The organism is Streptomyces sp. A01 (genome assembly GCF_059026195.1).
On the sequence record NZ_JBWLKN010000028.1, the window covers coordinates 1 to 98784 of the forward strand.

General features: G+C 70.2%; 78 protein-coding genes and 6 pseudogenes. 50 read left to right on the top strand and 34 right to left on the bottom strand.

What is annotated here, in order from left to right:
• Window positions 1-93: 93 nt before the first annotated feature.
• The 3 genes from AC5P1B_RS28980 to AC5P1B_RS28990 all read left to right on the top strand — a co-directional run bounded on the left by AC5P1B_RS28980 (window position 94) and on the right by AC5P1B_RS28990 (window position 7613).
• Window positions 94-1929, top strand: a complete 1836-nt coding sequence (locus AC5P1B_RS28980) for an AMP-dependent synthetase/ligase (protein ID WP_493890891.1) — start codon at window positions 94-96, stop codon at window positions 1927-1929.
• Between the two features lie 113 nt (window positions 1930-2042).
• Window positions 2043-3494: an amino acid permease gene (locus AC5P1B_RS28985; protein ID WP_493890892.1), complete on the top strand. Its 1452-nt coding sequence runs from the start codon at window positions 2043-2045 to the stop codon at window positions 3492-3494.
• Window positions 3495-3833: 339 nt separating this feature from the next.
• On the top strand, window positions 3834-7613 hold the full coding sequence (locus tag AC5P1B_RS28990; RefSeq protein WP_493890894.1) for a glycoside hydrolase family 2 TIM barrel-domain containing protein: 3780 nt from the start codon (window positions 3834-3836) through the stop codon (window positions 7611-7613).
• 247 nt (window positions 7614-7860) lie between these two features.
• On the opposite strand, the gene AC5P1B_RS28995 is transcribed toward AC5P1B_RS28990, so the two are convergent.
• Window positions 7861-9399 carry a M1 family metallopeptidase gene (locus AC5P1B_RS28995; RefSeq protein ID WP_493890895.1) on the bottom strand — a complete coding sequence of 513 codons (1539 nt, stop codon included), beginning with the start codon at window positions 9397-9399 and terminating at the stop codon, window positions 7861-7863.
• Between the two features lie 239 nt (window positions 9400-9638).
• On the opposite strand from AC5P1B_RS28995, the gene AC5P1B_RS29000 reads away from it, so the two are divergent.
• Both AC5P1B_RS29000 and AC5P1B_RS29005 read left to right on the top strand, forming a co-directional pair.
• The gene (locus AC5P1B_RS29000) at window positions 9639-11648 is read left to right on the top strand and encodes a Xaa-Pro dipeptidyl-peptidase (protein WP_493890896.1); all 2010 of its coding nucleotides are present in this window, start codon (window positions 9639-9641) and stop codon (window positions 11646-11648) included.
• Window positions 11649-11837: 189 nt separating this feature from the next.
• Window positions 11838-13526 carry a BCCT family transporter gene (locus AC5P1B_RS29005; protein ID WP_493890966.1) on the top strand — a complete coding sequence of 563 codons (1689 nt, stop codon included), beginning with the start codon at window positions 11838-11840 and terminating at the stop codon, window positions 13524-13526.
• Between the two features lie 84 nt (window positions 13527-13610).
• On the opposite strand, the gene rfbD is transcribed toward AC5P1B_RS29005, so the two are convergent.
• A complete protein-coding gene (rfbD, locus tag AC5P1B_RS29010; protein WP_493890897.1) occupies window positions 13611-14570 on the bottom strand; it encodes a dTDP-4-dehydrorhamnose reductase in 960 nt (319 codons plus the stop codon).
• An 892-nt stretch (window positions 14571-15462) separates the two neighbouring features.
• Here rfbD and AC5P1B_RS29015 point away from each other — a divergent pair.
• Entirely contained in the window at window positions 15463-16179 is a 717-nt protein-coding gene (locus AC5P1B_RS29015) for an alpha/beta hydrolase (protein WP_493890899.1), read from the top strand.
• Window positions 16180-16510: 331 nt separating this feature from the next.
• Here AC5P1B_RS29015 and AC5P1B_RS29020 read toward each other — a convergent pair whose 3' ends face one another.
• Window positions 16511-17461 carry an FAD-dependent oxidoreductase gene (locus AC5P1B_RS29020; protein WP_493890900.1) on the bottom strand — a complete coding sequence of 317 codons (951 nt, stop codon included), beginning with the start codon at window positions 17459-17461 and terminating at the stop codon, window positions 16511-16513.
• Between the two features lie 378 nt (window positions 17462-17839).
• Between AC5P1B_RS29020 and AC5P1B_RS29025 the strand changes: the two genes are divergently transcribed.
• Window positions 17840-18454: a hypothetical protein gene (locus tag AC5P1B_RS29025; RefSeq protein WP_493890902.1), complete on the top strand. Its 615-nt coding sequence runs from the start codon at window positions 17840-17842 to the stop codon at window positions 18452-18454.
• A gap of 309 nt (window positions 18455-18763) precedes the next feature.
• Window positions 18764-20500 carry an ABC-F family ATP-binding cassette domain-containing protein gene (locus tag AC5P1B_RS29030; RefSeq protein ID WP_493890903.1) on the top strand — a complete coding sequence of 579 codons (1737 nt, stop codon included), beginning with the start codon at window positions 18764-18766 and terminating at the stop codon, window positions 20498-20500.
• Between the two features lie 354 nt (window positions 20501-20854).
• On the opposite strand, the gene AC5P1B_RS29035 is transcribed toward AC5P1B_RS29030, so the two are convergent.
• The 4 genes from AC5P1B_RS29035 to AC5P1B_RS29050 all read right to left on the bottom strand — a co-directional run bounded on the left by AC5P1B_RS29035 (window position 20855) and on the right by AC5P1B_RS29050 (window position 25717).
• A complete protein-coding gene (locus tag AC5P1B_RS29035) occupies window positions 20855-23284 on the bottom strand; it encodes a Tex family protein (protein ID WP_493890904.1) in 2430 nt (809 codons plus the stop codon).
• Between the two features lie 266 nt (window positions 23285-23550).
• A complete protein-coding gene (locus tag AC5P1B_RS29040; RefSeq protein ID WP_493890905.1) occupies window positions 23551-23688 on the bottom strand; it encodes an LPFR motif small protein in 138 nt (45 codons plus the stop codon).
• Window positions 23689-23972: 284 nt separating this feature from the next.
• Window positions 23973-24833 (bottom strand): SCO6745 family protein, encoded by an 861-nt coding sequence (locus AC5P1B_RS29045; RefSeq protein ID WP_493890906.1) that lies wholly within the window; start codon window positions 24831-24833, stop codon window positions 23973-23975.
• Window positions 24834-24958: 125 nt separating this feature from the next.
• Entirely contained in the window at window positions 24959-25717 is a 759-nt protein-coding gene (locus AC5P1B_RS29050; protein ID WP_493890907.1) for an enoyl-CoA hydratase/isomerase family protein, read from the bottom strand.
• A 369-nt stretch (window positions 25718-26086) separates the two neighbouring features.
• On the opposite strand from AC5P1B_RS29050, the gene AC5P1B_RS29055 reads away from it, so the two are divergent.
• Window positions 26087-26581 carry an ATP-binding protein gene (locus AC5P1B_RS29055; RefSeq protein ID WP_493890908.1) on the top strand — a complete coding sequence of 165 codons (495 nt, stop codon included), beginning with the start codon at window positions 26087-26089 and terminating at the stop codon, window positions 26579-26581.
• On the opposite strand, the gene idi is transcribed toward AC5P1B_RS29055, so the two are convergent.
• The 3 genes from idi to galE all read right to left on the bottom strand — a co-directional run bounded on the left by idi (window position 26556) and on the right by galE (window position 29398).
• Window positions 26556-27164, bottom strand: a complete 609-nt coding sequence (idi, locus tag AC5P1B_RS29060) for an isopentenyl-diphosphate Delta-isomerase (protein WP_493890909.1) — start codon at window positions 27162-27164, stop codon at window positions 26556-26558. The genes AC5P1B_RS29055 and idi overlap by 26 nt on opposite strands.
• A gap of 56 nt (window positions 27165-27220) precedes the next feature.
• The gene (locus tag AC5P1B_RS29065) at window positions 27221-28159 is read right to left on the bottom strand and encodes a cation diffusion facilitator family transporter (protein ID WP_493890910.1); all 939 of its coding nucleotides are present in this window, start codon (window positions 28157-28159) and stop codon (window positions 27221-27223) included.
• Window positions 28160-28411: 252 nt separating this feature from the next.
• On the bottom strand, window positions 28412-29398 hold the full coding sequence (gene galE, locus AC5P1B_RS29070; protein WP_493890911.1) for a UDP-glucose 4-epimerase GalE: 987 nt from the start codon (window positions 29396-29398) through the stop codon (window positions 28412-28414).
• A 275-nt stretch (window positions 29399-29673) separates the two neighbouring features.
• On the opposite strand from galE, the gene AC5P1B_RS29075 reads away from it, so the two are divergent.
• The 16 genes from AC5P1B_RS29075 (at window position 29674) to AC5P1B_RS29150 (ending at window position 48516) form a co-directional block, all read left to right on the top strand.
• Entirely contained in the window at window positions 29674-31599 is a 1926-nt protein-coding gene (locus AC5P1B_RS29075) for a DUF5941 domain-containing protein (protein WP_493890968.1), read from the top strand.
• Window positions 31596-32345: a phosphocholine cytidylyltransferase family protein gene (locus AC5P1B_RS29080; RefSeq protein WP_493890912.1), complete on the top strand. Its 750-nt coding sequence runs from the start codon at window positions 31596-31598 to the stop codon at window positions 32343-32345. Before AC5P1B_RS29075 ends, AC5P1B_RS29080 begins: the two co-directional genes overlap by 4 nt.
• On the top strand, window positions 32333-33394 hold the full coding sequence (locus AC5P1B_RS29085; protein ID WP_493890913.1) for an iron-containing alcohol dehydrogenase family protein: 1062 nt from the start codon (window positions 32333-32335) through the stop codon (window positions 33392-33394). Before AC5P1B_RS29080 ends, AC5P1B_RS29085 begins: the two co-directional genes overlap by 13 nt.
• A complete protein-coding gene (locus AC5P1B_RS29090) occupies window positions 33372-34157 on the top strand; it encodes a CDP-alcohol phosphatidyltransferase family protein (protein ID WP_493890914.1) in 786 nt (261 codons plus the stop codon). The genes AC5P1B_RS29085 and AC5P1B_RS29090 overlap by 23 nt, the downstream gene beginning before the upstream one ends.
• 41 nt (window positions 34158-34198) lie before the next feature.
• Window positions 34199-35053 carry a glycosyltransferase family 2 protein gene (locus AC5P1B_RS29095; protein WP_493890970.1) on the top strand — a complete coding sequence of 285 codons (855 nt, stop codon included), beginning with the start codon at window positions 34199-34201 and terminating at the stop codon, window positions 35051-35053.
• Window positions 35054-35131: 78 nt separating this feature from the next.
• On the top strand, window positions 35132-36067 hold the full coding sequence (locus AC5P1B_RS29100) for an ABC transporter permease (protein ID WP_493890915.1): 936 nt from the start codon (window positions 35132-35134) through the stop codon (window positions 36065-36067).
• Window positions 36060-36851: an ABC transporter ATP-binding protein gene (locus tag AC5P1B_RS29105; protein WP_493890916.1), complete on the top strand. Its 792-nt coding sequence runs from the start codon at window positions 36060-36062 to the stop codon at window positions 36849-36851. Before AC5P1B_RS29100 ends, AC5P1B_RS29105 begins: the two co-directional genes overlap by 8 nt.
• 559 nt (window positions 36852-37410) lie before the next feature.
• The gene (locus AC5P1B_RS29110) at window positions 37411-38193 is read left to right on the top strand and encodes a TetR/AcrR family transcriptional regulator (protein WP_493890917.1); all 783 of its coding nucleotides are present in this window, start codon (window positions 37411-37413) and stop codon (window positions 38191-38193) included.
• A 393-nt stretch (window positions 38194-38586) separates the two neighbouring features.
• Window positions 38587-39453: a squalene synthase HpnC gene (gene hpnC, locus AC5P1B_RS29115; RefSeq protein WP_493890918.1), complete on the top strand. Its 867-nt coding sequence runs from the start codon at window positions 38587-38589 to the stop codon at window positions 39451-39453.
• Window positions 39450-40400, top strand: a complete 951-nt coding sequence (gene hpnD, locus AC5P1B_RS29120; RefSeq protein WP_493890919.1) for a presqualene diphosphate synthase HpnD — start codon at window positions 39450-39452, stop codon at window positions 40398-40400. The genes hpnC and hpnD overlap by 4 nt, the downstream gene beginning before the upstream one ends.
• A gap of 154 nt (window positions 40401-40554) precedes the next feature.
• Window positions 40555-41985: a hydroxysqualene dehydroxylase HpnE gene (hpnE, locus tag AC5P1B_RS29125; protein ID WP_493890920.1), complete on the top strand. Its 1431-nt coding sequence runs from the start codon at window positions 40555-40557 to the stop codon at window positions 41983-41985.
• Window positions 41982-43085 (top strand): polyprenyl synthetase family protein, encoded by a 1104-nt coding sequence (locus AC5P1B_RS29130; protein ID WP_493890921.1) that lies wholly within the window; start codon window positions 41982-41984, stop codon window positions 43083-43085. The genes hpnE and AC5P1B_RS29130 overlap by 4 nt, the downstream gene beginning before the upstream one ends.
• Window positions 43086-43233: 148 nt before the next feature.
• Complete coding sequence (gene shc / locus AC5P1B_RS29135; RefSeq protein WP_493890922.1) at window positions 43234-45183, top strand: squalene--hopene cyclase; 1950 nt, start codon at window positions 43234-43236, stop codon at window positions 45181-45183.
• The gene (locus AC5P1B_RS29140) at window positions 45183-45947 is read left to right on the top strand and encodes a phosphorylase family protein (RefSeq protein WP_493890923.1); all 765 of its coding nucleotides are present in this window, start codon (window positions 45183-45185) and stop codon (window positions 45945-45947) included. Before shc ends, AC5P1B_RS29140 begins: the two co-directional genes overlap by 1 nt.
• 5 nt (window positions 45948-45952) lie before the next feature.
• Window positions 45953-46978, top strand: a complete 1026-nt coding sequence (hpnH, locus tag AC5P1B_RS29145; protein WP_493890924.1) for an adenosyl-hopene transferase HpnH — start codon at window positions 45953-45955, stop codon at window positions 46976-46978.
• A gap of 122 nt (window positions 46979-47100) precedes the next feature.
• The gene (locus AC5P1B_RS29150; RefSeq protein WP_493890925.1) at window positions 47101-48516 is read left to right on the top strand and encodes an aspartate aminotransferase family protein; all 1416 of its coding nucleotides are present in this window, start codon (window positions 47101-47103) and stop codon (window positions 48514-48516) included.
• Between the two features lie 115 nt (window positions 48517-48631).
• Here AC5P1B_RS29150 and AC5P1B_RS29155 read toward each other — a convergent pair whose 3' ends face one another.
• On the bottom strand, window positions 48632-49453 hold the full coding sequence (locus tag AC5P1B_RS29155; protein ID WP_493890926.1) for a tyrosine-protein phosphatase: 822 nt from the start codon (window positions 49451-49453) through the stop codon (window positions 48632-48634).
• A 227-nt stretch (window positions 49454-49680) separates the two neighbouring features.
• Between AC5P1B_RS29155 and AC5P1B_RS29160 the strand changes: the two genes are divergently transcribed.
• Window positions 49681-50472, top strand: coding sequence for an SGNH/GDSL hydrolase family protein (locus AC5P1B_RS29160; RefSeq protein ID WP_493890927.1), 792 nt, complete (start codon window positions 49681-49683; stop codon window positions 50470-50472).
• Between the two features lie 168 nt (window positions 50473-50640).
• Here AC5P1B_RS29160 and AC5P1B_RS29165 read toward each other — a convergent pair whose 3' ends face one another.
• Window positions 50641-51099, bottom strand: coding sequence for an ATP-binding protein (locus AC5P1B_RS29165; RefSeq protein ID WP_493890928.1), 459 nt, complete (start codon window positions 51097-51099; stop codon window positions 50641-50643).
• 138 nt (window positions 51100-51237) lie between these two features.
• Here AC5P1B_RS29165 and AC5P1B_RS29170 point away from each other — a divergent pair, with 138 nt between their 5' ends.
• From AC5P1B_RS29170 to AC5P1B_RS29180, 3 genes are all read left to right on the top strand, one after another.
• The gene (locus AC5P1B_RS29170; protein ID WP_493890971.1) at window positions 51238-52104 is read left to right on the top strand and encodes a Sco1979 family transcriptional regulator; all 867 of its coding nucleotides are present in this window, start codon (window positions 51238-51240) and stop codon (window positions 52102-52104) included.
• Between the two features lie 3 nt (window positions 52105-52107).
• Window positions 52108-52344, top strand: coding sequence for a DUF397 domain-containing protein (locus tag AC5P1B_RS29175; RefSeq protein WP_493890929.1), 237 nt, complete (start codon window positions 52108-52110; stop codon window positions 52342-52344).
• A 281-nt stretch (window positions 52345-52625) separates the two neighbouring features.
• Window positions 52626-53438 carry an SAM-dependent methyltransferase gene (locus AC5P1B_RS29180; protein WP_493890972.1) on the top strand — a complete coding sequence of 271 codons (813 nt, stop codon included), beginning with the start codon at window positions 52626-52628 and terminating at the stop codon, window positions 53436-53438.
• Between the two features lie 53 nt (window positions 53439-53491).
• Here the strand turns inward: AC5P1B_RS29180 and AC5P1B_RS29185 are convergent.
• A pseudogene (locus tag AC5P1B_RS29185) lies at window positions 53492-53613 on the bottom strand (STM4011 family radical SAM protein); the annotation flags it as partial.
• Window positions 53614-53761: 148 nt separating this feature from the next.
• Complete coding sequence (locus AC5P1B_RS29190; protein WP_493890930.1) at window positions 53762-54715, bottom strand: STM4015 family protein; 954 nt, start codon at window positions 54713-54715, stop codon at window positions 53762-53764.
• Window positions 54716-55197: 482 nt separating this feature from the next.
• Between AC5P1B_RS29190 and AC5P1B_RS29195 the strand changes: the two genes are divergently transcribed.
• Window positions 55198-56346: an MBL fold metallo-hydrolase gene (locus AC5P1B_RS29195; protein ID WP_493890973.1), complete on the top strand. Its 1149-nt coding sequence runs from the start codon at window positions 55198-55200 to the stop codon at window positions 56344-56346.
• Between the two features lie 1032 nt (window positions 56347-57378).
• Here the strand turns inward: AC5P1B_RS29195 and AC5P1B_RS29200 are convergent.
• From AC5P1B_RS29200 to AC5P1B_RS29210, 3 genes are all read right to left on the bottom strand, one after another.
• Complete coding sequence (locus tag AC5P1B_RS29200; protein ID WP_493890931.1) at window positions 57379-57768, bottom strand: hypothetical protein; 390 nt, start codon at window positions 57766-57768, stop codon at window positions 57379-57381.
• A gap of 130 nt (window positions 57769-57898) precedes the next feature.
• Window positions 57899-59038, bottom strand: a complete 1140-nt coding sequence (locus AC5P1B_RS29205) for a methyltransferase domain-containing protein (RefSeq protein WP_493890932.1) — start codon at window positions 59036-59038, stop codon at window positions 57899-57901.
• On the bottom strand, window positions 59035-59889 hold the full coding sequence (locus tag AC5P1B_RS29210; RefSeq protein WP_493890933.1) for an MvdC/MvdD family ATP grasp protein: 855 nt from the start codon (window positions 59887-59889) through the stop codon (window positions 59035-59037). Before AC5P1B_RS29210 ends, AC5P1B_RS29205 begins: the two co-directional genes overlap by 4 nt.
• 20 nt (window positions 59890-59909) lie before the next feature.
• Here AC5P1B_RS29210 and AC5P1B_RS29215 point away from each other — a divergent pair, with 20 nt between their 5' ends.
• From AC5P1B_RS29215 to AC5P1B_RS29225, 3 genes and pseudogenes are all read left to right on the top strand, one after another.
• Window positions 59910-60695: a helix-turn-helix domain-containing protein gene (locus tag AC5P1B_RS29215; protein ID WP_493890934.1), complete on the top strand. Its 786-nt coding sequence runs from the start codon at window positions 59910-59912 to the stop codon at window positions 60693-60695.
• Window positions 60692-60916 (top strand): DUF397 domain-containing protein, encoded by a 225-nt coding sequence (locus AC5P1B_RS29220; RefSeq protein WP_493890935.1) that lies wholly within the window; start codon window positions 60692-60694, stop codon window positions 60914-60916. The genes AC5P1B_RS29215 and AC5P1B_RS29220 overlap by 4 nt, the downstream gene beginning before the upstream one ends.
• 184 nt (window positions 60917-61100) lie before the next feature.
• A pseudogene (locus AC5P1B_RS29225) lies at window positions 61101-61436 on the top strand (MBL fold metallo-hydrolase); the annotation flags it as partial.
• Between the two features lie 178 nt (window positions 61437-61614).
• Here the strand turns inward: AC5P1B_RS29225 and AC5P1B_RS29230 are convergent.
• Window positions 61615-62187, bottom strand: coding sequence for a hypothetical protein (locus AC5P1B_RS29230; protein ID WP_493890936.1), 573 nt, complete (start codon window positions 62185-62187; stop codon window positions 61615-61617).
• Between the two features lie 221 nt (window positions 62188-62408).
• On the opposite strand from AC5P1B_RS29230, the gene AC5P1B_RS29235 reads away from it, so the two are divergent.
• On the top strand, window positions 62409-64268 hold the full coding sequence (locus tag AC5P1B_RS29235) for an APC family permease (protein WP_493890937.1): 1860 nt from the start codon (window positions 62409-62411) through the stop codon (window positions 64266-64268).
• A 118-nt stretch (window positions 64269-64386) separates the two neighbouring features.
• Here AC5P1B_RS29235 and AC5P1B_RS29240 read toward each other — a convergent pair whose 3' ends face one another.
• The 4 genes and pseudogenes from AC5P1B_RS29240 to AC5P1B_RS29255 form a co-directional block, all read right to left on the bottom strand.
• Complete coding sequence (locus AC5P1B_RS29240; protein WP_493890938.1) at window positions 64387-65160, bottom strand: GNAT family N-acetyltransferase; 774 nt, start codon at window positions 65158-65160, stop codon at window positions 64387-64389.
• A 134-nt stretch (window positions 65161-65294) separates the two neighbouring features.
• Window positions 65295-65372 carry a 50S ribosomal protein bL37 gene (locus tag AC5P1B_RS29245; RefSeq protein ID WP_493890975.1) on the bottom strand — a complete coding sequence of 26 codons (78 nt, stop codon included), beginning with the start codon at window positions 65370-65372 and terminating at the stop codon, window positions 65295-65297.
• A 17-nt stretch (window positions 65373-65389) separates the two neighbouring features.
• Complete coding sequence (locus tag AC5P1B_RS29250; RefSeq protein ID WP_493890939.1) at window positions 65390-66229, bottom strand: SDR family NAD(P)-dependent oxidoreductase; 840 nt, start codon at window positions 66227-66229, stop codon at window positions 65390-65392.
• A 387-nt stretch (window positions 66230-66616) separates the two neighbouring features.
• Window positions 66617-66868, bottom strand: a pseudogene (locus AC5P1B_RS29255) (hypothetical protein); the annotation flags it as partial.
• Between the two features lie 604 nt (window positions 66869-67472).
• Between AC5P1B_RS29255 and AC5P1B_RS29260 the strand changes: the two are divergent.
• From AC5P1B_RS29260 to AC5P1B_RS29285, 6 genes and pseudogenes are all read left to right on the top strand, one after another.
• Window positions 67473-67598: a hypothetical protein gene (locus AC5P1B_RS29260; RefSeq protein ID WP_493890940.1), complete on the top strand. Its 126-nt coding sequence runs from the start codon at window positions 67473-67475 to the stop codon at window positions 67596-67598.
• Window positions 67595-67684, top strand: a complete 90-nt coding sequence (gene kdpF / locus AC5P1B_RS29265; RefSeq protein ID WP_455351953.1) for a K(+)-transporting ATPase subunit F — start codon at window positions 67595-67597, stop codon at window positions 67682-67684. The genes AC5P1B_RS29260 and kdpF overlap by 4 nt, the downstream gene beginning before the upstream one ends.
• 8 nt (window positions 67685-67692) lie before the next feature.
• Window positions 67693-69357, top strand: coding sequence for a potassium-transporting ATPase subunit KdpA (gene kdpA, locus AC5P1B_RS29270; protein ID WP_493890941.1), 1665 nt, complete (start codon window positions 67693-67695; stop codon window positions 69355-69357).
• A complete protein-coding gene (gene kdpB / locus AC5P1B_RS29275) occupies window positions 69354-71510 on the top strand; it encodes a potassium-transporting ATPase subunit KdpB (protein ID WP_493890942.1) in 2157 nt (718 codons plus the stop codon). Before kdpA ends, kdpB begins: the two co-directional genes overlap by 4 nt.
• A gap of 4 nt (window positions 71511-71514) precedes the next feature.
• Window positions 71515-72198 (top strand): potassium-transporting ATPase subunit C, encoded by a 684-nt coding sequence (locus AC5P1B_RS29280; RefSeq protein ID WP_493890943.1) that lies wholly within the window; start codon window positions 71515-71517, stop codon window positions 72196-72198.
• 73 nt (window positions 72199-72271) lie between these two features.
• Window positions 72272-72509: pseudogene (locus tag AC5P1B_RS29285) on the top strand (winged helix-turn-helix domain-containing protein); the annotation flags it as partial.
• A 48-nt stretch (window positions 72510-72557) separates the two neighbouring features.
• Here the strand turns inward: AC5P1B_RS29285 and AC5P1B_RS29290 are convergent.
• Window positions 72558-73538: an alpha/beta fold hydrolase gene (locus tag AC5P1B_RS29290; RefSeq protein ID WP_493890944.1), complete on the bottom strand. Its 981-nt coding sequence runs from the start codon at window positions 73536-73538 to the stop codon at window positions 72558-72560.
• A 423-nt stretch (window positions 73539-73961) separates the two neighbouring features.
• Between AC5P1B_RS29290 and AC5P1B_RS29295 the strand changes: the two genes are divergently transcribed.
• The 3 genes from AC5P1B_RS29295 to AC5P1B_RS29305 all read left to right on the top strand — a co-directional run bounded on the left by AC5P1B_RS29295 (window position 73962) and on the right by AC5P1B_RS29305 (window position 75279).
• Complete coding sequence (locus tag AC5P1B_RS29295; protein ID WP_493890945.1) at window positions 73962-74150, top strand: DUF6381 family protein; 189 nt, start codon at window positions 73962-73964, stop codon at window positions 74148-74150.
• A gap of 174 nt (window positions 74151-74324) precedes the next feature.
• Window positions 74325-74768: a DsbA family protein gene (locus AC5P1B_RS29300; protein WP_493890946.1), complete on the top strand. Its 444-nt coding sequence runs from the start codon at window positions 74325-74327 to the stop codon at window positions 74766-74768.
• 40 nt (window positions 74769-74808) lie between these two features.
• Window positions 74809-75279, top strand: a complete 471-nt coding sequence (locus tag AC5P1B_RS29305) for a DUF3662 domain-containing protein (protein ID WP_493890947.1) — start codon at window positions 74809-74811, stop codon at window positions 75277-75279.
• 144 nt (window positions 75280-75423) lie between these two features.
• Here AC5P1B_RS29305 and AC5P1B_RS29310 read toward each other — a convergent pair whose 3' ends face one another.
• The gene (locus AC5P1B_RS29310; RefSeq protein ID WP_493890948.1) at window positions 75424-75972 is read right to left on the bottom strand and encodes a phosphatase PAP2 family protein; all 549 of its coding nucleotides are present in this window, start codon (window positions 75970-75972) and stop codon (window positions 75424-75426) included.
• Between the two features lie 182 nt (window positions 75973-76154).
• Window positions 76155-77204, bottom strand: coding sequence for a YihY/virulence factor BrkB family protein (locus tag AC5P1B_RS29315; RefSeq protein WP_493890950.1), 1050 nt, complete (start codon window positions 77202-77204; stop codon window positions 76155-76157).
• A 304-nt stretch (window positions 77205-77508) separates the two neighbouring features.
• On the opposite strand from AC5P1B_RS29315, the gene AC5P1B_RS29320 reads away from it, so the two are divergent.
• Both AC5P1B_RS29320 and AC5P1B_RS29325 read left to right on the top strand, forming a co-directional pair.
• Window positions 77509-78846: a hypothetical protein gene (locus AC5P1B_RS29320; protein ID WP_493890951.1), complete on the top strand. Its 1338-nt coding sequence runs from the start codon at window positions 77509-77511 to the stop codon at window positions 78844-78846.
• Between the two features lie 78 nt (window positions 78847-78924).
• The gene (locus AC5P1B_RS29325; RefSeq protein ID WP_493890952.1) at window positions 78925-79560 is read left to right on the top strand and encodes a hypothetical protein; all 636 of its coding nucleotides are present in this window, start codon (window positions 78925-78927) and stop codon (window positions 79558-79560) included.
• Between the two features lie 228 nt (window positions 79561-79788).
• Here the strand turns inward: AC5P1B_RS29325 and AC5P1B_RS29330 are convergent, their stop codons facing one another.
• Complete coding sequence (locus AC5P1B_RS29330) at window positions 79789-80481, bottom strand: phosphatase PAP2 family protein (RefSeq protein ID WP_493890953.1); 693 nt, start codon at window positions 80479-80481, stop codon at window positions 79789-79791.
• Window positions 80482-80914: 433 nt separating this feature from the next.
• Between AC5P1B_RS29330 and AC5P1B_RS29335 the strand changes: the two genes are divergently transcribed.
• Window positions 80915-82252, top strand: a complete 1338-nt coding sequence (locus tag AC5P1B_RS29335; protein ID WP_493890955.1) for a UDP-glucose dehydrogenase family protein — start codon at window positions 80915-80917, stop codon at window positions 82250-82252.
• Window positions 82253-82362: 110 nt separating this feature from the next.
• Window positions 82363-84006 (top strand): MFS transporter, encoded by a 1644-nt coding sequence (locus AC5P1B_RS29340; protein ID WP_493890956.1) that lies wholly within the window; start codon window positions 82363-82365, stop codon window positions 84004-84006.
• A gap of 391 nt (window positions 84007-84397) precedes the next feature.
• Here AC5P1B_RS29340 and AC5P1B_RS29345 read toward each other — a convergent pair whose 3' ends face one another.
• A complete protein-coding gene (locus AC5P1B_RS29345) occupies window positions 84398-84808 on the bottom strand; it encodes a VOC family protein (RefSeq protein WP_493890957.1) in 411 nt (136 codons plus the stop codon).
• 349 nt (window positions 84809-85157) lie between these two features.
• Window positions 85158-88838 carry an nSTAND1 domain-containing NTPase gene (locus tag AC5P1B_RS29350; RefSeq protein ID WP_493890958.1) on the bottom strand — a complete coding sequence of 1227 codons (3681 nt, stop codon included), beginning with the start codon at window positions 88836-88838 and terminating at the stop codon, window positions 85158-85160.
• A gap of 540 nt (window positions 88839-89378) precedes the next feature.
• Here AC5P1B_RS29350 and AC5P1B_RS29355 point away from each other — a divergent pair.
• Complete coding sequence (locus AC5P1B_RS29355; protein ID WP_493890959.1) at window positions 89379-89786, top strand: hypothetical protein; 408 nt, start codon at window positions 89379-89381, stop codon at window positions 89784-89786.
• Window positions 89787-90014: 228 nt separating this feature from the next.
• Here the strand turns inward: AC5P1B_RS29355 and AC5P1B_RS29360 are convergent, their stop codons facing one another.
• Both AC5P1B_RS29360 and AC5P1B_RS29365 read right to left on the bottom strand, forming a co-directional pair.
• On the bottom strand, window positions 90015-90635 hold the full coding sequence (locus AC5P1B_RS29360) for an L-threonylcarbamoyladenylate synthase (protein WP_493890960.1): 621 nt from the start codon (window positions 90633-90635) through the stop codon (window positions 90015-90017).
• A gap of 94 nt (window positions 90636-90729) precedes the next feature.
• Complete coding sequence (locus AC5P1B_RS29365) at window positions 90730-93156, bottom strand: Orn/Lys/Arg family decarboxylase (RefSeq protein WP_493890961.1); 2427 nt, start codon at window positions 93154-93156, stop codon at window positions 90730-90732.
• Between the two features lie 442 nt (window positions 93157-93598).
• Here AC5P1B_RS29365 and AC5P1B_RS29370 point away from each other — a divergent pair, with 442 nt between their 5' ends.
• Complete coding sequence (locus tag AC5P1B_RS29370) at window positions 93599-94009, top strand: ATP-binding protein (protein ID WP_493890962.1); 411 nt, start codon at window positions 93599-93601, stop codon at window positions 94007-94009.
• Between the two features lie 185 nt (window positions 94010-94194).
• Here AC5P1B_RS29370 and AC5P1B_RS29375 read toward each other — a convergent pair.
• The 3 genes and pseudogenes from AC5P1B_RS29375 to AC5P1B_RS29385 form a co-directional block, all read right to left on the bottom strand.
• A pseudogene (locus AC5P1B_RS29375) lies at window positions 94195-95177 on the bottom strand (cation:proton antiporter domain-containing protein).
• Between the two features lie 218 nt (window positions 95178-95395).
• Window positions 95396-96118, bottom strand: a complete 723-nt coding sequence (locus AC5P1B_RS29380; protein WP_493890963.1) for a potassium channel family protein — start codon at window positions 96116-96118, stop codon at window positions 95396-95398.
• The gene (locus AC5P1B_RS29385) at window positions 96111-97472 is read right to left on the bottom strand and encodes a TrkH family potassium uptake protein (RefSeq protein WP_493890964.1); all 1362 of its coding nucleotides are present in this window, start codon (window positions 97470-97472) and stop codon (window positions 96111-96113) included. The genes AC5P1B_RS29380 and AC5P1B_RS29385 overlap by 8 nt, the downstream gene beginning before the upstream one ends.
• A gap of 425 nt (window positions 97473-97897) precedes the next feature.
• Here AC5P1B_RS29385 and AC5P1B_RS29390 point away from each other — a divergent pair, with 425 nt between their 5' ends.
• Complete coding sequence (locus tag AC5P1B_RS29390) at window positions 97898-98278, top strand: ChaB family protein (RefSeq protein ID WP_493890977.1); 381 nt, start codon at window positions 97898-97900, stop codon at window positions 98276-98278.
• Window positions 98279-98537: 259 nt separating this feature from the next.
• Here AC5P1B_RS29390 and AC5P1B_RS29395 read toward each other — a convergent pair.
• Window positions 98538-98784: pseudogene (locus AC5P1B_RS29395) on the bottom strand (inositol phosphorylceramide synthase); the annotation flags it as partial.

Consider the following 98784-nt stretch of genomic DNA (forward strand, 5'->3'; position numbering starts at 1 on the left):
CCAACTACGTTGAACAGTCGGTGAGCGACCAGCGCCGATGCCTCGCCGCATCCGTCAACTATCGCGAACGGTCACATCCGCATGGAGGCAGCCTTGACCACGACCTTGCGACGTCCGGGCGGCCCGGACGACCTCACCCTCCCCGCCCTGCTGCTGCGGAACGCCGAGGACCACGGCGATCTCAGCGCCCTCTCCTGGCGCGGCCCCGAGGACGCGTGGACCTCGCTCACCTGGTCCGAGACCCGGCACAGGATCGCCGAGCTGGCCACCGGCTTCGCCGCGCTCGGCGTCGAGCGCGGCGAACGCGTGCTCCTGATGATGGGCAACAGGCCCGAGCACTGGCTGTCCGACATGGCCCTGGTGCATCTGGGCGCGGTCCCGGTGTCGGTGTACGGGACGGCGGCGCCCGAGCAGATCGCGCACATCATCCAGCACAGCGGCGCCAGGTTCGCCGTCATCGAGGGCGACCGCGAGCTGGAGCGCTGGGAGCCGCTGCTGGCCGCGGGAGTGGGGCGGCTGGAGCGGCTGGTCGTCGTTGAGCCGCCGTCGGAGGAGCCTGCCGGGACGGCGGGGCGGGGGCACCTCCCGTACGCCTCGGTGCTCGCCGAGGGCGCCCGGCTGTACGACCCCGAGAGCCTGGACAAGCGCTGGCGGGAGGCGCGGCCGGGCGACCCGGTGACCGTCGTGTACACCTCGGGCACCACCGGCACTCCCAAGGGCGTGGTCATCACCCACCGCCAGGTGATCGCGAACGGTGCCGGAACCGACCAGGACTTCGGCATCCCCGAGCACACCGCCCACGTCTGCTACCTCCCCTTCGCGCACATCGCCGAGCGCATGCTCGGTCTCTACCTCCCCGTGCTGCGCGCCGCGCACGTCTACTTCTGCGCCGACCCGAACGACGTCGCCCGCACGGTCCGCGAGGTGCGCCCCGTGGAGTTCTTCGGGGTGCCGCGCGTGTGGGAGAAGCTCACCTCCACCGTGCGGGGCGCGCTCGCCCAGCTCCCCGAGGAGCGGCGCGCGGCGATCGACGACGCGGCGCGGACGGCGCGCGCCGTGGTGGGCTGCCGGGAGCGCGGCGAGGAGCCGTCGCCCGGGCTGGCGGCCGCGTACGCCACAGCGAAGCGGGAAGTGCTCGACCCGCTGCTGGCGATGATGGGATTCGACCGGCTGGCATGGGCGATCAGTGCCGCCGCCCCGATGCCCCAGGACGTGGTGCGGTTCTGGTGTGGATTCGGGGTGGTCATCCTCGATGTGTGGGGGATGTCGGAGACCACCGGCGTCTGCACGCTCAACCACCACGAGGGCTTCCGGCTCGGCTCCGTCGGCCGCCCGATCGAGGGCGTGGAGATCCGTACCGCCGCGGACGGGGAGATCGAGGTGCGCGGTGAGACCGTCTGCGGCTATCTGGACGAGGACGGCTCGGTGCGGCAGCTCGGTGACGCCGACGGCTGGTTCGCCACCGGCGACATCGGCCGTATCGACGAGGACGGCTTCCTCTACATCACCGACCGCAAGAAGGAACTGATCATCACCTCCACGGGCAAGAACGTCTCGCCCGCGCTCGTGGAGAACACCCTCAAGGAGCATCCGCTCATCGGGCAGGCCCTGGCGCACGGCGACGGCCGCTCGTATCTCGTCGCCCTCCTCGTGCTCGACCTGGACGCGGCCACGGCCTGGGCCGCCCGGCAGGGCATCGACGCGGACCCCGGCACGCTGGCGGACAACCCGGCCGTGCTCGCCGAGGTCGACCGCGCGGTGACAGCCGCCAACGCGCGGCTGAACCGGACAGAACAGGTCAAACGCTTCCGGCTGCTCGGCAAGGAGTGGGGACCTGAGACAGGCGAGCTGACGCCCTCGCTCAAACTGCGACGGAAAGTGATCCGGACCACATACGTGCAGGTCATCGAGGAGTTGTACGCGATGTGAGATGACCCACGGTAACTCGTGTCGCGCTTCTCGGGATGTGAGACTGCGTCGGGCCGCTCGATCAGCGGCCAGGAAAAAGCAGGACATATCCACCGAAGGCGAGAACGCAGCTCGTGAGCAAGGACGCCGTTCAGGACATCACGCCGCCGATATCCGGCAGCGAGCCACAGGACGCGGGTGACGCGGGGTACAGCAAGGACCTCAAGGCGCGCCACATCAACATGATCGCGATCGGTGGCGCCATCGGCACCGGTCTCTTCCTCGGGGCCGGTGGGCGGCTGGAGTCCGCTGGACCCGCGCTCGCGATCGCCTACGCCGTCTGCGGGCTTTTCGCCTTCTTCGTCGTGCGCGCCCTGGGTGAGCTGGTGGTGCACCGGCCGTCGTCCGGTTCGTTCGTCTCGTACGCCCGGGAATTCCTCGGCGAGAAGGGGGCGTACGTCGCGGGCTGGATGTACGTGGTGAACTGGTCGACAACCGGCATCGCGGATATCACGGCCATCGCGCTGTACACCCACTACTGGAGTCTGTTCAGCGACATCCCGCAATGGGTGATGGCGCTGATCGCGCTCGCCGTGGTGCTGTCCCTGAACCTGATCTCGGTGAAGATCTTCGGCGAGCTGGAATTCTGGTTCGCGATCGTCAAGGTCGCCGCGCTCGTCGCCTTCATGTGCATCGGCATCTTCCTCGTGGTCACCCAGCACGAGGTGGGCGGCCAGACTCCGGGCTTCGATGTCATCACCGACAACGGCGGCATCTTCCCGACCGGACTGCTGCCGGTCGTCGTGGTGCTGCAAGGTGTCGTCTTCGCGTACTCCGCTGTGGAGCTGGTCGGTGTCACCGCTGGTGAGACCGCCGAGCCGGAGAAGGTTGTGCCGCGCGCCGTCAACTCCATCATGTGGCGCGTCGGCGTGTTCTACGTCGGCTCGGTGGTGCTGCTCGCGCTGCTCATGCCGTGGGACGGCTACAGCGCCGGTGAGAGCCCGTTCGTCACCGTGCTGGGCAAGATCGGCATTCCGCACGCGGGCGACGTGATGAACCTCGTCGTCCTCACCGCCGCCATGTCCAGCCTGAACTCCGGCCTGTACTCCACCGGCCGGATTCTGCGCTCGATGGCCAAGGCCGGCTCCGCGCCCAAGTTCACCGGGCTCATGAACCGGCACCAGGTTCCGTACGGCGGCATCATGCTGACCTCGGCGGTGTGTGTGCTCGGCGTCGGGCTGAACTACGTCGTGCCTGGCAAGGCGTTCGAGATCGTGATCAACATCGCGGCGCTCGGCATCATCACCACCTGGGCGACGATCATGGTCTGCCACATCGTGTTCGTGCGCCGCGCGGAAGCGGGCCTCCTGACCCGGCCGTCCTTCCAGCTGCCGTTCTCGCCGTTCACCGAGATCGTCACCATCGGCTTCCTCCTGGGGGTCATCGCCCTCATGTGGTACGACGGCGGAGTCGGCCGCGACACCGTCATGCTGATCCCGGTCATCGTCGCGGGGCTCGTCGGGGGCTGGTTCCTGGTTCGCGGTCGGGTGGGCGAGCAGTCGCAGGCGGATGCCTTGCGGAAGTGACCGGTCGCTGACGCGTTGCTGCTGACGCGCGTCGGCTTGGTGCCCCAGTCGCCCGTGGGAACGGGGGGCTGGGGCACCTTCGTGTGTGCGGGGGCGGTGCGGTGTTCGGGAGGTGCCCCCGGTCCTCAAACGCCGGACGGGCTTGACTGGGTGGCCTCAATCGCCGGGGCGTGGTGGCCGGGCGGGGGTGATTGGGCCGCCCGGGTGGGCTTGTCCGGGTGGTTTTCCTTGCCAGGCGGGCGTAGTCGGGCGGGGGGTCTTGCTCTGCCGGGCGATGCTCAATACTGTGCGTTCTCGTTGTTCTGTGTTGCTTTTCTTCCGAATCTGTGAGGTGGATCGGTGGGTACGAAGCACGGCAGAAGGCTCCTCGGTGTGGTGCTGGCGATGGCGACCGCCGTCGGACTGGGGGTGACGGGGGCCGGTCCGGCGGCCGGGGAGCCGCCCGACGTGGGCAAGTTCCCCGCCGATGTGCACCAGTACCTCGAAGACCCCCGGATGACCGGCGAGGGCCAGGAACCCCCGCACGCCCGGCTGCGGCCGGTGAGCGAGGAGGCCCGCACGTGGGAGCGCAGCCTCGACGGCCAGTGGCGGTTCGCCCTCGCCGACCGGCCGCAGGACGCGCCGGAGGGCTTCTGGAAGGCGGACTACGACGCCTCCGGCTGGGACCGGGCGAAGGTCCCGCACACCTGGCAGACGGACGACAAGGACCACCCCCTCTTCCGTAACGTGCAGAGCGAGATGTCGCCCGACGACCCACCCAAGGTCCCCCGCGACGTCAACCCCACCGGCGCCTACGTCAGGGACGTGGAGGTGCCGCGCAGCTGGGACGGGCGACGCCAGGTCATCCGCTTCGACGGGGTGACCTCCGGCTGGTTCCTGTGGGTCAACGGGCACTACGTCGGCTACGACCAGGGGGGTTACACGCCCGCCGAGTTCGACGTCAGCGAGTATCTGCGGCCCGGAACCAACCGCGTCGCCGTCCAGGTCCACCGCTGGAGCGCGGGCTCGTATCTGGAGGACTACGACCAGTGGCGCTACGCGGGCATCTTCCGCTCCGTAGCGCTGTACTCCACGCCCAGGACGCGGATGGAGGACGCGTACGTCACCACCGACCTGGACGGCGAGTACCGGGACGCCAGGCTGCGGGCCGAGATCGATGTGCCGAGCGCCAAGGGCGGGGGCGAGGCCGGGAAGCGGGCCGAGGACAGCGGACAGTACGAGGTCACCGGCGTGCTCTACGACCCGCGCGGGCGCGAGGTGCGGCGGATGTCCGCCGACGTGGCGGACGGCAAGGCCGTGCTCGGCGCTGACATCAGCGAGCCGCGCCTGTGGTCGGACGAGACACCTGACCTCTACGCGCTGGAGCTGAGACTCCACGACCCCTCGGGGAAGACCACCCAGACCGTGCGCCAGGCGGTCGGCTTCCGTGAGGTCGAGGTCAAGGGCGAACAGCTCAAGCTCAACGGCAAGCGGATTCTCATCCGCGGCGTCAACCGTGCCGAGACCGACCCCGGCACCGGACGGCACGCCACCCGCGCCCGCATGGAGCAGGATGTACGGCTGATGAAGCGGCTGAACGTCAACGCCATCCGCACCTCGCACTACCCGTCCGACCCCTACCTCTACGAACTCGCCGACCGTGAGGGCATCCTCATCGACGACGAGATGGAGGTGGAGACCCACAGTCACGAGAACTGTCCGCACGACTGCCTCGCGGACCTGCCCGAGTGGCAGGAGGCGTTCCTCGACCGGCACCAGGCCATGGTCGAGCGCGACAAGAACCACCCCAGCGTCATCATGTGGGACACCGGCAACGAGGCGGGGCTCGGCAAGGCGCACGACACCATGGCCGCGTGGACCAAGCGGACCGACCCCACCCGGCCGCTGTACCACCAGTCCAACTCGCCCGACGGTGACGCGCCGTTCGCCGACATCGCGGGCCCCCGCTACCCGACACCGGCCTCCCTGGAACAGAAGGCCAAGACCTTCGGCAAGCCGATCGTGATGGGCGAGTACGCGCACGCCATGGGCAACAGCCTCGGCAACTTCCGCGAGTTCTGGGACGTCATGCGCGCCTACCCCAACGCCCAGGGCGGGTTCATCTGGGACTGGGCCGAGCAGAACATCCGCCGCCCCCTCATCACCACCCCCGACTCCTCCGGCAACGGCATCGCGGCAAGCCTCTCCGGCAGGCCCGAGGTCGTGGACGGCGCGCGCGGCAAGGCACTGCGGCTCTCGGGGCTCGACGACTTCGTCGAGGTCTACCGCGACCGGCGGCTCGACCTCACCGGCACCGCCGTCACCCTCGACGCCCGGGTCAGGCCCGCCGACACCTGGAGCGGTGACTTCACCATCGTCAGCAAGGGCGACCAGTACGTGCTGCGCATGAAGGACCGGGACACCCTGGAGTTCACCCTCACCAGTCAGGGCAAGCCCCGCACCGTCACCGCGAAGGTCCCGGACGGCTGGGCCGGAGCCTGGCACCGGGTCACCGGCGTCTACGACGGCAAGGCGCTGCGGCTGTACTGCGACGGCGAGCCGCTCGCCGGGACGGCGTGGTCGGGGCGGATCGACTACACCGGCTACGACGTGGGCATCGGCCGCAACACCGACACCATGGAGGACGGCTACGCGGGCCGCACCGCCAGCGGCACCGTGGACGAGGTCCGCGTCTACGGCAAGGCGCTCACCGCCCGCGCGCTCGCCGCCGACGAGGACCCCAGGCGCGAAGCCCTGCTCGCCCTTGACCTGGACGACTTCTCCCACAAGGGCGACTACCTCTCGTACGGGCTCTACGAATCCGGGGTGGACGGCCTGGTCTCCGCCGACCGGAGGCCCCAGCCGGAGACGGCGCAGCTCGCGTGGGTGCAGGCGCCTGTGCGGATCACCGACGTGAACGCCAGGTCAGGCAAGGTCAAGGTCACCAACGAGCGGGCCTTCACCGGCACCGGCGACCTCCGGCTGCGCTGGGAGGTGACCGAGGGCGCGCGGACCGTCGCAAGCGGCGGCCACCCGCTGGACGTCGCGCCAGGCGCCGACGCGGAGATCCAGCTGCCCGCGCCGCCGGACAGCCCCGGCGGCCTGGAGCGGTACCTCACCGTGCGGGCCGTCACGGTGAAGGACACCGACTGGGCCGAGGCCGGACACGTCGTGTCCTTCGGGCAGTTCGCCGTGGGTGGTGACAAGGTCCCCGGCCCCGCGCCGAAGCTGCCCGCCGACGAACCCGCCAAGGCCACGGAGCGGGCCGGGGCCGTCGTGGTGACCGGCGAGGACTTCCGCTACACCATCGACAAGAAGAAGGGCACGCTCACCTCGATGCGGGTCCGCGGCCGGGAACTGCTGCGTTCCGGCCCCGAACTCGACGCCTGGCGGGCGCCCATCAGCAACGAGCGCTCGGACTGGGGCACCGCCGAGGGAAAGCTGTGGCGCGCCGCTGGGCTCGACCGGCTGCGTACCACTGTCGAGGGGGTGGAGGTCACCGGCGACGACGGCACGGTAGCGGTCACCGTGCGCTCCACCGCCGCCGCGCCCGACGTCAGCGACGCGTCCTTCGGCCAGACGGTGACATATCGCGTCGACGGTTCGGGAGCCGTCACCGTCCGGCATCGGACCGAGTCGCGCGGCGGCATCCGCGAGTTGCCGTATCTGCCGCGCGTCGGACTCAAGTTGCGGGTCCCCGACCGGTACGACACGTTCCACTGGTACGGCAGGGGCCCGGTGGAGAACACCACCGACCGCAAGGACGGGACGCCGATGGGTGTCTGGTCGTCCTCGGTCCAAGGCCAGTACGTCGAGTATCTGAAGCCCCAGGACCACGGCAACCACGACGATGTGCGGTGGGCGGCGCTGACCGACGGCCGCACCGGCGGGCTGCTGGTCTCCGGTGACCTGGAGGCGGGCGCCAGCGCGTACGACGAACTCGACCGCGCGCCCTACCCGCACCTGCTCCGGCGCAACGCGGGCTGGCACACCCTGCACGCCGACCACGCCGTCAGCGGAGTGGGCGACACCCCCAACCCGGTCCGCGACCACTACCGGGCCAAGGCAGACCAGGCGTACGACTACACGCTGACGCTGCGGCCGGTCACGGAAGACGAGGCCGAACGGGGCCTGCGCTAGGTGTATGGACCCGCGGCGTTGTTGACGCGGTTGATCGGTGGTTTGCCTGCGAGTGCGGTGTGGCACTCCCCGCGCTGTGCCAGGGGTGCTTGCCCTGGCACAGCGCCGCCGTCGCGGCGGGAAGAGGTCTCCCGCCGCGACGGCGGCAGCGTGCGGTGGCCGGACCCGGCCGCGCGCGGCCGGGTCAGTCAGTCGCCGCCACGCCTCCGGCGTGACTCAGCGGCTGTCCGGCCCGCATTTCCCGGTGTCAGTGGTGGCCACCCGCTCCGTGGTCGTGCACGGAGTTCGTGGCCGCGATCTGCTTCCAGGACTTCGGCTTGACGGGCGCCTTGGCCTTGCCCTTCGCCACACCACGCTGCTGCGCGGCCGGGGCGATACCGGCCTGCTTCGCGGCGGGGACGGACGGCTTGGCCGTCGTGTACAGCCAGGTGTCGAACAGCTCGGCGAGCGGCTTGCCGGTGGACTTCTCGGCGAAGTGGACGAAGTCCTTCACCGACGCGGTGCCGTACTTGTTGACGGTCGGCCACTCCTTGAGGATGGTGAAGAAGTCCTCGTCGCCGACCTCGTTGCGCAGTGCTTGGAGGGCCATCGCGCCCCGGTCGTAGACGGCGATGTCGAACTGCTTGTCCGGGCCCGGGTCGCCCGGCTTGACGGTCCAGAACGCGTCGTCGGCCGGGCGCTGGTCGTAGACGTACTGCGCGAGCTCCTGCGCGGTGCCCTCGCCCTCCTTCTCCGACCAGAGCCACTGGCTGTAGCGGGCGAAGCCCTCGTTGACCCAGATGTCCTTCCAGTCCTTCAGCGAGACGCTGTCGCCGTACCACTGGTGCGCCAGCTCGTGCACCACGACGGAGACGTTGCTGCCCCGGTCGAAGGCCTTCTTGCCGTAGAACGGGCGGGTCTGGGTCTCCAGGGCGTAACCGGCCGGCACGTTCGGCACGTACCCGCCGACGGAGTTGAACGGGTAGGGCCCGAAGACCTCCTCCAGCCACTCCGTGATCTCGGTGGTGCGCTCGATGCTCGAACGCGCCGCGCCGTCGTTGGCTCCGAGGTCCTTGCTGTAGGCGTTGATGACCGGCAGCCCCGAGGCGGTGGTGTCCTTGGTGACGTCGAACTTGCCGATGGCGAGCGTGGCCAGGTACGTCGCCTGCGGCTTGTCCGAGCGCCAGCTGGTGCGGGTCCAGCCGAGCTTGGAGGTCTCCGACAGCAGCACGCCGTTGGAGATCGCCTGCGTGCCGTCCGGCACGGCGATGGAGATGTCGTACGTCGCCTTGTCCGTGGGGTGGTCGTTGCCGGGGAACCACCACGCCGAGCCCTCCGGCTCCTGCGCGATGACGCCGCCGTCGGGCGTACGGGCCCACGCGGTGAACCCGTCGATCTTGAGCTCGGAGGGCTTTCCGGCGTACCGGACGACCACGCTGATCTGCTTGCCCTTGGCCAGCGGCGTGGCGGGAGTGATCTCCAGCTCGTGCTTGCCCGAGGTGGCGAAGGCGGCCTTCTTGCCGTTCACCCGGACCTCGCTGACGGCGAGTCCGAAGTCGAGGTTGAAGCGCGACAGGTTCTGGGTGGTCTTGGCGGTCAGGGTCGCCGTGCCCTCCAGCAGGTCCGTCTTGGGCTGGTACTTCAGCCGCAGGTCGTAATGCGAGACGTCGTAACCGCCGTTGCCGTTCGCCGGGTAGTAGCTGTCGCCCACCCCCGGGGCGCCGGGCGAGGGCTGGGCTGCTGATGCCGGGATCGCCAGCAGAAGGCAGGCGGCGGCCGCACTCGGGGCGAGGAGTCTGTAACGCACGAGTCCTCCAACTCGGTCAGAGAACGATTGCCCCTGGTCGAGAAGGGCGATCGTTTGGTCTGGCTGACCCTATGTACTTCTGGTCCGCAGGGACATGACCATGGCGCCCACTGTCACATAATCGACATGCGGCGTCCGCTCAGCGCGCCTCCGTTGGCGCGAACCCGCCTCGCGCCCGGCGGGGAAACGGCCCGTCGGGCCCCTTCTGCCCGAGTGGTCCCCCGCGCTACCGTCCGCCCGTGCTGAAACCCGCGCGGGGCTCCCGCATCCAGTGGACAACGCTCATACTGGCGGCCGTCGCCGCCCTGATGGCCGCGCTTGTCACCCCGGTCGGCGCGCAGGCCGCCGACCGGCCCGGTGGCACGGTCATGGACGGCAAGAGCAGACCCGTCTACTCCTACCAGGACGCGATACGCGAATCGGTGTGGGTCGACACCAAGGTGGACAGCGACGCGGACGGCAGGACCGACCGGGTCGCCGTCGACATCGTGCGGCCCCGCGAGGCGGCGCGTAAGGGACGCGAGGTCCCCGTGATCATGGACGCGAGCCCGTACTACTCCTGCTGCGGGCGCGGTCTTGAGAGCCAGAAGAAGACATACGACGCGAACGGCAAGCCCGTCCAGTTCCCACTGTTCTACGACAACTACTTCGTCCCGCGCGGTTACGCGACCGTCCTCGTGGACCTGGCGGGGACCAACCGCTCCGACGGATGCGTCGACATCGGCGGCCAGTCAGACATCGCCTCGGCCAAGGCCGTCGTGGAGTGGCTGGGCGGCGGCGCCAGGGCGTACACCACCCGCACCGGAACCAGGAAGGCCACCGCGGGCTGGTCCAACGGGAACACCGGGATGATCGGCAAGAGTTACGACGGCACGATCGCCAACGGGGTCGCCGCCACCGGTGTGAAGGGGCTGAAGACCATCGTCCCGATCGGCGCCATCAGCTCCTGGTACGACTACTACTTCGCCAAGGGCGCCCCGCTGTACAACGGCGGACCCGACGGGCTGGCCGGTCGCGTGGAGAGCTCCGAGGCCCTGGCCAGGTGCGGCGCCGTCAAGCGCGACCTCGCCAAGGGCGCGCCCCGCACCGGGGACTGGACCCCGCTGTGGACGAAGCGCGACTACGTCCGCGACGCGTCGAAGGTCAAGGCCAGTGTCTTCGCCGTGCACGGCGGGCAGGACCTCAACGTCCGCATGAAGCACCTGGGCCAGTGGTGGGACCAGCTCGCCGACGCGGGCGTGGAGCGCAAGATCTGGCTGTCCCAGACCGGCCACGTGGACCCGTTCGACTTCCGCCGGGCCCAGTGGGTCGACACCCTGCACCGCTGGTTCGACCACACCCTCCTCGGTGTGGACAACGGCATCGAGCGCGAGCCGATGGCCGACATCGAGCGCGCCCCCGACCAGTGGTCCACCGACGCGGTGTGGCCCGCCGAGGGCACCGTGTCCACCACGCTGCGGCCGCGCGACGGCGACACGCCCGGCGTCGGTGTGCTCGGCACCGAGACGGCGAAGCCCGGCAGCACCGAGACGTTCACCGACGACCCGGCGCTGAGTGAGGCCGACTGGTCGGCGCACGTGGACGAACAGACCTCAAGCAAGGCGGGATTCACCACCCGGACCCTCGCCAAGGACCTGCGGCTGTCCGGCTCGGGCAAGGTCACCGTCACCGCGACGCCCACCACCCGCACCGCCCATCTCTCCGCCGTCCTGGTCGATCTGGGCCCCGACACCATCCGCCGCTACACCGCTGGGGGAGAAGGCATCACCAAGCTGGACACCCGCAGCTGCTGGGGCGAGAGCAGGACCGGCGACAGCGCCTGCTTCCTGGACACCAAGGCCGACACCCAGCGCGTCGACTATACCGTCTTCAGCCGTGGATGGGCCGACCTCGGCAATCACGCGGACGACCACACCGGCCGCCCGCTGACCCCGGGCAAGCCGCACACCATCACCCTCGACCTCGCGGCGAGCGACCATGTCGTCCCGGCCGGTCACCGGCTCGCGCTGATCATCGCGGGCACCGACAAGGGGCTGATCACCGCGCCAAGCAGCAAGCCCCAGCTCACCCTTGACCTCGCCGGCACCCGCGCGGACCTGCCGCTCGTCGGCGGCGCCCCCGCCCTCACGCCCGGCGACGCGACCGGGCGGGCGGCACCGGGTACGCCCCTTGCGGGCGTGCCGGAACCTGCGAAGATCGACCGTCTCCCGGCTGCGTCCGCACACAGCGAGCCGCGCCGCACACAGTGACCTGGGCGTCACTCACCGCGTGCCGGGGGCGTGGCGCCCGCCCCCGGCATGTTCGTGCCATCCCTGACAGGACTGCGATACGTGGTAAGGGGTAGCGGGCAAACAAATCTCTTGCTAGTTGCCCCTTGAAGGAAAGGTCCACGCGTGTCGGAGAACAAACAGGAACGGGGCGGACGCGGCGACCCGACGGTGGAGTCGAGCGTTCCAGGAAGCCCCCACCGGACACCGGTTCCGCAGACCGACCGGATCGTCTTCGGTGTCACAGCGGTACTCACGCTGGCGTTCGTCGTCTGGGGAGCCGTCGCCACCGACGCGCTCAAGGACGTTTCGGGCGACGTGCTGAAGGAACTCATCCACCATGGTGGATGGGCGTTCATGCTGGCCGCCTCCGGGTTCGTGGTCTTCGCGCTGTGGCTGGCGATGAGCCGCTACGGAAAGATCACCCTCGGTAAGGAGGGGGAGGAGCCGGAGTTCAAGACCGTCTCCTGGGTCGCGATGATGTTCAGCGCGGGCATGGGCATCGGGCTCATGTTCTACGGCGTCAGCGAGCCGATGTCGCACTTCCTCGACCCGCCGCCGGGCAGCGACCCGAAGAACGGCTACGAGGCCATGCAGACCTCGATGGCCACCACGCTCTTCCACTGGACCCTGCACCCGTGGGCCATCTACGCGGTCGTGGGCCTCGCCATCGCCTACAGCACCTTCCGGCGTGGCCGCAGGCAGACCATAAGCGCCGTGTTCACCCCGCTCATCGGCAAGAAGCACGCCAACGGCGCGGGCGGCCGGGTCATCGACATCCTCGCCATCTTCGCCACGCTCTTCGGCTCGGCCGCCTCGCTCGGCCTCGGCGCCGTGCAGATCGGCAGCGGCATGGAGAAGCTGGACTGGATGGATGACGCGAGCACCGGGCTGCTCGTCGCCATCATCGCGGTCCTGACGGTGGCGTTCATCGCCTCCGCCGTGTCCGGCATCGCCAAGGGCATCCAGTGGCTGTCCAACATCAACATGGTGCTGGCGCTGGCGCTGGCCCTCTTCGTGTTCGTCGCCGGCCCGACCATCGTCATCCTCGACATGCTGCCCACCTCCATGGGCGCCTACCTGGGCGACCTTCCGGAGCTGGCCGGCCGCACCGAGGCGACCGGTGGGCAGGGCGTCGCCGACTGGCTCAGCAGCTGGACCGTCTTCTACTGGGCCTGGTGGATCTCCTGGACGCCCTTCGTCGGCATGTTCATCGCCCGCATCAGCCGCGGGCGCACCATCCGCCAGTTCGTCGGCGGCGTGATCCTCGTGCCGAGCACCGTCAGCCTGCTGTGGTTCGCGGTCTTCGGCAGCTCCGCCATGAAGCTCCAGGCGGCCGACAAGCTGGGCTCCGACCCGTCCCCGGAGGGGCGGCTGTTCGAGGTGCTTGAGCAGTACCCGATCGCCACCATCACCAGCATCCTGGTCATGGTCCTGGTCGGCATCTTCTTCGTCTCCGGCGCCGACGCCGCTTCCATCGTCATGGGAACGCTTTCCCAGAAGGGCTCCTTCGAGCCCAGCAAGATCGTCGTCGTCTTCTGGGGTGTGGTGACCGGTGCGGTGGCGGCCATCATGCTGATGGTCGGCGAGGGCGGCAGCGATGTGCTCACCGGACTGCAGAACCTCACCATCCTGGTGGCCGCGCCCTTTGTGCTGGTGATGGTGGGCATGTGCGTGGCCCTCATGCGCGACCTGCGGCACGACCCGCTGATCGTGCGTGGTGAGAAGGGCGAGGAGGCCGTGGAGATGGCCGTCATCGCGGGCCACGAGAAGTACGCGGGCGACTTCGAGTTCCACATCGGCCCCGGCTCCGGGGCCACGGAGGCCGAGGACGAGCCGGCCTCCGCAGGCAAGTCGTAGCGCCCGCCGTTCGCTGGGTGAGGGCCTTCGCGCGCCGCTGTGCGCGAAGGCCCTCAGCTATGAGCGCCCCCGACCACCCGGGGTTCAGCGGGTGAGTACGCCCCCGCCGCCCCGCCCCGCGTACGCCACGGGCCGGTGACCGCCGCGCGGCCGCGGCCACCCCGGTTCGGCGCCGGGCGCGGTGACCGCCCCGAACGCCACCGCCAGCGCGTCCCGCCAGTGCCGGGGCGGCGTCAGCCCCGCCTCGGCCCACCGGTCGTGCCCGAGCACGCTCCACGCGGGGCGCTGCGCGGGCCGGTTGAGCTGGGCGCCGTCCACGGGTAGTACCCGGTCCGGGTCGGCCCCGGCGAGCCGGAAGACCTCGCGCGCCAGGTCGTACCAGGTGGTCCGCCCTCCGGCGGTGGCATGGAAGATGCCGGCCGCCTGCGAAGCGGGCAGCCGCCCGAGCGCGAGGAGCCGCCCGGCGACATCCCGGGCCCAGGTGGGCTGGCCGTGCTGGTCGTGGACGACGGCGACGGTGCCGTCCTCGGTGGCGGTGGCCCGATCGGCCAGGGAACGGATGAAGTTGCGTCCGTACGCCCCGTACAGCCAGGCCGTACGGACGACGGTTCCGGTGCGCGGCAGCTCTTCGAGTACGGCGCGCTCCCCGGCCAGCCGGGTGCGGCCGTACGCGGTGCACGGCTGCGGCCGGGCGGTCTCGTCGTACGGAACCGCGGCCTTGCCGGGGAAGACGTAGTCGGAGGAGACGTGCAGCAGGCGGGCGCCCGACGCCGCGCAGGCGCGGGCCAGGCCGCGCACCGCTTGGCCGTTGACCCGCAGCGCCTCGCGCTCGTGCGACTCGGCGCCGTCCACGTCCGTCCACGCGGCGCAGTTGACGACGACGGCGGGGCGCGTACGGCGCACGGCGCGCGCCACCGCCTCGGTGTCCGTCAGGTCGAGGTCCGCGCGGGTCAGCGGCAGCGCGGGAACGGACGCCGCGGCCAGCCGTGCGCACAGTTCCCGGCCGAGCGTGCCGCCCGCCCCGGTGATCAGCCAGCCGTTCACCGGGCCACACTCCGCTGCCACCGGTCGCCGCCGCGGCGACGGTCGTCATCGGAAGGCCGCGGTCTGGTCTGGCGGCCCGGCAGGGCACGGGCGCCGGGGACGGCCGGTCCTGTGCCGGGGCCCTGCGGGTCGTGTGGGGAGCGGACGGAGCGGGAGCCGGTCAGAGCGGTCCCACCTGCGACGAGATTTCTCATGGCGATTCCGGGGGTCGGGGGCGGTTGAGGAAGCGGAAGCGCGGGTCCGGCCGGGAAGCCACGCGGGGACGGAGAGAGCCCAGGACGGCTTCCCGGGCCGGACCCGGGGGGCCGACGGGGCCACAGGACGCGGCCTGACCGGGGCCGAGTCACGTCGCGCCGCCATCCGTTGCCGGTGTGCGGCGCCGGATTGCCGCCGGGCGCGGCGGCGCGGCCGCCCCCGGGCCGGGACATCGCGGCTTGGGGCCGTTCTCCGCTCCGCAAAGGGAACGAAGGAGGGTCGCGGCCATGCGGCGGGGAAGGAGACGGCACGCGGCGCTGAGCCTGCGTTTCCGGCCGGACGTTGTTGTTGCGCTGCGGGACACGTGGTTAGCTTAGGCTTACCTAAGTAGAGGTCGCCACGATCTCCGTGTGACCTCACCCACAATCGCTTCGTATGTGCCCACACATCACCAGTTCCCCTCATTTCCCGATAAGCCCCCAGGTCCTGACGGCTCATGAGGCAGAAACGCAGGTTGCCGATGCGTGTCCCGTTCACCGGCCCGCCCTTCCGCGAGCCGCTTCCCCCAGGGGTGCCGGCGGCTCCGGCACCCGGCACGAACCCACGTCGTACGGTGGCCGACCCGGCCGCGCCCGCCACGGCGCGGAACGTCGGCGCTCTGGTTCCGGTGGCGCCCGGCGGCGTACCACGAGGCACGGTGCGGCGACACCGGCTGGGCAGCGGCGCGCTCGCCGCCGAGCGGGACGTCTGGGTCTACGAACCGCCGGGCCCGCAGCCCGACGAGGCCGACGTCCTCGTGCTACTCGACGGTGACGTGTGGTTCGGGCGGCTCGCCTTCGGTGCCGTGCTCGACCGGATGATCGCGGTCGGAGCGCTGCCGCCCCTGATGGTGCTGGCACCGGACGCGGCCGACCAGCCCACCAGGGCCAGGGAATTCGGTGGCAGGGACGCGTATGTGAACTTCCTGGCGGCCGAGTTGCTGCCGCGCGCGGCCGCCTGCTGGCCGGTGACGTACGACCCGGCCCGTACCGTCGTCGCCGGTCAGGGACTCGGCGGAGTCACCGCGCTGTACGCGGGGTTCGCCGCGCCGATGCGCTTCGGGAACGTGCTGGCCCAGTCGCCGTCCCTCGGATGGCGGCCGGACGGCGAACCCGAACAGGACCAGGAGCCATGGATCACCCGTCGGTTCACCGACAGCGCCCCGCGAGAACTGCGCATCCACCTCCAAGCAGGACTGCGCGAGCGGGGCGTGCTCGAACAAACCCGGGGCCTGCGCGACGCGCTACGCGCCCGCGACTACCCCGTCACCTGCACCGAGTTCAACGACGACCGCGACCACGACCACAACCAACCCCACGGGGCCGACGGCCTCGCTGACGGCCTCATCACCCTGCTGGGCCGCGGCACGCGCTGACGACCCACCCTCCGTGCCGTGCGACGTCTGACCTGTCCTCTGAACCTCGCACACGACCGCCCACCGGCGATGCCCATTCCCCCCAGGGGACCCACCGGCCCGCTCGCCTCTGGTGCCGGTCCCGCCCTCGTGCTCCCCGCGAGTCCTGGCGGTCTCCAAGGCCCTGGCCGCCGGCGCCTCGCGGGGAGCGCTCAGCTCGCGGCGCTTTCTGCGCTGTCTGTGCTGTCTGGTGGTGGTCGCTGGTGGCCGTCGCCGGTGGCGGGGCGTCGAACGGGCCGCGCCCCCGCCGCCGCTGGCTGGACACCGCCGTCGGGGCGCCGTCGCCCCGGTGTCAGGCCGCCAGCGCGGCCACTTCCGCGGCGCAGCCCCAGGCGACGGTGATACCGGCCCCGCCGTGTCCGTAGTTGTGCACGCAGCGGGCTCCGCCCGGCAGGACGGCCCGCTCAAGCCGGACGCGGGAGCGCGCGGGCCGCAGCCCGACGCGGTGCTTGATGACGCGCGCCGTGGCGAGGGCGGGGTGGACCCGCGCGCAGCGCCGTACGATCGCCTCGGCCGTCGCCGGGTCGGGGACCAGGCTCCACTCGTCCGCTCGCGCCGTGCCGCCGAGCACCACACCGTACGGCTGCGGCAGCACGTACAGCGTGTCCGTGGACAGGGGGTCGGCGGCCACCAGCCACTGGTCGATGCCGGGGTTCTCCACGATCACCAACTGTCCCTGCACCGGGTGCACCCCGGGATCGGGCACCAGCTCCCGCGCGCCCAGTCCGGTGCAGTTCACCACCAGGGGCGCCGCCCGTCCTGCCTCGTCCAGCGATCTGACGGCGCGCGTGTCGACGGTGCCGCCGGCGGCCGCCAGCCGCTGCCGCAGATACCGCAGATGCGTGGGCATGTCGATCAGCGGCGTACGCGCCCGCAGCCCCGTACCGAACCCGGCAGGCAGCTCATCCGCCGTGGCCGCCCGCAACCCCGGCAGCTCGTCGGCCCACGCGCCCAAGGCGCCGCGCTCGACGCCCGCTTGTGTTCCCTCGGCCATCCGCACTCCGGTCACGGCCGGGTCGTCGGCGAGCGCGGCCAGCGCCTGGAAGGAGTGCGTCGCCCAGCGGCCCACGTCATCCACTGGCTCGATGCGGTACGGCCACCACAGGCCACCGGCGACCGCCGAGGTCGTCTCCGCTGCCGCGTCCCGGCTCCACACCGCCACCCGCCGCCCACCCTCGGCCAGCGTGACGGCACACGTCAGACCTGTCACTCCCGCGCCCACAACGATCACATCGCGCCCCATGCGGGGACGCTATCCGCTCACCGGCCCACCGCACGAGCCCTCCGGAGGCCCGTCCGGAAGACCTGCCCGTACGCACTGTCCGGGGCCCGTCCGTCACGCGCCGGTGCGCGCCCGGCTTCGTATGCCGTATGCGCCGCACCCACGTGCCGTACGCCGGTGCCGCGTCCGCCCCGTATCGCGGGGCCGGTGCCGCGTACCGGCGTCCGCTCCGGCGCGCTCACCTCATCTCACCACGTACGTCCCCAGCCCCGACCACGCCTCCATCCGAGGACATGTCGGCGGCGGCCGACCGTCGGGGAAGCGCCCCAGGCACGTGCCGTCCTACGCGAATGTGCCCGGCCGGGCACGGAACGGGTCGCGAGTGGGAATACTCCGGAGATGACCCCGAAGTACGCGACATTCGGGCTGGCGCCGGCGACGCGCGTCGGCGAGGCGCCGTCCGGCGGCGAATACCGCTCGCAGCGCGAGTTCCTCGACTTCACCATCGACGGCAGACCCCTGCTGCTGCGGCTCGCCGAGCCCGACGCGGTATCACCGCTCGCCGCCGACCTCGGCCCGTCCATCCGCACCGCGCGGGGACGCCGACTGCTGCTGGACAGCGACGCACCGCTGGCGGGGAACCGGTACGTCATCTACGGATGCCCGGAGTGTGAGGGGCTGGACTGCGGGGTGGTCACCGCCGTGATCGAGCGGGACGGCGCCGACGTCATCTGGCGCGACTTCGCCTGGCAGACCAGCGAGGTGCCCGATCTGCGGCTCAACGGCTACCCGGGCGTCGGCCCGTTCCGCTTCCGCGGCGCGGAGTACCGGGCGGCCCTCGCACGGCTCCCGGCCGACGACGAGGCGGCCGCGCCACCGCGCCGGGGGCTGCGGGTGCTGCCCTTTGTGCGGCGTGTCGACGCCCTCAGCAAGCTGGCCGCCGCGCTGCGCGGCATCGGAGCACGTTCACCCGGCGGGTCCGGCCGTACGGGCCGGAGAGACGCCACCGGATGACGCAGCCGCCAGGCGCAGAGCCCTAAGGGGCCCCAGGCCGCCGGCACCAGAGGATGCAGGTGTGCCCCGCCGGGGGCGCGGGGAACTGCGCGCCCAGCCACGACGCACCCGCGGTCGGCGACGCACGGCCAGAGCCCCTCCCAGCACGATCCGCCGACCACAGCCGAGAGGAGTGCCGAGCCCCAGGAGCGCGGAGCTCTGGGCGCCGAGCCCCAGGCGTGCCGACCGTCCCCCGTCGCGTCCGGCCCCCTCACCCGCGCGAAAACCGCGAGACATCAGGCAGCGGCTCGGCGTTAGGATCTCCTTCTGATGACTGCCAATCTCGTCGCAAAAAACCTCGCCGCAGGTCACGGAGACCGCACGCTCTTCTCGGGTCTCGATCTGGTCGTCGGGCCGGGGGACACCATCGGGCTCGTCGGAGCCAACGGGGCGGGCAAATCGACACTGCTGCGCATCCTCGCGGGCCTCGCCGTCCCGGAGGAGGGCACCGTCAGCCTCAGCCCGCCGCACGCGACCATCGGCCATCTGCCGCAGGAACACGAGCGGCGCACCAGCGGCGGCTCGCATCCGGAGACCGGCGCCGAGACCGTACGGGACTTCCTGGCCCGCCGCACCGGTGTCACCCAGGCACAGGCCGCCCTCGACTCCGCCACCGAGGCGCTGGTGGCCGAACGGCCCGGCGCCGACGACACGTACTCCGTCGCACTGGAGCGGTGGCTCGCACTCGGCGCCGCCGACCTGGAGGAGCGCGCCGAGGAGGTCACTGCCTCGCTGGGGCTCACGGTCGGCCTCGACCGGCCGATGACCGCGCTCTCCGGTGGCCAGGCGGCGCGAGCCGGGCTGGCCTCCCTGCTGCTGAGCCGGTACGACATCTTCCTGCTCGACGAGCCGACCAACGACCTGGACCTCGACGGACTGGCGCGGCTGGAGAACTTCGTCAGCGGGCTGCGCGCCGGGACCGTCCTGGTCAGCCACGACCGCGAGTTCCTGGCCCGCACGGTCGACAAGGTCCTCGAACTCGACGTGACCCAGCAGCAGGTGCGTCTCTTCGGCGGCGGTTACTCGGCGTATCTGGAGGAGCGCGAGACCGCGCGGAGGCACGCCAGGGAGCGGTACGAGGAGTACGCGGACACCCGCGCGTCCCTGGAGTCACGGGCCCGCACCCAGCGCAACTGGATGGAGAAGGGCGTCAGGAACGCCCGCCGCAAGGCGCCGGACAACGACAAGATCGGCCGCAACGCACGCGTCGAGGCCACCGAGAAGCAAGCGGCGAAGGCGCGCCAGACCGACAAGATGATCGAACGCCTTGAGACCGTCGAGGAGCCCCGTAAGGAGTGGGAGCTCCAGATGGAGATCGCCGCCGCGCCGCGCTCCGGCGCGGTCGTGGCGACGCTGCGCGGCGCGGAAGTGCGGCGCGGCACCTTCCATTTCGGGCCGGTGGAGCTCCAGATCGACTGGGCGGACCGGGTGGCCATCGTCGGGGCCAACGGCTCAGGGAAGTCCACACTGCTGGCCGCCCTCCTGGGCCGCCTGCCGCTGGACTCGGGGCACGCCGCGCTCGGCCCCGGTGTGGTCGTCGGCGAGGTGGACCAGGCCCGCGCGCAGCTGTTCAGCGAGGAGGCCGACGCCGCGCGGGAGGACGCCGTTGTCCGGTCCGGCGCGCGCGGGGGTGCGGCCGGCGCCGGGGGTGTGTCCCTGCTCGACGCGTTCGGAGCCATCGCCTCAGAGCTGGAACCGGCCGAGGTCCGTACCCTGCTGGCCAAGTTCGGGCTGACGGCCGCCCATGTGCTGCGGCCCGCCCACACGCTGTCCCCGGGCGAACGCACCCGGGCCGCGCTCGCCCTCCTGCAGGCCCGGGGCGTCAATCTGCTCGTCCTCGACGAGCCGACGAACCACCTCGACCTCCCGGCCATCGAGCAGCTGGAGTCCGCGCTCGCCTCGTACAACGGCACACTGCTGCTCGTCACGCACGACCGGCGGATGCTCGACGCCGTGCACACCACGCGCCGCATCGAGGTCGCCGAAGGCCGCGTCAAGGAAAGCTGACCCGGACCCGGACCCGGACCCGGCGCAGGCCGCAAGCCCGGCACAGCGAGTCGCCAGTGCTCACTGGCCGAGCAGGTCACCAGCACGGCAGGGCAGCGCGCTGCTCGGTAGGGCGGGCAGCGCTGCCCAGTGCGGACCCGCGCCCACCACCGAGCGAGCGGCCACGACCCCGGCCGGAGGCCGCCGCCCGGCGGCGGCCGGTTGGCTCCCCGGTCTCCGCCGGGAAGCGAACCGCCCGGTCGCCGCCGGGGAGCCAACCATCCAGTCTCCGCCGGGAGACGGACCGCCCGCCCTCCGCGGTGAGACGGGCCGCCCGCCGCGCCTCGCCACCCGCCCGCCGCGGGCGGTCGTCGCTCAGCCCCGCTTGGGGTCGACCAGGCCCGCCCGGCGCAGCGCGTCGGCCATCGCGCCGCTCGCCGGAGCCGCTTCGCGACGGGCGCCGCCCCCGCCCGCGCCGGAGCGGGCTCCTCCACCGCCTCCCGTACGCGCGCCCTGGCCACCGCCCGAGCCGCCCTGCCGCTGCTGCGGCGTCGCGCGACGGGCGCCGCCGCGCTCGGCCCGGTCCCGGCCGCCGCGCTCCTGGCCGCCGCCGGAGGAAGCCGACGCTGTGGCCTCGTCGTCCAGCCGCAGGGTCAGCGCGATCCGCTTGCGCGGGATGTCCACGTCGAGCACCTTGACCCGCACGATGTCACCCGGCTTCACCACGTCGCGCGGGTCCTTCACGAACGTCTTCGACATCGCCGAGACGTGCACCAGGCCGTCCTGATGCACGCCGACGTCGATGAACGCCCCGAAGGCGGCCACATTGGTGACGACGCCCTCAAGCAGCATCCCCGGCGCGAGGTCGCCGATCTTCTCGACGCCCTCCTTGAAGGTGGCCGTCTTGAAGGCGGGCCTCGGGTCGCGGCCGGGCTTCTCCAGCTCCTTGATGATGTCGGTGACCGTCGGCAGACCGAAGGACGCGTCCACGAACTGCGCCGGGTCGAGGCGGCGCAGCACCGCCGTGTTGCCGATCAGCGAACCGACCTCGCTGCCCGCCGACTTCACCATGCGGCGCACCACCGGATACGCCTCCGGGTGCACGCTGGAGGCGTCCAGCGGGTCGTCACCGCCACGGATGCGCAGGAAGCCCGCGCACTGCTCGTACGCCTTCGGGCCGAGCCTGGCCACGTCCTTGAGGGCCTTACGGCCACGGAACGGACCGTTCGCGTCGCGGTGCGCCACGATGTTCTCGGCGAGGCCCGCGCTGATGCCCGACACCCGGCCCAGCAGGGGAGCGGAGGCGGTGTTGACGTCGACTCCCACGCCGTTCACACAGTCCTCCACGACCGTGTCGAGCGAGCGCGAGAGCTTCACCTCGGACAGGTCGTGCTGGTACTGGCCGACGCCGATCGACTTCGGGTCGATCTTGACCAGCTCGGCGAGCGGGTCCTGGAGCCGCCGCGCGATCGACACGGCGCCGCGCAGGGAGACATCGAGGCCGGGCAGCTCCTGCGAGGCGAAAGCGGACGCCGAGTACACCGAGGCGCCCGCCTCCGACACCATCACCTTCGTCAGCTTCAGATCGGGATGCTTCTCGCACAGCTCCGCCGCGAGCCTGTCCGTCTCGCGGGACGCCGTGCCGTTGCCGATCGCGATCAGCTCGACACGGTGCTCCCGCGCCAGCCGGGCGAGGGCGGCCAGCGACGCCTCCCACTTCTGCTGCGGAACATGCGGATAGATCGTCTCCGTCGCCGCGACCTTGCCGGTCGCGTCCACGACGGCCACCTTCACGCCCGTACGGAAGCCGGGGTCAAGGCCCATCGTGGCGCGCGTGCCCGCCGGGGCGGCCAGCAGCAGATCGCGCAGATTGGCCGCGAACACCCGCACCGCCTCGTCCTCTGCGGCCTGCCGCAGGCGCAGCCGCAGATCAATGCCGAGGTGCACGAGGACCCGGGTGCGCCACGCCCAGCGAACCGTGTCGGCCAGCCAGGCGTCACCGGGACGGCCGCGGCCTGAGATCCCGAAGCGCCGCGCGATGGCCTGCTCGTACGCGCTGGGGCCCGCCTCCTGAGAGGGCTCCTCCGGCTCCAGCGTGAGGTCGAGGATCTCCTCCTTCTCCGCACGGAACATCGCCAGCACCCGGTGCGAGGGCAGCTCGGTGAACCGCTCGGCGAAGTCGAAGTAGTCGGCGAACTTCGCGCCCGCCTCCTCCTTGCCCTCCCTGACCTTCGCCGCCAGCCGCCCGCGCGTCCACATCCGCTCGCGCAACTCGCCGATCAGGTCCGCGTCCTCACCGAACCGCTCGGTGAGGATCGACCGCGCGCCGTCCAGCGCCGCGGCCTCGTCGGCGACGCCGCGCTCCGCGTCCACGAAGGCGGCGGCAGCGGCGCGCGGCTCCACCGACGGGTCGGCCAGCAGCCCGTCGGCGAGCGGCTCAAGACCGGCCTCCCGAGCGATCTGGGCCTTGGTGCGCCGTTTGGGCTTGAACGGCAGGTAGACGTCCTCCAGCCGCGCCTTGGAGTCGGCGGCGAGAATCCGCGCCTCCACGGCCTCGTCGAGCTTGCCCTGCGAGCGCACGGATTCGAGGATCGCGGCTCGCCGCTCCTCCAGCTCCCGCAGATAGCGCAGCCGCTCTTCGAGCGCGCGCAGCTGCGCGTCGTCGAGCATCTCGGTCGCTTCCTTGCGGTAGCGCGCGATGAACGGCACGGTCGAACCGCCGTCGAGCAGCTCGACGGCTGACTTCACCTGTCGTTCCCGTACGCCGAGTTCTTCGGCGATCCGGCCTTCGATGGACGTCGTCACGATCACGCTCCGCTTTCTGTCTGAACCGCGACCTGCATTGTGGCAGGTGCCTGCGACAGAGCCGCGGCTGCCGACCCGCCCGCGCGGGTCGGACCCGACGGGGCGGGCCGGGCGGGGCGCGGGGAGCCGCCGCGACCGGCGGGGGCAGCGGGAGGCCGGGGCCGGAGCGTGGCCGGGGAGAAGGCCGCACGCCGGGCGTCAAGAAGCCGCCGTCCGTACCGCTGAAGCGGTACGGACGGCGGCGGTTCAGGCAGCGGGGCGCGCGGTCACACCCTGCGGCGACGGGGGCCGGTCCCGCGTGAGGCTCCGCCGAAGAGCCGCGCGAGGACGCGGAACGGGAGCGTTACCACCGCGGCGAGTGTGCCGCCGATGGAGCGCAGGACATCTGCGATGGCACGGAACACGGAATCCTCCTTGTCGGGCCGCAGCCGCTCACGAGCTGAGGCCACCGGATGGCTTGTGTCACCGGGTAGCCCGAGCCGCCCCGAGTAAACCGCTACCAGCGCGTTCGTGAACCCGACACTCGGCAGCGGGACTCGGCGCTCCGCGCCCGTCCCCCTGCCCGCGTCGCCGTCCCGCCCTGCGCGTGAACCGGCCCCGGGCGCTCGCTTGGCCTCAGCGGGCGGCGGGCGGCGAGTAGCCAGTGGCGTGCCGTGTCGGCGACCGGCGGGCTGGTCAGTCCTTCCGGTCAGCCCTTGCCGGTGAGGTCCGCCGGGAACGCGCCCGCCGTCAGGGCGGCGGTCACGAAGACGGTGGCCAGTTCGGTCAGCCGCGCCACGCCCTCGGCACCGAGGTGGTCGTACGGTGCCCGGTCCAGCCGGTCCGTCTCGTTCTCCAGCTCCTTGCGCAGCTCGGTGCCGTTCGGCGTCAACTCACCCTCGGCGTTGAGCAGACCGCGCGCCCGCAGCCGGTCCTCGGCGGCCGCCCACTCCTCGACGGTCCAGCCGCGGGTCGTGCGGGCCCACTTCGGCGACGGCCCGTGACTACTGGCCGTGTGGCTGACGAGCGCCTCGACACCGTCGAGTTCAGCTCCCATCAGCAGCGTCAGATGGCCGTCACCGCGGTGCTCGCGCAGCAGCGTGGCGGCGTGCCAGAACGCCAGGTGCGGCGCCTCCGGCACCGGGAGGTCGGCGTGCGCGGCGTACAGCGGGCGTGCGGCGCGTGAGCAGGCTTCGGCGGCGCGCAGCCCGAGTTCGGCGGCCTCGGCCATCTCCTTCGAGGCGATGACTTCCTCGCCGAGCAGCCGCCGCAGCGTGGCGTCCGCGGCGGCGAGCCGGGCGTCGATAGCGGCCTGCGGCGAGAGCGCGTCCCACACCGCGGGGACATGCTCGGCGACGACGTCGTGCTTGAAGTTGTAGAACGTCGCCGTGACCGTGCCCGCGCCGACGCGGCCGAGCGGGGCGGCGCGCCCGGCGAAGTAGGCGGCGCCGCCCACGGCACCGGCGAGAGCCAGCTTCTCGGTGTACTCCGGGGCGAAGTAGACGCAGGAGTGGAGGGGGTTGAGAACGTTGTGGCAGCGCCGTCCGGCGCGCTCGGGCAGTGACGTCATGCTCCGCACGCTACTCGTAAGTAGAAGCCGCTGGAAGGTGGGTGCGGACGGCTGATCCGGTGCCCGTACGGCGCCCGGCGCCGTCTCCCTGCCGCAGTGCGGGAGGGCGGGGGCCGCCGCCTTCCTCAGGCGTGCGGCAGCGTCCACCGGAAGTGCGGGGCCCGGCGTTCGAGGAAGGCGGTGACGCCCTCCGGAGTGTCGTCGCTGGTCCTCGCCTGCTCCGCCCAGTACGCGATCCGCGTGCGATCGGCGGGCCGTGCCACGAACTCCTTCGCCGCGGCCTGCGTCAGCTGTGACCTGGACGCCAGGACGCGTGAGAAGCCGGCCACACGCTCGTCGAACTCCTCCGGCGCCAGCACTTCGTCCACGAGGCCGGTCAGGAACGCCCGCTCGGCGTTGATCAGCTCGGCGGAGAAGAGCAGATACTTCGCGGAGGCCGGGCCGACCAGGCTCACCAGCCGTTCCGTCGACGAGGCCGGGTAGACGATGCCGAGCTTCGCCGGGGTGATGCCGAACGCGCTGTCGTCCGTGGCGAACCGCAGGTCGCAGGCGGCGGCGAGCTGGCAGCCTCCGCCGACGCAGAAGCCGCGGATGGCGGCGAGGGTGGGCTTCGGGAAGGCGGCCAGCGCCTCCTCGGCGCGCACCGCCAGCCCCTGCGACTCCTCACCCCGGTCGATCAGGGAGCCGATGTCGGCGCCCGCGCAGAAGGTGTCGCCATCACCGGTCAGAACCAGGGCCCGTACGTTGCTGTCGATGGTGAGCTTGTCGAGCAGCGGGGGCAGCTCGCGCCACATCTCGTACGTCATCGCGTTGCGCTTGGCAGGGTTGTGGATCATGACGGTCGCGATGCCGTCGGCGACCGAGTACAGCAGGCAAGGCTCCATGTACGGATCGTATCGGCGGTTACCCGTGCGTACGGATGTGATCTCGCTCGCGTGATCCCCGACCGGGTCGCCCATCACGCAGAGTGAGACTCTCACATATGGCGAAAGGGGAGAATTCCCCACCCGCCGCGCGGAAAGTGGGTGATGGGATCGGGGGGCGACACCTTCGGCACACTGGTTACGGAACGTAGTCGATCAACGTTCTCGGTTTTCGGTGGACAAGATGTGTCGTGCGAGTAAGCCTGGCATCCCCGGCCGGTCAAAAGACGTCGATAAGCGCTGACTTGTGTTCAGTGCGCCGGTACGGACCCTCGCATTCCCAACACTCGTCACCAGTGGTAGAGCTGCGGCGATAGGTGGGTATCGGACATGGAGATCCTCGGGAGCGTCCCGTCTGATCCTGGACAGGCCCCGCCCCGCAGGGCTGTCACGTACGAAGGTGTCTGGCGGTTCACCGCGCCCGCCACGGACGCCTCCGTCCCGCAAGCCCGGCACGCGGTGCGCGATCTGCTCAAGAACCAGCGCGTGCCCACCCCCGACGACGTGCTGCAGACCCTGCTGCTGATCGTCTCCGAGCTGGTCACCAACGCCGTACGGCACGCGGCGCTGCTGTCGCCCGAGATCGCCGTGGAGGTCTCGATCGGTCCGGAGTGGGTCAAGGTCGGCGTGGAGGACAACCACCCGTACCGGCCGAAGGCCCTGGTCGCCGACCAGGGCCAGACCGGCGGGCGAGGACTGCTCCTGGTGAAGGTGATGGCCGACGAGCTGGGGGGGACCTACGACGTCGAGCACACCGCGAGCGGCGGCAAGGTCGTCTGGGCCGCGCTGCCGCTCGTCGCTACCATCCCGCGGCAGTGCCCGTGATCTCCCGGATCGTCGGCCGCGCCGAGTCCAGCACATCCATGAACCAGGCTGAGAACGTCCGCTCGCCACGCAGCTTGTCGAGCTCGCCGGGCGTGACGAACACGGTCTCGGCGATCTCCTCAGGGTCGGGCCGCAGCTCGGTCCCGATCAGCCCGGCGAAGAGGTGGTTGTACTCCTGCTCCACCAGCCCTGAGGCCGGGTCAGGGTGGTTGTACCGCACCGTGCCGGCCTCCCGCATCAGCTTCGGCGCAGCACCCAGTTCCTCGCTGGTGCGCCGGGCGGCGGCGACGAACGGCGGCTCGTCCGGATACGGGTGGCCGCAGCAGGTGTTGGACCAGACGCCGGGGGAGTGGTACTTGCCGAGCGCCCGCTGCTGAAGCAGCAGCCTCCCCCGGTCGTCGAAGAGGAAGACCGAGAACGCGCGGTGCAGCCGCCCGGGCGCCTGATGCGCGGAGAGCTTCTCCGCCGTGCCGATCGTGTTGCCGTCCTCATCGACCAGTTCCAGCATGATCGGTTCCGAGGCGTCTGGCCCGGGGAGCGTCGCACTGTCGGTGGAGCGGCCTGTGGCTGGTGTGATCGGCATGACCATCCTCGTCGTCGTCTTCGGCCTGCAAGTCTGCCGTATGACAGCGGCACACGTCAGTGGCACAACTTAGCCTCGTGGACGGCGTGTCCACCGGGTTCGAGCTGAAACGTGCAGTGCTCGACGTCGAAGTGCTCTCCCAGGCAGCACTGCAGGTCGTGCAGCATCCTCTCGTGTCCGGCCCAGTCCAACACATCCTGGCTCACCACCACATGCGCCGACAGCACCGGCATCCCCGAGGTGATCGTCCAGACGTGCAGATCGTGCAGCCCCTCGACGCCGGGCAGTGCCAGGATGTGGCTCCGTACCTCGTCCATGTCCACATCGCCGGGCGCGGCCTCAAGCAGCACGTTCAGCGTCTCCCGCAGCAGCTTCCAGGTGCGCGGCACGATCATGAGGCCGATCACCAGGGAGGCGATGGGGTCGGCGGCCAGCCAGCCGGTCGCCATGATGATGACGGCCGACACCAGCACCGCCACCGAACCGAGCGCGTCCGCGAGCACCTCAAGGAACGCGCCCCGCACATTGAGGCTGTCGCGCTGGCCGCGCAGCAGCAGCGACAGCGAGACCATGTTGGCGACCAGGCCGACCGCGCCGAACGCGACCGTCAGCCCGCCCTCGGTCTCGGCCGGGGTGACGAACCGGCGCACCGCCTCGTACAGGATGAAGCCGCCGACGCCGAGCAGCAGCAGACAGTTGGCGAGCGCCGCCAGGATCTCCGCCCGCGCGTAACCGTAGGTGCGGTTGACGCTCGCCGGGCGGTTGGCGAAGTGGATCGCGAGCAGCGCCATGGCCAGTCCGACCACGTCCGTCGCCATGTGCCCGGCGTCAGCGAGCAGCGCCAGCGAACGCGCGACGACGCCGCCGACGATCTCCAGGACCATCACGGTGAACGTGATGCCGAGCGCGATCCGCAGCCGCCCCCGGTAGGCGGCGGCCGCGGTGCCCGTCGTCTCCGTGGGCGGCGCCTGCCCGTGATCGTGTCCCGCGCCCATGGATGCCTCCGCCTCGGACTCAGACCGGCCGCCGGACCTCGGCGACGATCTCAGTGAACGGTGGGCGCCGAGCGCGCGCAACGCGGCGGCCGCCCGGTCCTGGGCCTCAGTGACCTGCGGTGATACGTCACTGCTCGGGTGGCACGGAGCACGCGGCACGTAGAGCCAGCGGTCAGCTGCGGGGCGCCAGGTGGCAGCTGTCCGCCTGCGGGAACGGCGGCGCGCCTGCCAGCGGGCGCCCGCCGCCCCGGCTCAGCGCTCGCGTGCCTCCGGGTGGTGCAGCAGCCAACCCTCCCAGGCCGACTCCACCATCGCGCGGACGTCGTGCCGGGCGCTCCAGCCGAGTTCCTTGGAGATCAGGTCGGCGGAGGCGACCACCCGCGCCGGGTCTCCTGGCCGACGCGGTGCCACCTTGGCGGCCGGGCCCTCATGGCCGGTGACGTCCGCCACCAGTTCCGCCATCTCGGCTACGGAAACCCCCTGCCCGGTGCCGACGTTGACCGTCAGGTCGCGCGGCTCGGGCAGCGCCGTCAGCCACTGCGCCGCGGCGCGATGGGCCGAGGCCAGATCGTCCACATGGACGTAGTCGCGTACACAGCTGCCGTCGGGCGTCGGATAGTCGGACCCGAAGATCAGCGGGGTCTCACCGCGCGTGATCCGGTCGAAGAACATCGGGACGATGTTGTACACGCCGGTGTCGGACAGCTCCGGGCGGGCCGTCCCGGCGACGTTGAAGTACCGCAGACAGGCCGTGGCCAGACCATGCGCCCGCCCCGTCGCCCGTACCAGCCACTCGCCCGCCAGCTTGGTCTCGCCGTACGGGTTCATCGGGGCACAGGGCGTGCACTCCGTGACCAGATCCACATCGGGCATGCCGTAGACGGCGGCCGACGAGGAGAAGACGAAGGACCGCACGCCCGCCGCGGTCACGGCTTCGAGCAGCACCGTCAGCCCGTGCAGGTTCTCGCGGTAGTAGCGCAGTGGCTGCTCGACGGACTCGCCGACCTGCTTCCGGGCCGCCAGGTGCACCACTCCGCCCACGTCGTAGTCGGCCAGCACCCGGTCGAGCAGCTCACGGTCGAGGACCGTGCCGTGTACCAGGGGAACGTCGGCGGGCAGTCGCCCCGGAACGCCGCTCGACAGGTCGTCGAGCACCACCACGCGCTCTCCGGCCGCTCGCATGGCGTGGACGACATGCGCCCCGATATATCCGGCACCGCCGGTGATCAGCCACATCATGCCCGCACCCTACCGACCGGAATCCGGCCGCCCACCGCGAACGCCGTTTGTCGCGGGGTGCGCCCATCGACCATGATGATCGCGGCGGTCCTGTCCGTCGTTCATCCGATCGTGGAGTGAATGCGCGGTGAACGGCCGCCTTCAGCGATCCGATAACCTCTGCCGACGTGCTGCCCGCCCTGCCAGGCCGGGGCAGGTCACGACTGCTGCCCGGACGTTCCATGAACCGGCCATGAACCGGCGCGGCCATGCCAGTTGCCAAGGAGTGAGTTCGTCTGTCGACCGCCATTGTGACCGGTTCGCCGGTCGTCGGCTCGTCTCTTGAGGACGACCTGCGGACGCTGGGCTTCGCCGTGCGCACGGCGGCCGATGCCGCCGGGACCGCGCGTGAGCTCGCCGCAGCCCCGGCACATCAGCGGGTCGCGCTGGTCGATGCCCGCTTCACCGGCCACCTGCACGCGCTGCGGCTCGCCCTGACCGACCCGCGCTTCCCCGCCGCCGCGGTGACCGGCGCGCTCACCGCCCAGCCGGAGGCCCGCGCTGCCCTGACCCGCGCGGTCACCGCCCGTGCCACGGTGCCGGCGAACGGCACACCGGCCCTCGCCGGCAAGGGGGCGCCCGGAGCCGGTACGGGAGCGCCTGACGGCACCGGACAGCTCGCACGGCCCGAGGCCACCGGGGCGCACCCCGGCGCGCGTCGCCCGGTCGCCGCCCAGAACCTGCCCGACCTGATCGCCGACGACCTCGCCGCCGACGGTGTCGCCGTACACCGGCCCGAGCTGGGCGTGCTCGTCGCGACCGTGCCCGCCGACGAGGCCGCCCGCGTCCAGGCCCGGGCCGAGGCCGGTGCCGTCGACGAGGAGAAGGTGCGGCTGCGCAGCGCTGTCAAAGCCCGCGACGGCTTCGTCACCACCTTCCTCATCAGCCCATACTCCCGCTACATCGCGCGCTGGTGCGCCCGCCGGGGCCTCACCCCCAACCAGGTCACCACCGCCTCCCTGCTCACCGCGATCATCGCGGCGTGCTGTGCGGCCACCGGCACCAGGCAGGGCTTCGTCGCCGCCGGTGTGCTGCTCATCGCCTCGTTCGTCCTCGACTGCGCCGACGGCCAGCTCGCCCGCTACTCGCTCCAGTACTCCACGCTCGGCGCCTGGCTCGACGCGACCTTCGACCGGGCCAAGGAGTACGCGTACTACGCGGGCCTCGCGATAGGCGCCGCGCGCGGTGGGGGCACCGACGACGTGTGGGCGCTCGCGCTCGGCGCGATGGTCCTCCAGACCTGCCGCCATGTCGTCGACTTCTCCTTCAACGAGGCGAACCACGACGCCACCGGCAACACCAGCCCCACCGCGGCGCTCTCCGACAAGCTCGACAGCGTCGGCTGGACGGTGTGGCTGCGCCGCATGATCGTCCTGCCCATCGGTGAGCGCTGGGCGATGGTCGCCGTACTCACCGCGCTGACCACGCCCCGCGTCACCTTCTACGCGCTGCTGATCGGCTGCGGCCTGGCCGCCTGCTACACCACAGCCGGGCGCGTGCTGCGCTCCCTGACCAGGGCGGCGACCCGTACCGACCGGGCCGCCCGCGCGCTCGCCCAGCTCGCCGACTCCGGACCGCTGGCCGAGGTGCTGAGCAAGGGCCCCGCCCGCCGCGCCGCCGCCGGTGGGTACACGGCGCCGCTGCTCGCCGCCGTCGGCGGCGCGGTGCTCATCGCGTCCCTGTGGCTGCGGGAGCCGGGCGGCTGGTGGCCGGTCCTCGGCGCCGCGGTCTACGCTGTTTTCGCGGCTCTCGCCGTCGCCGGGCCGCTGAAGGGTCCGCTGGACTGGCTGGTCCCGCCGATGTTCCGGGCGGCGGAGTACGCGACGGTCCTGATACTCGCCGCCCGGTCCGAGGTGAACGGGGCCTTGCCGGCGGCTTTCGGTCTGGTGTCCGCTGTCGCCTACCATCACTACGACACGGTCTACCGCATTCGCGGTGGCACCGGCGCGCCGCCGGTCTGGCTGGTGCGGATGGCCGGGGGGCACGAGGGACGCGTCCTTGCGGTCACGGTCATCGCGGCCCTGCTGCACGGTACAGGTTTCACCATCGCGCTGACGGCCCTCGCAGCGGCCCTGGCGCTGGCGGTGCTCATCGAGAGCATCCGCTTCTGGGTCTCCTCTGGAGCACCCGCAGTACACGACGAATCAGGAGAACCCGCATGATCGGCCTCGTGCTGGCGGCTGGCGCCGGAAGGCGTCTGCGCCCCTACACCGACACCCTGCCCAAGGCCCTGGTGCCCGTGGACCCCGCCGGGGAAGGCACGACCACCGTGCTCGACCTCACGCTGGGGAACTTCGCCGAGGTGGGTCTCACCGACGTCGCCGTCGTCGTGGGTTACCGCAAGGAAGCCGTCTACGAGCGCAAGGAGGCGCTGGAGCAGAAGTACGGCGTCACCCTCACCCTCATCGACAACGACAAGGCCGAGGAGTGGAACAACGCCTACTCCCTGTGGTGCGCCCGTGACGTGCTGAAGCAGGGTGCGATCCTCGCCAACGGCGACACCGTGCACCCGGTCTCCGTCGAGAAGACGCTGCTGGCCGCCCGCGGCAAGGGCCAGAAGATCATCCTCGCCCTCGACACGGTCAAGCAGCTCGCCGACGAGGAGATGAAGGTCGTCACCGACCCCGCCAAGGGTGTCCAGCGCATCACGAAGCTGATGGACCCGGCCGAGGCGACCGGCGAGTACATCGGCGTCACGCTGATCGAGCCCGAGGCCGCCGAGGAACTGGCCGACGCGCTCAAGGCCACCTTCGAGAAGGACCCCGACCTCTACTACGAGGACGGCTACCAGGAGCTGGTCAACCGCGGCTTCACCATCGACACCGCCCCGATCGGCGACGTCAAGTGGGTCGAGATCGACAACCACGAGGACCTCGCCAAGGGACGGGAGATCGCGTGCCAGTACTGACCCGGCTCATCCCGTCGCCGGTTGTCGTGGACATCCGGGCGGGTGCCCTGGAGGACCTGGCGGGACTGCTGGTCGACCAGCGGATCTCGGCCTCCGGGAAGCTCGCGATCGCCATCAGCGGCGGATCGGGGGCGGCGCTGCGCGAGCGGCTCGCCCCCGCGCTGCCCGGCGCCTCCTGGTACGAGGTCGGCGGCGGCACCCTCGATGACGCGATCAAGCTCGCCGACGCCATGAAGTCCGGGCACTACGACGCGGTCGTGGGCATGGGCGGCGGAAAGATCATCGACTGTGCGAAGTACGCCGCGGCGCGCATCGGCCTGCCGCTGGTCGCCGTCGCCACGAACCTGTCCCACGACGGTCTGTGCTCGCCGGTCGCGACGCTGGACAACGACGCGGGCCGCGGCTCGTACGGTGTGCCGAACCCCATCGCCATCGTCATCGACCTGGACGTGATCAGGGAGGCCCCGATCCGCTTCGTGCGCTCGGGCGTCGGGGACGTCATCTCCAACATCTCCGCGGTCGCCGACTGGGAGCTGTCGCACCGCGAGACCGGCGAGCAGATCGACGGTCTCGCCGCCGCGATGGCCCGGCAGGCCGGTGAGGCGGTGCTGCGGCACCCCGGAGGCTGCGGCGACGACGAGTTCCTGACGGTGCTGGCCGAGGGCCTGGTCCTCACCGGGATCTCGATGTCGGTCGCCGGGGACAGCCGTCCGGCGTCCGGCGCCTGCCACGAGATCAACCACGCGTTCGACCTGCTCTACCCCAAGCGCGCCGCCTCGCATGGCGAGCAGTGCGGCCTCGGTGCCGCCTTCGCCATGCATCTGCGCGGCGCGGCGGAGCAGTCGGCCTTCATGGTCGACGTGCTCCAGCGGCACGGACTGCCCGTGCTGCCCAGCGAAATCGGCTTCACCGTTGACGAGTTCGTCAAGGCGGTGGAGTACGCGCCGCAGACCCGGCCAGGGCGCTACACGATCTTGGAGCACCTGGATCTCTCCACCGACGCGATCAGGGACGCATACGCCGACTATGCCAAAACCGTCAGTAGCTGAACTCCGTCCGGTCGTTCACCCCGAGGGCGTGAAGGACCGGCGCAGCGGTGAGCACTGGGCCGGGCGCCTGTACATGCGAGAGATCTCGCTGCGGTGCGACCCGTACCTGGTGAACACCAGGATCACGCCGAACCAGCTCACCTACCTGATGGTGGTCGCCGGCATCCTGGCGGGCGCGGCACTCATGGTGCCGGGCCTGACCGGGGCGCTGCTGGGCGCCGTCCTCATCCAGCTCTACCTGCTGCTCGACTGCGTGGACGGCGAGGTCGCCCGCTGGCGGAAGCAGACGTCGATCACCGGTGTCTACCTCGACCGGGTCGGCCACTACCTCTCCGAGGCGGCCCTGCTGGTCGGCTTCGGCGTCCGGGCGGCCGACGTCTTCCACCAGGAAGGCGCGTCGACCAACTGGATGTGGGCCTTCCTCGGCACCCTGGCGGCGCTCGGCGCGATCCTGATCAAGGCCGAGACCGACCTGGTGGACGTGGCGCGCGCCCGGAGCGGACTGCCCGCCGTCAAGGACGAGGCCGCCACCCCCCGGTCCTCCGGGGTCGCGCTCGCGCGCAAGGCCGCCGCGGCGCTGAAGTTCCACCGCCTTGTCGGTGGCGTGGAGGCGTCGCTGTTCATCCTGTTCGTGGCCATCCTGGACATGACCAGGGGTGATCTGTTCTTCACCCGGCTCGGCGTCGCCGTGCTCGCCGGTATCGCGATCGTGCAGACCCTGCTGCACCTCGTGTCCATCCTCGCTTCGAGCAGGCTCAAGTGAGCGCGGCCTCCACGCTCACCGTCGGAGCGGTCGTCCTCACCATGGGCAACCGCCCCGACGAGCTGCGCGCGCTGCTCGACTCGGTCGCCCGGCAGGACGGCGACCCGGTCGAGGTCGTCGTCGTCGGCAACGGTTCGCCGCTGCCCGACCTGACGGGGTTCCCGATCACCGTACGGACCGTCGAGCTGCCCGAGAACGTGGGCATCCCGGCGGGCCGCAACGTCGGCATCGAGGCGTTCGGCCCCGGCGGCCGCGACGTGGACGTGCTGCTCTTCCTCGACGACGACGGGCTGCTGCCGGAGCGGGACACGGCGGAGCTGTGCCGCGCGGCGTTCGCCGACGACCCGCGGCTCGGCATCGTCAGCTTCCGCATCGCCGACCCGGACACGGGGGAGACGCAGCGGCGCCACGTGCCCCGGCTGCGCGCCTCCGACCCGATGCGCTCCTCCAGGGTCACCACCTTCCTCGGGGGTGCCAACGCGGTCCGTACGCGGGTCTTCGCCGAGGTCGGCGGGCTGCCGGACGACTTCTTCTACGCGCACGAGGAGACCGACCTGGCCTGGCGGGCCCTGGACGCGGGCTGGATGATCGATTACCGGTCGGACATGGTCCTTTTCCACCCCACTACCGCCCCGAGCAGACACGCGGTCTATCACCGCATGGTCGCCCGTAACCGGGTGTGGCTGGCCCGCCGGAATCTTCCCTTCCTTCTCGTGCCCGTGTATCTCACGGTATGGCTGCTGCTCACGCTGGCCAGGAAGCCGTCGGGGCCCGCGCTGCGTGCCTGGTTCGGCGGTTTCAAGGAAGGCTGGACGACGCCGTGCGGTCCACGGCGCCCCATGAAGTGGCGTACGGTATGGCGCCTGACCCGACTGGGCCGACCTCCCGTGATCTGACAAGCTCTGGTCTGAGAGCATCGGGCGCGATCCGGGGCACGGCCCCGGCAGCGCACCCTGAGGACGAAAGTGTCAACTGTGAGCGAGACTACGCACGACAGTGTGGTCGCCATGAGTGCCCCGCCACCCCCCGACGACGGACTGACCCCCGCCGAGCTGGCCCAGAAGTACGGGCTGTCGGTGAGCGGCGCCAGGGTGGGCCTCGGTGAGTACCTTCGCCAGCTGTGGGGGAGGCGCCACTTCATCCTGGCCTTCTCCCAGGCGAAGCTCACCGCCCAGTACAGCCAGGCGAAGCTCGGCCAGCTGTGGCAGGTGGCCACGCCCCTGCTGAACGCGCTGGTCTACTTCCTCATCTTCGGCCTGCTGATGGGCGGCCGGGGTGGCATGGAGAACGACATGTACATCCCGTTCCTGGTGACGGGCGTGTTCGTGTTCACCTTCACGCAGAGCTCGGCGCTCGCGGGCGTACGGGCCATCTCCGGGAACCTGGGCCTGGTGCGGGCCCTGCACTTCCCCCGGGCCTCGCTGCCCATCTCCTTCTCGCTCCAGCAGCTCCAGCAGCTGCTGTTCTCGATGATCGTGCTGGCCATCGTGCTCATCGGGTTCGGGCACTACCCCGCCTTCTCCTGGTTGCTGATCGTTCCGGCGCTGGCCCTCCAGTTCGTCTTCAACGTCGGCCTGTCGCTGGTGATGGCCCGGATGGGCAGCAAGACCCCGGACCTCGCGCAGCTCATGCCCTTCATCCTGCGGACCTGGCTGTACGCCTCCGGCGTCATGTACAGCATGAAGGTCATGCTGGAGAAGAAGGACGCCCCCAGCTGGGTGGCCGACGTCCTGATGGGCAACCCGGCATCCGTCTACATCGACCTGATGCGGTACGCGCTCATCGACGACTACCCGTCGTCCTACCTGCCGCCGCATGTGTGGCTCCTCGCCCTCGGCTGGGCGCTGCTCCTGGGCATCGGCGGGTTCCTGTACTTCTGGAAGGCAGAGGAGCAGTACGGCCGTGGCTGAGCAGACAGCGGAACCGGTGGTGCGGGACTGCCGTCCCACCGTGATCGCCGACGACGTCCATATCGTCTACCGGGTGAACGGCGGTGCCCGCGGCAAGGGCAGCGCCACCGCGGCGCTGAACCGCATCGTCCGCCGTACGAACGCGCCGGGCATGCGCCAGGTGCACGCCGTGCGGGGGGTGTCCTTCACCTCCTACCGGGGCGAGTCGATCGGCCTGATCGGCTCCAACGGCTCCGGCAAGTCCACGTTGCTGAAGGCCATCGCCGGGCTGCTTCCCACCGAACGCGGGGCCGTCTACACCGACGGGCAGCCCTCGCTGCTCGGAGTGAACGCGGCGCTGATGAACGACCTGACCGGTGAGCGGAACATCATCCTGGGCGGGCTGGCCATGGGCATGACCCGTGAGCAGGTCCGCGAGCGGTATGAGCAGATCGTCGAGTTCTCCGGGATCAACGAGAAGGGCGACTTCATCACGCTGCCGATGCGGACCTACTCCTCCGGCATGGCAGCCCGGCTGCGCTTTTCGATCGCGGCGGCCAAGGACCATGATGTGCTGATGATCGACGAGGCGCTGGCCACCGGCGACCGCAAGTTCCAAAAGCGCTCCGAGGCCCGCATCCGCGAGCTGCGCAAGGACGCCGGCACCGTCTTCCTCGTCAGCCACAACAACAAGTCGATCCGGGACACCTGCGACCGCGTGCTGTGGCTGGAGAGGGGCGAGCTGCTCATGGACGGCCCGACCGACGAGGTCATCAAGGCGTACGAGAAGGAAACGGGCAAGTAACCACACCTGTTCCGCACCACGTGTCCGCGCCCTCCCCACGAGAACCGGTGGGGAGGGCGCGGACGTGTGGTGCGCGCGCTGCCCGAAAGGCCACGGCCGCCCCTGCCGCGTGACGGTGCTCCCGGTCGGCAGCCCTGCTTTTCGGCTATTCGGTCAAGAGTCTTCGCCGACCCTCGCCGCGGCTTTCTGGCCAGCGAAATAGAGGTTTACCGGGTGGTGCTCGCGCATTCGGATGCGGCTAATTCTCCGGCCGGGCGCGATTCACGGCCAGGCGGTGAACGTTATCGCGGGATGCGCGATCTGTTGTGCGGCGGTTCCCGGCGTCGTAAGGTGCTGCCGCGTTGATCTCCCGGTTTTCCAGGCTTTTCGGGGCGGGTTTTCCGGGGCGTCATGTTCCGCTGTGTGCCCGGTGTGGAAGCGATCTGGGGGGCGCGGGTGGGGCCGTTGACCGCGTGATCCGCACGTGGTGAACATCGTACAGTTAGCTGTCGGTGTTAATGCGATCGCCGTGAGTATTGACTAGGCTGAGGGCGGGGCGTGCTCGACGCGTGTGGCCCGCATGCGTCTGCGCACGGCAGAGGGAGGGTGTGTGTCACAAGAGGCAGTGCCTGTAGCACCATATTCGCGTCGCGAACGACTTCGTATCGCGACTATCCAGGAGATCAAGGATGTCGCCCGGGAGTTTCTTGTCCAGGACGGACCCGGAAATGTGACGATCCGCGCGATTGCCCGCGAAATGGGCATGACCGCACCCGCTGTGTATCGCTACTTCGCCAGCCGGGACGAACTGATCCAGGCCATGCGCAGGGATATCTTCGGGGAGATGGGCAACCACATCCGTGGTGTGATCGAAGCCCTCCCCGAACGCGAGGCGGGCAGCGAGCTCATCGCCTCCGGCCGCGCGCTGCGCCACTGGGCCATCGGCCACCCCCACGAGTTCGGGCTGATCCTCGGTCCGTGGGCGCCGCGCACGGGCGAGCGGGCGGGGCAGGCCGAGCGGGACGCCAGTTGGGCCTTCGGCTCGGTCTTCGCCGACCTGATCTCGGAGCTGTGGCGGAGCCGGGGCTTCCCCGCTCCCGAGCCGGGCTCGCTCGACCCGGAGCTGGCCGCGCAACTGGAGGCGCTCCGCGAGGAGTACCAGCTGGACCTCTCGGTCGAGGCGGCCGCCATCATGGTCCGCTGCTGGGTCCGGCTGTACGGGGTGATCTCCATGGACGCCCTCGGTCATCTGGCGTTCGCCCTTCCGGACGGGGACGCCTTCTTCGAACGCGAACTCCAGGACCTGGCGGCCGTTCTCGGCATCGAGGAGTTCTACGAAGCCGGGCGCGCCACGGCGGGTTGAGGCCCCCGCCCGGTCGGCCCCGTTCCGGCCGGGCCTCACCCCCCCCACCGCTGGCGCCCGGCTGCTCCGCGCGGCGTACGCTGTACTGATGACCATCCGGACCATGTCGGACTTTTCCCGGGTCCCCCGTTCGGGGGTCCGGAGGCTTCCCCCTGCGACCTGGGGCGCGGCGTGTCCGCGTCGTGCCGCGACTGACACGCGGTGTAGAACGGGGGATGTGACGGCTTTGGCCACGCGGCCCTTCACCAGCGTTCCCACAGGACCCGGCGCTCCGCCTCCCTGTGGCGGCGCTGTGCGCACCCGTATGCCTGGCTGCCCGCGGTGACCCTAGAGGACGAGCGCAGCCGGTCCTATACCACCGCACGACCCCGGCCTGAAGAACAGGCACGGACGGTGCTTGACAAGGCGGCCCACGAGAACTTCCCCGTAGCGCCCTTCTTCATCCCGCGTGCCTGGCGCCACGACCTCATGGCCATCTACGGCTACGCGCGTCTCGTGGACGACATCGGAGACGGCGACCTGGCCCCCGGCGGCGGCGACGCCGTGCTGCTCGGCCTGGACCGGGCGGCGGCCGACGACCCGCTCGCCATGCTCGACGCGCTGGAGGCCGACCTGCACCGGGTCTTCGACCGCTCCGCGGGGACCCCGCGCCACCCGCTGCTGAACGCGCTGCGGCCCCTGGTGGACCAGCACGGGCTGAGCCCGGCGCCCTTCCTCGGGCTGATCGCGGCCAACCGGCAGGACCAGCGAGTGCGCCGATATGCTACATACCAGGACCTTCTCGACTACTGTGCGTTGTCCGCCAACCCCGTCGGCCGCCTGGTGCTGGGCATCACCGGCACGGCCACTCCCGAACGCGTCCGGTGCTCCGACGCGATCTGCACCGCGCTGCAGATCGTCGAGCACATCCAGGACGTCACCGAGGACCTCGGCCGGGACCGGATCTATCTGCCCGCCGAGGACATGCGGCGCTTCGAGGTGCGGGAAACCGATCTCAGCGCCCCGAGCGGCGGCGCATCGGTGCGCGCGCTGATCGCTTACGAAGCCGAACGCGCCGGGGCGCTGCTGAATGAAGGCACCCCCCTGGTGGGTAGCGTCCACGGCAGGCTCAAGCTGCTACTCGCCGGTTTCGTGGCCGGTGGACGGGCCGCCCTCAAGGCGGTCGCGGCCGCCGACCACGACGTGCTCCCTGGACCGCCCAAGCCCACCAAGCTCAGCGTGCTGCGTGAGGTCGGGGCGACACTGCGAGGAGAGGGGTGAATCAGACCGTGGAGGAACCTTCGCGTATCTCCGCCCCGGTAGCGGCGGCGTACCGTTACTGCGAGGTGGTCACCGGCCAGCAGGCACGCAACTTCGCCTACGGCATCCGGCTGCTTCCCGCCGGCAAGCGGCAGGCCATGTCCGCGCTGTACGCCTTCTCCCGCCGGGTCGACGACATCGGCGACGGAGGGCTGAGCGCCGAGGCCAAGCGGGACCGGCTGGAGGACACCCGCTCGCTGCTGCGCCGCATCGGCGACGGCGGAGTGGACGAGGACGACACCGACCCCGTGGCCGTCGCGCTCGCGCACGCCGCCCGGCGCTTCCCCATCCCGCTCGATGGACTCGACGAGCTCATCGACGGCGTCCAGATGGACGTGCGCGGTGCGGAGTACGAGACCTGGGACGACCTGGAGGACTACTGCCGATGCGTCGCGGGCGCCATCGGCCGCCTCTCGCTGGGCGTGTTCGGCACCGTACCGGGAGCGCGCGACGCGGACCGCGCTCCCGAGTTCGCCAATACGCTGGGCCTGGCGCTCCAACTCACCAACATCCTCCGCGATGTCAGGGAGGACGCGGCCAACGGCCGGGTGTACCTGCCCGCGGAGGACCTCGCGAAGTTCGGCTGCTCCGCCGGATTCCACGGCCCCGTCGCCCCGCCCGGCGCCGACTTCACCGGGCTCGTGCACTTCGAAGTGCGGCGCGCCCGCGCCCTGTTCGCGGAGGGCTTCCGGCTGCTGCCCATGCTCGACCGCCGCAGCGGCGCGTGTGTCGCCGCCATGGCGGGCATCTACCGCAGACTGCTCGACCGCATCGCCAGTGAGCCCGCGGCCGTCCTGAACGGCCGCGTCTCTCTTCCCGGACGGGAAAAGGTCTACGTCGCCGTCCGCGGCCTGAGCGGGCTCGACGCCCGTACCGTGACCCGGCGGACCGCCAGGGGGCGCGCTTGAAGGCCCGTACGCCCCCTCCGCACACCAACAGGCCACTGCTCCAGCCAGTTCAGCGGCACAGCCCAGGTCCCGCTCGGACCCGCGCGGCCCCGCGCCACGCAACCACGGGTGGCGATGCCGCGTCCCCCAACGCAGCCGAGGAAGTGGGCGCACGATGGCACTGAACACACGCTCTGAGCAGCACCACCCGGCGGCGGGCGAGAGCGCGGCCGTCATCGGGGGAGGGCTCGCCGGGATCACCGCCGCGCTCGCCCTGGCCGACGCCGGGCTGCGCGTAACCCTTCTCGAAGGGCGCCCCAGGCTCGGCGGCGCCGCGTTCTCCTTCCGCCGCCCCTCGCCCGTCGGAGAGCTGACCATCGACAACGGCCAGCACGTCTATCTGCGCTGCTGCACCGGCTACCAGTGGTTCCTCGACCGGATCGGTGCCACCCACCTCGCGCCGATGCAGAGCCGCCTCGACGTGCCCGTCCTGGACGTCGGCAGGCCCTCGCCCCGGCTCGGCCGGCTGCGCCGCACGGCCCTGCCCGTCCCGCTGCACCTCGCCGCCAGCCTCGCCACCTACCCGCATCTTTCGCCCGCCGAGCGGGTCGGCGTGGGCCGGGCGGCGCTCGCCCTGAAGGCCCTGGACCCGCACGACCCGGCGCTGGACGGCGTGAACTTCGGGGAATGGCTGCGCAGCAAGGGCCAGTCGGACCGCGCCATCCAGGCCGTGTGGGACGTCGTCGCCGTCGCCACCCTCAACTCCCGCTGCGCGCAGTCCTCGCTCGGCCTCGGCGCCATGGTTTTCAAGACCGGGCTGCTCACCGATCCCGGCGCCGCCGACATCGGCATGCCCCAGGTGCCCCTCGGCGAACTCCACGACACCAGGGCCCGCGCCGCCCTCGACAAGGCGGGCGTGCGGACCGAACTGCGCACCCGGGCCACCGGCGTCTCCCGTACGGAGGAAGGGCGCTGGGCCGTCGATGTGGAGACAGCGCCGCACACGGGCGCGCGCCTGGAGGCCGACACCGTCGTCCTCGCCCTGCCGCAGCACGACACCCATGCCCTGCTTCCGGCCGGTGCCCTCGACGACCCCGGGCGGCTGTTGAGGATCGGCACGGCGCCGATCCTCAACCTGCACGTCGTCTACGACCGGAAGGTGCTGCGCCGCCCCTTCTTCGTGGCGATCGGCACCCCCGTCCAGTGGGTCTTCGACCGCACCGACACCTCCGGGCTGTGCGAGGGGCAGTATCTGGCGGTGTCCCAGTCCGCCGCCCACCAGGAGATCGACCAGCCCGTATCGCAGCTGCGCGAGCGCTATCTGCCCGAGCTCGAACGGCTGCTGCCCGCCGCCCAGGGCGCGAAGGTGCGGGACTTCTTCGTCACCCGGGAGCGCACGGCGACCTTCGCCCCCGCCCCAGGCGTCGGACGGCTGCGTCCGGACGCCCCCACTAACGCGCCCGGCCTGTTCCTGGCCGGTGCGTGGACCGCCACCGGCTGGCCGGCGACCATGGAGAGCGCGGTGCGCAGCGGGCTGACCGCCGCGGGCGCGGCGCTCTCCGGACTCGGTCGACCCCACCGCAGCCCGCTGCGGGAGGCGGTATGAGCACTGTGACCGGAAACAGAGGAGAGACCGTGACTCCGGCCATCCCGGCTGTCGACACCGCGGAGGTCAGCGCCCTGCTGGCACGGGGGCGGACGCTCGCCACGCCCCCGCTGCGCGCCGCCGTCGACAGGCTCGCCCCGCCCATGAACACCGTCGCCGCCTACCACTTCGGCTGGATCGACGCCGAAGGCCGTCCCGCCTCAGCCGACGGCGGCAAGGCCGTCCGTCCCGCCCTCGCCCTGCTCTCCGCCGAGGCCGCCGGCGCGCCCCCCGAGGTCGGGCTGCCCGGCGCCGTGGCCGTCGAGCTCGTCCACAACTTCTCGCTCCTGCACGACGACCTGATGGACGGCGACGAGCAGCGCCGCCACCGCGACACCGTATGGAAGGTGCACGGCCCCGAGCAGGCCATCCTCGTCGGTGACGCCCTGTGCGCGCTGGCCAACGAGGTGCTGCTGGAACTGGGCACCATCGACGCCGGGCGGGCCACCCGGCGGTTGACCACGGCGACCCGCAAGCTCATCGACGGCCAGGCCCAGGACATCTCCTACGAGCAGCGGGGACGGGTCAACGTCCAGGAGTGCCTGAGCATGGAGGGCAACAAGACCGGGGCGCTGCTCGCCTGCTCCGTCTCGATCGGCGCCGTGCTCGCCGGTGCGGACGACAGGACCGCCGACACCCTGGAGGCGTACGGCTACCACCTCGGCCTCGCCTTCCAGGCGGTCGACGACGTACTCGGCATCTGGGGCGACCCGGTGGCGACGGGCAAGCGGCCCTGGAGCGACCTGCGGCAGCGCAAGAAGTCGCTGCCGGTCGTCGCCGCCCTCGCCGCCGGAGGCCCCGCCTCCGAACGGCTGGCCGGCATCCTCGCCGCCGACGCGGACCGGGCGGAAAAGCCGGACGACGCCGCGGACTTCGACGAGGAGGAGTTCGCCACCCGGGCGGCGTTGATCGAGGAGGCGGGCGGCCGGGACTGGACCTCCAAGGAGGCCCGCAGGCAGCACGCCACCGCCGTCGCCGCGCTCCACGACGTGGATATGCCCGAAGAAATCAGGGCGCAGCTGGTCGCGCTCGCTGACTTCGTCGTGGTACGAGAGAGATGATCCGCACATGAGACACGGGGGACTGGAGGTGTGCCTCACCGGGCACGACCGTCACATATAGCTCGCAGTCGCCGGCCGGTGCTGATCCACAGCACCGGCCGACGGAAGCCCCAGCACGGCAGAGAACTCCACTGCAGAAGGGGAAGCCATGACAGCGACAACCACAACCGTCGAAACCACTGGACTCTTAACAGCGGCCCGGCAGGCGACGGCCCGGGCCGTCGACAATCTGCTCGCGCGCCAGGACGGCGAGGGGTGGTGGAAGGGCGACCTGGAGACCAACGTCACCATGGACGCCGAAGACCTGCTCCTGCGCCAGTTCCTCGGGGTGGCGGACGCCAAGATCCTCGAAGCCGCCGCCCGGCACATCCGCGCCCAGCAGCGCGCGGACGGCACCTGGGCCAGCTTCTACGGCGGCCCGCCCGAGATCTCCTGCACCATCGAGGCGTACGTCGCCCTCAGGCTCGCCGGTCACCCGCCCGAAGCCCCGCACATGGCCGCCGCCTCCGCCTGGGTGCGGGAGTCCGGCGGCATCGCGGCGAGCCGGGTGTTCACGAGGGTCTGGCTGGCCCTGTTCGGCTGGTGGAGCTGGGACGACCTGCCCGAGCTGCCGCCCGAGCTGATCTACCTGCCGAAGTGGTTTCCGCTCAACATCTACGACTTCGGCTGCTGGGCGCGGCAGACCATCGTGCCGCTCACCATCGTCTCGGCCAAGCGGCCCGTACGCCCCGCGCCGTTCGCCCTCGACGAGCTGCACACCGACCCCCGCCGCCCCAGCCCGCCGCGCCCGATGGCCCCGGCGAGCACCTGGGACGGCGCGTTCCAGCGGCTGGACCGCGCGCTGCACGCCTACCGCAAGGCCCCCGTCCGCCCGGTGCGCCGCGCGGCCCTGCGGGCCTGCGCACGCTGGATCATCGAGCGGCAGGAGAACGACGGCTGCTGGGGCGGCATCCAGCCCCCCGCCGTGTACTCGGTGATGGCCCTCCACCTCCTCGGTTACGACCTGGGCCACCCGGTGCTGCGCGCCGGGCTGCGCTCGCTCGACCGGTTCGCCGTATGGCGTCAGGATGAGGAGACCGGCGCCCCCGTCCGCATGATCGAGGCGTGCCAGTCGCCGGTGTGGGACACCTGCCTCGCGACCATCGCGCTCTCCGACGCGGGGCTGCCCGGTGATCACCCGGCGCTGGTACGGGCCGCCGACTGGATGCTCGGCGAGCAGGTCCACAAGGCGGGGGACTGGGCGGTGCGCCGCCCCGGGCTGCGCCCTGGCGGCTGGGCGTTCGAGTTCCACAACGACAACTATCCCGACATCGACGACACCGCCGAGGTCGTCCTCGCGCTGCACCGCGTGACCCATCCCGACCCGGACCGGGTCACGACGGCCGTGCGGCGCGCCACCGAGTGGAATCTGGGCATGCAGTCCAGCAACGGGGCGTGGGGCGCCTTCGACGCCGACAACGTGAGCCCGTTCCCCAACCGGCTGCCGTTCTGCGACTTCGGCGAGGTCATCGACCCGCCCTCGGCAGACGTCACGGCGCACGTGGTGGAGATGCTGGCCGCCCTCGGCGCCGCCGGGGACCCGCGGACCCGGCGAGGCGTCGACTGGCTGCTGGCCGAACAGGAGCCGAGCGGCGCCTGGTTCGGGCGCTGGGGAACCAACTACCTCTACGGCACGGGGTCGGTGGTGCCCGCGCTCGTCGTCGCCGGGATTCCCCCCTCCCATGTGGCCATCCGCAGAGCCGTCAGCTGGCTGGATAGCGTCCAGAACGAGGACGGCGGCTGGGGAGAGGACCAGCGCTCGTACCGGGACCCGCGGTGGGCGGGGCGCGGCGCGTCGACGCCCTCGCAGACCGCCTGGGCGCTGCTCGCGCTGCTCGCGGCGGGAGAGCGGGAGAGCGAGCCGGTGCGGCGTGGGGTGGGCTGGCTGGCCCAGACGCAGCGGGAGGACGGCAGTTGGGACGAGCCGTACTTCACCGGCACCGGCTTCCCCTGGGACTTCTCCATCAACTACCACCTGTACCGGATGGTGTTCCCGGTCACCGCACTCGGCCGTTACATCCACGCCAAGCCGTTCGGGGTGGAACGGCGGGGGAACTGATGGCGGACGGCTCCGCCACGGGCCCGCCTCCCGGCATCGCTCCCCTGCTGGTCGTCTGCGCGCTCGGCATCGAGCGGTTCGCCCTGCGCGGTGGCGACCGGAGCGAGGCGGCAGGACCGGTGATCGTGCTGCGCACCGGCATGGGCCCCCGGGCCGCCGAGCGGGCGATAGGCAGACTGCTCGTCGGAGGCGCGCCCCCCGAGCGGAACGCGGCCGTGGCACCCGGTCCCGAGCCAAGGCCCGGCCCGGCGGTCGAGCGGCACCCGCGCCCGGCCAGCGCCCGGCCGCCGGGGCCGATCGCCGTCATCGCGACCGGCTTCTGCGCGGGCCTTGTCCCCGGAATGCGCCCCGGGGACCTGGTCGTCGCCGACGAGACCCGCGACGAAGAGGGGAGCACTCCCTGCACCGGTGCCGACGTGCTCGCCAAAGCCCTGGCCGGGCTGCTCCCGACGACCGGGCGCGGGCCCACGATCCACACCGGTCCGGTAGCAGGCTCCACTCATGTCGTACGAGCGGGTCAGCGGGCCGGACTGCGGGCCACCGGCGCCATCGCCGTGGACATGGAGTCGGCGGCGACCCTGCGGACGGCCGTCAGGGCGGGGCCACGCCCGGTTGCGGCCGTACGGGTGGTCGTGGACGCTCCAGGACATGAGCTGGTCAGAATCGGCACTCTGCGCGGTGGAATATCGGCCTTCCGGGTTCTGCGAATGATCCTTCCCGCTTTCTGCCAATGGCACCGTTCTTTATCGCTCCCCAGGAGGTGAGCTAGATGGCCATGCCGCTCCGTCAGACCATCCGGGTCGGGACATATCTCTTTGAACAGAAAGTGATCAGGCGGCGCGAGAAGTTCCCGCTGATCGTGGAGCTGGAACCGCTCTATGCCTGCAACCTCGCCTGCGAAGGCTGCGGCAAGATCCAGCACCCGGCGGGGGTGCTCAAGCAGCGGATGCCCGTGGCGCAGGCGGTCGGCGCCGTACTGGAGTCCGGTGCGCCGATGGTCTCCATCGCCGGTGGCGAACCCCTGATGCATCCGCAGATCCACGAGATCGTCCGCCAGTTGGTGGCCCGCAAGAAATACGTCTTCCTGTGCACCAACGCTCTGCTGATGCGTAAGAAGCTGGACAAGTTCACGCCGTCGCCTTACTTCGCGTTCACCGTGCACATCGACGGCCTGCGCGAGCGGCACGATGAGTCGGTCGCCAAGGAGGGGGTGTTCGACGAGGCGGTGGAGGCGGTCAAGGAGGCCAAGCGGCGCGGTTTCCGCGTCACGACCAACTCGACGTTCTTCAACACCGACACCCCGCAGACCATCATCGAGGTGCTGAACTACCTCAACGACGATCTCCAGGTCGACGAGATGATGATCTCGCCCGCCTACGCCTACGAGAAGGCCCCCGACCAGGACCACTTCCTGGGCGTCGAGCAGACCCGGGAGCTGTTCAAGAAGGCGTTCGCCGGGGGCAACAGGCGCCGCTGGCGGCTGAACCACAGCCCCCTGTTCCTGGACTTCCTCGAAGGCAAGACCGACTTCCCCTGCACGGCGTGGGGCATCCCGAACTACTCCCTCTTCGGCTGGCAGCGCCCCTGCTATCTGATGAGCGACGGATACGTCCCCAGCTACCGCGAGCTGGTGGAGGAGACCGACTGGGCCAAGTACGGCCGGGGCAAGGACCCGCGCTGCGACAACTGCATGGCGCACTGCGGATACGAGCCCACGGCCGTCCTCGCCACCATGGGTTCGCTCAAGGAGTCGCTGCGCGCCGCCCGGGACACCATGAGCGGCAACCGGGGCTGACAGGCGACGACCAGACCGGACGTGCCGGGCGCCCCCATCGGGGGGACGCCCGGCACGCGTCCCGTCGGGGCACGACCGGCCGAACCGCCAGGCGAGCCACGTACACAGGAAGGGGCAGGGCTATGACAGCGGCCGAAACGACGGGCTTCGACCTCGGAAAGCTGCTCGCCGAGCGCGGAGCCGAACGCTATGAGCTGCACACCAAGCACCTCAACCACCAGCTGCCCCGCATGCTGCGCACCATCGGCTTCGACAAGGTCTACGAACGGGCGGAAGGCGCCTACTTCTGGGATGCCGAAGGCAACGACTACCTGGACATGCTCGCCGGATTCGGCGTCATGGGCCTGGGCCGCCACCATCCCGTCGTACGCCAGGCGCTGCACGACGTCCTCGACGCCTCACTCGCCGACCTCACCCGGTTCGACTGCCAGCCGCTGCCTGGCCTGCTCGCCGAGCGGCTGCTCTCCCACGCACCGCACCTGGACCGCGTGTTCTTCGGTAACAGCGGCACCGAGGCGGTCGAGACGGCGCTCAAGTTCGCCCGCTACGCGACACGCAAGCCCCGCGTCCTGTACTGCGCGCACGCCTTCCACGGGCTGACGACCGGCTCCCTCTCCGTCAACGGCGAGGACGGCTTTCGCGACGGCTTCGCCCCGCTGCTGCCCGACACCGCCATCCAGCTGGGCGATCTGGCCGCGCTGGAACGGGAGTTGCGGCGCGGCGACGTCGCCGCTTTCGTCGTCGAGCCGATCCAGGGCAAGGGTGTGCACCCGGCGCCGCCCGGCTTCCTGCGCGCCGCCCAGGAACTGCTGCACCGGCACAAGGCGCTGCTCATCGCCGACGAGGTGCAGACCGGCATCGGCCGCACCGGCGACTTCTTCGCCTACCAGCATGAGGAAGGCGTCGAGCCCGACCTGGTGTGCGTCGCCAAGGCGCTGTCGGGTGGCTATGTGCCGGTCGGCGCGACACTCGGCAAGGACTGGATCTTCAAACGGGTCTATTCGTCCATGGACCGGGTGCTCGTCCACTCCGCGAGCTTCGGCTCCAACGCGCAGGCCATGGCGGCCGGGCTCGCCACACTCGCGGTCATCGAGGACGAGGAGATCGTCGCTCGCGTCCGGCAGACCGGCGACATGCTGCGCGAGCGGCTCGGCGCGCTCGTCGGGCGCTACGAGCTGCTCCACGACGTACGCGGCCGGGGTCTGCTGATCGGCATCGAGTTCGGCAGGCCCACCTCACTCGGCCTGCGCAGCCGCTGGACGATGCTGCAAGCGGCACGCAAGGGCCTGTTCGCCCAGCTGGTCGTGGCGCCGCTGCTGCACCGGCACCGCATCCTCACCCAGGTCTCCGGTGACCATCTGGAGGTGATCAAGCTGATTCCGCCGCTGATCATCGGGGAGCGCGAGGTGGACCGCTTCGTGACGGCCTTCACCGCCGTCATGGACGACGCCCACGGCGGCGGCGGCCTGCTGTGGGAGTTCGGCCGGACGCTGATGAAGCAGGCCGTCGCCAGCCGGAAGGCCGACGCCAGGCCCTGACCAGCGCGTCGCGCCCCGGCAGGGGCGCGGGGAACCGCGCGACCAGCCACGACGCACCCGCGGCCCGCGACGCACGGACAGGGCCCCTTCCCCAGCATGACCCGCCGGACGAGGTCTAGTCCGTAAGCAACCGGGCCCGCAGCCGCTCACGCACCTCGGGGGTGAGCCCGAGCCCCTGCGTCAGATAGCGCTCGGTATCGCCCCACGTCGCCTCGATCGACTCGAAGGCGGCGGCCAGATAGCTGCTGCGGGCGTCGAAGAGCGGGCTGAGCAGCTCCAGGATCTCCGGCGACATCGCGTCGGGCGCATCGCTGTGCCGCTGCACCTTGTAGCGGCGGTGGGCGGCCGCGGACTCCAGGTAGTCGGCCTCAATGGCCTCGGGCGTCACACCGACGGCGAGCAGGGTGATGGCGATGGACAGACCGGCCCGGTCCTTGCCCGCCGCGCAGTGCATCAGCGCGGGCACGCTGTCGTCGGCGAGGGCGGTCAGCACGCGGGCGTGCTCAGCGGTGCGGCTGGTGATCATCGTGCGGTACGAGCCGGTCATCCGGTCCGCCGCCTGCCCCTCACCGAGGGCGGCGCGCAGCTGCTCGATGCCGCCGTGGCGGACCATCGTCCAGAACTCGGCGCCGTCGGCAGGGTCGGTCAGCGGGATGTTCAGGTTCCGCACCCCGGGCAGGGCGACGTCCGGCCCCTCTAGCTTGATGTCCGCGGCATTACGGAAGTCGAAGACGGTGTGCAGTCCGAGTGTGTTCAGGAAGGCCGCGTCCTCCTCGGTCGCGTGCGCGAGGTGGCCGCTGCGGAACAGCACCCCGTGCCGGACCTGTCTGCCGTCGACCGTCGGGAGACCGCCCACATCCCGGAAGTTGCGTACACCGGACAGGCGCGGCTCGACGGCCTTCGGCGAGATGTGCGGGATCTGCGGCGTCTGTGTCACGGGCGCTCCTCGGGGTTGGACTCTGCTGCTGTGGCCGACGGGAGGCGATGTGCCTGACCCTACGACATTGGTTCGTTAGGCAATCATTTCGGCCGGTCCGCGCCTTGTCACGGGCGCGTCGTGGCTTATTCCGCCTTTATAGAGGCACTTGAGTGGGATAGATCACCCCAAGTCAACCCATGGTTACGGTGGCGTAGGTCACTCTTCAGGGTGAAGGATGTGCTGACGTGGCAGCCGATCCGAATACATACAAGAGTGACGCGATCGCGTCGTACGCCGCCGTCGGGGACAGTTTCACCGAGGGCGTCGGTGACCCCGGTCCCGACGGCTCCTTCATCGGCTGGGCCGACCGGCTCGCCGTCCTGCTGTCCGACCAACGCGCCGAGCATGACTTCCGCTACGCCAACCTGGCCGTCCGCGGCCGGCTCCTCGACCAGATCGTCGAGGAGCAGGTGCCCCGGGCGATGGAGTTGGGCCCCGAGCTGGTCACCTTCTGCGCCGGTGGCAACGACATCCTGCGCCCCGGCAGCGACCCCGACGATGTCGCCGCCCGCTACGAGGCGGCCGTCGCCCAGTTGACCACCTCGGTCGACACCGTCCTGGTGTGCACGGGATTCGACACCCGCGACGTCCCGGTGCTGCGCCATCTGCGAGGCAAGATCGCCACGTACACGGCGCATGTGCGGTCCATCGCCGACCGGTACGACTGCCCGGTGCTCGACCTGTGGTCGCTGCGCTCGGTCCAGGACAGGCGGGCGTGGAGCGGCGACCGGCTGCATCTCTCGCCTGACGGTCACACCCGGATCGCGCTGCGCGCCGCGCAGGTCCTGGGCCTTGAGGTGTGCGCCGACCCCGACCAGCCGTGGCCGCCGCTGGCGCAGCGACCCGCCGCCGCGGTGCGCCGGGACAACATCCAGTGGGCCCGTGAACACCTGGTGCCCTGGATAGGGCGGCGACTGCGCGGTGAGTCGTCCGGTGACCACGTCGAGCCGAAGCGGCCCGATCTCGCGCCGCTCTAGTAGTGCTTCGCTGGGTTCTGGCTCTGTCGTGGTCGAGGGGTCGGCCGCGGGTGGGCGGCGGTGAAGCGTCGGAGGCGGACGCTTGGGCTCAGGATCGCGGGCTGGAGGTCGCCGATCATGGCGGCGAACCAGCCATCAGGGAGCCGCTGGGGGAGTGGCGCGCCGGTGTCAGAGAGTGGTGCGCGAGTAGGTCAGCCAGGCCCAGACGGCGCGGCCGCCTTCGCGCTCGTCGGACAGGACCCCCCAGGAGTCGGACAGCGCTTCGACGAGCATCAGCCCGCGCCCGCCCTCCTGGTCGCAGCCGCTGTCCCTGGCCCACAACTCGATCCTGCCGCAGCCCTGATCGGCCACCGCGACGCGCAACCGTGCGCCGAGAAAGCTGAGTTCGCAGCGGACCTTCTCGCTGTCGGTGTGGCGTACCGCGTTGGTGAACAGCTCGGAGACGATCAGCTCGGCGTCGTCCCGCAGCTCGTCCTGCACACCCCACTCACGCAGCCGGACCAGCACGCGCCGCCGCGCCTCGGCTACGGACGTGGTGAGGGCGGGCAGGTGGAACGCGTCCTGAAGACGCTGAGCGACGGTACCGCCTGAGCGTTCTAACCAGAGAGCGTCATGGGAAGGGGCCACGCCGTAACTATGCGCGCCGTCAGCAACGGATGGCAAGCTTCAGTCTGTAATTTACAGAACGGCAGGGACAGTCTGTTCGTGTGAGCTGAGCACATGACAGACTGCGTTCGGGTGGCGGCGTTCGGGAGGGGATCGGTAGTGGCGGACGTGCGGTCGGGAGGAGCTCCGACCGTCCTGCGGGTGGTGCTCGGCAGGCGCCTACAGGACCTGCGTCAGAAGGCGGGGCTGTCCTACGAACAGGCCGGACGCGCACTCGACGTCACGCATGCCACGATCCGCAGGATGGAGAAGGCCGAGGTCGGCCTGAAGATCCCGTACGTCGAGAAGCTGCTGACCACCTACGGAGTCACCAGCCAGGAGGAGGTCGAAGGCTTCCTCAACCTGGCCCGTGAGGCGAACCAGCCCGGCTGGTGGCACCGCTTCCGCGACGTACTGCCCGAGTGGTTCAGCGCGTTCGTCAGCCTTGAGGTCGAGGCGAACGTCATCCGCGCCTACGAACCCCACTACGTGCCCGGCCTGCTGCAGACCGAGGCGTACGCGCGGGCGGTCCTGCGTGCCGGGAACCCGCACGCGCCCGAGGCGGACATCGACCGGGGCGTCGCCCTGCGGGTCGAACGGCAGGCCCTGCTCCACCGGGAGAACGCACCGCTGCTGTGGGTCGTGATGGACGAGACGGTACTGCGACGGCCGATCGGCGGGCCCAGTGTGATGCGGGAGCAGATCACCAGCCTCATGGAGGCGACCGCCAGGTCCAACGTCCGGCTCCAGGTGATGCCGTTCGCAGCCGGGCCGCATCCGGCGATGTACGGCCCCTTCCACATCTTCCGGTTCCCCATCCCGGAACTGCCCGATATCGCGTATTCGGAGAGCCTTGTCGGCGCCGTCTACTTTGACCAGCGCGATGACGTCTCGGCGTTCCTGGAGGCCCTGGACCGGATGTGCGCGCAAGCCGCGCCGGCACAGACCACCGAGGCCATTCTGGGTGGCATTCGCAAGGAGATCTGAACCATGGATCGCGTATACAACGGCATGCCCGCAGGCGACCTCGGGACCGAGGGATGGCACAAGCCATGGAGCGGCGGCAACGGGGGCAGTTGTGTGGAGGCCATGAGGCTGGGCGACGGCAGAATCGCGCTGCGCCAGTCCACGGACCCGGACGGGCCCGCGCTGATCTACAGCCATCGTGAGATCGCGAGTTTCATTCAGGGGGCGAAGGCCGGTGACGCCGACTTCCTGCTCACCTGACCGCGGCGGGCCGGGCGGCGCCACAGGCGCCGGGGGACACCGGCCCCCACCGCGGCGGCGCGTACGGCAGCCACTTGAGGCACGGACGCACCGGAGCACCCGACAGCGCGAGCACCAGCCAGAACCGGCACACCAGGCACGAGCACACCAGGCACGAGCACAACAGCCGCCGGCAGAACAGGCAGTGGCAGAACAGGCACCAGCACAACAGGCAGTGGCGCGACAGAGACCGGCACGACGGGCGCTGGACCGGATGGGACCGGCCCGGAACGGAGAACGGCGTGGCTGAGCAGGGCTTTCCGGTGGCGGATATCGATACGAGCAGGCCGCATCCGGCCCGCATGTACGACTACTACCTGGGCGGCTGGGACAACTACGAGGTTGACCGCGAGGCCGCCGAACGCGTCATCCAGATCGCGCCAGAGGCCCGCCCGAGCGCCCGTGCCAACCGTCAGCTGCTGCTGCGTGCCGTCCGGCACGTGGTGCGGCAGGGCGTACGGCAGATCATCGACATCGGCACGGGCATACCCACATCCCCCAACACCCATGAAGCGGCGCGGGAGATCGCCCCGGACGTACGGGTAGCTTACGTGGACAACGACCCCATCGTGGCCACGCACGCCGGGGCGAAGCTGACCAACACCCCCGGCACGGCGTTCGTCCTGGCCGACGCCCGGAGACCGGAAGACATCCTCGGCCACCCCGTCCTCCGCGAACTGATCGACTTCGACGAGCCGGTGGCCGTCCTCCTCGTCGCGGTCCTGCACTTCATCAAGGACGAGGAGGACCCGGCCCGCGTCGTCGCCACGCTGCGGAACGCCCTGCCCTCCGGCAGCTACCTGGTCCTCACGCACGGGACGGCCGACTTCCACACCAAGGACGACGCCGACGCCGACGCCGGCGACGTCTACAAGGCGGCGACGGCGACCCTGAACCTGCGTGGCCGAGCCGAGATCGAGGCCCTGTTCGCGGGGTTCGAGCTGCTGGACCCCGGCGTGGTCCAAGCGCCGCTGTGGCGCCCGGACGAAACGGTGGCCGACACCGAGGAGAACCGCAGCGTCGCCTTCTACGGAGGCGTCGGCATCAAGAACTGAGCCCCGACCGGCCGAGCCTCAGCGGGGCCGCCCCTGGCCGGTCCGTCGCCCGGTGAACCGTCGCAGAGATCGCCCACCTCGGTGCGGACGAAGCGACATCGACGCCGGAACCATCCACAGAAACGACCGAAGCGCCGGTCCGGCAGGGGAGACCGGCGCTTCGGTGCGCCCGGCGCCGCCCAGCGGCGCCGCCCGGCCGCGCACCTGAGGCCGGGCAACCGGAAGCCTGTCTCGCCGCGGCGCGGGGCGGGTCCGCCGAGTCCGCCGCCCCGCACCCCAGCCGCCGCACGGTGCTGTCGCCTCGGCCCGCCCTTGGCCTTGGGTCACTCGGCGACCGCCGTGCAGCGGTGGATCTCGCCGTCGTTCTCCCATTCGTCGCCCGTCCCGGCCAGGTCCACCTCGACGCCGGACGGCTCCAGCGCCTCACACAGCCGCCGCGCGGTCTCCTCGGTCACGAAGTTGTGGCGCAGGTCCAGCCACTGGAGGTGGGTCAGCGGCTGGCCTTCGAGCAGCGCGACAGCGCCGGTGTCGCTGAGGACGCCCAATGACAGGTCGAGTGAGGCGAGCTGAGCCACGACAGGCGCTGAGGCGAGCGCGGTCGCTATCTCGTCCTGGATCGCGCTGTTGCGCAACCCGAGGTGACGCAGGCGCGGGAAGCGGCCGCCGCTGAGGAGCGGCGCCAGGTCGGCGACGGAGGCATCGCCGCCGTACTCCGCCACTCCCAGCCACATCTCCAGGTACTGAAGGGCGGGCAGCTCGCTCGCCATGACGCCGCGCACCACCTCACCGGGCAGTCCGCCCGCCTCAAAGCTCAGCGTCCGCAGCGCCTCATGCCGCACCGCGGGGAACCGTAGCCCCGTGCCCCCGCGAACGCCCAGCTCCCGCAGGAGCGGGTACGCGTCGAGAACAGGCGTGACGTCCGCGTGCGCGATCCACGAGATCTCGGCTTCCTCCGGCTCAAGATCCCCGATGAACAGCGCCTCCAGCGAGGTCAGCCGCTCCCGCGCCGCCACCAGCAGCTCGACGACGATGCCGGAGTCGTCGTCGTACGACTCGGCCCACTGGCCGATGACCAGCGCCCGCACCCTGGAGGCGTCCACGGTCCCGAGGAACCGCTCGAAGACACGCGCGAAGTCCCGCTCTCCAGCGTCCGGCTCCACGGCCAGGCACCAGGCGACATCGCCCGCCGCGGGCAGTTCACCCACCGTCTCGTCAGCGGCCGGGAAGACGAAGGCCGGCAGCCCGTGCAGCTCCTGCAAGTGCTCGATGGTGGCCATGAGGCGGATCTCCTGACGGTGGCGACGATTTCGCATACGGCATGCGAAGAGAGGCGTGCGAAGAGTTGTACCAAGGGGGACTGACAGCGTGGCTCGCCGGGCGCTCGTGACGGCCGGTTGTCAGACCCTCCGCGTAGCGTCGTTGCCATCGTCGCCACCGCCGCTGCCGCCACGACGAAGGGGGGAAGTGTGACCACAGGACCGGCGAGCCGTGGGGGAAGCGGTTCGCATAGATTGTCGATACGGCGTAGGCCGTACTTCAGCACTGACAGCGCCGTCAGCTGCTGTCAGCATCCGCCTCGCTCGCCACCCCGGCCCTCCTGCCCGCTCCGTGCCGTCGTACGGCGGGCGGCTTGGCCACCTTGTCCGTTCCGCCCGCTCCCTCTCACTGTGGAGGCGCCTTGACCGGCCCAAGCCCCCGACACAGGCGCCTCGCGGCCCTCCGCCCAGCGGCCTTCGGCACTGACCCGGTGGGGGAGCGGCTGGCACGCGTGCGGCGCTCTCCCCAGTTCGCCGACGGCCAGTTCCGTAATCCGCTGCCGACGCGCACCATGCTCCCCGGCGCGGCCAAGCAGCTGCTGCGCACCCAGCTCAGCCGCGCCGACCGGGCGCGCAGACTGCCCGCGCGCCCCATCCCGGTGCACAGGCCCGGCGCCGCCGACTGGGGGCACCCACCGGAATCCGGCCTGCGGCTGACGTGGATGGGCCACTCCAGCGTGCTGGCCGAAATCGACGGGCGGCGCGTGCTCTTCGACCCGGTATGGGGGCAGCGCTGCTCGCCGTTCACCTTCGCGGGCCCCCGGCGGCTGCATCCCGTTCCCGTACCGCTTCCCGCGCTGGCACCGGTCGACGCCGTCGTCATCTCCCACGACCACTACGACCACCTCGACATGCCGTCGATCCGCGCCCTCGCCAGGACCGACACGGTCTTCGTCGTTCCGCTGGGCGTCGGCGCAGACCTGGAGTACTGGGGTGTGCCCGCTTCCCGTATCACCGAGCTGGACTGGCACGAGTCCACCAAGGTCACCGACCTGGTGCTCACCGCCACCCCCGCGCGGCACTTCTGCGGAAGGGGACTGCGCGGCGGTCAGCGGACACTGTGGGCTTCCTGGGTGGTGGCCGGTCCCGAACACCGCGTCTTCCACAGCGGCGACACGGGATTCTTCCCCGGCTTCGAGGAGACCGGACAGCGGTACGGGCCCTTCGACGCGACGATGATCCAGATCGGCGCGTACAGCGAATTCTGGCCCAAGAACCCCACGAACTGTACGCCACTTCCCGGGGCGTGGCCAGACATTCATATGACGCCCGCCCAAGGGGTCCAAGCGCACCTTGACCTGCAAGGACACAAGCCCAGCGGCGTGATGCTGCCCATCCATTGGGGCACCTTCCGCCTCGCCCTGCACCCCTGGGCCGAGCCTGCGGAGTGGACGAGAGATGCGGCAGAAGAGGCTGGGCAGTCCGTAGCGTTTCCACGGCCAGGCGAGCCGTTCGAGCCCACCGGGAACCTCCCTGTAGATCCCTGGTGGCGGGCAGTGTCCGCGCCCATGGCCCACCCGTGGCGCCGCCTGTCGCCCGTGGATGCCACCACGGAGCCCGCCGACGACCTCGACCGCGCGGGCGAGCGGTGATGCCAGCGGACGACCTCAGCGAGATGGCCCGGATGTTAGGCGCTATGCCGCGCGACGAGCGCGAGCGCCTGTTGGGGGCGATCGACGGCCCGCCTCGGGACGAACGGGAACCGGTGCCCCAGCAGTTCACGCCCCTTACCCACCTCTCGCGGTTCGTCGCGAGTTGTGGTCCGCACCCGGACGGTGAAGTCCTGACAACTGCGGTGGTGTCCTTCGCTCAATGATTCATTCACTCGGCTGCGGTCTGCTGAGCCAGCCCAGCGCTACGGCTCAGGCCAGGCGTCAGGGCCGCCGCCTCGCCATTCGATGAAAGCCGGATCATCGAGGTTCACGTCGTCCTCGGCAATGCCCGCGCGCCGCAAGAACTCCATGAGGTCTGCGAGCCTCCTCGCCGTGCCTACCCTCTCGCCTCGGATTGTCACGCGGCGATGCCCGTCGATCGGTGGGTAAACGATCACGGGCACGTGTCCATTCATTCACCCACCCTGTGACAGCTCGGCGCTCTGCGCATCCGGACGGTTAGCCTGCCAGGGTGAGCAGTGATGATGAGAAAACCCGGCGTGCGGCCTAGGACCTCTACCTGGCATTCCATGGCCTGGCCTCGGCCGTGATCATCGGGGAGCTGTCGACGTGTGTGACGAGTGACCGGCTGTTCGTCGGCGACCTGGACGATGCCCTCACCGAGATGAATCAGCACGGCCCGGTGCTAGCTGGTCGCCATCCCGAGATCGTGGCGGAGGTCACGGCCATCCTGACGGCGTGGAATGACCAGGAGGAGGGGCGGCTCAGTCGCCTGCTCAGGGTCTTGGACGGGCTCGCCACCATCGCGGGGTGCAGCCTTCAGATGCCTACTCCACCCGGAGCTATCCCATAGGAAGATCGGGCCCCGCAGGACGGCATGACTGAAGGCAGCCTCCTCGGGGTCCTTGAGTTCTAGGGGGGGCCGCCTTCAATCATTCATTCATGCGGAGGGGATGAGACACCCCGCCCGCACGCGTGGGGGGAAACAGGCGGGGTGTCTCGGTCTTGGTGTCACGCAGTCGGCAGGTCGATGCCCCAATGGGCGCGGAGAACCGTCATGGCTTCCTCGGCGCTGTTCACGGCCTGGTGGAGGCCGAGATCGCACATGACGACGCGACGCAACGCCTCCTCACGCCAGCCGACCGGTAAGGCGTTCAGGCGTGCAACCAACTGCCGCGTGAACTGGAGGCCACTGGTGCGGTCCTCGATGGTGAACGGAGGTGCGACGCCGCACAGCAGGGCGACAAACTCGACCGTCCTCGCCAGCTCGGGGAGCTTGGCCCTGCCCTCCGGCGATTCGAGGTCGAGTCCCGCGCTGTCCGCGGCGGCCCACAGGGCCGCAGCCTTGTCCGCCGCGCACAGATCGTTCCACAGGCCCCGGTCCCGGAGTTCGGCCAGCATCGCCGGGCCGGCGTTCCTCGTAGCCTGCTCCAGTTGGCCTTCCAGGACCCGGCTGCGACCCAGCCGACTGAAGGTGGTGGCGATGCTCCCAAGATCATCCTGGGGGCCTGAAGGTGCACCTCGGTCTCGGTCATACCGACAGCTTCCAGGAGATGCCGTCCGGGGACTCGAACCACAGTCGATGCTCGCCCTTCGGGGAGACCGTCAGCCCGAACCGCTCCCAGGTGGGCTTCTCGCTCTCGACGTACCAGGCCCACATGTCCTCGACAGTCGACCAGATGCCCTGGTTGCCGTGTTCCTGGAACAGGGCGCGCTTATGGGGCTCGTAGACGACTTCGGCCCAGGCCCCGTCCGGAGCGACCAGAACGCGCATGGTGCGCTCGTCCTCGGTCCCGTACTGGAGCTGCACGCCCGGCAGAAGTGCTGCGAGCAGGAAGTTGAAGTGGTAGCTGTCGAAGGCGTCGACGGGAACCTCTGTGGAGCCGCCCTCGTTCGGCTCAGCCTTCCGATCAGGCACGGTCTTGTCGCTGCCCTGGCGGGCTGGCATGAAGCTTCCGCCTCCTTCATGGAAGCGGCCTTCGAGAGTTCCGCCGGGTTGGGCGTCCAGGACAACCAACGCGCTCGACATCGGCGGGAAGATGTTGGCGACCAGCCGCCCGCCGGATGCCACAGCCTTGCGGAGGTTAGGGGTGATGCTGGGGATGGCGCAGGTGGCGATCACCTTGTCGAAGCTGCCCTTCCACGGCCAGGCCGTGATGTCCGCGGTGATGATGTCGGGCTCGTAGCCCAGCCCGGACAGCGAATTCCTGGCAGTGGTGGTGAGCGCTGGATCGATGTCCGCGGTGACGAGCTGGTGGCTGTTGTTGAGGCGGTGGCAGATGAGAGCGGCCTGGTAGCCGGTGCCGGTACCCGCGTCCAACGCTCTGTCCTTCGGAGTGATGTCGAGAGCTTCGAGCATCCGGGCGGTGAGGCTGGGCTGCGTGCTGGACGAGGTGGGGGTGCCCGTCCAGAGTCCGTCCGCTTCCCGCTTGGCCGGATCGAGATGGGTGACCAGGGTGGTATTGGTGTAGATCGGGTGCAGCCACTCCTCCCCGTCGTTGACGGTGACCTTCTTCCACCGCGTGGGGGCTCCGCCCTGGCTCTGGAAGTAGTCTGCGACGAACACGTGCCGGAGGGTCTCCCCGAAGGCCCTGAACCAGTGATCGACGGTAACGTCGCCGCTCAGGGCCAGGGATTCCGCCAGGCTGCTGGCGAGGGGGTTCCAAGTCATCGGCTGCACCAATCCTCCAGGGTGCGATAGATAGACGCAGCGAGCGGGATGGCGTCTGAATCCACCCATGCCCATTGCCCCGATGGATTCGCTTCCAGGAACGTCCACATGTCGTCGTGGACGATGAAGTCGAACGCGCCGTACGTGAGCCCCATGACACCCATGTAGGAGCGGACGGACGAAGCCACCGAGCAAGGGGTGCGGACCACCGAGTATTCCAACGCCTCGTAGTCAGAGCGCCAGTCCATGCGGGACAGGTCGCTGCCCGCTTCGATTCGGACACTGTGGCATGTGTTGTCGACGTAGATCAGACGGACCTCGTAGTCCTTGGGGATCTGTTCCTGGAAGAGGTGGGCGGTCACCTCAACCCCGTGAAGCTCTTCGAGGTCGACCAGGCGCGTGTACATCGACTCACCGCCCTGGGTATGTGCGATGTACGGGGTGCCGAGCGGCTTGGTGATCATTGGGCCGTCGATCTCCTCGGCGAACTGGACGACGGCTTGGGTGCTGTTGGTGATCAGGGTGCGGGGGGTACGGAGGCCCACGGTCTTGGCCACCTGGAGCTGCCGCGGCTTGAACTCGGCGGCCGAAGCCTTGGCCGGGTGGTTCATCCACCGGGCGTCAAGGCTGGTGATGACGCCGCCGAAACCGATACGAGCGGCCCCGCGAGCCCAGTGCGCGTCAGACGCGGACAGTTCGGGGAACTCGAAGAGCTGCGGGCGGTTCCAGTAGACAGCCTTGATGTCGGCCAGCTCGACGCTGCGGTGCCGGTGCGCCAGCGTGCCGACCCAACGGCTGTCCTCGTTACGCGCCTTCAGCTCCAGCTCGTTCGGGAAGTCGCGGGTGTCCATCGCTCGGCGCCAGCCTGGGCATGGACGACGCCGCGGAGCGGCTTGGACTGTCCGGCAAGTCGGCCCTGAGCAAGATCGAGAACGGCAAACAGCGGGTCTCCGGGCTCGGGCTGACGGCCTTCTTCCAGGTCTACGGCGTGCCCGAGGATGTCCGGACCAAGGTGAAGGCCATGGCGCAGCTCGCAGCATCGGCGAAGCGCACCAACCTGATCGACGAATTCAAGGAAGCGATCCAGACCAACGAGTTCGAGGAGTACCTGCACCTCGAAGGGATGGCCTCCAAGACCGAATCGTTCCTCACCGTGGTGCCGGGGCTGCTCCAGACCAAGGACTACGCCGCCTCGATCGTTGAGGGGAGCCAGGTGTGGCCCTCGAAGCGAGAAGCCAGCCGGTTCGTGGAACTGCGCATGGCGCGTCAGGCCGCCTTGACGCGGGAAACGCCCCTCAACCTGTGGTGCATCCTGGACGAAGCGGCGCTACGTCGGGCCGTGGGTGGACTCGCGGTCATGAAAGCGCAGCTCGAACGACTGCTTGAGGTGACCGAGGAACACGCTCACGTGGCCATACAGGTGCTGCCCTTCTCGGCCGGCAGTCACGCGGGCGTCGACGGCCCGTTCCAGCTTCTACACTTCCCGGCAGGGCCGCCAGTTGCCCTCGTCGAGACCAAGACAACCTCCCTGTACCTGGAGGACGATAAGGACGTGGACCGGTACCGGTCGGCCTTTGACGCCCTCCGTCCCCAGGCCCTCGACGCGGAAGCGACCCGTCGCTTCATTCTCGAACTGATCAAGGACTGCTACACATGAAGAAGAACGTCGACCTGAGTAACGCCACCTGGGTCAAGAGCGACATGTCCAACGGGGGCAACAACTGCCTGGAGGTCGCTTTCGTAGACGGTGTCGTGGCTCTCCGCGATTCCGTGGATGTGGGCGACCCGGATGCCAAGGTTCTGATCATCTCCCAGGACGACTACGAGGTCTTCACCGCGAGTGTTCGGGCCGGCCAGAGGAACCTGCTGCTCCCCTGAACCCATAAAAAGACCGCAATACGCTCTCATCACGAGCCCCCTCTTTCGGGAGGGGGCTTTAGTTGTGCTCTGTGAGCGAATTACCTGAAGCCTCCAAGGGAGGCCGTGTGCGTCGCCAAGGTTCACTCCTTTGACTCCTGTGACGTGAGTGTGCCTCTTGCTCCGAGGTGAACAACCTGAGCTTTACCCCGAGATCCATATGAGACCGGATGAAGGGGTCCGGGCCCACCGCGACCTGCAAGGCGGTCAGTCCGGCGGCCCGATGCTGCCGATCCACTGGGGGACGTTCAATCTGGCGCCGCACCCGTGGGCGGAGCCGGGGGAGTGGACGACGCGGGCCGCACGAAAGGCGGGGGTGAGCATGGCGGCACCCCGGCCGGGTGAGCCGTTCGAGCCCGCGTCCACGTCGGCGGTGCGTCCGTGGTGGCGGGCGATCGCGCATCCGCCGACCGGCGGATGGCCCGCTTGGCCCCCGGGGCCATCGGTGGCCGGGGAGGGCAGCCTGGCGGCAGATGTGTGAAAGCAGACGCGTGAACGGCGGTGGACGACGGTGCCGGACCGATGCCGTCGGCATTCGGTCCCGGCTCGCAGCGCGGCGGCCGGGGGGCGGGCGAGAGCACGCGGACCACGGGAGGGCCGAGGCCGGGTGCCGGGCGATGCGCGAGCGACCAGCCGCCGCCACAGCTCTGGCACAGCCGTCACCGCCGTCGATCCAGCCCGGAGATCCTGAGCACCGTCTGAGTGGTCTCGCCGTTGACCTGTCGCGACAGCTCCTTAAGGGCGGTCGCGCCGGACAGCAGCGTCCCCCGGCCCAGGGACGTACGGATGCCCGCGTCCAGCAGGCGCCACAACGGTGGGTTGGTGACGAGAACCCGAGGGTCCAGCTCGACCCGTCCGCCGTCGAGGTCGCGCAGGACCAGGCGTTGCGCGACGCCGCCGGACCAGCGGACCGCCACCAACTCGTCGGTGCGTACGCGCCGTTCGCTTAGCAGTCCGCGTGAGGCGAGCCAGCCGTCGCCCGCTGTGACCCGGGCCGGCAGGAGCACCACGAACAGCAGGACGGCAAGTCCCGTCCACAGGAAGCCACGCGGGGCGGTGAGCCTGCCGGAAGCGCCGTCGACCAGCAGCAGCAGCGCGAGAAGCACGGTGGCGCAGCCGGTCGCGGCCCGTAGCTCACCGGCCCAGTCAGCATCGGAAGCGTACGTCCCGGAGGGCTCCGCACGGTCGCTGTCGCGCCCCGGAACGGATCGTGTGCTCGGTCCCATGCCCATGCCCAGGACGCTAGGCGCGCCGGGGACCGGCACCCGGCTCATTGATGAACCGCTGACACGGCGTCGGTCATCGTTGACGTCGTCATGACGGCCCTCATCAAGACTCATCAAGAACGCGTGAGGATATCGCCGTCTCGCGCCAAGAACCCGCCATTGCCGGGCGGGACCGGCCGGATTCGGCCCCACCCTGAGCGGACCCGCACACGAAGGAGCCCACCCGCATGTCCGCCATGACCACCGAGACCGGCACCCCGCCCCGCGCGGAGGAGCCCCCGGATACCGGCGCGCGCCACAAGCTCACCGCCGTGACCGGCCTCGCCGCGCTGTCGCTCGACGCGATGGCCTCGGTGGCGTACGGGCCCGAAGCGATCGTCCTGGTCCTGGCCGCGGCGGGCGGCCACGGGCTTGGCTTCACCCTCCCCGTCACCGTGGCGATCGCCACGCTGCTGGCGGTGCTCGTCGCCTCGTACCGGCAAGTCATCGCCGCCTTCCCGGACGGCGGTGGGAGCTACGCGGTCGGCAAGGCACATCTGGGCCGTCGTACCAGCCTGGTCGCGGCCGCCTCCCTGGTCCTGGACTACGTCCTCAATGTGGCCGTGGCCGTCACCGCGGGTGTGGCCGCGCTGACGTCGGCCGTCCCGGGTTTGTACGGCCAGCGGCTGTGGCTGTGCGGGGTCGTGCTGGTGCTGATCACCGCGGTGAACCTGCGCGGGATCGTCGACTCGGCACGCGCGTTCATCCTGCCGACGGTCGTCTTCATCGGCTCGATCCTGGTGCTCATCGCGGTCGGCCTGGCGCGCGACGCCCCGGTCTCGACCGAGGCGGCCGCAGGACATCCTTCCGTCCTCGCCGACAACGCGACCACCGTCGGAGCGCTCCTGCTGCTCAAGGCGTTCGCGTCGGGCTGCTCGGCGCTGACCGGTGTCGAGGCCATCGCCAACGCCGTCCCGTCCTTTCGCACTCCGGCCGTCCGCGGCGCTCAGCGTGCGGAGGTCGCACTCGGCGTGCTGCTCGGCGTGATGCTGATCGGGCTCTCCGTCCTGATCTCCCGGTTCGGCCTGCAGCCGGTCGAAGGCGTGACCGTGCTCGCCCAGCTCGCCGACGCGTCCTTCGGCCACAACGCCGCCTTCTACGTCGTCCAGTTCGCCACCATGGTGCTGCTGGCCCTGTCCGCGAACACCTCCTTCGGCGGACTGCCGGTCCTGCTGAAGCTGCTCGCCCGCGACAACTACCTGCCGCACGTCTTCGGCCTGAAGGCCGACCGCCAGGTCCACCGCCACGGCGTTCTCGCCCTCGCCGGTGTCTCCGCCGCCCTGCTGCTCTTCTCGGGCGGCGACACCAACACACTCGTCCCGCTCTTCGCCATCGGCGTCTTCGTCGGCTTCACCATCGCCCAGACCGGCATGGTCCTCCACTGGCGGCGGGTACGCGGACCACGCTCGGCGGGCAAGGCGCTGCTGAACGGCCTGGGCGCGCTGCTCACGGGTGTCAGCGCGGTCGTCGTCATCGCCACCAAGTTCCACGACGGCGCCTGGCTGATCGTGGTCGCCCTGCCGCTGCTGGTCGCCGGGTTCGAGTGCGTCCATCGTGCGTACGGCCGGATCGGCGAGCGCCTCGGGGTCGGCCGCATTCCCGAAGCCCCGCACCGCCAGCGCTCATTGGTGCTGGTCCCGGTGTCCTCCCTGACCCGGCTCACCAGCGAGGCCCTGACAGCGGCGGTGTCCCTGGGCGACGACGTACGCGCGGTGACGGTATGCCACTCCGATCCCGAGGACCGCGCGCGGACCGAGGCCCTGGAGCGGGACTGGGCGCTGTGGAATCCGGGCGTGCCGCTGGTGCGTGTCTCCTCGGCCCGCCGCACTGTCGGCCGTCCGATCGCCGCGTACGTACGGGAGATCTCGGCGGCCGATCCCGATACCCGGATCACCGTGCTCATTCCCGAGATCGAGCCGGCTCACCTGTGGCAGCGGGCGCTGCAGAACCAGCGTGGCGCTGTCGTCTCGCACGCCGTCCGCCGTGACACCGACGCGGTGATCTGCCGACTGCGCTTCCGGCTGTCCGACCTGCCGTGCCGGTCATGACCGGGGCGGTGTCAGGTCGTACGGGAATTCCGTGTCGGCGGTGAACTCGCGCGACGCCGGTCCTCGGCTGCTGCCGAGGACCGGCGTCGTGGGAGCCGGTCAGCATCCCTGGTCTGGCTCATGCGGGAATGCTCAGCGAGACGGCCTTATCGGTGGCGTAGTGGACGTACTCGCGCTCCAGCCGGAAACCGGCGGTCCAGGCCAGCAGGCGACTCGGGCGGTTGTCGCGGGAGCAGGACCAGCTCGCTGTCCGGCCCCGGGCGGCGATGTCCGCGCACAGCGCCGTGACGCAGGCGAGGGCGAGGCGCTGGCGGCGGTGGTCGGGGACCGTCACGCAGGCGATGTCCTCGTAAGCGGTGCCGAGGAAGTACGTGCAGGCCACGGCGAGGACTCGGCCCTTGTGGAAGGCGGCCCAGCCGAGCCCGGAGGCGGCGAGCGCGGCCGGGCCACCCCAACTGCCGTGAATCCAGCGCATGCCGGCGTCGAGCCCGGCGAGCGCCGGACCGTCCTCGGCCGTCAAACGGCGCACCGTCACGCCGCGCGGCGGGCGGGGTGCCTGTGCGGGGGCACGGTGTACGTACACCATCCGCTCCCACGGCGTGACCCGGCCGAACGCGGCGCCCAGGACCGGAAGGAAGCCCTCCGGCGCCTCGACGACGTAGCTGTCGGCGAGATGCGTCAGCGCTCCCGGGGTGACCGCGCGGGGATCGCCTCGCAGCAGCACGTGGTCCGCGCAGACGACCGCGACGGCCTGCGGCTGGACGGCCCGGTCCGCCCACCAGCGCCCGTGTCCGGTGCGCAGTACATGCTCGGCCAGGGCCCTGGCTCCGGGCGCCCCGGCGGGGAACCAGTGGGCGACGGCGGGGAGAAGGGGTGACTGAAGCTGCATCATGGGGAGGGCACCTGACTTCCTGTGCGGGGCGGTGACCGGGGGAGGGGCGGACAGGCGCCCGGCCCCACCGGATGACCGACGGGACCGGGCACCGGCGCCGATGCGCCGCCAGCCCCGAAGGGCGAGAGCAGAGGTCAGCTCTGTGCGGCCCTGCTGCCGTGGTTGGCCTTCTTCTTGCGGCGTGCCTTTTTCTCGCGTGCGCGCTTCGGCATGGCGTGGTGCCGGCCTTTCAGGCGGCATGGCCGACGAGGACGTCGGCGAGCTTGCTGAGGCGCTTGACCGTGCGCTCCGCGGTGGCGGCGGGAGCGGGATCGACGCGCTTGTCACGGTCGTAGTACGCGCCGTTGACGATCTCGACCGCCGGGTCGCAGAGCCGTACGACATGGGCGGCGCCGTCGGCGGCCGTGGCCCCCTCGGGGGCGTACAGCGGAAGCAGCGCGGTCTCACAGACGCCGGGGTGGACCGAGACGGCCGTGACCCGGGGGTCGGCTGCGAAGACCGTGAGCGCCAGCTGCGACTGGGCGTAGGCGGCGAGCCGTGAGTAGCGGCGGGCGCGCTGCGGGTCGCTCCACTGGATGGAGCCGGTGCGGTGCAGCGAGGAGGAGACGTTGATGACCCGGCCGCCGGGCTCTTCCCCTCGCTCCGCGAGCTGGGGATACCCGAGGGTGAGGGCCCGTTCCAGCAGGTTCGTGAGCAGGTAGTGCGCCAGGAAGTTGACCTGGAAGGCGATCTCGTTGCCGTCGGCGGTGACGGTGTGGCGCTCGGGGGCGGCCATGGCGGCGTTGTTGACCAGGACGTCCAGACGGGGGTGCTCCTGGACCACGCGGGTGGCCATCGCCTCCACCTCCTCCAGATGAGCGAAGTCGGCGGCGAACGCGCACAGGCGGGTCGCGTCGATCCCGGCGGTGGCGATCAGCCGGTCGGCCGCGGCCCGCGCCTCCTCGGCGGTACGGCCATGCACGAGGACGGTGGCGCCGCGCTCGGCCAGCTGCCGGGTGGTCTCGTAGCCGATGCCGGAGGTGGCGCCGGTGACCAGCATGGTGCATCCGGATAGAGACGTGAAAGTCATGATTTTTCCCTGGAGACGGGCACGAGCTGACGCTCTCGCTGTGGGGCGAGAGCGGGGGCGTGCGAAGGGTGCGAAGGGGCGCGAAGGGTGTGGGTCCGTACGGCCGTCAGGGCCGTCAGAGAGCGGGGCGTACGGGAAAGGCAGGGGGCGCCGTCAGGAGGCCGCAGGCGAATGGTGCGTCACCGCGAACGGTGCGTCACCGCGCCGGAGAGTGAGCAGCGCGCACGGCCGGGCGCACCCTATGAGGTGGCCGGTCGTCATGGCGCAGGCTGCTGTTCACGTCCCCATACAACTGGCTCGCCCGCACGGGCTCAAGGGTCCTGCGCGGGCCTTGACGGTGCTCTGATGGGTGTCAGTCCAGACCAGCCCAGATCGGCCCAGATCGGCCTAGTCCAGTCCAGACCAGTCCAGTCCAGATCGGCCCAGGCCGGGAATCGCCGGGACGAGCAGGTCGATCAGCTTGACGCCCGCGAAGGGCAGCACGCGACCGCCAAGGCCATGGACGGCGACGTTGCGCTTCAGCAGGTCGTGCGCCGAGGCGGGGGTGCAGCGCACCCCGCGCAGAGCAAGCGGGATGAGCGCCACGATGATCAGGGCGTGGAAGGTGATCGCCGAGGTGATCGCGGATGTCGGGCTGTGCGGGAACCGCTCCGGCCTTGTCGGCGCCGGGCTCCGGGGCCGACAAGGCCGTCTGCGGACGCGGTGCGGGGAGACACCGCCGCGTACGGGCCCGCCGGGAAGGCGACCGGGGGCGAAGCCCCGGGATGGCATGCCGCGGACGTACGCGACCTTGAGCGGCCACAGGAAACGTTAGGGCCAAGGTGGCGTCGACGCGTCTGATCGGCCGGGAATTTACGGTCCCCTGACGGCTCCCGCAGGGTGGCGTCAAGCCCGTGTCAGGAAGCAGGCAAGCGCGGGAAAGGCGTGAGAGACGCGTCCGGACCCAGCCCCGGCCACGGCATGGCTCAGCCGCCGAGGGGCGGCCCCCGGCCCGGCCGCGCCTGCCGCGTGCGGTGGCCAGCCCGCACGCTCTCCGCGGTGGCCCGCACGCTCCGTGACCCGCCCGCTCCGTGGTGACCGGAAAACGCCGCGGTCAGCGGGTCGCACCCCCGTGTCCGGTGGCGCGCCGACCGGTTTCTTCGCAGGTCGGGACGGGTGGGCGTAAGAGAGTCGTCAAGAGGGCGCCAATGGCCGTAAGGGACCCGTCAACAGCGCGGGTGACCGCCCGGAAGCAGGATTTCCTGTGGGGGACCGAACATTTCCGCACCTCTCTCAGGAGCTCACGATGGCCGACGTGGCCTTCGTCGTCACCACGATCGCGGTTTTCGCGCTGGTGGCTCTCATCGCCAAGGGGGTGGCGAAGCTGTGACTGCCGAGAACATCGTCGGCTTGATCGTGGCCGCCGCCCTGCTGGGCTACCTCGTCCTCGCCCTTGTGTACCCGGAGAGGTTCTGAGCACAGTAATGAGCCCCTTTCTGGCTGGTGTGCTCCAGCTGCTCGCGCTGATAGCCGCGCTGGCGCTGGCATACCGTCCCCTCGGCGACTACATGGCCCGCGTCTACTCCTCGACCCGTCATCTGCGCGTCGAGAAGTGGATCTACAAGGCCATCGGCGCCAATCCCGACGCCGAGATGCGCTGGCCCGCGTACCTGCGCGGCATCCTGGCCTTCTCCGCTGTCAGCGTCCTGTTCCTGTATCTGCTCCAGCGTGTGCAGGGCTCGCTGCCCGGCTCGCTGGGCTTCTCCTCGATCGACCCGGACCAGGCGTTCAACACCGCCGTCTCGTTCACCTCGAACACCAACTGGCAGTCGTACTCCGGCGAGCAGGCCATGGGCCACGTCGTGCAGACCGGCGGCCTGGCCGTGCAGAACTTCGTCTCGGCGGCCGTCGGCATCGCCGTCGCCGTCGCTCTCGTACGCGGCTTCGCCAGGTCCCGCACCGGTGAGCTGGGCAACTTCTGGGCCGACCTGGTCCGTGGTGTCGTACGCGTCCTGATCCCGATCTCGGTGATCGGTGCGATCGTGCTGGTCTCGGCGGGCGCCATCCAGAACTTCTCCGGGATTCACGAGGTCGGCCAGTTCATGGGCGGCTCTCAGCAGTGGAACGGCGGCGCCGTCGCCTCCCAGGAAGTCATCAAGGAGCTGGGCACCAACGGCGGCGGCTATTTCAACGCCAACTCGGCCCACCCGTTTGAGAACCCGAACCCGTTCTCGAACCTCTTCGAGGTCTTCCTGATCCTGCTGATCCCGTTCGCACTGACCCGCACCTTCGGCACGATGGTCGGCTCGGTACGGCAGGGTTACGCGATCCTCGCCACGATGGCCACCATCTGGGTCGGCTTCGTCCTGCTCATGATGTGGACGGAGTTCGCGGGCCACGGCGCGGCGTTCGAGGCCGCCGGCGGTGCGATGGAAGGCAAGGAGACGCGCTTCGGCATCGGCGGCTCGGCGATCTTCTCCGTCTCCACCACGCTGACCTCCACCGGTGCGGTCAACTCCTTCCACTCGTCGAACACCGGCCTGGGCGGCGGCCTGAACCTGCTCGGCATGCAGCTCGGCGAGATCGCCCCCGGTGGTGTGGGCTCCGGTCTCTACGGCATGCTGATCATGGCCGTCATCGCGGTGTTCATCGCCGGTCTGATGGTGGGCCGTACGCCCGAGTACCTCGGCAAGAAGATCGGCACCCGCCAGATCAAGCTCGCGGCGTGCTACATCCTCATCACCCCGGCGCTGGTGCTCGGCTTCACCGCCGCCTCCATGGCGCTGGACACCCCGGCCGACTCGATGACCAACTCGGGCGCCCACGGATTCTCCGAAATCCTCTACGCCTACAGCTCGGGAGCCAACAACAACGGCTCGGCCTTCGCGGGCCTGAACGCGGACACGCAGTGGTTCAACACCACGATCGGTCTCGCGATGCTGCTCGGCCGGTTCCTGCCCATGGTGTTCGTCCTCGCTCTGGCCGGTTCGCTCGCCGAGCAGAAGCCGGTCCCGGCCACCGCGGGCACCCTCCGTACCGAGAAGCCGCTCTTCACCGGGCTGCTGGTCGGCTCGATCATGATCATTACCGGTCTGACCTACTTCCCGGCCCTGGCGCTGGGCCCGCTCGCCGAGGGGCTGGCGGCATGACCACCGACATCAAGAAGCACGAGGAGCCCGGCTCCATGTCCACCGCCACTCCGACCCCCGCGCCGCACAGCGATGTGCCGACGGGTCACAAGACCGACCCCGGACGCGTCGGTGGGGGGCTGTTCGACCCCCAGCAGCTGATGAGGTCCTTGCCGGACGCCATCCGCAAGCTCCACCCGCGGGTGATGATCAAGTCGCCGGTGATGTTCGTGGTGCTCGTCGGCTCGGTGGTCACCACCGTGCTGGCGCTGAAGGACCCGACCGACTGGTTCGGCTGGGCGATCATGGCCTGGCTGTGGCTGACCACGATCTTCGCCAACCTGGCGGAGGCGGTGGCCGAGGGGCGCGGCAAGGCTCAGGCCGACACGCTGCGCAAGGCGAAGACGGACACGGTCGCCCGGCGGCTGTCCAAGGAGGGCGAGACCGAGGAGCAGGTGCCCGGCACCGAGCTGCGCATCGGCGACCTGGTCGTCTGCGAGGCGGGCGACATCATCCCCGGCGACGGTGACGTCGTGGACGGTGTGGCGAGCGTCGACGAGTCGGCCATCACCGGCGAGTCCGCGCCCGTCATCCGCGAGTCCGGTGGCGACCGCAGTGCGGTCACCGGCGGTACGAAGGTGCTGTCCGACCGCATCGTCATCAAGATCACGACGAAGCCCGGTGAGACCTTCATCGACCGGATGATCAACCTGGTCGAGGGCGCGGCGCGGCAGAAGACGCCCAACGAGATCGCGCTGAACATCCTGCTCGCCTCGCTGACCATCGTCTTCCTGCTCGCGGTCGTCACCCTGCAGCCGTTCGCCATCTACGCGGGCGCCAAGCAGTCGCTCATCGTGCTGACCGCGCTGCTGGTCTGCCTCATCCCGACGACCATCGGCGCGCTCCTGTCCGCGATCGGCATCGCGGGCATGGACCGGCTCGTCCAGCGCAACGTCCTGGCGATGTCGGGCCGCGCGGTCGAGGCGGCGGGCGACGTATCGACGCTGCTGCTCGACAAGACCGGCACCATCACCCTCGGCAACCGCCAGGCCGCCGAGTTCGTACCCGTCAAGGGCACGACGGAGGCCGAGCTTGCGGACGCCGCCCAGCTCTCCTCGCTGGCCGACGAGACCCCCGAGGGGCGTTCCATCGTCGTCCTGGCCAAGGAGAAGTACGGGCTGCGCCAGCGCCACCAGGGCGAGCTCGTGGACGCGGAGTGGGTGGCCTTCACCGCCCAGACGCGCATGTCCGGCGTCGACCTGTCCGAGGACGGACAGGACCGCAAGGTCCGCAAGGGCGCGACCGGTTCGGTCGTCGCCTGGGTCAAGGAGCGGGGCGGAAGTGTCGCGGAGGACGCGCAGGCGCTCACCGACCGGATTTCACAGGCTGGTGGCACGCCGCTGCTGGTGGCTCGCGAGGATGAGCGTGGCGCACGTGTACTCGGCGTCATCCACCTCAAGGACGTCGTCAAGGAGGGCATGCGGGAGCGGTTCGACGAGCTGCGCCGGATGGGCATCAAGACGGTCATGATCACGGGTGACAACCCGCTGACCGCCAAGGCCATCGCCGAGGAGGCGGGCGTGGACGACTTCCTCGCCGAGGCCACCCCCGAGGACAAGATGGCCCTCATCAAGCGCGAGCAGGCCGGCGGCAAGCTCGTGGCGATGACGGGTGACGGCACGAACGACGCCCCCGCGCTGGCGCAGGCGGATGTCGGCGTGGCGATGAACACCGGGACCTCGGCCGCCAAGGAGGCCGGGAACATGGTGGACCTGGACTCCAACCCGACCAAACTCATCGAGATCGTCGAGATCGGCAAGCAGCTGCTGATCACGCGGGGCGCGCTGACGACGTTCTCCATCGCCAACGACGTCGCGAAGTACTTCGCGATCATCCCGGCGATGTTCGCCGTCGTGTACCCGGGCCTGGACAAGCTCAACATCATGAACCTGTCTTCCCCGGAGTCGGCGATCCTGTCGGCCGTCATCTTCAACGCGCTGATCATCATCGCGCTGGTGCCGCTCGCCCTGAAGGGCGTTCAGTACCGGCCCATGAGCGCCGACAAGATGCTCCGCCGCAACATCGGCATCTACGGACTGGGCGGCCTGATCGCGCCGTTCATCGGCATCAAGATCATCGACCTGCTCCTCTCCCTCATCCCTGGCATCGGGTGACGTCATGAACAACTCTTTCAGCGGCACCGCACGGCTCATCGGGGCAGGGCTCCGCGCCCTGCTCGTCCTGACCGTCATCTGCGGCGTCATCTACCCGCTCGCCGTCACCGGCGTCGCACAGGCCCTGTTCAACGACAAGGCCAACGGTTCCGAGATCACGTCCGACGGCAGGGTCGTCGGCTCCGAACTCATCGGCCAGACCTACAACCTGCCGCTGAAGAAGGGCCAGGAGACGGCCGAACCGGATCTGAGGTGGTTCCAGCCGCGCCCGGCCAACGGCCTCGGCTCCAACAGCGTCAACACCCAGTACGAGCTGCTCCTGTCCGGCGCGACCAACCGGTCGGGCGACAACGGCGTCAGCAAGGACGAGGACGGTCTGTACGACTGGGTGATCGCCGCCAAGGACGCCGTGGTCGAGGACAACTCCACGGCCACGTACAAGGTGAAGCCCTCGGACGTGCCGGCCGACGCCGTCACCTCCTCCGGCTCCGGCCTCGACCCGCACATCTCCCCCGAGTACGCGGACATCCAGGTCCACCGCGTCGCCGAGAGGAACCATCTCGACGTCAAGCAGGTCGACAAGCTCGTCGCCGACCACACCGACGACCGGATGCTCGGCTTCCTCGGCGAGCCCCGGGTGAACGTCCTCAAGCTCAACATCGCTCTCAAGGAACTCACCGAGAAGTGACCGTCGTACGCCGGTGGGCGGAAGCCGGCGGCCCGAGGAGACTCCTCGGGCCGCCGGCTCCCGCCCGGTTGCCGGGCGCGACGTCCGGCTCACCCGACCGAATGGCAGCCGCTGGAAGTGCTGATCCACCATCGCGGGCGGCTCGTCAGCCAGAAGCAACTGCTGCGGGAGGTGTGGGGCCCACCTACAGCACGCAGGCCGACTATCTCCGCGTCTACATGGCCCAGCTGAGGCGCGAACTCGCACCAGACCCCGCGCGTCCTCGCTATCTCATCACCGCCCCCGGCATGGGCTACCGCTTCGAGATGTGAGCCTTCGCGCAGGTCCGGCGAGTCCGGACCAGTGGGCCGGGGCTGGCGTCACGCGGTGAGCGAGGCGAGCCAGTCGGTCAGGAGCCGGTTGGTCTCGGCGGGGCGCTCTTGCTGAATCCAGTGGCCGCAGCCGTCGAGGATGTGGGAGGAGACCAGACCCGGCAGCGTGGTGGGGTACGCCTTGATCGCGTCGGCCAGCCAGGTGATGGGGGCGTCCAGGCTGCCGCCGATGAACAGGGACGGCTGGGTGAGGGGAGCGCCGTCGAAGTCGGCGAGGTCCTCCCAGTCCCGGTCCATGTTCCGGTAGCGGTTGAGCGCCCCGGCCATGCCGGTCCGCTCGAACTCCCCGGCGTAGAAGTCGAGGTCGTCCTCGCTGAGCCAGGCGGGCCGCCGGCCGGCGGGGAACCGGTCGCGCAGCTTCCCGCCCCGGCTGACGAAGTGCGGGCTGGGTGCGTCAGGTGCGGGCATGGTGTCCGGGGACAGCGCGGCGTAGAAGCCCGCGAGCCAGCCGCGCACGTCGGGTTCGATCTCGGCCTCGGCGCGGCCGGGCTCCTGGAAGTAGGAGATGTAGAACTCCTCCTCCCCACCCATCCGCGCGAAGACGTCGCTCGGCCTCGGTCCGCCGCGCGGGGCGTAGGGGATGCTGAGCAGCCCCACCGCGGCGAAGACATCCGGCCTGACCAGGGCGGAGTTGGCGGCGATGGTCGCCCCCCAGTCGTGGCCGACGATCACTGCCGACTGTTCGCCCAGGGCGTGCACCACCGCGGCGTTGTCCTCGACCAGGTCGAGCATCCGGTACGCGTCGGTGTTCCCCGGCTTGGAGGAGCGGCCGTAGCCGCGGACATCGACGGCCACCGTGCGGTACCCGGCCGCGGCCAGTACCGGCAGCTGGTGGCGCCAGGAGTACCAGGATTCGGGGAAGCCGTGCACGAGCAGCACCAGCGGCCCGGTGCCCTGTTCCACCAGGTGAATGCGGCCCGCCGGTGAGGCGACCAGCCGGTGAGTGACCTGCGTGGCCTGCTGTGACATGAGTCCTCCGGGGCTCTCTCGATCGGCTGAGCGCCGAACCGTGCCAGTCCGCCGTTCGACGCGTTCGACGCGCTTGACCCGTTCTCGCCGATCATGTGGCCGACGGCACGGTGGTGGCGAGTGTTCTTGCCGTTTCAGCAAGTTGCCGCTTCGGCAGTACGGCTCCGGTGCACGATCGGCCGCGGATCACTGTGCGGTCCGGATGGGGAAGCCCGCTGTGCGCTCGCGCTCGGGGATCTGGTCGGCGGGCTGTGGAATCCCTGGGCGGGATGGTCGCTGGATGGTTCATCGTCGCAGGTGGACCCGGTTGGGCGGCAGGGAGTAGCCCGCATAGCGCTCTCGGGATGCGGGGGTGTGAGGGCGCTGCTTCGCTGGTGTCGTCCGGCTCCCCCCGGCCGGCAGACACCTATGGAGTGAATGATCATGAGTATCGCGGACGAGCCCAGTGGCCGTATCCGGCAGATGCGGGCCAAGGCGCAGGAGATGGAGCAGGCCGCGGAGCGTGCCACAGACCCGGAACAGCGTCAGCGGCTGAAGGACAAGGCCCGTCGGCTCAAGGAGCAGAGCGAGCAGCAGAGCGAGACGGGCGGCGACGAGATCTACCCCATGTAGCGAGAGCTGTCCCGTGTAGCGGGATCTGTCCCATGAACATGTAGCGGGTTCATGTGCCGCCTGGTGGCCTTCCGCGCGTCCTCCCGGGCGCGGAGGGCCACCGGTCGGTTTCGTCCGTTTCCTGACGCCGCATGAGGCGCCGCATGAGACGACCGTACGCGCGATCCTGGGACCATGGATATCCAGGTCCTGGTCGTACCGGACTGCCCCCACGAGAAGCCCACCACCGACCGGCTGCGGCGCGCACTCGACGACGCCGGGCTGCATGACACGACGTTCACCACGCGGGTCATCGCCGACCCGGCCGAAGCCGAGCGCATCGGTTTCACCGGCTCACCGACCGTCCTCATCGATGGCCGCGACCCGTTCGCCGAGCCCGGACGCCCCGCCGGACTGTCGTGCCGGATGTACCGGACCGCGGACGGCCTCGCCGGACTACCCGGACTCGACCAACTCCGCCAGGCCCTTACCGAGGCCGACACGGAGCCCGATCACCGACCTGCCTCGCGGAACGCCCCCAGCACGGAGCCCGATCACCGATCCGGTGCTGCGCTGGTGCGGTGCCGCGGCGGTGGCTGTTGGGTCCCGAGAGCAGCGGGGGACGACCTGGACGGGTGAACATGGGCCGGAGGAAAACGGACAGGCGCAGACGATGAACGTGATCGGACGAATCGAACGTGCCATGGAACGCTGGACCACCACCGTGTGGACCTCGGTGCGCAAGCCGGTGACCAAACCCATGGAAGTGGTCGCTGTGCTGCGCCGGGAATGCGATGACAACGCCCTGATTCTCGGGCGGGGGCGGACCGTGGTGCCCAACTGCTTCTCCATCGAGCTTCCCGAGGACAGCCACCAGCGGCTGGCCGTCCACCGTGAGCGGCTCGGTCCCGAGCTGGCCGCCGAGATCCGGCGGTACGCCGCCGAGCGGTCCTACAGCTTCGCGGGCCCGGTCACCGTGGGCCTGGCGGTGCATCCGGACGGTGGGCACGCCCGCTACCGGGTGCGGAGCTCTCTGGTGCCCTGCCGCCCGCCGTCGTACGCCGATGACCTGACCAAGGCGCTGCCGGTGGTGTCCGTGCCCCCCGCGCGCGGAAGCGGCTCGCGGTCCGCGCCCGAAACGGGCGGGTAGCCGAGAATCGGGCGGGTGGCTGAGGAGGTCTTCCCGCCACCGCCCGCGCGCCGCCGACCGCCGGGAAGCTCACCTCAGGAAGCCAGGTAACAGGTACGCGGGGAACGAGCCGGGTCCGGCTGCCGGCGTGACGGGCCGTCCGCGTCACCACAGGTGGCGCAGCAACAAGCGGGGCGCGCGGTGCACCAGGGCGGCTGCGGCCAGGCCGATCGCGGCGCCGACGGCGACGTCGGAGGGGTAGTGCGCGCCGGTGTGCACCCGCTCGGTGGCCACCATCACCGCCGGCACCGCACATACCGCGCCCGCCGGTGGCCATACCGGTGCGACAGCGGCGGTGAACGCGATCCCCGCGGCGGTGTGCCCGGAAGGGAAGGAGGAGGACTCCGGCCGCTCGTGCACTTCCTGGTGCGAAATCCACTCTTTCGGTGGCCGACGCCGTTCCCACAACTGCTTGCCGATGCCGTTCGACACAAGCTCCGCCACAGCCATCCCCGTCAGGCCCGCCGCCGCGGCCTTGCAGCCCCGCCACCCGCCGAAGACGGCCATGACCCCGGCCATGCCCCACCACAGCTTGGTGTGCTCGGCGGCCTCCTCCACCGCCGGCATAGCCTGCCGCGCCCAGGCCGATTTCCAGGACGCCACCCGCTGCGTCAGTCGGCGATCGGCCTCGCGTAGCTCTCCCAGTACTCTCATGATCTGCCGCTTCCCGAGAGGAAACGTCCGCTAACCCAGCGCCTGGCGATCAGTCGTCACCACGCCACCCGGTGCGGTGAGACCCGGAGCCGGGGCTGGAACGGGGGCCGCAACCGTCACCGCGTCAGCCGGTCCCGGTCGCCTCCCTTGCTCAGGGCTCCCTCACGTTCCCTCAGGTTCCCTCACGTTCCCTCAAGACGCCGCCGGTCTTCCTCGCTCCACTTGCGGGTGTCGCGGGGTGGGACGTACGGCTCCTCGTCGTCGGGGTAGCCGCCCGCGATGGCGCGCTGCCGGGCCAGCTCGGCATCGAACTCCAGGCCGAGCAGGATCGCGATATTGCTGATCCACAGCCAGACCAGGAAGATGACCACGCCTGCGAGGGTGCCGTAGGTCTTGTTGTACGACGCGAAGTTCGCCACGTAGAACGCGAAGCCGGATGAGGCGATCATCCAGATCACCAGCGCGAGAACGCTGCCTGGCGTGATCCACTTGAAGCTGCGGACCCTCGCGTTCGGCGTCGCCCAGTACAGAATCGAGATCGTGAGCGTGACCAGCACCAGCAGGACCGGCCACTTCGCGATGGACCACGCCGTCAGCGCCGTATCCCCGATGCCGAGCGCGGTGCCTGCCTGGCGGGCCAGGCCGCCGGTGAACACCACGATCAGCGCACTGATCACGGTGAGGACCATCAGCACCACGGTCACGCAGAGGCGGATCGGCAGCACCTTCCACACCGGGCGGCCCTCGGGCATGTCGTAGACGGCGTTGGAGGCGCGGATGAAGGCGGCGACGTAGCCTGACGCCGACCACACCGCCACCACCAGACCGACGATCGCCACGACCGACCCGGTACCGCCGTTGCCCCGCAACTGCTGTACCGCGTCGCGCAGGACGTCCCGCACCGAGCCGGGGGCAAGCTTTCGGACGTTGTCCAGAACCTGCCCGGTCGCCGCCTCTCCGGCGATGCCCAGCAGCGATACGAGCACCAGCAGAGCCGGGAAGAGAGAAAGCACCCCGTAGTACGTCAGCGCCGCGGCCCGGTCGGCGAGCTCGTCGTCCTTGAACTCCTTGACCGTCCCCCTCAGCACCGCCCACCACGACCGTTTCGGCAGCTCGCTCGGTCTGCCCGGGGCCCGTCGCTCCACCTGCTCATCCGGCCCCGGCGTCACCTCGCGCCCGGCCCCACCGTCTACGCCGCTGTCTCTCCTGTGTGTTCTTCCTTTCCGCGCCATCGTGTCCGGGTGTCCAGACTGGCCCCGCTCATGCGCGACCCGCCGCCTCGTTCAGCCCCCGGCTCCCCGTCGCCCGGCTCCCGCGCGAGCCGCGCCGCCGATCGCCGACCGGTCGGCCGGGTCACCCGCCCGGCGCGCCGGGCAGGGAGCGGACCACCGCGGGAGGCCACTGTCTCTCTACGGTGGCTTCGGTGATGCGCATGGTCATGCGTACGAGGTGCGGTCAAGGGGGATCTGTGGAAGCTGGACCGGTGGCACTCGCGGTGCCGGGTGTGACACCATCTCGCCCGGTCACGGGGACGGCATGACGAGCGACGGCGCCGACGCGCCGCCCGACCCCCCGCGTGCCGGCCAGGACCTTCCCCGCTCGGTCAACGAGCTGTCAGGGGCGGTGTACGGGCCCAGCGTCCAGGCGCAGCAGATTCACGGCGGCATCACCTTCAGCGTCCAGCCGCAGCCTGCGCCGGGCCCTGAGGTCAAGCCGGACGAAGTCCCGCCTCTGCTGGTCGACTTCGTCAACCGTACGGACGACATCGCATGGCTCGACGAGCGGTTCGGTGCCCGTCGTACGGCCATCGAAAGGGTGGGGCTCGGGCTGGTCTACGGCATGCGCGGCGTCGGCAAGACCTCGACGGTCCGCCACTGGGCGGAGCGGGGCCGGGAGCTGTTCCCCGACGGACAGGTCTACGTCGATTACGCGACCTTGAGCGGCCGCTCCGGGGGAGGTGACGTCTCCAAGGCCGCGCGCAAGTGCCTGCGGGCGATCGGTGTCGGTGAAACGGCCATTCCGACGTCCCGAGAAGACCGGATCACGATGTTCCGGACACATTCGGCACGTCGGCGGCTACTCGTCGTCCTGGAGAACGTCAGCCACGCCGCTCAGGTCAGGTCGCTGATTCCCAAAGGGAGGGGCAGCGTCCTGCTGGCCACGAGCAGCGGCCGACTGGGGGAACTCTCCATGAGCGGCGCCCAGTTGCGCGCCCTCGAACCGTTCGCCAAGGCCAGCGGTCTGCGGCTGCTGGCCGACTCACGCGGTGAGGAGGCCGTCGCGGCGGAGCCGGTGGCCGCCGAGCGGCTGGTCGAGCTGTGCGGCGGGCTGCCGGAGGCGCTCAGCGTGCTGGCGGCCCGTCTGGTCAGCGGCAAGCAACTGACCATGACCAGGCTGGCCGCCGAACTCGCTGACGAGGCCGGACGGCTGGCAGGGATGGCTGTCGGGAAGGACCATTCGGTGTCCGCGGTGTTCGATCTCACCTACCGGGAGTTCCCCCCGGACGTAGCCCGGCTGTACCGCTTGGTGGCCTGGATTCCCGGCCGCACCTTCGACGCCGGGACCGCCGCGGTCGCCGCGGACATCGACCCCGCGACGGCGGAGTCGCTGCTTGACGTGCTGGAGGGGGCACGCCTCCTCGACGTCGCGGACGGGCGCTACTGCTTTCACGACCTCGAGCGCGGCCCGCCAGGCGTGGACCGGCGGGATGAGCAGCAGTCCCGCGTCGAGGGCGGCGGCCTGAAGGGTGCGCAGCTGCCACGCACCGTGCCCCGACCAGACGTTGGGGTGGACGATGGCGGCCACCCGGTAGGCGTCGCAGGGCAGCTCGGCGAGCAGTCGCGCGGGCAGATCGGGCACCTGGCCGAGGAGTGAGGTGGGGCCCCAGGTGGAGCTGAGCACGACCAGCCGCTGGCTGTCCTCGACGCCCAACGCGCGCCGGCAGGCGGGCGCGTGGGCGAGGCCGGCCCGCAGTTCGTCGAAGCAGGGGTCTCCCACGAGCAGGGTGTGCCCCGCTGCCTTCGGATGCGAGGCGAGCAGCTGAGCTTCCTGGTCGGGAAGGGAGATGGCCAGCCAGGCCCGGCCCGCCTCCAGAAGTGGTTCCGGCACGACGCCGGACAGGCGGCTGCGCCGGGAACGGGAGTCCGGCACGAATCTCTGGAAGCCGACACCGTGCGGCAGGACCAGCACAGGGCAGTCGCCGTCCGGGACGTCGATGTTCTCGCTCGCGGAGACGATGAGATCGGGGCTGACATCGCGCAGCTGATCCCACGGCATGACCCGGCAACCGGCGTAGTGGAGGACGTCGAGCACCCCGTTGCTGAAGGCGGAGGAGGGGACGTAGGCGAAGACGACGTTCACCCGGGTGTCGCCGCGCAGCAGAGCAGGCAGGCGCTCAAGGACCCGGACGGTGGACGTGACCGTACGAGCGGCTACGACCAGGGTCTTCTCGCCGTGGAAGGTGCTCCACCGCTCAGCGTCGTGCCCGACAGGAACACGCAGGAGCTGGCTAGCGCGCACGGCCATCCCGACCCACCACGCGCCACCCGGCCACTACGGCTCGCGGCTCGCGCGTCATTATCGCAGTAGAAGCGGCGGTGCAGCCTTCCGGGAGTTCAGCGCGATGTCGGGCGGTGATGTCGGTGAACTTTCAAAGAGCCACCGTACCGGCCCCGCCCCCCTCAGGCTGCCGTCGCCCGGGGCCCGCACCGGCAGACCCGCTGACGCCCGACACGGCAGAGCCGCGCGGGCACCGTCCCGCTCGGTGACGACACCGCTCCGCTCCGTGCGGAAGGCCCCGCGGAGGGCACGTGCCGGTCAGGTGCGGCGCCGGTGCGCGGCCGGGTAGACGAGGATCGCCCCTGCTACCAGGACGGTGCCAAGCAGCCACCCGGCCAGCACGTCGGTGGGCCAGTGCACCCCGAGGTATACCCGGGTGAAGCCCACACCGAGGACGGACAGCAGCGCCGCAGCCTTGGCGACCCGCAGCCAGCGGGCCGCCGCGCCGCGCTCCGCCAGCAGCCACAGCAACAGCCCGCACGCGACGGTCGCTGTGAGTGCGTGCCCGGAAGGGAAAGCCGAGTAGTGGGCCGAGTCCACCGGGTCCGGCCAGCGCGGGCGGTCTCGCCCCACCGCGGCCTTGACTCCCTGCTGGAGCGCGGTGGCGATGGCGGCCGTCGCCGCCAGCCACAGGGCGACCGGCCAGCGGCCACGCCAGCAGAGCCAGCCCGCGACGGCGGTGAGCAGCGCCCGCATCGCCCACGGGTCCCAGATCCAGTCCGAGAAGACGCGGTTGGTCTCGGTCAAGCCGTCGTGGTCCACGGCGGTGCCGTGCAGGCTGCGTGCGACGTCCCGGTCCGCCGACATCAGCGGCCCCCACTCGGTGACGACCAGCGGCAGCAGCACCGCGAAGAGCGTGGCGCACACCGCCCCGGCCACTCCCCAGGCGCGGCGCCCGGGTGCCGGGCTCTCGACGGAACGGTGGGCCTGATGGTCAGTCGGTTCCTGCATGGCAACGATGATCGCTGAAGGGAAGGGCCACACGACACCCCCGTCCTGCATGAGCGTCAGGAGACCGGCGACGGCCCGCACGCCGAGTACGCCGAGTGCATCCTGCGCGGTGGTCACTACCCGGTCGCCATGAGCGACCACGGTCCGCCGGGTGCCCGCCCCAGCAGCGGCCTGCCAAGGGCTGTGCCGCTGGCGATTCGCTGTTCCCGGGAGCTCCCAGGAGTTCCCGGGTGCCACCGTCACCCACCAGATGCGATCACCGCTCGGGTGGGGTGCTATGAGGAAAGCGGGCACGGAAGCCGCCCGCGTTCCCACCAAGCCGGAGGCGATTTCCCGGCACTCATCCTGGCCCTCCTGGTCATCGGCGCTCGTGGCACCGCCGGGGCGCTGTCCGGGCTATCGGGGCACTGCCGCAAGAAGGAGGTGGTTGGTGATGCGAGTAGCAGTCGTCGGGCAGGGGTACGTCGGACTGACGGGTGCGGTCGCGCTGGCCCTGCAGGGGCACAGCGTCACCGGCGTCGAGCAGGACCCCGGCCGGTTGCGCGCATTGAACATGGGCGAGGCGCCGGTCTTCGAACCGGGCCTGCCCCGGCAACTGGCTGCCGCGTCGGCCACCGGGCGGCTGAGATTCGTCGGCGACCTCGCGGCAAGCCACCGGCGTACCCCGTTCGACATCGTGCTGATCACCGTGGGCACGCCGCCAGGACCCGACGGGGCCGCGGATCTGTCCCAGGTGACCGCCGTGCTGGAAAAGGTCGGGAGCCTGACGCCCGTTCCGCGGGTGGTGCTCAAATCCACCGTGCCGCCCGGCACCAGCGGCAGACTCGCCGACGCGTACCCGTGGCTGCGTGAGCGTTACGCGTACAACCCCGAGTTCCTCAACCAGGGCAGCGCCCTGGAGGACTGGGCCGTTCCGGCCAGGGTCGTCGCCGGGACCTGGAGTGACGACAGCAGGCGGGCGCTGCGTGAGCTGTACGCGGGTGTGGAGGGCCCATGGGTCGCGACGACTCCTACCAGCGCTGAGATGATCAAGTACGCGAGCAACGCCTTCCTCGCCATGAAGATCAGCTTCTCGAATGAGATCGCGCGGATGTGCTGCGGGTCCGACACCGACATCGACCAGGTCATGCAGGGTGTCGGTTACGACCCCCGCATCGGGCACGCCTTCCTCCAGCCGGGCCTTGGCTACGGCGACTCGTGTCTGCCGAAGGACACGGCGGCCCTGGCCCACTGGGCGAGCGGCGCGGGCATACCGGCGCCCCTGCTGCGGGCCACGATCGCCGTCAACGAGGCGCAGGCCGGCCTCGCTCTGCGGATTCTGCGTGCGGAACTCGGCGCCGCGCTGTGCGAGGCGACGATCGCCGTCCTCGGCGTACGTTATGAGCCGTGGAGCGACGATCTGCGGGCCGCTCCCAGCCGCACCGTCGTCCCGGCGATTCTCGGTGAGGCGGCCCGGGTACGGGTCTGGGACCCGGCCACCGACGCGGCGGCCGTCGCCGGGCTCTTCCCGGCCGCGGACGCCGTACAGGATCTGTCCGACGCGCTCCGTGGCGCGCACGCCGTTGTCCTGCTGACCGAATGGCCGCAGGCCATCGAGGCCGACTGGTCGCGGATGGCCTCGCAGCTCGCCGATCCGAGGCTGCTCATCGACGGCAAGAACTGCCTGCCCCCCGAGCAGATGGCCGACCTGCCCATCCGTTACCGCAGCGTCGGCACCAGGGTCCCCACCCCCGTCACGACCGTGGCCGCCGAGCCCCAGCTGGAGGCCTGAGCGGCGGCGCGGACCCGACCGTCCCGATACGGGACGTTTCGGGTAATAGCATCCCTTGTCATGTAAGGCGTGGACAGCTCCATGATGCCGATGACGAGGAGAGCGTTCAGGTGAAGCAGCCACTCGCGGAGGACTGGGGCCCGGAGCCTTCGGCGTGGGCGCCCATGCGCCGACCGGTGTTCCGCGCCCTGTGGATCGCCCAGCTGGCGGCCAACATGGGCACCTGGATGCAGACGGTCGGCGCGCAGTGGCTGATGGGCGACCTCGGCGGCGGCGCGTTCCAGGTCGCCCTGGTGCAGACGGCGACCACCCTGCCGGTCTTCGTACTGGTGGTGCCCGCCGGGGCGTTGGGGGACATTCTCGACCAACGGCGGTTGCTGATCGGCGGGCAGCTGCTGATGTTCCTGGGCGCGGCCGGACTGGCCGGCGTCACGGCGGTCGGCGCGGCCACGCAGAGCCTGCTGCTCGCGCTGACCGCGCTGATGGGGGTGGGCGAGGCGTTCTGCATCTCCTCCTTCCAGGCCATCCAGCCCGACCTGGTCAGCCGGGAGGAGATCCCCCAGGCCGCCCTGCTCAACAGCGCGAACGGCAATGTGGCGCGCGCCGCCGGGCCCGCTCTCGGCGGCGCGATGATCGCCGTCATGGGCCCCGAGGCCACGTTCGCCCTCAACGCCCTGTCCTTCCTCGGCGTTCTCGTGGTGCTGTACACGTGGAAGCGGCCGGTGACCCACAGGCCGCTCGGCTCCGAGCACATCCGCGACGCCATCCGGGCGGGCGCCCGGTACGTTCGCAGCGCCCCGCTGTTCGGTGCGGTCATCGGCCGTTCGGGCCTCTTCATGATCTTCGCCGGTGGACTGTGGGCGCTTCTTCCCACGATCGCCAGAGGACCGCTGGGCCTCAGTGCCGGAGGGTACGGCCTGCTCCTGGGCAGCGTGGGACTGGGGGCCGTCCTGGGGGCGGTCGTGCTGCCGTCGATCCGGGCACGCCTTCAGACGAACGTCCTGGTGACGGGCGCCATGGTGGTCTACGCCGCGACCATGGCGGCGATCGGCCTGGTGCCGTCAGCGCTGGGAGTGGCCGCCGCCCTGATCGTGTCCGGTCTGGCCTGGGTGGCGGTCCTGTCCACGCTCTCCGCCTCCGCGCAGGTCCTGCTGCCTGCCTGGGCCCGGACCCGCGGACTCGCCTACTACCAGCTGGTCTTCATGGGCGGGCAGGCGCTGGGCGGTGTGGGCTGGGGCGTCGTCGCCGACCGGCTGGGCGTGGGCACCGCGTTCGTGATGGCGGCCATCGGCCTCCTGCTGACCACGGTGGGGAGCATGCGGGCGCTTCCCATGCCGGCTGGGCCGGTCGACGTGCGTCCGGCCCAGGTCTGGGCGGACGTCCCCGACGTCGCGATGCCGGGAAGGGACGCCGGACCCGTTCTGGTCACCGTCGAGTGGCGCGTGGACCGCGCCAACGCCGAGGCGTTCATCGAGGCGATGCGGCCGGTGGGTATGTCCCGTCGGCGTACGGGCGCCTCCCTGTGGGGCCTGTTCGAGGACATGGCCGATCCGACGCTCTTCCTGGAGACCTTCACCGTCGGCTCGGAGCGGGAGCATCTGCGCCTGATCATGGAACGGGGCACCAGGATCGACCAGGAGTTGGAGGCCCGGGCCCTCGCGCTGACCCGCCCCGGCTCCAAGCCGCGCGTAGGTCACATGATCTGGGCGTACGCCTCCGGCCGTGACGAGGAGCTGTCCTCCCTCCCGCCGTGACGTGCGGGCCGCTTGCCCCGCCATGATGTGCGGGCCGCCCGGCGACCACCGGGACCGTGGGTTCGCGCGCGTGGAGTTCCGGGGAGCCTGAGAGATCGGTATCCCCGGCTGAGCCGGGGCGGGCCGATGGGGGAGAGCCGCGGCCACCCGGCCGGGTGCGGGAAACAGACCGGCGTCCTGGACCGCGAGGGGCGGGTCGTCGACGTACTCCCGTCCGGGGTCTCACTTTTCAGTGCGGAGAGGCTTCGATCCGTACGCGATCGCTGTCGCCGTCGGTCATCAACGTGGCCAGTGCGCGCCCCTCTTCGGTGACGGTGGTGCGCTCGGGATCGACGCCGTGTACAAGGCGGTCAGGCCGTCCGCGTGAGAAGCCTTGGACGGCCCATCGGGCTCAGGAGTTGGACCACGCACGCGTGCAGAGCACGAGCCGGTAGCCGTCCGGGTCCTCGACGGTGACGCCCCACTCGTTCCAGTAGGGGTTCGGCGACTGGACGCGCTTGCCGCCGTGTTCCTGAAGGCGGGCTATCAGTTCGTCGGGGACAGGCTCGTCCAGGTAGACGACGAGGAGGTCCTCCTCGGTGGGGCGCGGCTGGACTGGGTGGGCCGCTTCGTGGACGAGTTCGAGATGCCAGGTCGCGTCAGGGCGGCCCACCATCAGCAGGTCGTGTTCTCCCGGTGTGCCGTCCCCTTCGGCGCGGTACAGCACGCTGAGTCCGAGTCCTCGCACCCAGAACCGCTCGGCCTCAGCGAGATCACGGGACGGGCGGGCAATACGGATGTGGCTCTGGCCGGTGAACGGCACGGGGCTCCCCTTTCCTGGCGCCACGCTCGGGCCGCGTGGCCGTGGACTGGAGCGTAGACGCGCGATGATCATCCGCGCATCGGGCCCCGGTCGCGGTCCCAGCGACCGATGACCCGGGGGGCCGGGGGCCTAGGGCGTTTTCGCGATCATCTGAGCGTTGGCCGGTGTGTACCGTTGGCTGACGTGCAAGGGGGCGAATCGAGCCGTTACCGCCCGGCGGGACGCCACGGCGGGGCGGTCGGTGGCGCGTCCGTCGTGAGGTGATCGTTGCGGTCGCGTGGTTCCAGATCCGCACTGGAAGGCGGGATGGCCGATCATCTTCGCTGCGACCGGGGACGTGCCTCGCCGGTCACGTGCGGTGGCAGACCCGGTTGTAGGGGGAGCCGGAATTGAGTTGCTGCCATTCTTCCGGGGTGGTGCTGCGGGTGAGTGCCGTGCACAGGCGCGTCATGGTGCGCTGTGGGTCGGTGCTCCACAGCATGGCGGTGTGGTCCGCGGCGGCCGAGGCCAGCTGCTGCCCGTCGGGGCTGAATTCCACCGCGCGGACCGGGCCGGTGTGGCCGGTCAGGACAGCCGTGGCGGCCGCACGCCGGAGGTCCCAGAGCATGACGGTCCTGTCCGCGCCGGCGGTGGCGAGCGCGCGGCCGTCCGGGCTGAATGCCACGGCGTTGATGGTTCCCGTGTGGCCTTTGAGCACGCCGCGGCGTTGGTGGCTGGCGGTGTCCCACAGCATGACGGTCTGGTCCACCCCGACGGTGGCCAGGGTGCGGCCGTCGGGGCTGAAGGCGATATCCCTGAGGGACTCGGTATGGCCGGTCAGAGTGGCGACGCGGGTACGGCGGGCGAGGTCCCAGAGCCAGACTTTCCCGTCGTGGCCGACCGTTGCCAGCAGCCGTCCGTTGGGGCTGACGGCGATGGCGTTGATGCTGATGTCGTCAGCTGCCGTGTCCTGGACGAGGGTGGTCAGGCGGGGGCGGCGCCGGGCGTCCCAGAGCAGGACGGACCGCTCTGCCGTCGCCGCCGCGATCGTTTGGGCGTCGGGGCTGAAGGCGACGTCGGTGACCCGGTCGGTGCGGTCGCTGAGTCTGGTAGCGGCGGGTTTCTCGCTGATGTCCCATCGGGTGAGGTTGTTGTCGGCGAGGTGCTTCTGGGGAGTTCCGGTGGCGGTGGCGAGGGCGCGGCCATCGGGGCTGAAGGCGAGGGAGTTGACGGGGGTGGTGCCGTCGCGGAGGGTGGCCCGGGGCGAGCCTTCGCGGGTGTCCCACAGCACGGCGGTGGTGTCGTCGCTGGCGGTGGCGAGGGTGCGGCCGTCGGGGCTGAAGGTGACCTGGTTCAGGCGGTCGGTGTGTCCCCGGAGTGGGATACGCCGGGGGTCCCACAGGGTGACGGTGCCGTCTTCCCCGGCTGAGGCGAGGAAGGAGCCGCGCGGTTCGTAGGCGAGGGCGTAGATGTTGTTGTTGTGGCCGTTGAGGGTGGCGCGGAGGGTGCGTCGGCCGAGGTCCCAGAGCCTGACGGTCTCGTCGTGTCCGGCCGTGGCGAGGGTCCGGCCGTCCGGGCTGAACACGAGGGTCCTGACCTGCCCGGAGTGGCCGCGCAGGGTGGCACGCGCGGTGCGGCGGGCGACGTCCCACAACCAGGCGGTGTGGTCCTGACTGGCGGTGGCCAGACTCCGGCCGTCCGGGCTGAACGCGAGGTCGTCGACCGACTTCGTGTGCCCAGTCAGTACCGCCAGCTGCCGGCCCGTCGACGCGTCCCATAGCCGGGCGGTGCCGTCCTGGCCGGCGGTGGCGAGCGTATGCCCGTCCGGGCTGAAGACCACGGCGTTGACCGGGCCGGGGCGCCCGGCCAGAGTACGTCGCGCGGTGGGGCGTGTCCTGCTCCACAGGGTGACGGTGTGTCCCTCACCCGCGCCGGCCACGGTACGGCCGTCGGGACTGAAGGCGATGCTCTTGACCGTTCCGGCGGCTCCGGTCAAAGTGGCCGTCCGTTCGCGCGTTCTGGTGTTCCACAGGGCTACTTCGCGATCGTCCCCTCCAGTGGCGAACGTACGGCCGTCGCGGCTGAAGACGATCGCCCTGAGCCAGGTGTCGTGAGCGTTGAGCTTGGCGGCCCTCGTGCGCTGCCGCGGGTGCCACAGCTTCACGGCGCGGTCGCGGCTGACCGTGGCCAGCGTTCCGTCGGGAGCGAAGGCGAGGTCGGAGACGGCGTCGGCGTGGCCTGCGAGACGGGCTTGGTAGTACTCATGAGTGGACATCGCCAGTAGCGCGCTGCGTGCTTCCAGGGTGGGCGCGAGACGGTAGGCCGCCACACTGAGCAGCATGGCCGCTCCCGGCCGGGACCGGACCAGTTCCGTGGCTTGTGCGGCCAGTTGACGTGAGTGGGCCTGGCGTCGTGCGTGCTCCGCCTTCTGCCGTTGGCTGATGGCGAGCACGCTGATGCTGGTCACGACCACCAGAAGGATGGCGAGACTGACGGCGAGGTACCGGATGTTGCGGTTGCGGCGGGCGGCCAGCCGGTATTCCTCCTCGCGTGCCGCGACGCTCGCGGCGAGGAATCGTCGCTCGGAGACGGTGAGGTCGTCCTGGCCGTCGGGTGGGGGGAAGTGTTCTTCGGCCGCGCTCAGGCGGCTGCCCCGGTAGAGGGCTCCTGGGTCGTGCTGGAGTCCTTGCCAGGTATCAGCGGCCGCCGTCAGGCCCCGGTGGGCCATGAGGCGTTCGCGGTCCTGGTCGATCCACCGGCTCAGCCGGGGCCAGCAACTGATCAGGGCCTCGTGGGCGAGGTCGATCGTGTCCTGGTCCAGGGTGATCAGACGTGCTCGGGCCAGCCGTTCGAGAACCAGTTGGACATCGGCCGGGTCGCCTGCGGCCAGTTCGGCCCGACCGGTGGGGCGGCGGGTGTCCCCGGTGCCTTCACCGGGGGTGATCAGGCGCAGCAGGATGCGGCGGGCGGTGTCGGCTTGCCGCGGCGACAGGCTGGTGTAGAAGTGCTCGGCGGTCTGTGCGATGGCCCCCTGCACACCGCCGGTGGATTCATATGCGTCCAGGGTGAGAGTGCGGCCGCGACGCCGCCGCCAGGTTTCCAGCAGGGCGTGCGACAGGAGCGGCAGGCCCCCGGGTTCATCGGCATTCTCAGCGAGGAGGCGGGCGGTCAGGGCCCGCTCGACGATCAGCCCGGCGGCGCCGGCGGGCTTGATGATCACCTCGCGCAGCTCGGCCGGTGTCATCGGGCCGACCGGCAGACTCGCTTCTTGGACCAGGGCGGCCAGGCCCCGGTGTGTCAGACAGCGGGCGTAGAAGTCGGCCCGTACCCCGAGGACCACGCGCAGTCGGCTGCCGGGGTCCCGGGCGCTCAGCAGCAGTTCGATGAACCGGGTGCGTTCCTCCGGTTCGGAGCAGAGAGTGAACAGTTCCTCGAACTGGTCAGCGATCAGCCACGTGTCGCCCGGCGCCGCAGCCGGTGTGAACAGCTTCGCGTGATCGCGCAAGGGCCGCGGACCCGGGGTGAAGATCCGGATCGTTGCCGGTCGTGCGTCCGCCTCCCGGGCATCGCGCAGCCGAGGGATCAGCCCAGCGCGCAGCAGGGAGGACTTGCCGCTGCCGGACGGGCCGAACACCACCACGCACCGGTGAGCCCCCACCAAGTGGGTGAGATCGTCGGTGAGCTGGTCGCGGCCGAAGAACCGACCGCTGTCGTCAGCCTCGAAACGGGCCAGCCCCCGGTACGGCGGATGGACGGGCTCCTCTTGCGGCTCGGGCACTCGGGCGGCCTCTTCGCGCCGAGCCTCGTCCCAGCGCTGCTCCCACTCCTCAGCGTCGCCACCGCACGCCGCCACATATCCCAACACGACACGCAGTGACGGCAGGTGCTCCCCTGCCGCCGCGCGGGCCAAGGCAGCGACGGAGTAGCCCGACTCCTTGGCCATCGTCCTGTAGGTCGGTGTGCCACCGTCCTCACGCAGCTTGCGCAGCTCGTACGCGAACCGCTGTACCGGACCCGCATCCGGATCGACCGGCTTCTCCCGACGCCCCACCGCTGTCTCTCCCCCTTGGCCAGTGGGGACCCAGCCCACCACGGCGCCGCAGTGGCGCAGAAGACGCTCGCACGCCAACCTCGGCGCTCCGGCTGACGACCGTTGTTTTGTCTACCAGCACGGAATCGGGCTGTGAGACAACGCGCCAGCCGTTGAAATATCTGAGGCAAGCCCAGAGCCGCCGCTCCGTCGACCGGGGTCGCTTCGCCTCTCATCGGTCATCACACCGCGGGCAGGCCGAGCGCGGCCTGCCCGCACCGGGGACGGGCAGGCACCAGCACGGCGGTTGTGGTGCCGCACCGACAGCCAAGAATCTACGGGGGAAGTCAGCCCATACACCCACGCACGAGCATCGCCCTCGCAATCGCCACAGCGGCCTCCTGGCCCCTCAACGGTCACACCCGCCCCACCGTCGGTCGACAACTGGCGACTGGTGCGGCAGCCGGGGCCCTTCCCGCAGCCGCATGAGGTGTCGCCGCCTCACTTTTGGCCCGGAACGCCAGTCGGGCGTTTTCGGCGAACTCCAAGAAGGAGAAGTCCGTGATCCATCAGAAAAAGCTGATCACCACACTGGCCGCCTTCGCTTTGACGGCAGGTCTCTCCATCGGTGCCACCAGTACCGCTACAGCGGGCGCGGCCACCGCGGAGCCGAGCGCGCCTCAGTCCTGTTACGGCAGCGGCAAGAACTTCAGCACGACGAACAAGGTGTGGCCCGCCTACCCGAAGTGGGCCACCGCCACGAAGAACTGCGCCGACATCAACGTCAAGCCCAAGCGTGGCACCAATGTGAAGACGTGCTTCTTCAAGGGCCAGAACAAGCCGCATCAGTGCAACGGCAATCGCTGGATCAGTGCCGGGTCCTGGGGCAGGGCGGCTACGGATGTCCGAAACGGCGCGAAGTTCTACCTCGTCTTCGACCGCAACGTCAGTGGACGCGTCGCCTACTGATCTCTGACGCCGCCATCATGAAGGGCTCCGGTGATCCGCCGGAGCCCTTCCGCATCAGCTGCCGACCGGGCTGTGAAGGCGTGAACGTCAGGTTCGAAAGGTTCGAAAGGTTCGAACTCCCAGGCCCAGGGGGCCCACCCGGGCAGGGGCGCACGACGCGTGGCGGCCGCGGAACTGGGGCGTCGGGTGCGCGGTACCGCCCGGCACGCAGTGATGCGATCGGTCTGGTCACTCGAAGTGAGTGGTGTCGCCTGCCCCTCGGCGTACGATCTCGGGGGTGCCGCCGGAGAAGTCGATGACCGTGGTCGGCTCGGTGCCGCAGTCGCCGGAGTCCAGCACGACGTCCACCGAGTGGTCGAGCCGTTCCTTGATCTCCCAGCCCTGCGTCATCGGCTCCTCCTCGTCGGGCAGCAGCAGGGTGCTGGAGAGCAGTGGCTCACCGAGTTCGGCGAGCAGAGCCTGAGTGATGGAATGGTCGGGCATCCGGACTCCGACGGTCTTCTTCTTCGGATGCAGCAGCTGGCGCGGCACCTCTTTCGTCGCGGGGAGGATGAAGGTGTAACGGCCGGGCGTCGCTGCCTTGATCGCACGAAACACGTCATTGTCGACGTGCACGAACTGCCCCAGCTGCGCGAAGGTCTGACACACCAGGGTGAAGTGGTGTCGATCGTCCAGATTCCGGATCGATCGAATCCGGCTGAGTCCGTCACGATTGCCGATCTGACATCCCAGTGCGTAACAGGAATCCGTCGGGTACGCGATGAGCGCGCCCGAGCGGACACTGTCGGCCACAGTGCTGATGGTGCGCCGCTGCGGATTCTCGGGATGCACGTCGAAGTATTTCGCCATTCGCCGAGTCTAGGGGCGGACGGCGAACCGGCCTGTGCCGACCCTCTGCCGACGCGACGGGTCGGACTCCATTCCTCCGTACCGCCCGATGAGATCAGGGACGAGACCGCGGGGGACTGGACACGTCGGGGGCGTGCTCCTCTCGCGGATGTGGCGTAACGACTCGCTCCCGGGTGTCGGCGGAGCGCAGGCTCGCCTCCTGGTCCTGGCGGACGCATTCGATCAGGTAGTCGCCGGTGTCCGGGTCGATGGACACACCGTGCGTCTCGCTGCGGAATCCGGGGAACTCGCGGTCGAACGATTCCAGCGCGCCGAGGTAGCGCAGCAGCGGGCCGTCGAGAGTACCGGTGGACTCGCCCGGCATCAGGACCGGAATCCCGGGAGGAGTCACGGTGACCATGGCGGCGGCGACCCGCTCGGCCGCGGTGGCGATCCGCACGCGCTCGGTCCCGCCACGGACCAACTGCCGGTAGCACTGCTGTGGCGGGGCGACCGGCAAGGGCAATTCCTGGAAGGCCGCGTCCAGCAGCGCGACGAGATTCGCCGCACGCAGATGGTCGTGCATTCGCTGACACAGCGCTCTCAACGTCGTGTTGGCATATCGCAGAGGGTATTGCGCCACCAGTTCGGGCAGTACCCGGTCCAGCGGCGCCTCCGTGTCGTACATGGCCTTGAAGTCCATCAGGCCGTCCAGCAGCGTCCCCCATTTCCCCTTGGTGATGCCCATGGAAAACAGGATGAGCGCGGTATAGCTGTCCGTCTTCTCGACAACGATGTTCCGCGTGGCCAGGTAGGCGGTCAGAACGCGGGCCGGGATACCCCAGTCCCCGGTCTCGCCGACGGCGTTGATGCCGGGACAGGCGAGTGTCACCTTGATCGGGTCAAGGAGGCAGTATCCGTCGCTCAGGCCGTGAAAGCCGTGCCAGGCGGCTTCCGGTTCGAGCTGCCAGCAGGAGGCTTCCGTGCGGAGCAGCTCGGTTGGCGCGTCGGCGAAGGCGATGCGCTTGCCGGACGCCGGGTCGGTCACCGTCTCCGGCTGCCAGACGCCGAAGAACCACGGAGGCCGGTCACCGGCCTCGGCGATACGCCGCCCGGTGCGGACCACTGCCTGCCGGAAGCGAACCGCTTCGGTCACCGCCTCGTCGATCAGCCACTCTCCTTGCGGACCGTCCATCATCCCGGCGGCCACATCCAGCGAGGCGATGGCGGGATAGAACGGTGAAGTGGTGCCGTGCATCATGAACGCCTCGTTGAAACGCTCATGTTCCACCGGCGCCCTTGGCGCGGACTTGACGTGCACCATGGCGCTCTGCGAGAGGGCCGCCAGCAGCTTGTGGGTGGACTGGGTGGTGAACACCGTGGGTCGCTCGGGCGCGTCGAAGGTGTCCGGGCCCACGGACATCCCGTACCGGCGCGCGTAGAGCGGGTGGAACCGTGCGTACGCGAACCACGCTTCGTCGAAGTGGAGCCGCGGGGTGCTGGGCGCGAGTGCCCGTGCGACATCGACGGCGTCGTAACACATGCCGTCATACGTGGAGTTGGTGAGCACCGCGTACCGCGCCCGCGGGGAGACGGCGTGTTCCGTCAGGGGATGAGCGGAAATCCGGGATGCCACCGCCTCGGCGCTGAGCTCCGAGGGAGGAATGGGACCGGCCAGTCCGTAGCCGTTGCGAGTAGGCGCCAGATAGACCGGCCGGGCACCGGACAGGACCAGTCCGTGCAGGACCGACTTGTGGCAGTTGCGGTCCACCAGGGCGATCTCATCCTGGGTCACGCTGTAGTGCCCCACCATGCGGTCTGCCGTCGAGTCTCCGTGCAGGACGAAATAGGTCCGGTCCGCACCAAAGATGCGGGCGGCATTGCGCTCCGCCTCCCCGATCGGCCCGGTGTGTTCGAAGAGGGAGCCGAGCTCCTCGACCGAGATCGACAGATCACTGCGGAAGACCTGCTCTCCGAAATAGTCGAAGAAGGCCCTGCCGACCGGGGACTTCAGGAACGCCACGCCGCCTGAATGCGCTGGTGTGTGCCAGGAGTACTCATGCGAATCCCCAAAGTGGCGAAGTGCCTTGAAGAAGGGCGGAAGCATCGACTCGCGATACGAGTTGGCCGCACTGGTCACCCGTCCTGCGATGAAGGCCGGGGTGTCTTCCAGCGGCCACACGTAACCGACCACGCTCTCAGCGACCCAGAGAGGGAGCTGGTCAAGGTCCTCATCGGCGTCACCCGCCATCACGAGGAAGACAGGCAGGTCCTTGAAGCGCCGTGCGATCTGCCGCAATACGGCTGCGCTTCCCGACTCGTCCTTGTCTCCGCTGCCGGAGGGAAGGCTCCAGCTGACCACTACGGCCGCCACCCCGGCCTCCGTCAGCAGCACCGCTCGCGCGTCACTGCCGGTTCTCACCCAGCGCACGTCCAGACCATGCGCCTCCACGGCACTGCGGATACGCCGGAGTTGATCGGCTCCCGCCCCATCACCGTTCGGGTCTTCCTGTAAAGCAAAGAGAATCGTCCCACCAGCCATACGACCGTCTCCTCCAGAGGGGATGGGCTGAGGAGCTCAGTGTTCAGCCGCAGTAGCGGCCTGGCGGAGAGAAGAGGAGCTAAACCACCCAGTGGGAGTCCGGATCGGCAAGCTGTTCGACGGGTGAGAACGTGAGGGGCGCTCGCTTCGACGGCGATCCCGACACGGGCACGGGCCGGACGAGCCCAGCCGAGCGGCTGCGTGCCTCCGCCCCCTTCGCGGGCGGGTGTTTGCGGGCCAAGCCCCTGGTGGCTGCGCCCCCCGCGCGCGGAAGCGGTTCGCGGTTCGCGGCGAAATGATCGGGTAGCTGAATCCTCACAGGTGACTGCAGGGCTCGAAATGGCGGAGCTTTGCGAGCACGTCGCAGAAAAGGCGAAACGGGGCAGTTCCTCAAAAAGGGGAGCGGAATCCGGTTTTCCGCCATCGAGCATGGGAGAAACGCATGAGCCAGACGGACACCGTCAACCACCGAGCGCGTAGCCCTTTCGAGACCATAACCACCTGTGTACGCAGCAGCGCCCAAGCCAGACAGATCGCTCGTAGCTTTCTGTCCGCCTCTTCCTGCCCGCCTACTCAGGAGGCCACGGAAACGGTGTTGCTGGTGGTCTCCGAGCTGGTGACCAACGCCTTCCGGCACGCCGCGGGCGTCACCGGCTTCACCCTCAGCCGTTCCCGGAACCGACTCCATATCACCGTCAGCGACAACAGCTCCGCGCTGCCGCACGAACTCCCCCCTTCCCCGGCCAAGCCCGGGGGATTCGGCTGGTTCATCGTGCGCCACTTCGCCAGCGAAGTGGCCATCCACCTGGGCCCGGGCCCATCGAAAAGCATCCGAGTCACCCTTCCCGTATAAGCCGATACGGCGGGGCTTCCGTAGTCCTCGCGTACTGGAAGCCCCCCGCCAAAGTCGTCCTCGCGCGCGAGGGCTCGCGGTGCCGCGTTGAGGCGGCTTTCCCCTTGGCACTCGTGGCCGCTGTCGACCTCTACGACGTCGCCGCGCTCTGTCCCTGACGACGACAGGCGACCGCCACCGCCCCTTTACCCGCTGTCGCGCTCGTCGTCGCAACGGCCGGTGGGCTGGGCTGTCGCCATGCTCTCGGGTGAGGGCTTGTCGTGGGCGCCGAGGATGCCGGCGAGGTCGTCGACGTGGAAGATGCGAGCGATAGGCACATCGGTGCTGCTGTGGGCGACGATGGAGAAGGCGATACAGACGGCGATGAGGGTGTACGCCTGCTCACCCTGCGGGATGCCGGCCTGAAGAACGAGCAGTCCGTAGACGACCGACGCGAAGCCCTTCGGGCCGAACCACGCCGCGACCAGCTTCTCGCGGCGGTCGAAGCAAGTGCCCATGAGCGAGATCAGCAGCGACGCCGGGCGGATCACCACGATGGCCAGGAGCACCACGACGTAACCGCCGAACGAAAGGTCACCGAACAGCTCCGGGGTCAGCAATGCGCCGAAGACCAGCAGGGCAGCGAACTTCGCCAGCTCCGCGAGCGCCTCGCCCAGCGGTTCGAAGGCCGCCTTGGCCTCGGGGGACACGGCGGTGAGGACGGCCCCCGCGGAGAACGCCGCGAGGTAGGGGTTGGCGTGGGTGAGATGGCACAGGCCGTACAGAATGACCCCGATGGCCAGCGGAAGCAGCGGCTGGAGCTTGGGCTCCGCGCCCAGCAGGCGGAAGCGGATGAGCCAGTTGACGAACAGCGGCAGCAGGACGCCGAATGCCAGTCCCAGCCCCAGTTCCAGGCCGATCGTCCCCAGCGAGGCCTCAGCGTGGCCAATGGTCGGGCCGGCGGCCGCGATGAGGATCAGGACGACCGGGAGGGCCAGGCCGTCGTTGATGCCGCTCTCCACGTTCAGCAGTTGCCGCAGCTTCGCGGGGACTTCCTTGCGCCCCACGATCGCCGAAGCGAACCGCCGACGAGGAACAGCAGGGATGTGGAAAGAACGGTCCGGGCCGCGAGCCCGGAGAGCAGAACCGCTAGGAGCAGAACGGCACCGAAGACGGCGACGAGCACCATGAGAGAGATCCCCCGATCGGCAAAGACAACTGTCCCCTGATCGCCGACCAGGCTTCCCGGCACTCCGCAGCGGACTGTACGCGGTCTTTACGCGTTCCTGTCAGGCCCCTGGCGGGCATGCCCGGCGGAGGGGACCTGCCGGGACCCGGCAGCTTCCCTCCGGTTCGCCGTTCACGACCGTGGCTGCGCGGCTGGGGCGGTGGAGCGGGTTTCCCGTACTAGGTGAGATTGGTGAAGGCTTCGACGGCCTGGGTCTTGCCGGTGACGATGATGACGTCGCCTGCCTCGACGACGGTCTCGGCGGTGGCGTACGTGAAGTCTTGGTGGGGGCGTTTGATGCCGACGACCGTGACTCCGTACTTGCTGCGCACCTGGCTCTCGCCGAGCGGGACACCGGTGGCGATGGTGGGCGCGATGGTCTTGACCAGGGCGTAGTTGTCGTCGAACTCGATGAAGTCGAGCATGCGGCCGGTCACCAGGTGGGCGACACGCTCGCCCATCTCATGTTCGGGCAGGACGACGTGGTGGGCGCCGAGGCGCTCCAGGATCTGACCGTGCTGGCGGCTGATGGCCTTGGCCCAGATGTTGGGCACTCCTGCTTCGAGGAGGTTGGAGGTGACCAGGATGCTGGCCTCGATGTCCGTGCCGATACCGACGACCGCACTGGTGAATTCGTCGATACCGAGCTGGCGCAGTGCCTCGGGGTCGGTCGAGTCGGCGACGGCGGCATGGGTGAGGGAGTCGCTGTACTTCTGGACGAGGCGCGCGTCGGAGTCGATACCCAGGACGTCCCAGCCGCGGCGCATCAGCTCGTTGGCGAGGGAGCTGCCGAAGCGGCCCAGGCCGATGACGACGACGCGCTGGTCGCCCGTCGCGGGGTGCGGCCGGCCCCCACGGCGCTTGCGGCGGCCGCGGTGCAGAGAGTGCAGGTACTTACCCAATGACGGGTCGCTCCTCGGGTAGCTGGTAGCGGCGGGTTCTTTCGCGTAGGGCGAGTGCCGAGACGAGGGTGATCGGTCCGAGCCTGCCGACGAACATGAGCAGGGTGAGGATCAACTGGCCGGTCTCCGGTATACCGGCCGTGATGCCGGTGGACAGCCCGACGGTGGCGAACGCGGAGACGACTTCGAAGAGCACGGCTTCGAAGGGCTCGCGGCTGAGCGTCAGCAGGGCGAGCGTGGCGGTCATGACCAGGCCCACGCCGAGCAGTGCCACGGTCAGTGCCTGACGCAGGACGTGCGGGCCGAGCTTGCGGCCCAGCACGGCGGAGTCGGGCTCGCCCCGCACCTCGGCGACTATGGCCGCGGCCAGTACCGCGAACGTCGTCACTTTGATGCCACCGGCAGTGCCGGCGCTGCCGCCGCCGACGAACATCAGCATGCACGACAGCAGCAGGGTGGAGGCGTTCAGGGCGCCGACGTCCAGCGCGTTGAAGCCCGCTGTGCGGGTCATGGCCGAGTGGAAGAAGCCATTGAGGATCTTGTCCGGCCAGTCCATGGGGCCGAGGGTGCCGCGGTTGGTCCATTCGAGTACGCAGGTCAGGATGGTGCCGCTGCCGAGCAGAGCGGCTGTGGTGATCAGGGTGAGCTTGGTGTGCAGGGACCAGCCTCGACGCCCGGTGGTGCGCCGCCGGTTGCGGTGGCGCAGCAGTTCCAGCAGGACGGGGAAGCCGATGCCGCCCAGGATGACCGCCCCGGCGATGGGCAGGGTCACCCATGCGTCCTCGGCGTAGCGGGTGATGCTGTCCGTGTGGAGTCCGAAGCCGGCGTTGTTGAAGGCCGACACCGCGTGGAAGAAACCGAGATAGGCGGCGTCGCCGATGGAGTTGTCGTAGGAGAACCGCAAGCGCAGAGCGAGGATCGCGGCGACGGTCAGCTCCACGATCAGCGTTGTTCCGGCGACCCCGAGCAGGACACGGCGTACGTCACCGATCCCCAGGCTCTTGGTCTCGGCCTGCGCGGTGAGCTGCATCCGCAGTCGCAGCTTCCCGGAGACCAGCAGGGCGAGCAGCGAAGCCATGGTCATGATGCCGAAGCCGCCGAGCTGGATCAGCGCGAGAATGACGCCCTCACCGAAGCCGCTCCAGTACGTGCCCGTGTCCACCACGGCCAGGCCGGTGACGCACACCGCCGAGGTGGACGTGAACAGCGCGGGGACGAACCCCGTCGCGCCGCCACCCTCGGAAGCGAGCGGCAGGGACAGCAGCCCGGTCCCGAGCAGGACCACCCCCGCGAACGCCATCACGACGGTACGGGCAGGGTGCGTGGTGAACAGCGAATGCCACATTCCCGCCATTCGTCCTGCCACCTGTACGTGTCCCTTCGTCCTGTTCTCTTCCACGCGGAGTGGAGGCATCAGGGTCCTGTCAAGATCCCCGAAGCCGTCACTCTATCCGCGCCGGGTGACCCGGCCCGGTCCCTGCGGCTCTCCGGCGGGACGGGTCGTACGCACCGCACGGTCGCGTGCTGGACCGCTGGCCGGGCATGGCGGGCCGCGGTCTCGCCACGGCTGTCCGGCCATGTGCAAGCTGTCGCGTTCCACGCCGGAACCCAGCCCGCTTTCCCCCGGCCGCTGCGGAATAAGTGGCACACCCCGTGCGCGGGCTGGAGCGCTTGCTCCGCCGCGGGCCGGGCGCCGCCGTTACGGCGGCCCTGCGACGGGAACCCGGCCCACGGGAAGCCACGCCATGAGGAGGTGAGTCACATGCCGGACGACAGGAGCTGCCGTCCACCCTTGGGCGCTCCCCGAAGGATGCCCAGCGCACATGGATCAAGGCGCACGACTCCGCCGTCGAGGAGTACGGCGAGGGCGAGCGGGCACACCGGGTCGCCTACGGTGCGCTCAAGCACACGCACGAGAAGGTCGGCGACCACTGGGAGCGCAAGGAGGGCGGCCGCAAGGGCCCCTCGGACCCGCAGTCGGCCCGGCCCCGCCAGCAGGGCGGACGCAGCGGCGAGGGCATCGACGAGCAGGCCACGAAGGAGCATCTCTACGATCTCGCGCAGCGGCTGAACATCGACGGACGGTCACGGATGTCGAAGTCCGAGCTGCTCGACGCGGTCCGTAAGGCCAACCGCTCGCGCACGCGCGCGTCCCGTTGACGCTGACCTCGCCACGGCTTGAGGCTGCTGACTCTGCTGCGGCCCTCGTGGTACCAGCGGGCGTGTCCATGGCGAGGGCGCCGTGGGGACGCCGCGCGTCTTCACCCACTGGTACGCGCGGGCCGCAGGAACCACGTCCTCCAGCGGCAGGCCGATCTCTACGGACGGCGAACTGTGCCAGGAGGTTCTTCGCCCGCATCCGTTCGGCTTCCCGGCCCCACCCGGGAAGCGCTCAGCCCACACCCTGTCGCGACATGACTCACACCAGTTCGGGTTGCGGTTCGAGTCGCGGTTCCGGTTGCCGCGCTGGTGCGGCCTTCGATTCCCACAGCTTGGTGATCCGCGTATAGCTGTGAACCACTGAGGCCATCGCCAGAATAAGAACCGGTCCGAACACCCACGGATGTTCGGCCATCTCCATCGGCAGACAGCGATACGACACCAAGAGCGCGGCGAAGACCGTTGCGCCGTAGGTGACCAGCAGGATTCCTTGCCGGTCCCAGCCG

Coding starts and splice junctions, on each gene's coding strand:
- AC5P1B_RS29320 (WP_493890951.1), top strand. CDS start 77,509: ATGACGAGCGACGGCGCCGACGCGCCGCCCGACCCCCCGCGTGCCGGC.
- kdpB (WP_493890942.1), top strand. CDS start 69,354: ATGACCACCGACATCAAGAAGCACGAGGAGCCCGGCTCCATGTCCACC.
- AC5P1B_RS29205 (WP_493890932.1), bottom strand. CDS start 59,038: ATGACTTGGAACCCCCTCGCCAGCAGCCTGGCGGAATCCCTGGCCCTG.
- AC5P1B_RS29095 (WP_493890970.1), top strand. CDS start 34,199: ATGGGCAACCGCCCCGACGAGCTGCGCGCGCTGCTCGACTCGGTCGCC.
- AC5P1B_RS29335 (WP_493890955.1), top strand. CDS start 80,915: ATGCGAGTAGCAGTCGTCGGGCAGGGGTACGTCGGACTGACGGGTGCG.
- idi (WP_493890909.1), bottom strand. CDS start 27,164: ATGCCGATCACACCAGCCACAGGCCGCTCCACCGACAGTGCGACGCTC.
- AC5P1B_RS29110 (WP_493890917.1), top strand. CDS start 37,411: ATGCGTCTGCGCACGGCAGAGGGAGGGTGTGTGTCACAAGAGGCAGTG.
- hpnE (WP_493890920.1), top strand. CDS start 40,555: ATGGCACTGAACACACGCTCTGAGCAGCACCACCCGGCGGCGGGCGAG.
- kdpA (WP_493890941.1), top strand. CDS start 67,693: ATGAGCCCCTTTCTGGCTGGTGTGCTCCAGCTGCTCGCGCTGATAGCC.
- AC5P1B_RS29080 (WP_493890912.1), top strand. CDS start 31,596: ATGATCGGCCTCGTGCTGGCGGCTGGCGCCGGAAGGCGTCTGCGCCCC.
- AC5P1B_RS29290 (WP_493890944.1), bottom strand. CDS start 73,538: ATGTCACAGCAGGCCACGCAGGTCACTCACCGGCTGGTCGCCTCACCG.
- AC5P1B_RS29055 (WP_493890908.1), top strand. CDS start 26,087: ATGGAGATCCTCGGGAGCGTCCCGTCTGATCCTGGACAGGCCCCGCCC.
- AC5P1B_RS29190 (WP_493890930.1), bottom strand. CDS start 54,715: ATGGCCACCATCGAGCACTTGCAGGAGCTGCACGGGCTGCCGGCCTTC.
- AC5P1B_RS29090 (WP_493890914.1), top strand. CDS start 33,372: ATGCCAAAACCGTCAGTAGCTGAACTCCGTCCGGTCGTTCACCCCGAG.
- shc (WP_493890922.1), top strand. CDS start 43,234: ATGACAGCGACAACCACAACCGTCGAAACCACTGGACTCTTAACAGCG.
- AC5P1B_RS29385 (WP_493890964.1), bottom strand. CDS start 97,472: ATGGCGGGAATGTGGCATTCGCTGTTCACCACGCACCCTGCCCGTACC.
- AC5P1B_RS29315 (WP_493890950.1), bottom strand. CDS start 77,204: ATGGCGCGGAAAGGAAGAACACACAGGAGAGACAGCGGCGTAGACGGT.
- AC5P1B_RS29310 (WP_493890948.1), bottom strand. CDS start 75,972: ATGAGAGTACTGGGAGAGCTACGCGAGGCCGATCGCCGACTGACGCAG.
- AC5P1B_RS29300 (WP_493890946.1), top strand. CDS start 74,325: ATGGATATCCAGGTCCTGGTCGTACCGGACTGCCCCCACGAGAAGCCC.
- AC5P1B_RS29250 (WP_493890939.1), bottom strand. CDS start 66,229: ATGACTTTCACGTCTCTATCCGGATGCACCATGCTGGTCACCGGCGCC.
- AC5P1B_RS29065 (WP_493890910.1), bottom strand. CDS start 28,159: ATGGGCGCGGGACACGATCACGGGCAGGCGCCGCCCACGGAGACGACG.
- AC5P1B_RS29020 (WP_493890900.1), bottom strand. CDS start 17,461: ATGGGGCGCGATGTGATCGTTGTGGGCGCGGGAGTGACAGGTCTGACG.
- hpnH (WP_493890924.1), top strand. CDS start 45,953: ATGGCCATGCCGCTCCGTCAGACCATCCGGGTCGGGACATATCTCTTT.
- AC5P1B_RS29140 (WP_493890923.1), top strand. CDS start 45,183: ATGGCGGACGGCTCCGCCACGGGCCCGCCTCCCGGCATCGCTCCCCTG.
- AC5P1B_RS29235 (WP_493890937.1), top strand. CDS start 62,409: ATGTCCGCCATGACCACCGAGACCGGCACCCCGCCCCGCGCGGAGGAG.
- AC5P1B_RS29245 (WP_493890975.1), bottom strand. CDS start 65,372: ATGCCGAAGCGCGCACGCGAGAAAAAGGCACGCCGCAAGAAGAAGGCC.
- AC5P1B_RS29330 (WP_493890953.1), bottom strand. CDS start 80,481: ATGCAGGAACCGACTGACCATCAGGCCCACCGTTCCGTCGAGAGCCCG.
- AC5P1B_RS29150 (WP_493890925.1), top strand. CDS start 47,101: ATGACAGCGGCCGAAACGACGGGCTTCGACCTCGGAAAGCTGCTCGCC.
- AC5P1B_RS29045 (WP_493890906.1), bottom strand. CDS start 24,833: ATGACGTCACTGCCCGAGCGCGCCGGACGGCGCTGCCACAACGTTCTC.
- AC5P1B_RS29215 (WP_493890934.1), top strand. CDS start 59,910: ATGGACGACGCCGCGGAGCGGCTTGGACTGTCCGGCAAGTCGGCCCTG.
- AC5P1B_RS29370 (WP_493890962.1), top strand. CDS start 93,599: ATGAGCCAGACGGACACCGTCAACCACCGAGCGCGTAGCCCTTTCGAG.
- AC5P1B_RS29280 (WP_493890943.1), top strand. CDS start 71,515: ATGAACAACTCTTTCAGCGGCACCGCACGGCTCATCGGGGCAGGGCTC.
- galE (WP_493890911.1), bottom strand. CDS start 29,398: ATGATGTGGCTGATCACCGGCGGTGCCGGATATATCGGGGCGCATGTC.
- AC5P1B_RS29220 (WP_493890935.1), top strand. CDS start 60,692: ATGAAGAAGAACGTCGACCTGAGTAACGCCACCTGGGTCAAGAGCGAC.
- AC5P1B_RS29200 (WP_493890931.1), bottom strand. CDS start 57,768: ATGCTGGCCGAACTCCGGGACCGGGGCCTGTGGAACGATCTGTGCGCG.
- AC5P1B_RS29130 (WP_493890921.1), top strand. CDS start 41,982: ATGAGCACTGTGACCGGAAACAGAGGAGAGACCGTGACTCCGGCCATC.
- AC5P1B_RS29025 (WP_493890902.1), top strand. CDS start 17,840: ATGACCCCGAAGTACGCGACATTCGGGCTGGCGCCGGCGACGCGCGTC.
- AC5P1B_RS29295 (WP_493890945.1), top strand. CDS start 73,962: ATGAGTATCGCGGACGAGCCCAGTGGCCGTATCCGGCAGATGCGGGCC.
- AC5P1B_RS29210 (WP_493890933.1), bottom strand. CDS start 59,889: ATGGACACCCGCGACTTCCCGAACGAGCTGGAGCTGAAGGCGCGTAAC.
- AC5P1B_RS29175 (WP_493890929.1), top strand. CDS start 52,108: ATGGATCGCGTATACAACGGCATGCCCGCAGGCGACCTCGGGACCGAG.
- AC5P1B_RS29050 (WP_493890907.1), bottom strand. CDS start 25,717: ATGGAGCCTTGCCTGCTGTACTCGGTCGCCGACGGCATCGCGACCGTC.
- AC5P1B_RS29360 (WP_493890960.1), bottom strand. CDS start 90,635: ATGGCGAAATACTTCGACGTGCATCCCGAGAATCCGCAGCGGCGCACC.
- AC5P1B_RS29240 (WP_493890938.1), bottom strand. CDS start 65,160: ATGATGCAGCTTCAGTCACCCCTTCTCCCCGCCGTCGCCCACTGGTTC.
- AC5P1B_RS29230 (WP_493890936.1), bottom strand. CDS start 62,187: ATGGGCATGGGACCGAGCACACGATCCGTTCCGGGGCGCGACAGCGAC.
- AC5P1B_RS29365 (WP_493890961.1), bottom strand. CDS start 93,156: ATGGCTGGTGGGACGATTCTCTTTGCTTTACAGGAAGACCCGAACGGT.
- AC5P1B_RS29030 (WP_493890903.1), top strand. CDS start 18,764: ATGACTGCCAATCTCGTCGCAAAAAACCTCGCCGCAGGTCACGGAGAC.